The sequence below is a fragment of the Streptomyces lavendulae subsp. lavendulae genome (genome assembly GCF_002803845.1).
In the GTDB taxonomy this organism is placed as follows: Bacteria; Actinomycetota; Actinomycetes; order Streptomycetales; family Streptomycetaceae; genus Streptomyces; species Streptomyces lavendulae.
Genome location: NZ_CP024985.1, coordinates 5,670,224 through 5,780,296 on the forward strand (window position 1 = coordinate 5,670,224; position 110,073 = coordinate 5,780,296).

The 110,073-nt window shown below is 73.3% G+C and carries 108 protein-coding genes, 1 tRNA gene, 2 pseudogenes and 1 riboswitch (1 of these 112 running past the window's edge); of the genes and pseudogenes, 55 read left to right on the top strand and 56 right to left on the bottom strand.

The genetic code is table 11. The features are described from left to right. Window positions 1-250: the end of a hypothetical protein gene (locus SLAV_RS25170; RefSeq protein WP_051840479.1), read on the top strand. Its footprint begins 470 nt before the window's first position; 250 of the gene's 720 nt are visible here — the last part of the coding sequence; the start codon falls outside the window, past its left edge; it ends in the stop codon at window positions 248-250. An 18-nt stretch (window positions 251-268) separates the two neighbouring features. Here SLAV_RS25170 and SLAV_RS25175 read toward each other — a convergent pair whose 3' ends face one another. Continuing rightward, entirely contained in the window at window positions 269-691 is a 423-nt protein-coding gene (locus SLAV_RS25175; RefSeq protein WP_030227154.1) for a MarR family winged helix-turn-helix transcriptional regulator, read from the bottom strand. A gap of 108 nt (window positions 692-799) precedes the next feature. Between SLAV_RS25175 and SLAV_RS25180 the strand changes: the two genes are divergently transcribed. From SLAV_RS25180 to SLAV_RS25190, 3 genes and pseudogenes are all read left to right on the top strand, one after another. Beyond that, the gene (locus SLAV_RS25180; RefSeq protein WP_030227156.1) at window positions 800-1,822 is read left to right on the top strand and encodes an NADP-dependent oxidoreductase; all 1,023 of its coding nucleotides are present in this window, start codon (window positions 800-802) and stop codon (window positions 1,820-1,822) included. Window positions 1,823-1,886: 64 nt separating this feature from the next. Beyond that, a complete protein-coding gene (locus SLAV_RS25185; protein ID WP_030227158.1) occupies window positions 1,887-2,312 on the top strand; it encodes an organic hydroperoxide resistance protein in 426 nt (141 codons plus the stop codon). An 86-nt stretch (window positions 2,313-2,398) separates the two neighbouring features. Further along, window positions 2,399-3,184 (top strand): annotated as a pseudogene (locus SLAV_RS25190) (EI24 domain-containing protein); the annotation flags it as partial. Window positions 3,185-3,454: 270 nt separating this feature from the next. Here the strand turns inward: SLAV_RS25190 and SLAV_RS25195 are convergent. Beyond that, the gene (locus SLAV_RS25195; RefSeq protein WP_030227161.1) at window positions 3,455-4,354 is read right to left on the bottom strand and encodes an NAD(P)-dependent oxidoreductase; all 900 of its coding nucleotides are present in this window, start codon (window positions 4,352-4,354) and stop codon (window positions 3,455-3,457) included. A 94-nt stretch (window positions 4,355-4,448) separates the two neighbouring features. Here SLAV_RS25195 and SLAV_RS25200 point away from each other — a divergent pair, with 94 nt between their 5' ends. Beyond that, window positions 4,449-4,808 carry a winged helix-turn-helix transcriptional regulator gene (locus SLAV_RS25200; protein ID WP_030227163.1) on the top strand — a complete coding sequence of 120 codons (360 nt, stop codon included), beginning with the start codon at window positions 4,449-4,451 and terminating at the stop codon, window positions 4,806-4,808. Here SLAV_RS25200 and SLAV_RS25205 read toward each other — a convergent pair. From SLAV_RS25205 to SLAV_RS25215, 3 genes are all read right to left on the bottom strand, one after another. Then, a complete protein-coding gene (locus tag SLAV_RS25205) occupies window positions 4,795-5,511 on the bottom strand; it encodes a carbon-nitrogen hydrolase family protein (RefSeq protein ID WP_030227165.1) in 717 nt (238 codons plus the stop codon). The genes SLAV_RS25200 and SLAV_RS25205 overlap by 14 nt on opposite strands. A 31-nt stretch (window positions 5,512-5,542) precedes the next feature. Next, window positions 5,543-6,754 carry a low temperature requirement protein A gene (locus SLAV_RS25210; RefSeq protein WP_100660960.1) on the bottom strand — a complete coding sequence of 404 codons (1,212 nt, stop codon included), beginning with the start codon at window positions 6,752-6,754 and terminating at the stop codon, window positions 5,543-5,545. 63 nt (window positions 6,755-6,817) lie between these two features. Beyond that, window positions 6,818-7,393, bottom strand: a complete 576-nt coding sequence (locus tag SLAV_RS25215; RefSeq protein WP_030227170.1) for a TetR/AcrR family transcriptional regulator — start codon at window positions 7,391-7,393, stop codon at window positions 6,818-6,820. Window positions 7,394-7,496: 103 nt separating this feature from the next. On the opposite strand from SLAV_RS25215, the gene SLAV_RS25220 reads away from it, so the two are divergent. After that, window positions 7,497-9,989: a glycoside hydrolase family 3 protein gene (locus SLAV_RS25220; protein ID WP_030227172.1), complete on the top strand. Its 2,493-nt coding sequence runs from the start codon at window positions 7,497-7,499 to the stop codon at window positions 9,987-9,989. Window positions 9,990-10,115: 126 nt separating this feature from the next. Here the strand turns inward: SLAV_RS25220 and SLAV_RS25225 are convergent, their stop codons facing one another. Then, window positions 10,116-11,015: an SGNH/GDSL hydrolase family protein gene (locus SLAV_RS25225; RefSeq protein ID WP_030227174.1), complete on the bottom strand. Its 900-nt coding sequence runs from the start codon at window positions 11,013-11,015 to the stop codon at window positions 10,116-10,118. Between the two features lie 250 nt (window positions 11,016-11,265). Here SLAV_RS25225 and SLAV_RS25230 point away from each other — a divergent pair, with 250 nt between their 5' ends. After that, window positions 11,266-11,760 (top strand): DUF3145 domain-containing protein, encoded by a 495-nt coding sequence (locus SLAV_RS25230; RefSeq protein WP_030160508.1) that lies wholly within the window; start codon window positions 11,266-11,268, stop codon window positions 11,758-11,760. Window positions 11,761-11,846: 86 nt separating this feature from the next. On the opposite strand, the gene fabF is transcribed toward SLAV_RS25230, so the two are convergent. The 5 genes from fabF to SLAV_RS25255 all read right to left on the bottom strand — a co-directional run bounded on the left by fabF (window position 11,847) and on the right by SLAV_RS25255 (window position 16,742). Then, window positions 11,847-13,115, bottom strand: a complete 1,269-nt coding sequence (gene fabF, locus SLAV_RS25235) for a beta-ketoacyl-ACP synthase II (RefSeq protein WP_030227176.1) — start codon at window positions 13,113-13,115, stop codon at window positions 11,847-11,849. Between the two features lie 79 nt (window positions 13,116-13,194). After that, window positions 13,195-13,443, bottom strand: coding sequence for an acyl carrier protein (locus SLAV_RS25240; RefSeq protein WP_030227178.1), 249 nt, complete (start codon window positions 13,441-13,443; stop codon window positions 13,195-13,197). A gap of 57 nt (window positions 13,444-13,500) precedes the next feature. After that, window positions 13,501-14,505 (bottom strand): ketoacyl-ACP synthase III, encoded by a 1,005-nt coding sequence (locus tag SLAV_RS25245; protein ID WP_030227180.1) that lies wholly within the window; start codon window positions 14,503-14,505, stop codon window positions 13,501-13,503. An 18-nt stretch (window positions 14,506-14,523) separates the two neighbouring features. Then, complete coding sequence (locus SLAV_RS25250) at window positions 14,524-15,441, bottom strand: ACP S-malonyltransferase (protein WP_030227182.1); 918 nt, start codon at window positions 15,439-15,441, stop codon at window positions 14,524-14,526. Window positions 15,442-15,530: 89 nt separating this feature from the next. Beyond that, window positions 15,531-16,742, bottom strand: a complete 1,212-nt coding sequence (locus SLAV_RS25255) for a PucR family transcriptional regulator (protein ID WP_030227183.1) — start codon at window positions 16,740-16,742, stop codon at window positions 15,531-15,533. An 81-nt stretch (window positions 16,743-16,823) separates the two neighbouring features. On the opposite strand from SLAV_RS25255, the gene SLAV_RS25260 reads away from it, so the two are divergent. Further along, window positions 16,824-17,483, top strand: coding sequence for a pirin family protein (locus SLAV_RS25260; RefSeq protein WP_030227186.1), 660 nt, complete (start codon window positions 16,824-16,826; stop codon window positions 17,481-17,483). Here the strand turns inward: SLAV_RS25260 and SLAV_RS25265 are convergent. Continuing rightward, complete coding sequence (locus SLAV_RS25265) at window positions 17,480-18,301, bottom strand: serine hydrolase domain-containing protein (protein WP_030227189.1); 822 nt, start codon at window positions 18,299-18,301, stop codon at window positions 17,480-17,482. The two genes, SLAV_RS25260 and SLAV_RS25265, sit on opposite strands and share 4 nt — an antisense overlap. Window positions 18,302-18,380: 79 nt before the next feature. On the opposite strand from SLAV_RS25265, the gene SLAV_RS25270 reads away from it, so the two are divergent. Together SLAV_RS25270 and SLAV_RS25275 are read left to right on the top strand one after the other, a co-directional pair. After that, on the top strand, window positions 18,381-18,779 hold the full coding sequence (locus tag SLAV_RS25270) for a MerR family transcriptional regulator (protein ID WP_037686570.1): 399 nt from the start codon (window positions 18,381-18,383) through the stop codon (window positions 18,777-18,779). Then, window positions 18,776-19,798 (top strand): aldo/keto reductase, encoded by a 1,023-nt coding sequence (locus SLAV_RS25275; RefSeq protein WP_030227193.1) that lies wholly within the window; start codon window positions 18,776-18,778, stop codon window positions 19,796-19,798. The genes SLAV_RS25270 and SLAV_RS25275 overlap by 4 nt, the downstream gene beginning before the upstream one ends. A gap of 55 nt (window positions 19,799-19,853) precedes the next feature. Here SLAV_RS25275 and SLAV_RS25280 read toward each other — a convergent pair whose 3' ends face one another. From SLAV_RS25280 to SLAV_RS25290, 3 genes are all read right to left on the bottom strand, one after another. Beyond that, window positions 19,854-20,711 (bottom strand): DUF4429 domain-containing protein, encoded by an 858-nt coding sequence (locus tag SLAV_RS25280; RefSeq protein ID WP_030227195.1) that lies wholly within the window; start codon window positions 20,709-20,711, stop codon window positions 19,854-19,856. A gap of 95 nt (window positions 20,712-20,806) precedes the next feature. Then, window positions 20,807-21,976 (bottom strand): alpha/beta hydrolase, encoded by a 1,170-nt coding sequence (locus tag SLAV_RS25285; protein ID WP_051840501.1) that lies wholly within the window; start codon window positions 21,974-21,976, stop codon window positions 20,807-20,809. Between the two features lie 211 nt (window positions 21,977-22,187). After that, on the bottom strand, window positions 22,188-22,892 hold the full coding sequence (locus SLAV_RS25290) for a TetR/AcrR family transcriptional regulator (protein ID WP_037686572.1): 705 nt from the start codon (window positions 22,890-22,892) through the stop codon (window positions 22,188-22,190). 117 nt (window positions 22,893-23,009) lie between these two features. Here SLAV_RS25290 and SLAV_RS25295 point away from each other — a divergent pair, with 117 nt between their 5' ends. Both SLAV_RS25295 and SLAV_RS25300 read left to right on the top strand, forming a co-directional pair. Continuing rightward, the gene (locus tag SLAV_RS25295) at window positions 23,010-24,602 is read left to right on the top strand and encodes an MFS transporter (protein WP_030227202.1); all 1,593 of its coding nucleotides are present in this window, start codon (window positions 23,010-23,012) and stop codon (window positions 24,600-24,602) included. A 199-nt stretch (window positions 24,603-24,801) separates the two neighbouring features. Further along, window positions 24,802-25,182, top strand: a complete 381-nt coding sequence (locus SLAV_RS25300; protein WP_030227205.1) for a peptidase inhibitor family I36 protein — start codon at window positions 24,802-24,804, stop codon at window positions 25,180-25,182. On the opposite strand, the gene SLAV_RS25305 is transcribed toward SLAV_RS25300, so the two are convergent. Together SLAV_RS25305 and aceE are read right to left on the bottom strand one after the other, a co-directional pair. Next, window positions 25,163-26,032, bottom strand: coding sequence for a potassium channel family protein (locus SLAV_RS25305; RefSeq protein ID WP_078950181.1), 870 nt, complete (start codon window positions 26,030-26,032; stop codon window positions 25,163-25,165). The genes SLAV_RS25300 and SLAV_RS25305 overlap by 20 nt on opposite strands. Window positions 26,033-26,120: 88 nt before the next feature. After that, the gene (aceE, locus tag SLAV_RS25310; protein WP_030227209.1) at window positions 26,121-28,853 is read right to left on the bottom strand and encodes a pyruvate dehydrogenase (acetyl-transferring), homodimeric type; all 2,733 of its coding nucleotides are present in this window, start codon (window positions 28,851-28,853) and stop codon (window positions 26,121-26,123) included. Between the two features lie 437 nt (window positions 28,854-29,290). On the opposite strand from aceE, the gene SLAV_RS25320 reads away from it, so the two are divergent. The 6 genes from SLAV_RS25320 to SLAV_RS25345 all read left to right on the top strand — a co-directional run bounded on the left by SLAV_RS25320 (window position 29,291) and on the right by SLAV_RS25345 (window position 33,799). Continuing rightward, window positions 29,291-29,716, top strand: coding sequence for a DUF3052 domain-containing protein (locus SLAV_RS25320; RefSeq protein WP_030009300.1), 426 nt, complete (start codon window positions 29,291-29,293; stop codon window positions 29,714-29,716). A 152-nt stretch (window positions 29,717-29,868) separates the two neighbouring features. Further along, entirely contained in the window at window positions 29,869-30,327 is a 459-nt protein-coding gene (locus SLAV_RS25325; protein WP_030227212.1) for a peroxiredoxin, read from the top strand. A 138-nt stretch (window positions 30,328-30,465) separates the two neighbouring features. After that, the gene (locus SLAV_RS25330; protein ID WP_030160471.1) at window positions 30,466-31,041 is read left to right on the top strand and encodes a TerD family protein; all 576 of its coding nucleotides are present in this window, start codon (window positions 30,466-30,468) and stop codon (window positions 31,039-31,041) included. A 136-nt stretch (window positions 31,042-31,177) separates the two neighbouring features. Beyond that, window positions 31,178-31,753, top strand: a complete 576-nt coding sequence (locus tag SLAV_RS25335) for a TerD family protein (protein WP_030227215.1) — start codon at window positions 31,178-31,180, stop codon at window positions 31,751-31,753. Between the two features lie 25 nt (window positions 31,754-31,778). After that, window positions 31,779-32,915, top strand: coding sequence for a DUF475 domain-containing protein (locus SLAV_RS25340; protein ID WP_030227217.1), 1,137 nt, complete (start codon window positions 31,779-31,781; stop codon window positions 32,913-32,915). A 143-nt stretch (window positions 32,916-33,058) separates the two neighbouring features. Next, window positions 33,059-33,799 (top strand): TerD family protein, encoded by a 741-nt coding sequence (locus SLAV_RS25345; protein ID WP_030227219.1) that lies wholly within the window; start codon window positions 33,059-33,061, stop codon window positions 33,797-33,799. Window positions 33,800-33,888: 89 nt separating this feature from the next. Here SLAV_RS25345 and SLAV_RS25350 read toward each other — a convergent pair whose 3' ends face one another. After that, entirely contained in the window at window positions 33,889-34,704 is an 816-nt protein-coding gene (locus SLAV_RS25350; RefSeq protein WP_030227222.1) for a TerD family protein, read from the bottom strand. Window positions 34,705-34,898: 194 nt separating this feature from the next. Here SLAV_RS25350 and SLAV_RS25355 point away from each other — a divergent pair, with 194 nt between their 5' ends. The 4 genes from SLAV_RS25355 (at window position 34,899) to SLAV_RS25370 (ending at window position 40,211) form a co-directional block, all read left to right on the top strand. After that, a complete protein-coding gene (locus SLAV_RS25355; RefSeq protein WP_030227229.1) occupies window positions 34,899-36,074 on the top strand; it encodes an HpcH/HpaI aldolase/citrate lyase family protein in 1,176 nt (391 codons plus the stop codon). Window positions 36,075-36,232: 158 nt separating this feature from the next. Then, complete coding sequence (locus SLAV_RS25360) at window positions 36,233-38,737, top strand: phosphoribosyltransferase (RefSeq protein WP_030227230.1); 2,505 nt, start codon at window positions 36,233-36,235, stop codon at window positions 38,735-38,737. Beyond that, window positions 38,734-39,555: an HAD family hydrolase gene (locus SLAV_RS25365; RefSeq protein ID WP_030227233.1), complete on the top strand. Its 822-nt coding sequence runs from the start codon at window positions 38,734-38,736 to the stop codon at window positions 39,553-39,555. Before SLAV_RS25360 ends, SLAV_RS25365 begins: the two co-directional genes overlap by 4 nt. Next, window positions 39,552-40,211, top strand: a complete 660-nt coding sequence (locus tag SLAV_RS25370; protein ID WP_030227236.1) for an O-methyltransferase — start codon at window positions 39,552-39,554, stop codon at window positions 40,209-40,211. Before SLAV_RS25365 ends, SLAV_RS25370 begins: the two co-directional genes overlap by 4 nt. Window positions 40,212-40,247: 36 nt before the next feature. On the opposite strand, the gene SLAV_RS25375 is transcribed toward SLAV_RS25370, so the two are convergent. The 3 genes from SLAV_RS25375 to SLAV_RS25390 form a co-directional block, all read right to left on the bottom strand. Continuing rightward, window positions 40,248-40,475: an FmdB family zinc ribbon protein gene (locus SLAV_RS25375; RefSeq protein ID WP_030227239.1), complete on the bottom strand. Its 228-nt coding sequence runs from the start codon at window positions 40,473-40,475 to the stop codon at window positions 40,248-40,250. A 9-nt stretch (window positions 40,476-40,484) separates the two neighbouring features. Continuing rightward, complete coding sequence (locus SLAV_RS25380; RefSeq protein WP_051840483.1) at window positions 40,485-41,033, bottom strand: DUF4383 domain-containing protein; 549 nt, start codon at window positions 41,031-41,033, stop codon at window positions 40,485-40,487. Window positions 41,034-41,629: 596 nt separating this feature from the next. Continuing rightward, window positions 41,630-42,874 carry a coiled-coil domain-containing protein gene (locus tag SLAV_RS25390; RefSeq protein ID WP_234333476.1) on the bottom strand — a complete coding sequence of 415 codons (1,245 nt, stop codon included), beginning with the start codon at window positions 42,872-42,874 and terminating at the stop codon, window positions 41,630-41,632. 105 nt (window positions 42,875-42,979) lie between these two features. Here SLAV_RS25390 and SLAV_RS25395 point away from each other — a divergent pair. After that, window positions 42,980-43,054 (top strand) — tRNA-Val (locus tag SLAV_RS25395). Window positions 43,055-43,179: 125 nt separating this feature from the next. Here the strand turns inward: SLAV_RS25395 and SLAV_RS25400 are convergent. Continuing rightward, window positions 43,180-43,650, bottom strand: coding sequence for a hypothetical protein (locus SLAV_RS25400; RefSeq protein WP_341869030.1), 471 nt, complete (start codon window positions 43,648-43,650; stop codon window positions 43,180-43,182). 196 nt (window positions 43,651-43,846) lie between these two features. Next, a complete protein-coding gene (locus SLAV_RS43685) occupies window positions 43,847-43,921 on the bottom strand; it encodes a 50S ribosomal protein bL37 (RefSeq protein ID WP_100661309.1) in 75 nt (24 codons plus the stop codon). 102 nt (window positions 43,922-44,023) lie between these two features. On the opposite strand from SLAV_RS43685, the gene SLAV_RS25410 reads away from it, so the two are divergent. Next, window positions 44,024-44,671, top strand: a complete 648-nt coding sequence (locus SLAV_RS25410; protein ID WP_078950175.1) for a TRADD-N-associated membrane domain-containing protein — start codon at window positions 44,024-44,026, stop codon at window positions 44,669-44,671. Between the two features lie 7 nt (window positions 44,672-44,678). Continuing rightward, on the top strand, window positions 44,679-44,903 hold the full coding sequence (locus tag SLAV_RS25415) for a DUF2277 domain-containing protein (protein WP_030227249.1): 225 nt from the start codon (window positions 44,679-44,681) through the stop codon (window positions 44,901-44,903). A gap of 24 nt (window positions 44,904-44,927) precedes the next feature. On the opposite strand, the gene SLAV_RS25420 is transcribed toward SLAV_RS25415, so the two are convergent. The 5 genes from SLAV_RS25420 to SLAV_RS25440 all read right to left on the bottom strand — a co-directional run bounded on the left by SLAV_RS25420 (window position 44,928) and on the right by SLAV_RS25440 (window position 49,801). Continuing rightward, entirely contained in the window at window positions 44,928-45,422 is a 495-nt protein-coding gene (locus tag SLAV_RS25420) for a hypothetical protein (RefSeq protein ID WP_030227251.1), read from the bottom strand. A 150-nt stretch (window positions 45,423-45,572) separates the two neighbouring features. Further along, window positions 45,573-46,583 (bottom strand): sigma-70 family RNA polymerase sigma factor, encoded by a 1,011-nt coding sequence (locus tag SLAV_RS25425; protein ID WP_051840484.1) that lies wholly within the window; start codon window positions 46,581-46,583, stop codon window positions 45,573-45,575. A 9-nt stretch (window positions 46,584-46,592) separates the two neighbouring features. Then, window positions 46,593-47,204 (bottom strand): DedA family protein, encoded by a 612-nt coding sequence (locus SLAV_RS25430; RefSeq protein ID WP_030227255.1) that lies wholly within the window; start codon window positions 47,202-47,204, stop codon window positions 46,593-46,595. A gap of 142 nt (window positions 47,205-47,346) precedes the next feature. Then, window positions 47,347-49,050 (bottom strand): alkaline phosphatase D family protein, encoded by a 1,704-nt coding sequence (locus SLAV_RS25435; RefSeq protein ID WP_051840486.1) that lies wholly within the window; start codon window positions 49,048-49,050, stop codon window positions 47,347-47,349. 97 nt (window positions 49,051-49,147) lie between these two features. Beyond that, the gene (locus tag SLAV_RS25440) at window positions 49,148-49,801 is read right to left on the bottom strand and encodes an HNH endonuclease family protein (protein WP_030227260.1); all 654 of its coding nucleotides are present in this window, start codon (window positions 49,799-49,801) and stop codon (window positions 49,148-49,150) included. Between the two features lie 507 nt (window positions 49,802-50,308). Between SLAV_RS25440 and SLAV_RS25445 the strand changes: the two genes are divergently transcribed. Then, window positions 50,309-50,890, top strand: coding sequence for a TMEM165/GDT1 family protein (locus SLAV_RS25445; RefSeq protein WP_030227262.1), 582 nt, complete (start codon window positions 50,309-50,311; stop codon window positions 50,888-50,890). A gap of 163 nt (window positions 50,891-51,053) precedes the next feature. Then, a pseudogene (locus SLAV_RS25455) lies at window positions 51,054-51,573 on the top strand (DinB family protein). A 226-nt stretch (window positions 51,574-51,799) separates the two neighbouring features. Here the strand turns inward: SLAV_RS25455 and SLAV_RS25460 are convergent. Together SLAV_RS25460 and SLAV_RS25465 are read right to left on the bottom strand one after the other, a co-directional pair. Beyond that, entirely contained in the window at window positions 51,800-52,483 is a 684-nt protein-coding gene (locus SLAV_RS25460; protein ID WP_030227265.1) for an HAD-IA family hydrolase, read from the bottom strand. A gap of 132 nt (window positions 52,484-52,615) precedes the next feature. Next, complete coding sequence (locus SLAV_RS25465) at window positions 52,616-53,338, bottom strand: peptidoglycan-binding domain-containing protein (protein WP_158740547.1); 723 nt, start codon at window positions 53,336-53,338, stop codon at window positions 52,616-52,618. Between the two features lie 369 nt (window positions 53,339-53,707). Between SLAV_RS25465 and SLAV_RS25470 the strand changes: the two genes are divergently transcribed. Then, window positions 53,708-55,759 carry an MDR family MFS transporter gene (locus tag SLAV_RS25470; RefSeq protein WP_030227275.1) on the top strand — a complete coding sequence of 684 codons (2,052 nt, stop codon included), beginning with the start codon at window positions 53,708-53,710 and terminating at the stop codon, window positions 55,757-55,759. A gap of 38 nt (window positions 55,760-55,797) precedes the next feature. Here SLAV_RS25470 and SLAV_RS25475 read toward each other — a convergent pair whose 3' ends face one another. Further along, window positions 55,798-56,313: a GNAT family N-acetyltransferase gene (locus tag SLAV_RS25475; RefSeq protein WP_051840490.1), complete on the bottom strand. Its 516-nt coding sequence runs from the start codon at window positions 56,311-56,313 to the stop codon at window positions 55,798-55,800. 128 nt (window positions 56,314-56,441) lie between these two features. Between SLAV_RS25475 and SLAV_RS25480 the strand changes: the two genes are divergently transcribed. Further along, window positions 56,442-56,837, top strand: coding sequence for a nuclear transport factor 2 family protein (locus SLAV_RS25480; protein WP_030227280.1), 396 nt, complete (start codon window positions 56,442-56,444; stop codon window positions 56,835-56,837). An 88-nt stretch (window positions 56,838-56,925) separates the two neighbouring features. Here the strand turns inward: SLAV_RS25480 and SLAV_RS25485 are convergent, their stop codons facing one another. Beyond that, window positions 56,926-57,267 (bottom strand): antibiotic biosynthesis monooxygenase family protein, encoded by a 342-nt coding sequence (locus SLAV_RS25485; RefSeq protein WP_030227282.1) that lies wholly within the window; start codon window positions 57,265-57,267, stop codon window positions 56,926-56,928. 79 nt (window positions 57,268-57,346) lie between these two features. Further along, the gene (locus SLAV_RS25490; protein WP_030227283.1) at window positions 57,347-57,679 is read right to left on the bottom strand and encodes a hypothetical protein; all 333 of its coding nucleotides are present in this window, start codon (window positions 57,677-57,679) and stop codon (window positions 57,347-57,349) included. Between the two features lie 295 nt (window positions 57,680-57,974). On the opposite strand from SLAV_RS25490, the gene SLAV_RS25495 reads away from it, so the two are divergent. Continuing rightward, the gene (locus tag SLAV_RS25495; protein WP_051840491.1) at window positions 57,975-60,029 is read left to right on the top strand and encodes a bifunctional glycosyltransferase 87/phosphatase PAP2 family protein; all 2,055 of its coding nucleotides are present in this window, start codon (window positions 57,975-57,977) and stop codon (window positions 60,027-60,029) included. Here the strand turns inward: SLAV_RS25495 and SLAV_RS25500 are convergent. Next, window positions 59,997-60,986, bottom strand: coding sequence for a GlxA family transcriptional regulator (locus SLAV_RS25500; RefSeq protein ID WP_051840493.1), 990 nt, complete (start codon window positions 60,984-60,986; stop codon window positions 59,997-59,999). The genes SLAV_RS25495 and SLAV_RS25500 overlap by 33 nt on opposite strands. A 110-nt stretch (window positions 60,987-61,096) precedes the next feature. Between SLAV_RS25500 and SLAV_RS25505 the strand changes: the two genes are divergently transcribed. Next, the gene (locus tag SLAV_RS25505; protein WP_030227288.1) at window positions 61,097-61,618 is read left to right on the top strand and encodes a PaaI family thioesterase; all 522 of its coding nucleotides are present in this window, start codon (window positions 61,097-61,099) and stop codon (window positions 61,616-61,618) included. A 351-nt stretch (window positions 61,619-61,969) separates the two neighbouring features. On the opposite strand, the gene SLAV_RS25510 is transcribed toward SLAV_RS25505, so the two are convergent. Continuing rightward, window positions 61,970-63,214, bottom strand: a complete 1,245-nt coding sequence (locus SLAV_RS25510) for a cytochrome P450 (RefSeq protein WP_030227289.1) — start codon at window positions 63,212-63,214, stop codon at window positions 61,970-61,972. A gap of 262 nt (window positions 63,215-63,476) precedes the next feature. Here SLAV_RS25510 and SLAV_RS25515 point away from each other — a divergent pair, with 262 nt between their 5' ends. Continuing rightward, complete coding sequence (locus tag SLAV_RS25515) at window positions 63,477-64,646, top strand: steroid 3-ketoacyl-CoA thiolase (RefSeq protein WP_030227290.1); 1,170 nt, start codon at window positions 63,477-63,479, stop codon at window positions 64,644-64,646. 125 nt (window positions 64,647-64,771) lie between these two features. Here SLAV_RS25515 and SLAV_RS25520 read toward each other — a convergent pair whose 3' ends face one another. The 7 genes from SLAV_RS25520 to SLAV_RS25550 form a co-directional block, all read right to left on the bottom strand. Beyond that, window positions 64,772-65,176: an aggregation-promoting factor C-terminal-like domain-containing protein gene (locus tag SLAV_RS25520; RefSeq protein WP_100660961.1), complete on the bottom strand. Its 405-nt coding sequence runs from the start codon at window positions 65,174-65,176 to the stop codon at window positions 64,772-64,774. Window positions 65,177-65,477: 301 nt separating this feature from the next. Continuing rightward, window positions 65,478-66,350: an ECF transporter S component gene (locus SLAV_RS25525; RefSeq protein WP_030241463.1), complete on the bottom strand. Its 873-nt coding sequence runs from the start codon at window positions 66,348-66,350 to the stop codon at window positions 65,478-65,480. Continuing rightward, window positions 66,347-68,155 carry an ABC transporter ATP-binding protein gene (locus SLAV_RS25530; RefSeq protein ID WP_030241462.1) on the bottom strand — a complete coding sequence of 603 codons (1,809 nt, stop codon included), beginning with the start codon at window positions 68,153-68,155 and terminating at the stop codon, window positions 66,347-66,349. The genes SLAV_RS25525 and SLAV_RS25530 overlap by 4 nt, the downstream gene beginning before the upstream one ends. Continuing rightward, window positions 68,152-69,348: an energy-coupling factor transporter transmembrane component T family protein gene (locus SLAV_RS25535; RefSeq protein ID WP_030241459.1), complete on the bottom strand. Its 1,197-nt coding sequence runs from the start codon at window positions 69,346-69,348 to the stop codon at window positions 68,152-68,154. The genes SLAV_RS25530 and SLAV_RS25535 overlap by 4 nt, the downstream gene beginning before the upstream one ends. Beyond that, on the bottom strand, window positions 69,345-70,037 hold the full coding sequence (locus tag SLAV_RS25540; RefSeq protein ID WP_030241456.1) for an SCO2322 family protein: 693 nt from the start codon (window positions 70,035-70,037) through the stop codon (window positions 69,345-69,347). The genes SLAV_RS25535 and SLAV_RS25540 overlap by 4 nt, the downstream gene beginning before the upstream one ends. Further along, complete coding sequence (locus SLAV_RS25545) at window positions 70,037-71,284, bottom strand: SCO2321 family membrane protein (protein ID WP_030241454.1); 1,248 nt, start codon at window positions 71,282-71,284, stop codon at window positions 70,037-70,039. Before SLAV_RS25545 ends, SLAV_RS25540 begins: the two co-directional genes overlap by 1 nt. Window positions 71,285-71,416: 132 nt before the next feature. Then, window positions 71,417-71,494, bottom strand: a riboswitch (cobalamin riboswitch). A 104-nt stretch (window positions 71,495-71,598) separates the two neighbouring features. After that, entirely contained in the window at window positions 71,599-72,699 is a 1,101-nt protein-coding gene (locus tag SLAV_RS25550; RefSeq protein ID WP_234333963.1) for a Strvi_7410 family MBL fold metallo-hydrolase, read from the bottom strand. Between the two features lie 198 nt (window positions 72,700-72,897). Between SLAV_RS25550 and SLAV_RS25555 the strand changes: the two genes are divergently transcribed. From SLAV_RS25555 to SLAV_RS25565, 3 genes are read left to right on the top strand one after another with little or no spacing between them, the layout of a single operon-like run. Further along, window positions 72,898-74,349 (top strand): aldehyde dehydrogenase, encoded by a 1,452-nt coding sequence (locus SLAV_RS25555; RefSeq protein WP_030241450.1) that lies wholly within the window; start codon window positions 72,898-72,900, stop codon window positions 74,347-74,349. Next, entirely contained in the window at window positions 74,349-74,582 is a 234-nt protein-coding gene (locus SLAV_RS25560) for a ferredoxin (protein ID WP_030241447.1), read from the top strand. Before SLAV_RS25555 ends, SLAV_RS25560 begins: the two co-directional genes overlap by 1 nt. 59 nt (window positions 74,583-74,641) lie before the next feature. Continuing rightward, window positions 74,642-75,172 (top strand): hypothetical protein, encoded by a 531-nt coding sequence (locus tag SLAV_RS25565; protein ID WP_158741009.1) that lies wholly within the window; start codon window positions 74,642-74,644, stop codon window positions 75,170-75,172. A 147-nt stretch (window positions 75,173-75,319) separates the two neighbouring features. On the opposite strand, the gene SLAV_RS25570 is transcribed toward SLAV_RS25565, so the two are convergent. Next, on the bottom strand, window positions 75,320-75,967 hold the full coding sequence (locus SLAV_RS25570) for a TetR family transcriptional regulator (RefSeq protein WP_030241443.1): 648 nt from the start codon (window positions 75,965-75,967) through the stop codon (window positions 75,320-75,322). A 228-nt stretch (window positions 75,968-76,195) separates the two neighbouring features. On the opposite strand from SLAV_RS25570, the gene SLAV_RS25575 reads away from it, so the two are divergent. The 3 genes from SLAV_RS25575 (at window position 76,196) to SLAV_RS25585 (ending at window position 79,420) form a co-directional block, all read left to right on the top strand. After that, window positions 76,196-77,518, top strand: a complete 1,323-nt coding sequence (locus SLAV_RS25575) for a glycosyltransferase family 4 protein (protein WP_051841531.1) — start codon at window positions 76,196-76,198, stop codon at window positions 77,516-77,518. Between the two features lie 73 nt (window positions 77,519-77,591). After that, on the top strand, window positions 77,592-78,326 hold the full coding sequence (locus SLAV_RS25580; protein ID WP_030241438.1) for a class I SAM-dependent methyltransferase: 735 nt from the start codon (window positions 77,592-77,594) through the stop codon (window positions 78,324-78,326). Next, window positions 78,323-79,420: a prenyltransferase/squalene oxidase repeat-containing protein gene (locus SLAV_RS25585; RefSeq protein ID WP_051841530.1), complete on the top strand. Its 1,098-nt coding sequence runs from the start codon at window positions 78,323-78,325 to the stop codon at window positions 79,418-79,420. The genes SLAV_RS25580 and SLAV_RS25585 overlap by 4 nt, the downstream gene beginning before the upstream one ends. 52 nt (window positions 79,421-79,472) lie before the next feature. Here SLAV_RS25585 and SLAV_RS25590 read toward each other — a convergent pair whose 3' ends face one another. Beyond that, complete coding sequence (locus SLAV_RS25590) at window positions 79,473-79,787, bottom strand: hypothetical protein (protein ID WP_030241433.1); 315 nt, start codon at window positions 79,785-79,787, stop codon at window positions 79,473-79,475. A gap of 112 nt (window positions 79,788-79,899) precedes the next feature. On the opposite strand from SLAV_RS25590, the gene SLAV_RS25595 reads away from it, so the two are divergent. Continuing rightward, complete coding sequence (locus tag SLAV_RS25595; protein ID WP_030241431.1) at window positions 79,900-80,538, top strand: hypothetical protein; 639 nt, start codon at window positions 79,900-79,902, stop codon at window positions 80,536-80,538. A gap of 82 nt (window positions 80,539-80,620) precedes the next feature. Beyond that, window positions 80,621-81,001 (top strand): hypothetical protein, encoded by a 381-nt coding sequence (locus SLAV_RS25600; protein ID WP_158741008.1) that lies wholly within the window; start codon window positions 80,621-80,623, stop codon window positions 80,999-81,001. A 3-nt stretch (window positions 81,002-81,004) separates the two neighbouring features. On the opposite strand, the gene SLAV_RS25605 is transcribed toward SLAV_RS25600, so the two are convergent. The 4 genes from SLAV_RS25605 to SLAV_RS25620 form a co-directional block, all read right to left on the bottom strand. After that, complete coding sequence (locus tag SLAV_RS25605; RefSeq protein ID WP_030241426.1) at window positions 81,005-81,262, bottom strand: peptidoglycan-binding domain-containing protein; 258 nt, start codon at window positions 81,260-81,262, stop codon at window positions 81,005-81,007. Window positions 81,263-81,354: 92 nt separating this feature from the next. Beyond that, window positions 81,355-82,365 carry an LLM class F420-dependent oxidoreductase gene (locus SLAV_RS25610; protein ID WP_030241423.1) on the bottom strand — a complete coding sequence of 337 codons (1,011 nt, stop codon included), beginning with the start codon at window positions 82,363-82,365 and terminating at the stop codon, window positions 81,355-81,357. 128 nt (window positions 82,366-82,493) lie between these two features. Beyond that, window positions 82,494-83,333 (bottom strand): DUF5336 domain-containing protein, encoded by an 840-nt coding sequence (locus SLAV_RS25615; protein ID WP_030241420.1) that lies wholly within the window; start codon window positions 83,331-83,333, stop codon window positions 82,494-82,496. 159 nt (window positions 83,334-83,492) lie between these two features. Next, window positions 83,493-84,485 carry an N-acetylmuramoyl-L-alanine amidase gene (locus SLAV_RS25620; protein ID WP_030241417.1) on the bottom strand — a complete coding sequence of 331 codons (993 nt, stop codon included), beginning with the start codon at window positions 84,483-84,485 and terminating at the stop codon, window positions 83,493-83,495. A 226-nt stretch (window positions 84,486-84,711) separates the two neighbouring features. Here SLAV_RS25620 and SLAV_RS25625 point away from each other — a divergent pair, with 226 nt between their 5' ends. Both SLAV_RS25625 and SLAV_RS25630 read left to right on the top strand, forming a co-directional pair. Then, complete coding sequence (locus SLAV_RS25625) at window positions 84,712-85,584, top strand: class I SAM-dependent methyltransferase (RefSeq protein ID WP_234333962.1); 873 nt, start codon at window positions 84,712-84,714, stop codon at window positions 85,582-85,584. 106 nt (window positions 85,585-85,690) lie between these two features. After that, window positions 85,691-86,647, top strand: a complete 957-nt coding sequence (locus tag SLAV_RS25630) for an IS481 family transposase (RefSeq protein WP_100660760.1) — start codon at window positions 85,691-85,693, stop codon at window positions 86,645-86,647. On the opposite strand, the gene SLAV_RS25635 is transcribed toward SLAV_RS25630, so the two are convergent. The 3 genes from SLAV_RS25635 to SLAV_RS25645 all read right to left on the bottom strand — a co-directional run bounded on the left by SLAV_RS25635 (window position 86,644) and on the right by SLAV_RS25645 (window position 89,676). Further along, window positions 86,644-87,285, bottom strand: a complete 642-nt coding sequence (locus SLAV_RS25635) for a class I SAM-dependent methyltransferase (protein WP_030238481.1) — start codon at window positions 87,283-87,285, stop codon at window positions 86,644-86,646. The two genes, SLAV_RS25630 and SLAV_RS25635, sit on opposite strands and share 4 nt — an antisense overlap. Before the next feature lie 99 nt (window positions 87,286-87,384). Next, entirely contained in the window at window positions 87,385-89,199 is a 1,815-nt protein-coding gene (locus tag SLAV_RS25640; protein ID WP_051841351.1) for a serine/threonine-protein kinase, read from the bottom strand. 66 nt (window positions 89,200-89,265) lie between these two features. After that, window positions 89,266-89,676 carry an ATP-binding protein gene (locus SLAV_RS25645; protein WP_037688485.1) on the bottom strand — a complete coding sequence of 137 codons (411 nt, stop codon included), beginning with the start codon at window positions 89,674-89,676 and terminating at the stop codon, window positions 89,266-89,268. An 84-nt stretch (window positions 89,677-89,760) separates the two neighbouring features. Here SLAV_RS25645 and SLAV_RS25650 point away from each other — a divergent pair, with 84 nt between their 5' ends. Genes SLAV_RS25650 through SLAV_RS25660 form a run of 3 tightly spaced genes read left to right on the top strand, consistent with a single transcriptional unit; the run spans window position 89,761 to window position 92,433 of the window. After that, on the top strand, window positions 89,761-90,609 hold the full coding sequence (locus tag SLAV_RS25650) for a helix-turn-helix domain-containing protein (protein WP_030238489.1): 849 nt from the start codon (window positions 89,761-89,763) through the stop codon (window positions 90,607-90,609). After that, complete coding sequence (locus tag SLAV_RS25655) at window positions 90,569-90,829, top strand: DUF397 domain-containing protein (RefSeq protein WP_078950605.1); 261 nt, start codon at window positions 90,569-90,571, stop codon at window positions 90,827-90,829. The genes SLAV_RS25650 and SLAV_RS25655 overlap by 41 nt, the downstream gene beginning before the upstream one ends. Window positions 90,830-90,849: 20 nt before the next feature. Then, on the top strand, window positions 90,850-92,433 hold the full coding sequence (locus SLAV_RS25660; protein WP_051841352.1) for a serine/threonine-protein kinase: 1,584 nt from the start codon (window positions 90,850-90,852) through the stop codon (window positions 92,431-92,433). Between the two features lie 238 nt (window positions 92,434-92,671). Here the strand turns inward: SLAV_RS25660 and SLAV_RS25665 are convergent, their stop codons facing one another. Further along, window positions 92,672-92,872: a hypothetical protein gene (locus tag SLAV_RS25665; protein WP_030238504.1), complete on the bottom strand. Its 201-nt coding sequence runs from the start codon at window positions 92,870-92,872 to the stop codon at window positions 92,672-92,674. Window positions 92,873-93,041: 169 nt separating this feature from the next. Between SLAV_RS25665 and SLAV_RS25670 the strand changes: the two genes are divergently transcribed. From SLAV_RS25670 to SLAV_RS25680, 3 genes are all read left to right on the top strand, one after another. Continuing rightward, the gene (locus tag SLAV_RS25670; RefSeq protein WP_030238507.1) at window positions 93,042-94,985 is read left to right on the top strand and encodes a serine/threonine-protein kinase; all 1,944 of its coding nucleotides are present in this window, start codon (window positions 93,042-93,044) and stop codon (window positions 94,983-94,985) included. Window positions 94,986-95,072: 87 nt separating this feature from the next. Then, window positions 95,073-97,205 carry an acyl-CoA dehydrogenase family protein gene (locus SLAV_RS25675; RefSeq protein ID WP_030238509.1) on the top strand — a complete coding sequence of 711 codons (2,133 nt, stop codon included), beginning with the start codon at window positions 95,073-95,075 and terminating at the stop codon, window positions 97,203-97,205. A gap of 20 nt (window positions 97,206-97,225) precedes the next feature. Beyond that, window positions 97,226-98,410 (top strand): thiolase C-terminal domain-containing protein, encoded by a 1,185-nt coding sequence (locus SLAV_RS25680; RefSeq protein WP_030238511.1) that lies wholly within the window; start codon window positions 97,226-97,228, stop codon window positions 98,408-98,410. A 16-nt stretch (window positions 98,411-98,426) separates the two neighbouring features. Here the strand turns inward: SLAV_RS25680 and SLAV_RS25685 are convergent, their stop codons facing one another. Then, on the bottom strand, window positions 98,427-99,503 hold the full coding sequence (locus SLAV_RS25685; RefSeq protein ID WP_078950600.1) for an amidohydrolase family protein: 1,077 nt from the start codon (window positions 99,501-99,503) through the stop codon (window positions 98,427-98,429). Window positions 99,504-99,654: 151 nt separating this feature from the next. On the opposite strand from SLAV_RS25685, the gene SLAV_RS25690 reads away from it, so the two are divergent. Further along, window positions 99,655-100,959, top strand: a complete 1,305-nt coding sequence (locus SLAV_RS25690; RefSeq protein WP_234333842.1) for a cytochrome P450 family protein — start codon at window positions 99,655-99,657, stop codon at window positions 100,957-100,959. A 95-nt stretch (window positions 100,960-101,054) separates the two neighbouring features. Here SLAV_RS25690 and SLAV_RS25695 read toward each other — a convergent pair whose 3' ends face one another. Then, a complete protein-coding gene (locus tag SLAV_RS25695) occupies window positions 101,055-101,414 on the bottom strand; it encodes a response regulator (RefSeq protein WP_234333848.1) in 360 nt (119 codons plus the stop codon). A gap of 265 nt (window positions 101,415-101,679) precedes the next feature. Here SLAV_RS25695 and SLAV_RS25700 point away from each other — a divergent pair, with 265 nt between their 5' ends. From SLAV_RS25700 to SLAV_RS25710, 3 genes are read left to right on the top strand one after another with little or no spacing between them, the layout of a single operon-like run. Continuing rightward, window positions 101,680-102,534, top strand: coding sequence for an enoyl-CoA hydratase ChsH3 (locus SLAV_RS25700; RefSeq protein ID WP_030238532.1), 855 nt, complete (start codon window positions 101,680-101,682; stop codon window positions 102,532-102,534). A gap of 36 nt (window positions 102,535-102,570) precedes the next feature. Continuing rightward, window positions 102,571-103,647: a Zn-dependent alcohol dehydrogenase gene (locus SLAV_RS25705; RefSeq protein WP_030238535.1), complete on the top strand. Its 1,077-nt coding sequence runs from the start codon at window positions 102,571-102,573 to the stop codon at window positions 103,645-103,647. Window positions 103,648-103,671: 24 nt separating this feature from the next. Then, complete coding sequence (locus SLAV_RS25710) at window positions 103,672-104,613, top strand: 3-oxoacyl-ACP reductase (protein ID WP_030238537.1); 942 nt, start codon at window positions 103,672-103,674, stop codon at window positions 104,611-104,613. Window positions 104,614-104,683: 70 nt separating this feature from the next. Here the strand turns inward: SLAV_RS25710 and SLAV_RS25715 are convergent, their stop codons facing one another. Both SLAV_RS25715 and SLAV_RS25720 read right to left on the bottom strand, forming a co-directional pair. Then, complete coding sequence (locus SLAV_RS25715; RefSeq protein ID WP_030238540.1) at window positions 104,684-105,325, bottom strand: HAD family hydrolase; 642 nt, start codon at window positions 105,323-105,325, stop codon at window positions 104,684-104,686. Window positions 105,326-105,354: 29 nt separating this feature from the next. Then, entirely contained in the window at window positions 105,355-106,422 is a 1,068-nt protein-coding gene (locus SLAV_RS25720; protein ID WP_030238542.1) for a hypothetical protein, read from the bottom strand. A gap of 315 nt (window positions 106,423-106,737) precedes the next feature. On the opposite strand from SLAV_RS25720, the gene SLAV_RS25725 reads away from it, so the two are divergent. Genes SLAV_RS25725 through SLAV_RS25735 form a run of 3 tightly spaced genes read left to right on the top strand, consistent with a single transcriptional unit; the run spans window position 106,738 to window position 109,780 of the window. Then, window positions 106,738-107,595 carry a Nif3-like dinuclear metal center hexameric protein gene (locus tag SLAV_RS25725; protein WP_030238544.1) on the top strand — a complete coding sequence of 286 codons (858 nt, stop codon included), beginning with the start codon at window positions 106,738-106,740 and terminating at the stop codon, window positions 107,593-107,595. Continuing rightward, window positions 107,592-108,335 carry a zinc ribbon domain-containing protein gene (locus SLAV_RS25730; RefSeq protein ID WP_199922223.1) on the top strand — a complete coding sequence of 248 codons (744 nt, stop codon included), beginning with the start codon at window positions 107,592-107,594 and terminating at the stop codon, window positions 108,333-108,335. The genes SLAV_RS25725 and SLAV_RS25730 overlap by 4 nt, the downstream gene beginning before the upstream one ends. Next, complete coding sequence (locus SLAV_RS25735; protein ID WP_030238549.1) at window positions 108,335-109,780, top strand: bifunctional RNase H/acid phosphatase; 1,446 nt, start codon at window positions 108,335-108,337, stop codon at window positions 109,778-109,780. Before SLAV_RS25730 ends, SLAV_RS25735 begins: the two co-directional genes overlap by 1 nt. Window positions 109,781-110,073: the final 293 nt, after the last annotated feature.

The following is a 110,073-nucleotide window of genomic DNA, read 5'->3' on the forward strand; positions in this document are numbered from 1 at the left end:
GCCGAGCGGGTCCGCGCAGCCGTCCTCGGGGGCGAGCGCCTCCGCACCGGGGACGGCGGGGCCGTCGCAGAACGCTCCCGGCGGCGGGGCATCCGTACGGCCCTCGAATTCCGGACAGCCCGCGCCCGGTCCCACCGGGACGGCGAAGCAGCCCGGGAAGCCCCCGGAGCCGTCGGCGACGAAGCCCGCGCCGACGCCCACGCCGAAGCCGACCAAGAGCTGCGTGTTCTGGATCTTCGGCTGTTCCTGAGCGGTGCTCCGGGGCCGCTCAGGCCAGCATGCGCCTGAGCAGGTCCCGCAGGGCCGTGCGCTCCTCGTCGGAGAGCCCGGCCAGCGGTTCGCGCGCGAAGTCCAGCGACTCGCGCAGCCGCTCCGCGGTCTGGAGCCCCTCATCGGTGGGGGCGGCCAGCTTCACCCGGCGGTCGGCCGGGTCCGGGCGCCGTTCGACCAGGCCGCGGGTCTCCAGCCGGTCGACGATGCCGGTCACGTTCGAGGGCTCGCAGCGCAGCTTCTGTGCGATGCGGCGCATGGGGAGCGGCTCCAGCGACAGCAGCGTCAGCACCCTGGCCTGGGCGCCGGTGAGCTGGTGGCTGGCGGCCGCGTCCTCGTACTCCGTGTGGTAGCGGGCCACGACGTCGCCGATGAGCTCGACGACCTCGACGGTCACTGGGTCTGCGCGACGACTGGGCATGACTCCAGCGTACCCATTTACTTGACAACATGAAATATCCAGGAGCATGGTTGTTTCACGTTGTGAAGTATTCCTTCGCACCAGCACCGCTTCCCCCAGGAGTTCCGCATGTCTCAGATCCCCGCCGTCAGCCGTGAGTGGCACCTCGTCCGCCGTCCGCAGGGGTGGCCGGTCGCCGAGGACTTCGCCCTGCGCGAGGCGCCCGTCTCCGCCGAGCCCGCCCCCGGCCGGATCCTGGTCCGCAACCTCCACATGTCCGTGGACCCGTACATGCGCGGCCGGATGAACGACACGAAGTCCTACATCCCGCCCTTCCGGCTCGACGAGCCGATGGAGGGCGGCGCGGTCGGCGAGGTCGTCGCCTCCGCCGCCGAGGGCTTCGCGGTCGGCGACCACGTCCTGCACGGCCTGGGCTGGCGCGAGTACGCCGACCTCGACGCGAAGCAGGCCGTCAAGGTCGACGCCTCCCTCGCCCCGCTCTCCGCCTACCTCGGCGTCCTCGGCATGCCGGGCCTGACCGCCTACGCCGGTCTCTTCGAGGTGGCCTCCTTCAAGGAGGGCGACGCCGTCTTCGTCTCGGGCGCGGCCGGTGCCGTCGGCGGCCTCGTCGGCCAGTTCGCGAAGATCAAGGGCGCCTCCCGGGTGATCGGCTCCGCCGGCTCGGACGAGAAGGTGACGCTGCTCACGGAGAAGTACGGTTTCGACGCCGCCTTCAACTACAAGAACGGCCCCGTCGCCGAGCAGCTGCCGGCCGCCGCGCCCGACGGCATCGACGTCTACTTCGACAACGTCGGCGGGGAGCACCTGGAAGCCGCCATCTCCTCCCTGAACGTGCACGGCCGCGCCACCCTGTGCGGGGCCATCGCGGGCTACAACGACACCGAGCCCGCCCCGGGCCCGCGCAACCTGATGATGGTCATCGGCAAGCGCCTGCGCCTCCAGGGCATCCTCGTCGGCGACCACTACGGACTGCAGCAGCAGTTCGTCAAGGACGTGGCCGGATGGCTGGCCTCCGGTGAGCTGCGCTACGACGAGACGGTCGTCGAGGGCGTCGAGAACGCCGCCGGCGCCTTCCTCGGAATGCTGCGCGGAGAGAACACCGGAAAGATGATCGTTTCTTTCACCGGTTAGGCTCACTCCACACCGTCGCGATCGTGGGCGCGCATCGCGGCGATTCATCTGGAGGATCCGCTTCATGTCCATCACGCAGTCCGACGTCGCGTACACCGCTGTCGCCACCGCCGAGAACGGCCGTGACGGCCGCGTCGCCACCAACGACGGGCAGCTCGACGTCGTCGTGAACCCGCCGAAGGAGCTCGGCGGCAGCGGCGCCGGCACCAACCCGGAGCAGCTGTTCGCCGCCGGCTACAGCGCCTGCTTCCAGGGCGCCCTCAGCGTCGCGGCCCGCAACGAGAACGTCGACGTCACCGGCTCCACCGTCACCGCCGAGGTCGGCATCGGCAAGAACGACGAGGGCTTCGGCATCATCGTCAAGATCACGGCCTCGATCCCGACCGTGGACGCCGCCGTCGCCAAGGACCTGGTCGAGAAGGCCCACCAGATCTGCCCGTACTCCAAGGCGACCCGCGGCAACATCTCGGTCGAGCTGAACGTCGCCTGACCGCACGCCGCGTCCGCGTCCTGACGGAACGCGAGTGAAGGCCGCACCCCCTCGGGGGTGCGGCCTTCGCCGTCTAAACTGCCTCCATGCGTGATCTTGCGGGGGGCTTCCGGTACTTGCTGGCCGGACAGAGATGGGTGTTCGGCAACGGCCGGTGGCTGGGCTTCGGCCTGCTGCCGGGCCTGGTCTCGCTGCTGCTCTACGCCGCGGCCCTGACCGGGCTCTTCTACGGCGCCGACGACTTCACCACCTGGGCCACGCCCTTCGCCTCGGACTGGTCCTCGCCCTGGCTCGGGCTCTTCCGCGGGTTCCTGACCGCGCTGCTCATCGGCCTCGGGCTGTTCCTCACGGTGATCACCTTCACCGCCGTGACCCTGCTCGTCGGCCAGCCTTTCTACGAGTCCCTCTCGGAGCAGGTCGACCGCAGCGAGGGCGGGGAGGTCCCCGAGTCGGGGCGCTCGTTCTGGGAGGACCTGTGGATCTCCGCCCGGGACAGCCTGCGGCTGCTGGTGCGGGTGCTGCTCTACGGGATCCTGCTGTTCGCCCTCGGGTTCATCCCGGTCGTCGGCCAGACCGTCGTCCCGGTGATCGGCTTCCTCGTCTCCGGCTTCTTCCTCACCCAGGAACTCACCTCCGTCGCCCTCCAGCGGCGCCGCGTCGACCTCGACGAGCAGCTGGCCCTGCTGCGCGGACGGCGGGCGCTGGCGCTCGGCTTCGGGGTGCCGCTGGTGCTGGTGTTCCTGATCCCGCTGGTCGCGGTCTTCCTGATGCCGGGTGCCGTGGCGGGGGCGACCCTGATGGCGCGCGAGCTGACCGGCGAGGACGGGGATCCGTCCGGCGAGCAGGAGGGTGAGCGGCCCCACTCCGAGCAGCCCCCCGCCCCGGCCTGGACCCCGGCTCCGGGACACCCTCAGGCGCAGGGGTACCCGCAGGCGCAGGCGTACCCGTCGGCGCAGGGCTACCCGCAGCCGCAGGGCTATCCGCAGGCCCCGGGACACCCGCAGCCGCAGGCGTACTCGCAGCCCCAGGGCTACTCGCAAGCGCAGGCATACCCGCAGCCCCAGGCGTACCCGCAGGCCCCCGCACACCCCCAGGCACCGGCCCCCGGTTTCGGGCCGCCTCCGCCCTCGTACCCGTAGGACCTACGCGGCGCCGCGCCGCAGCAGGGTGATCGCCCCGACGGTGTCCTCCGCGCCGTGACGGGCCGGGTCGGCCTCCAGCCGCTCCCGCATCAGGTCCAGGTACGGGGAGATCAGCTCGGTGCTGACCCCCTGGTCCGCGGCGGTGCGCAGGAGGGTGCCGCTCGCCGCGACCTGCATGGCCAGGTTGGACACCACCCCGGTGGTGAAGTCCCGCGAGGTCAGCCGCTCGGCGGCGTTCCCGACGAAGAAGCCCATCGTGCCCAGCCACTCCGACAGCAGCGGGGACAGGTCCCCCGGCGCGATGTCCTCGCCCTCGATCAGCGCGTAGGCGTGCGAGATCCCCGCGAAGAGTCCCGTCATCGCGCTGAGCAGCGCCACGTCGTGCAGGGCCGCGTGGCCGGGGTCCGCGCCGACGAAGCGGGCCGCGGCAGGGACCTCCAGAACCTCCCGGTGGGCCTCGAAGAGGGCGCGGGAGCCGCTGTAGAAGACGTAGGCGCCGGATCCGGGGGTGTCGATCATCGTCGGGGTGCCCATGATCCCGGCGTCCACGAAGCGGGCGCCGCGCTCCTCGGCCCAGCGGGCCCGGGCCCGGCCCTCGGCGGGGGTGCCGGTGGTGAGGTTGACCAGGTCCTTGCCGGTCAGGTCGACCCCGTCCAGCACCGCCGCGATGCTCGCGTCGTCCAGCAGGCAGAGCACGACGAGACCGTTCGCCGCGACGGCCGCGGCGGGGTCCGCGGCGACCCGGGCGCCGTGCGGGGCCAAGGCCCCGGCCTTGGCGGCGGTGCGGTTCCAGACGGTCACGGGGTGCCCGGCGGCGAGCCAGGCGCGGGCCAGGGCGGTGCCCATGCCGCCGAGGCCGAGGAGGGTGAGCGGACGCTTCGTCACATGTGTGTCGGTCATGCCGTTTAGCCTGGTGGCGGGCGCCGCAGCGCTCAAGTACGCACTTCGGGGTGGGTGGTTACCCCGGGGTGAGCGAGCAGGTGGGAGGGGTGCGATGACGGTGGCGCGAAGGCCCGGGGCGGACCACTGCGGGATCGCGGCGGCGATGTCCGTGATCGACGGGAAGTGGAAGGTCTCCGTCCTGTGGGAGTTGGAGCGTTCCCCGCGCCGCCGCTTCGGCGAGCTGCGCCGGCTGGTTCCGGGGGTGTCGGAGAAGGTGCTCACCGCGCAGCTGCGCGAACTGGAGGAGGACGGCATCGTCCACCGCGAGGCCTACGACGAGGTCCCGCCGCGCGTGGAGTACTCCCTGACCCTCCTCGGCCAGGAGCTGAACACCGCCCTGGAGTCGCTGGGGCAGTGGGGCGCCAAGCACCTCCTCCCCGACTCCGCCCGAACCGGGGTCAGCCGGCGGTGACCTCGACCGTCACCACGCCCGGGGCGTCGGCGCCGGCCTCGGCGAGCAGTTCCCCGCCCGGGGCCCATGCCGCCGAGCGGCCGCAGCCCGTCCACGGGCCCGCCTGCCCGACGTGGTTGGCGAGGACCGTGTACAGGCCGGTCTCCCGCGCGATCCCGGGATAGACGGTGGCCCGCTCGGCGATCCCGTCGCCCGTGCCGTACAGGGAGCTCGCCAGGTGCACCCGGCAGCCGTCGGCGGCCGCGCGGCCGGTCAGGTCGGGGAAGTGGTTGTCGAAGCAGATCCCGAGGGAGAAGCGGATGCCACCGAGCTCGAACCGCCCGTCGGCCGTGCCCGCGACGAAGACGCCCTGCTCGTGGCGGTACAGGTGCTGTTTGGCGTACGTCGTCACGTGCGCGCCGTCCGCGTCGTAGACCAGTGTCGCGATGGCGGGCCGCGGCCCGTCGGTGCGCAGGGCGACGTTGACGGCGGTCGCGATCCGCGCCGAGCGCAGGGCGTCGAGGCGGGGGTCGTCGGGTCCGTCCACCCACAGCCCCGGGTCCCCGGCCAGCGCCTCCAGCTCGTACCCGGTGAGCGTGAACTCCGGGAAGACCACCAGCCCGGCGCCCTCGTCGCGGGCGGCCGCGGCCAGGGCGGCGGCCAGGGCGGCGTTGGCGGGGACATCGGCGGGGACGCAGCAGAACTGCGCGGCGGCGATCTTCACGCGCCCCAGGATGCCAGCCGCCCGGACCGGCTCAGGGAGAGGGGTCGGCCCCCGGATCCCCGGGCCGCCCTCCCGGGTCCGGGCCGCCCGGGAGGCTGCCGTCGGCGCGCAGGAGGGCCAGTTCCGTGAGGTTGAGGGCCGTCACCAGGACGGACAGCAGCGCCAGCGCCCCCAGGGAGGGCAGCAGGGCCGCCACCGGGAGCACGGCCAGGACGGCTGCGGCGGCCCCCAGCCGGGTCACCGACCAGGAGCGGAACAGGTGCCAGCGGGTGTACCCGAAGGTGGCCAGGAAGAGCGCGCAGCCCCCGTACAGCAGGGCGGCCACGCCCAGCGGGAGCCGTTCGCCGGGGCGGGCCACCGCCTCGGCCATGCCGACGGCCACCGCGATGACCGAGGCGATCAGCGAGAGGTGCCCGTACGAGAGGACCTGCCGGGCCACGTCCGCCCGTACGGCGGCGGTCTCCAGGCCGTGGCGGACGGCGTCCGCGGCCAGGTGGAAGTACACCCACCACAGTCCGCAGACCAGGGTGAACGCCACGGCGACGGCGGTCAGGGAGCCCGCGCCCAGTTCGGGGGAGGTGGCCACCGGCGCCCCGACGGCCACGATCGACTCGCCCAGGGCGATCATCACGAACAGCCCGAACCGTTCGGCGAGGTGCCCCGACTCGAAGACCAGCCGGACCATGGCCCGGCGGGTCAGCCGGGGCGCGGCCAGGTCCACGGCGGCGGCCAGCGCCCACAGGCAGGTCCGGGTCCCGCCGTCGAGGAAGGCCCCGGTCAGCAACAGGGGCCCGCTGATCAGCACCGAGAGGGTCACCGGGGTGGGGGTCAGCCGCCGGGAGCGGCCGTGTGCCAGGGCGGCGAGGACCACGCGGGCGCAGAAGTAGGCGCCGGCGAAGAGCACCCCGCGGTCCCCGAAGGCGCCGGGCAGGGCCAGGGCCATCATCAGGCCGCACAGTCCGGCGGCGAAGAGCCCGAGCCGGTTCAGCGGCAGGTCGGCGTCGTGGGTGTTGGCGTGGACGGTATTGCCGACCCACACCCAGTAGACGGGCACGAAGACGATCAGGGCCCGGCCGGTGCCGGCCCAGCCGTGGTCGTGGTGGAGCAGCGCGGAGACCTGGGTCACCGCGAACACCAGCACCAGGTCGAAGAACAGCTCCGACCAGGCCACCTTCTTCTCCGGCGGCCCGTCCTCGGCGCTCTGCGGCAGCTCCCGTTCCCGCCCCTGTTCCTCCAACGCCACGGCGTGTCCCCCCAGTTCCCCCGGTCGGTGTCGGGGGACAGGATGCCCGGCGGGCCGGGCGGCCTAGACGGCGGGGCCGCGCAGGAGGGTGAGGAAGGAGCGGAACGCGGCGGGCATGTCCACCGATTCCGGGGCGAGCAGCCACTGGTACTGGAGGCCGTCCATCACCGCCGTCAGCAGCGGAGCGGCCTGTTCCGGGGTGAGGCCCGAGGGGAGGCGCTCGCCGAACTCGGCGCGCAGCACGGCGGTCATCTCCCCGCGCACCTGGGCGTAGCGCTCGGTGAAGAACTCCCGGGCCGGGTGTCCGTCGGTGACGCTCTCGCCGAGCAGCGCCGAGAAGGTCTGCACGATGCCCGGCCGCATGGCGTTGTACTCCACCAGCGAGGCCAGCAGGTCCAGGCGCCAGGTGTCCGCGGCGGCGCGCGAGCCCCCGCCCGTGTCCCAGCGGTCGCGCTCCTCCAGGACGGCCACGAGCAGGGCCTCCTTGGTGGGGAAGTAGTGCAGCAGGCCCTGCTGGGTCAGGCCCACGCGTTCGGCGACGGAGCCCAGGGAGGCCCCCCGGTAGCCGCGCTCCGCGATCACCTCGACGGCCGCGCGGACGATCTCGCCGCGCCGCTCCTCGCTCTTCGCCCTGGCCATCGCCCGGCACCCCTTCCGTTCGTACCCGCAAGAAGGACCGTACGACATAGGGATATCACGAAAAGATTACAAGCCCTACCAGTCTACAGGTATCGGGTCCACGATGGGGGCACCACACGCACCGCACTCACGAGGAGGCACGGCCGTGACCGATGCCGATCAGGCCCGCGACCGCATCCGCGAAGACGCCGTGGAAACGGCGCTGGGCAAGCTGGATCTCGACACCAAGGCCCGCCTCCTGGCCGGCCAGGACATGTGGTCCCTGCCCGCCCTCCCCGAGATCGGGCTCCGCTCCCTGGTCATGTCCGACGGGCCCGTCGGCGTGCGGGGCGTGCGCTGGACCGCCGACGACCCGTCCGTCGCCCTGCCCTCCCCGACCGCGCTCGCCGCCGCCTGGGACCCCGCCCTCGCCCGCCGGGCCGGCCGGCTCCTCGCCCAGGAGGCCCGCCGCAAGGGCGTCCACGTCCTCCTGGCCCCCACCGTCAACCTGCACCGCTCCCCGCTCGGCGGACGCCACTTCGAGTGCTACTCCGAGGACCCCCGTCTGACCGGCGCCATCGGCAGCGGCTACGTCAGCGGCGTCCAGGACGGCGGCGTCGGAACCACCGTCAAGCACTTCGTCGGAAACGACGCCGAGACGGAACGCTTCACCGTCGACTGCGTCATCGCCCCGCGCGTGTTGCACGAGCTGTACCTGGCGCCCTTCGAGGCCATCGTCACCAACGCCCACCCCTGGGGCATCATGACCGCCTACAACCGGGTCAACGGCACCACCATGACCGAGCACCGGTACCTGGTGAACGAGGTCCTGCGCGCCCAGTGGGGCTTCGACGGCTGCAACGTCTCGGACTGGATGGCCGCCCGCTCCACCACCGGGGACGTCCTCGGCGGCATGGACGTGGCCATGCCCGGCCCGCAGACCGTCTACGGGCCCGCCCTCGCCGCCGCCGTCCGGGCCGGGGAGGTCCCCGAGTCCGCCGTCGACGCGGCCGTGCGCAACGTACTGCGCCTCGCCGCCCGCGTCGGCCTCCTGGAGGGCGCCCCCGCCGTGGTCGCCGAGCCCCCGGCCCCCCTCGACGGACAGGCCCTGGCCCGCGAGCTGGCCGTACGCGGGTTCGTCCTCGTCCGCAACGAGGCCGGAGCCCTGCCGCTGGACGCGGGCCCGGGCCGCACCGTCGCCCTCAGCGGCGCCGCCGCCCGCGACGCCCGGGTCCTCGGCGGCGGGTCCGCCACCGTCTTCCCCGAGCGGGTGCTCTCCCCGCTCGACGGGCTCACGGCCGCGCTCCCCGAAGGAGCCCTGACCTACTGCGTCGGCGCCGACCCGAGCGAGGAACTCGTCCCCGCCGACCAGGGGTTCACGCTGCGCGCCGTCTGCCGCGACGCCTCCGGGGCCGTGCTCGGCGAGGGCGCCCTGCCCAGCGGCCAGGTCCAGTGGATCGGCGACGACCTGCCCGGCGACGCCGCGTACGAGACCATGGCCGGCATCGAGGTCACCGGCACCTTCGTGCCGCGCGAGAGCGGCGAGCACGCCTTCGGCACCCGGGGACTGGGCGCCTTCGCCCTCGCCGTCGGCGGACGGACCCTGTGGGAGGGGGGCCAGGAGCCGGGCGACGAGGCCGACCCCTTCGAGGCGTTCTTCGGGGCGCCCAGCGAACGCGCCCGGCTGACCCTCGCCGCGGGGGAGCCCGTGGAGGTCTCGCTCACCTACCGGGTCCCCGACATGAGCGCGCTGCCGCTCAAGGCGGTCATGTTCTCCCTGCTCCACCTCGGCCCCCGGCGCGACCCCGACGAGCTGATCGCGGAGGCCGTCCGGGCCGCGCGGGCCGCCGACACCGCCGTCGTGGTCGTCGCCACCACCGAGCGCGTGGAGTCCGAGGGGTTCGACCGCCGGGACCTGGTCCTGCCGGGCCGTCAGGACGACCTCGTACGGGCCGTGGCCGCCGCCAACCCGAACACCGTGGTCGTCGTCAACGCCGGTTCCCCGGTGGAACTCCCGTGGCGCGAGGAGGTCGCCGCCGTCCTGCTGACCTGGTTCCCCGGGCAGGAGGGCGGGGCCGCGGTGGCCGACGTCCTGCTCGGACACGCCGAGCCCGGCGGGCGCCTGCCCACCACCTGGCCCGCCACCCTCGCCGAAGCCCCCGTCACCGACGTGTTCCCCGTCGACGGGCGCCTGGAGTACCGCGAGGGGCTCGACATCGGCTACCGGGCGTACGAGAAGCACGGCGTGCGGCCCGCCTACCCCTTCGGGCACGGACTCGGCTACACCGACTGGGCCTACGAGTCCCTGGAGGCCACCGCCGACCGGGTCCGGGTCCGCCTGACCAACACCGGCCCCCGGCCGGGCCGCGAGGTGGTCCAGGTCTACCTGGCCCCCGTCAACGACGCGGTGGAGCGCCCCGCCAGCTGGCTGGCCGCCTTCGCGGGGGCCGCGGCGGCCCCCGGCGAGAGCGTCGAGGTGGAGATCCCGCTGCCCGCCCGCGCCTTCGAGATCTGGGACGAGGCCGCGCACGGCTGGCGGCGGATCGGCGGGACGTACGAGGTGCGCGCGAGCCACTCGCACGCCGACACGCGGCTGACCGTCACCCTCGACCTGTGAGCCGCTGAACCCCGCCCCGAACGGCGCGACACGCCGTAGGGTCGAAATGGCCGGAAAACAACCATGAATCCGGCCGATGGACCGGACCGGGGGCGGGCCCTGACACCCGCCCCCGGTCCTTCCGCGTCAACGCGGGGGCTGCGCCGCCGTCACCTGGCGGTGGGCCAGTTCCGCGAGCCGCGCCTGCCCGTCCCGGCCCGGGTGGAACCAGTCCCAGCGGCTGAGCTGTTCCGCGGAGAAGGGGTACTGGAACACCGTGCCGCCGTCGTAGCGGCACAGCCGGTCCTTCGCGCAGACCTCGCGCAGCACCTCGTTGTACTCGACGACCCGCGCCCGCACCTTCTCCCGGCGGGCCGTCGCACCCTCCGCCCCCGACAGCGGTTCGGCGAGCATGGACTGACAGATCCCCAGCTTCCAGACCTGCCGCACCATCGGGCTGTCCTTGCCCTGCTCCCACAGCCGCTGGAGGTCCGGCACGGAGGAGACGTAGACCTGCGAGGTCGGCGAGGCGGCCCGCAGCCCGCTCAGGGCCTGCTCGAAACCGGCCCGGAAGTCCGCCACCGAGGTCATCGACGAAGCCGTGGGCCGGCAGGCGTCGTTCGAGCCCACCATCACCGTGACCAGGTCGGGCTTGTGTTCCGCGGCCGACGCGAGCTGCCCGGGCAGGTCCGCCATCCGCGCTCCGGTCACCGCCAGGTTCCAGCTGCGCGCGGGCACCGCGGCCGCACCGAGCAGCCGCGTGGCGAGCGACTGCACCGCGGGGTCGTCGCCCGTGGCCCAGGACACCTCCGGGCAGTCGGCCAGCACCGAACAGGCGTCGAACCCTCGGGTGATGGAGTCCCCGACGGCCGCGATCGACGTGGGCGCGGTGTTCCAGCGCGGCCCCGCCGCCCCCGCGCCCCGGTCGCCCGCCGGCTTCGCGCCGCCGGAGTCACAGCCGGTGACCGCCGAGGCCAGGACGGCCGCCGCCACGCCCGCCGCCGCCACGGTCCGGCGCACGCTGCGGCGCGGAGCGGTGGTGCGCATCGCCTGGTCCCTCCCTCGTCGCCCCATGTCCTTCCGGGGGCGTCCTGCTGAGTGAATGCTCTGTGTTTACGGGTCTCGGAGCGACCGTACGTCACACCATGACCCCCGGCGCACGGTAGCTTTTTCCCGTGGCGTTTCGGCCGCAGGTGCCGCAGCGCAATGTCAAATAATTTCCGTTACATTACATCACGTCACATACTGTCCGTTTTCTGGAGTTTATTCCCGACCTCGTCCCACACTGGAGGTCCCGGTGACGACACGTGGAGTTCTGTACGTGCATTCCGCGCCGCGCGCGCTCTGCCCGCACGTGGAATGGGCTGTTGCGGGCGTGCTCGGGGTGCGGGTGAACCTCGACTGGATCCGGCAGCCCGCCTCCCCCGGCACCTGGAGAGCCGAGTTCTCCTGGCAGGCAGAGGCGGGCACCGCCTCGAAACTCGCCTCCGCCCTGCGCGGCTGGCACCTGCTCCGCTTCGAAGTGACCGCCGAACCCTGTCCGACCGCCGAGGGCGAGCGCTACAGCTCCACCCCGGAACTCGGCATCTTCCACGCCGTCACCGGCATGCACGGCGACATCCTGATCCCCGAGGACCGGCTGCGGGCCGCGCTCGCCCGGTCGGCACGCGGCGAGACCGACCTGGAGGCGGAGATCGCCAAACTGCTCGGCAAACCCTGGGACGACGAGCTGGAGCCCTTCCGCTACGCGGGCGAGGGCGCCCCGGTCCGCTGGCTCCACCAGGTCGTCTGAGCCCGGCCGCGCACATCGTCCGAGCCCGGACACACGCGAAAGGCCCACCCGGTCGCCCGGGTGGGCCTTTCGCGTGTCGTCCGTGGCTACTGGACGCTGCGGAACGCCAGCGTCACGTTGTGGCCGCCGAAGCCGAAGGAGTTGTTGATCGCGGAGATCGGACCGTCGACCGGCAGCTTGCGGGGCTCGCCGCGCACGATGTCCGCGTCGATGTCGTCGTCCAGCTCGTCGACGTTGATCGTCGGCGGGGCGATCCGGTGGTACAGCGCCAGCACGGTCGCGACGGTCTCGATACCGCCGGCGCCGCCCAGGAGGTGACCGGTCATCGACTTGGTCGCGGAGATCGCGATGTGGTCGAGGTCGTCGCCCAGGACCTTGCGCAGGGCCTTCAGCTCGGCCGTGTCACCCTGCGGGGTGGACGTGGCGTGCGCGTTCAGGTGGACCAGCTCGGCCGGGTCCAGGCCCGTGTTGTCGAGCAGGTTCTGCACGGCGGCCGCGACACCGCGGCCCGTCGGCTCCGGCTGCGCGATGTGGTGGCTGTCCGCGGACAGGCCCTGGCCCAGCACCTCGCAGTAGACCCGGGCACCGCGCGCGGCGGCGTGCTCGGCGGACTCCAGCACCACGACGCCCGCGCCCTCGCCGAGGACGAAGCCGTCACGGCCCTTGTCGTAGGGGCGGGAGGCCTTCGTCGGGTTCTCGTTGTTCTTGGACATCGCCATCATGTTGGCGAACGCCGCGATCGGCAGCGGGTGGATGGCCGCCTCGGTACCGCCGGCGACGACCACGTCGGCGCGGCCGGTACGGATCATCTCGACGGCGTAGCCGATGGCCTCGGCGCCGGACGCGCAGGCGCTGACCGGGGTGTGCACGCCCGCCTGGGCGTTGACCTCCAGGCCCACGTTGGCGGACGGGCCGTTCGGCATGAGCATGGGGACGGTGTGCGGGGAGACCCGGCGCACACCCTTTTCCTTCAGTACGTCGTACTGGTCGAGCAGGGTCGTGACACCGCCGATGCCGGAGGCGATCACGGTGCCCAGGCGCTCGGGGGTGATGGACTCGTCCTCGCCGGCCGGGGCGGTGTACCCCGCGTCGGCCCAGGCCTCGCGGGCCGCGATGACGGCGAACTGCGCCGAGCGGTCGAGCTTGCGGGCCAGCGGGCGGGGGAGTACCTCGCTCGGGTCCACGGCGGCCCGGGCGGCGATCTGAACCGGCAGTTCGGCGAAGCGCTCGCCCTCCAGGGGCGAGACGCCGGACCGGCCGGCGAGCAGACCTTCCCAGGTCGAAGCGCTGTCGCCACCCAGCGGAGTGGTTGCGCCGATACCGGTGACGACCACGGTGCGATTGGTCGGGCTCACAGGAATTCTTTCTCCACGTCTAAGGGGGTGCTGAATTGTCACGGCGCCACCGCCAGGTGGCGACAAACGCTCGTCAGGCTCAGGCCTGGTGCTTCAGGATGTAGTCCGCGGCGTCGCCGACCGTCTTGAGGTTCTTGACGTCCTCGTCCGGGATCTTCACGTCGAAGCGCTCTTCGGCGGCGACGACGACCTCGACCATGGACAGCGAGTCGACGTCCAGGTCGTCGGTGAAGGACTTGCCGATCTCGACGTCCTCGACGGGGATGCCGGCGATCTCGTTGACGATCTCCGCGAGACCCTCGACGATCTCTTCCTGCGTGGCGGCCATGTGGCGCTCCTTCTGTAGCTGAGTGGGTTGATCAGGGCGGGAAGTGGATCCCGGGCCCTAGGGGAGGGTAACGACCGTCGCGGCGTAGACGAGCCCCGCCCCGAAGCCGATGACGAGCGCGGTGTCGCCGCTCTTCGCCGCTCCGGTCGCGAGGAGCCGCTCCATGGCGAGCGGGATCGAGGCGGCCGACGTGTTGCCGGTGGTTTCCACGTCACGGGCGACCGTGACGTGGTCCGGCAGCTTCAGAGTCTTCACCATCGAGTCGATGATCCGCATGTTCGCCTGGTGCGGGATGAAGACGTCCAGGTCCTCCGCGGTGATCCCGGCCGCGTCGAGCGCCTGCTGGGCCACCTTCGCCATCTCGAAGACGGCCCAGCGGAAGACCGCCTGACCCTCCTGCGTGATGGCCGGGAACTTCTCTCCGCCGTCCTTGCCGAGGTACTCGTCCCACGGCACGGTCTGCTTGATCGTCTCGGACTTGTCGCCCTCCGAACCCCACACCGTGGGGCCGATGGCCGGCTCGTCCGAAGGGCCGACGACCACGGCGCCGGCACCGTCGCCGAACAGGAAGGCCGTCGCGCGGTCCTCCAGGTCGGTCAGGTCCGAGAGCCGCTCGACACCGATGACGAGGACGTACTGCGCCGACCCCTCGACCACCAGGCCCTTGGCCAGCGTCAGGCCGTAGCCGAAACCGGCACAGCCCGCCGAGATGTCGAACGCCGCGGGCTTGCCCGCGCCGATCCGGTGCGCGATCTCCGTCGCGACGGCGGGGGTCTGCTTGAAGTGCGAGACCGTGGAGACGATCACCGCACCGATCTGCTCCGGGGAGATCCCGGCGTCGGCGAGCGCCTTGCCGGAGGCCTCCACGGACATCGCGGCGACCGTCTCCTGGTCCGAGGCCCAGTGCCGGGTCGCGATGCCGGAGCGGGAGCGGATCCACTCGTCGGACGAGTCGATCGTCTCCAGGATGACCTCGTTGGGCACCACCCGGACCGGGCGGTAGCCGCCGACACCGAGAATGCGGGCGTAAGGGGAGCCCTTGGCCGGCTTGATCTTGGACATGCTTGTGGGCTCCTTCTCTCAGGCCGCCTGCGCTGCGATGAGCGCGGCGGCCTTGTCGAGATCGTCCGGGGTCTTCAGAGCCACGCTCGGAACGCCCTTCAGGGCGCGCTTGGCGAGACCCGTCAGGGTGCCGCCGGGCGAGAGCTCGATGATCCCGGTGACGCCAAGCTCGGCGAACGTCTCCATGCACAGGTCCCAGCGGACCGGGTTCGCGACCTGGCCGACCAGGCGGGCGACGACGTCGGCGCCCTTGTCGACGACGAGGCCGTCGCGGTTCGAGACGTACTTCACCGTCGGGTCCGCGGGCGCGAGGGCCTCGGTGGCCTTCTGCAGCGCGGCCACCGCGGGCGTCATGTGGTGCGTGTGGAAGGCGCCCGCGACCTTGAGGGCGACGACCTTCATGGAGCCTTCGGGCTTCTCGGCCTCCAGAGCGGCGATCTGCTCCATGGTGCCGGCGGCCACGATCTGGCCCGCGCCGTTGATGTTGGCCGGGGTCAGCCCCAGCTTCTCCAGGTGCGCGACGACCACGTCCCGGTCGCCGCCCAGGACCGCGGCCATGCCGGTCTCGGTGACGGCGGCGGCCTCGGCCATGGCCAGACCGCGGGTGCGGACGAAGGAGAGCGCCTCGGACTCGGTCAGCACGCCGGCGTGGGCCGCGGCGGTGATCTCACCGACGCTGTGCCCGGCGACGGCGCCGAAGGCCGAGGGGGATCCGAGGGCGGAAGCGGACAGCAGGCCCGCCGCGACCAGCAGCGGCTGGGCCACGGCCGTGTCGCGGATCTCGTCCGCGTCGGCGTTCGTGCCGTAGTGGGCAAGGTCGAGCCCGATGGCGTCCGACCACCCGGCGACGCGTTCGGCGGCGCCGGGGAGTTCGAGCCAGGGAGTCAGGAAGCCGGGCGTCTGAGCGCCTTGGCCGGGAGCGACGAGTACGAGCACCCTCACACTCTCTCTTGTGGACGGTCCCCGCCGCCCGTGGGGACAGGGACGAAGAACCGTCGGGCTAATTGTTGATGTCCGACAAAAGTCTAGGACTGCGGATCTCCGTCGGCCAGACGTCCGAGGATCAGGGCGATCCGCAGCGTGAACGCCGAACGAACGTCGGAGGGTGACCATCCGGTGACGTCGGTCACACGTCGGAGCCGGTAGCGCACCGTGTTGGGATGCACGAACAGCATCCGCGCGGCCCCCTCCAGGCTGCTCGCCTGCTCCAGGTAGACACTCAGCGTCTCCAGCAGCGCCGAGCCCGCCTCCTCCAGCGGTCTGTAGATCTCCTCCACCAGCTGCTCCCTGGCCGAGGGATCGGAGGCGATCGCGCGCTCCGGCAGCAGATCGTCCGCCAGCACCGGGCGCGGCGCGTCCTGCCAGGCGGTGCAGGCCTTGAGGCCGGCCGCCGCCGCCTGCGCCGACTTCGTCGCGTTCAGCAGGTCGGGCACCACCGGCCCGGCCACCACGGGGCCGGCCGCGAACGGGCCGATCAGGGACTTCGCCACCTGCATCGGGTTGTCGCTGCCGCCCGCGATCACCACGAGCCGGTCGCCGAGCACGCCGGTGAGCACCTGGAGCTTGTGGTGGCGGGCCGCGCGCCGGATCGCCTCGACCGTCAGCTCGCTGTCGCCGTCGGGCGCGGTGCCCAGCACCACGCACACGTGCTCCGGCGAATTCCAGCCAAGGGCCGCCGCCCGCGACAGCGCGCCCTCGTCGGCCTCGCCCGACAGCACGGCGTTGACGACCAGGGACTCCAGCCGGGCGTCCCACGCCCCCCGGGCCTCGGCTGCCTGGGCGTACACCTGGGCGGTCGCGAAGGCGATCTCCCGGGCGTACACCAGCAGCGCCTCGCGCAGGATCGACTCGTCACCCGGGGCCGCGACCTCGTCGATCGCGGCCTCCATGACCTCGATCGTGGTACGGACCATCTCGACGGTCTGGCGCAGGGTGATCGCCCGGGTCAGCTCGCGCGGAGCCGTCCCGAAGACGTCGGTGGAAATGGCCTGCGGGGTCTCCGGGTGCCGGAACCACTCCGTGAACGCGGCGATGCCGGCCTGCGCCACCAGGCCGATCCACGACCGGTTCTCCGGCGGCATCGCCCGGTACCACGGCAGGGTCTCGTCCATCCGGGCGATGGCGTTGGCGGCGAGCCGGCCGGAGGACTTCTCCAGCCGGCGCAGCGTCGCGCTGTGGGGGTGGGCCGGATGCGCGGGACGGGTCTCGGGGGACTGCTCACGTTCGGGTTGGGGCACGGGACAAGACTGCCCTATCGGCGCCCCGGCGCCGACGCGGGTCCACGGCCGGTCCTCCGGCGGGGGGCTACGGTGGCCCCCATGATTGATGTACGCCGCGCTGCGGACCGGTACGAGGGAGGGGACGGGGGCGCCGGGATCAGCACCCGCCACGCCTTCTCCTTCGGGTCCTTCTACGACCCGGACAACATCCGCTTCGGCCCGGTGCTGGCCTGCAACGAGGAGCGCCTCGCGCCCGGATCGGGCTTCGACGAGCACCCGCACAGCCACACCGAGATCGTCACCTGGGTGGTGGAGGGCGAGCTCACCCACCGCGACAGCACCACCGGCGACACCGGCGTGGTCCGCCCCGGCGACGTCCAGCGGCTGGGTGCCGGCGCCGGGGCCCGGCACGTCGAGCGCAACGACGGCCCGGCTCCGCTGCGGTTCGTCCAGATGTGGCTCGCGCCGCTGACGGCGGGCGGGGAGCCCGCGTACGAGGTCGTGCGCGGTCTCGCGGACGGCACCCCGTACGAGGTCCCGGCGGCCGGGGCGGTGCTGCACGTGCGGCGGCCGGGCGCGGGCGAGCGGGTCCCCGTACCGGCGGCCGAGCGGGTCTACCTGCACGTGGTGCGCGGGGACCTGCGGCTCGACGGGGCCGAGCTGGGTCCCGGGGACTCGGCGCGGATCACCGGCGAGAAGGGCCTGGAGATCACCGCCGGGTCCCCGGGGGAGCTGCTGATCTGGGAACTCCCGCTCTAGCGGGCCGCCCGCAGCTCGGCGAGGACCGCATCGGTGAAGGGGGTCCACGCCTCCACCGCCCAGGGGCCGAAGGGCCGGTCGGTCAGGGCCACGCAGGCGGCGCGGGCGTCCGGGTCCACCCACAGGAAGGTGCCGGACTGGCCGAAGTGGCCGAAGGTGCGCGGGGAGGACGTGGTGCCCGTCCAGTGCGGGGACTTGCCGTCGCGGATCTCCAGGCCGAGGCCCCAGTCGTTGGGGGACTGGTGTCCGTAGCCCGGCAGGACGCCCTTGAGGCCCGGGTGCACCACGGAGGTGGCCTCGGCGACCGTGCGGACGTCCAGCAGGCGGGGCGCCTGCAGCTCGGCGGCGAAGCGCGCCAGGTCGGACACGGTGGAGACGCCGTCCTTGGCGGGCGAGCCCTCCAGGGTGGTCGAGGTCATGCCCAGCGGCTCGAAGACCGCCTGGTGCAGGTACTCCGCGAAGGGGATCCCGGTGGCCTTCGTCAGGTGGTCGCCGAGCACCTCGAAACCGGCGTTCGAGTACAGTCGCCGCTCCCCGGGCGGGGCCATCGCGCGGTGCTCGTCGAAGGCCAGGCCGCTGGTGTGCGCGAGCAGGTGACGGATCGTCGAACCCTCGGGGCCCGCCGGTTCGTCCAGCTCGACGGCCCCCTCCTCGTACGCGACGAGGGCGGCGTACGCGGCGAGCGGCTTGGTGACCGAGGCCAGCGGGAAACGGTGGTCCAGCGGCCCGTGGGAGCCGGCCAGGCTCCCGTCGGCGCGTACGACGGCGGCCGCGGCGGTCGGCACCGGCCAGGTCTCGACGGCCCGCAGGCTGTCCAGGGTGTTGACGGGATCCAGGCTCTCCATGCGGCCGAGCCTACTTGCTTGGAGTGCACTCCAGGGTTTTAGCGTGGGCGCCATGAGCCAGAGCCTGACGCAGACGCGGTACACGATCAGCGAGGTCGAGGCCCGGACCGGGCTGACCCAGCACACGCTGCGCTGGTACGAGCGCATCGGGCTGATGCCGCACGTGGACCGCTCCCATTCGGGACAGCGGCGGTTCACCGACAAGGACCTCGGCTGGCTCGCCTTCGTGGGCAAGCTGCGCGCGACCGGGATGTCGGTGGCGGACATGGTCCGCTACGCCGAACTCGTCCGGGAGGGCGAGCACACGGTCGACGAGCGCCGGGCCCTGCTGGAGCACACGCGCCGCGAGGTGCGGGCACGCCTCGCGGAACTGACCGACGCGCTCGGCGTGCTGGACCGCAAGATCGAGATGTACGCGATGAACACGAACACGGGGAAGGCACAGTCATGACGGAGCGCACCACCATCGAGCGGGCCGAACTGGGCAGGGGCGGACCGGTCGTCGGCGTCCAGGGCCTCGGCTGCATGGGCATGAGCGAGTTCTACGGGGACACCGACGAGGCGGCCGCCCGCGCGACCCTGGAGGCGGCACTGGCCGCCGGGGTCACCCTCTTCGACACGGCGGACGCCTACGGGAGCGGGGCGAACGAGGAGTTCCTGGCGCCCTTCGTGGCCGCGCACCGGGACGAGATCACCCTCGCCACCAAGTTCGCCCTGGAGCGCCGCGCCGACGACCCGGCGTACCGGGGCATCCGCAACGACCGCGCGTACATCCGCCGGGCCGTCGAGGACAGCCTGCGGCGGCTCGGGGTGGACGTGATCGACCTCTACTACATGCACCGCCGCGACCCGGCCGTGCCGTTCGCCGAGTCGGTGGGCGCCATGGCCGAGCTGGTGCGGGAGGGGAAGGTGCGCCACCTCGGGCTCAGCGAGGTCACGGGGGCCGAGCTGCGGGAGGCCTGCGCGGTGCACCCCATCGCGGCGCTGCAGTCGGAGTGGTCCCTGTTCAGCCGGGACGTGGAGCGCAGCGCGGTGGGCGCGGCGGCGGAACTGGGCGTGGCCTTCGTGCCGTACTCCCCGCTCGGACGGGGCTTCCTGACGGGCGCCTTCGCGGACGCCGCGGCGGACCTGTCGGCCGGGGACTACCGGCAGCACCAGCCCCGCTTCACCGGGGACAACGCGAAGACCAACGCGGCGCTGCTGGACCCGGTCCGGGAGATCGCCGCCGCGCACGGGGCCTCCCCGGCGCAGATCGCGCTGGCCTGGGTGCAGCAGCGGGCGGCGGTGCACGGCCTGACGGTGGTCCCGATCCCGGGCACCCGCAAGCCGGAGCGGGTCGCGGAGAACACCGCGGCGACCCGGATCACGCTGACGGGGCCGGAGCTCGCCCTGCTGGAGCCGATCGCCGGCCGGGTCGCGGGGGACCGCTACCCGGACATGACCTTCAGCTCGGCGGCGCGCGAGGAGTAGGACCGGGCCGCCGCCCGCCGCCCGCCGCCCGCCGCCGGGGCCCGCCGCCCGCGGGCTAGGCCTCCGCGGCGAGGCGGTCGCGCAGGGCGGCGTACTCGGAGTCGGTCAGCAGCCCCGCCCCGTAGAGCTCGCCCAGGTGCTGGAGGCGGCCGTCCTCGCCGGAGCGGGCGCGCGGCAGGGAGGCCACGGGGGTGCGGGCGCGCAGGGCCGCGAGGACGGCGGCGGCGAAGGGCAGGGACTCGTGCACGGCCCCGTACCCGACCCCGAACACGGCGGCGGCCAGGTCGTGGTCGGCGCGGGGGTCCCCGACCCCGGGGGCGCCCTCGCGGGGCAGCAGGCGCAGGTACCCGGCCCCGGGGCGTTCCGGGGAGACCCATTCGACCCCGGACAGGGAGGTCAGGGCGAAGCGCTGGTCGCCGGAGCGCCACTTGGTGCTGGAGGCGCCGGTGCGCGACCAGTGGAAGGTGACCGCCGAGCCGTCGAAGCCCACGCGGGCGTCGTACGCCTTCAGCTGGAGGGGTGGCTGCGGGACCTCGACCAGGAACCGGTCGGCGGGTTCGTCGGCCCCGGGCCCGATCCGGCCGCGCAGCGCGTCGGCGAAGGCCTCGGCCGCGTCCGCCCGGTCCGCAGGGAGCGTGAGCCGGTACGGGTCGCAGGCCTCCTTGAGCTGCCCGGCGGCAGCCTCCATCAGCGGATCGGCCCCCGGACGCGGTACGGCGCGCAGTACCACCGCGTCGCGCCTGCCGCCCGCGGACACCTCGACGCCCACCCCGGTCAACGCTTCCAGGGGGATCCTGCGCTCACCCAGCGCGTTCCAGAGCCGTGGAGTTCGCATCCCCCGTGCGAAGCGGATGAGCACCGAGTCCGAGTCGAACTCCCAGACGGCATGATTTCCGGCCAGTACGTCACCCATGCGGCACATCGTAAAGGGAGGCGCCCCCGTGCGTCCCCCCGGTCGGCAGGGACGATTTTCCCGTTCGCTACGCCCGCCGGGCGGAGAGGGGGTCCTCAGGACCCTTCCGGGGCGGAAATTCCTCGTCGGCAGTCGTCCGCGCCGCTCGCACATGCGACGGAACCGAAGGTGCCGGTTCCGATCTTGGCGAAATTGTCCAGAGAGGACGTCCCTGGCTCGAAATAGCCCGTGTGGCTCCTGGCCCCGGCCGAGGACAGCAGCCGGGCGCCGAAGGTCGGGGAAACCGGGTCGGCCCCGTGGCCCAGACCGCCTACCTCCAGGTGCGGTACGTCGGCGATCCAGTCGCCCTCGTCGCGCATCGCCCAGACCCGCGCGGAGGTGTGCAGGTCGGCGGCGTTCTCGGCCCGCATGCCGGGGCTGCCCGCCACCACCAGGTCGGTCACCCGGTCCGGCAGCCGGTGCGCGGCCACGCCGCACACCACCGATCCGTAGCTGTGGCAGAACAGGGCCACGCTGGCGTTCCCGGGCAGGGCCGCCGTGAGCGCCTCCAGCCGCGTGGCGCCCTGGACGGCGAGCCGGCCGGTCGCGGCGTCCACGCCGAGCCCGGTGGGCGCGGTGTAGCCGGCCCAGGCGATGACGGCGTTCTGCTCGCCGGGCCGGGCCGCGCGCTCGGCCTCGTAGAGGGACTGGGCCATTCCGACGGGGGCGGTGAGGCGGCGCGTGGAGCGCTCGAAGGTCACCGCGTCGGTGTCGACGCCGGGGACGATCACAGAGACCCGGCGGGCGGTCCGCAGGTCCCCGAAGACCTCGGCGGCGAGACCGGCGCCGGTGGGGTCGAAGACGAAGATCTGCCGGCCGGGCTCGGCCAGCGATTCGAAGCGGTGGGCCCGGCGGACGGCCGTCGAGCGGTCGGCCGGGGTCAGGGCCACGTCCCGGCCGCGGGCCTCCTCGACCCGCGCGGCCTGCACCAGGGAGTTGCGGTTGGCCCGGTAGCGGGTCTCGGCGGGTACCCCGTCGAGGTTCCCGACCACGAGCGGGAAGCCGTCGGCGAGGCGGGCGCGCTGGGCGGTGTCGAGGTCGGCGAAGAAGCGGGCCACCGTCCGTACGGGGGCGTCGGCGGCCGGTACGGCCCGGCCGTCGATCCGGGCCGCGGACCACGCCGCGAGCGCGGCCGCCCGGGGGGCGGTGCCCGCCTCGGGCGGGTGGACCGCGGTCCAGCCGGTGGTCGCCAGCATGAGGAAGACGACGGCGAGCGCGAGCATCATGCGCAGGGCGGCCGGACGCGCGAGGGCGTCGGCGTTGTCGTCGGCTTCGACGGCGGGAGGGGCGTGGCGGCCGGGCAGGTTCACTGGAGCCAGCGTAGGAGACCGCTGGAGCCGACGGTGCTCCGGGTGACAGGTCTCACGGCCGGCCGTGGGACGCACCGCCCGTCCGGTTACGGTGAGTTGCCGTCCGGACCCTCGCCGCGGCGGTGCCTCAGACCCCGGTGGCGGAGGCGGCCGGGGCGGGCCCGGGCGCCGCCGGAGGCCTGTGCCAGTGGGCCGCGAGGGCCGGACGGATCTGGTCCAGGTAGGCCTCCGTCATCCGCCGGATCGCCTCGACGCTGGTGTCCTCGCCCTGCCCCCACAGCCGCCCGGTGACGCGCATCACGCCGCAGAAGGCGGCCACCGCCACCCGGGGCCGCGGGTCGGCGTCGAGGTCCAGCCCCTCGCGGTCGGCGATCAGCCGGGCGATCTCCTCCTCCAGCTCGGTGGAGCGCCGCAGGTGCACGGCGAGCAGGGCCGGAGTGGACTCGATCAGCTGGTATCCCCGCATGTAGAGGTCCACGGGGACCACCTCGGAGATGGCCTCCTCGACCGTGTCCCAGGCGGCGAGCACGGCGCCCCGCATGGCCTCCACAGGGCCCTCGGAGGCCGGCCTGGCCCGCAGCGCGGCGACGAAGTGCGACTCGACCAGGTCCTGGACGGCGAAGGCGACCTCCTCCTTGTTCGCGAAGTAGCGGAAGAAGGTGCGCTGGGAGACCTCCACGGCGTCGGTGATCTCGTCCACCGTGGTCCGGTCGTAGCCCTGGGAGACGAACAGGAGCAGGGCGGCGCGCAGCAGTGCGTCCCGGGTGCGCCGCTTCTTGCGTTCGCGCAGACCGGTCGCCGGGGCGTCCGGTGCCGGCCGCAGGTCGGTCATCACCGAGGGGTCCTTTCTGACGCTGAGTGAGCGGTCAGGGTACCTGTGACCGACCTGACAGCGACTGTCTCGTTGAGCCGTTTGTGAAGTGTCAGTCGCTGTCACTAGCCTGTTTGCATGACGAGTCAGATCACCCTCGCCAAGGAATCGGACCCCGCGCCCGTCCGCACCGGATGGCGCGGCCACCCGTGGCTCACCCTGTTCGCCGTGGCGATCGGGGTCATGATGGTCGCGCTCGACGGCACGATCGTCGCCGTCGCCAACCCGGCCATCCAGAAGGACCTCGGCGCCACCCTCGCCGAGGTGCAGTGGATCACCAACGGCTACCTGCTGGCCCTCGCGGTCTCGCTGATCACCGCCGGCAAGCTCGGCGACCGCTTCGGACACCGCCAGACCTTCCTCATAGGCGTCGCCGGCTTCGCGCTCTCCTCGGCCGCGATCGGCCTCTCCACCGGCGTCGGTCTGGTCATCGCCTTCCGCGTCGCCCAGGGCGTCTTCGGGGCCCTGCTGATGCCCGCGGCCCTCGGCCTGCTGCGCGCCACCTTCCCCGCCGAGAAGCTCAACATGGCCATCGGTATCTGGGGCATGGTCATCGGCGCCTCGACGGCCGCCGGGCCCATCGTCGGGGGCCTGCTCGTCGAGCACGTCAGCTGGCAGTCCGTCTTCTTCATCAACGTGCCCGTAGGCGTCGTGGCCCTGATCTTCGGCCTGGTCATCCTGCTCGACCACCGGGCCGAGAACGCCCCGCGCTCCTTCGACGTCGTCGGCATCGTGCTGCTGTCGGCGGCGATGTTCTCCCTGATCTGGGCGCTGATCAAGGCCGCCGAGTGGGGCTGGGGCGACACCCGGACCCTACTGTTCCTCGCCGGGTCGGCCCTCTGCTTCGTGCTCTTCGCCGTCTGGGAGTCCAAGGTCGCCGAGCCGCTGATCCCGCTCGGGATGTTCCGTTCGCTGCCGCTGTCCGCGGGCACCGTGCTGATGGTCCTGATGGCCTTCGCCTTCATGGGCGGGCTCTTCTTCGTCACCTTCTACCTGCAGAACGTCCACGGCATGAGCCCCGTCGACAGCGGTCTGCACCTGCTGCCGCTCACCGGCATGATGATCATCGGCTCGCCGCTGGCCGGCGCCGCCATCACCAAGGTCGGCCCGCGCGTCCCGCTCGTCGCGGGCATGGTCGCCACCGCCGTCGCCTGTTTCGGGATGGCCCGGCTCACCCCGGACACCGCCACCCTCACCATGTCGCTCTGGTTCGCCCTCCTCGGCCTCGGCCTCGCGCCCGTCATGGTCGGCGCCACCGAGGTCATCGTCGGCAACGCCCCGCTGGAGCTCTCGGGCGTGGCCGGCGGCCTCCAGCAGGCCGCCATGCAGGTCGGCGGAAGCCTCGGCACCGCCGTCCTCGGAGCGGTCATGGCGGCCAAGGTCAGTGACACGTTCGGGGACAACTGGACGCGGGCGCAGCTGCCCCCGCTCACCCCGGAGCAGCTCGACCTCGCCGGGAAGGGGGTCCAGGTCGGCATCGCCCCGGTGCCGCCCGGCGCCCCCGAGCCGGTCGCCCGGGCCATCGCCTCGGTCGCCCACGACACCTTCGTGTCCGGCATGAGCACCGCCTTCACCGTGGCGGGCGTGGTCGCGGTCCTCGCCGCGGTCGTGGCCTGCTTCACCAAGCGCGGGGCGAACGCCGCCGCCGGAGCGGGAGCGGCCCACATCTGAGCCGCCCGCCCGGCCGTTACCGCCGGGTCAACCCCGCTCGCCCCACAGCCCCGCCGGACGGTTCCGGCGGGGCTGTCGCCTATCAGGGTGGACCGCTCCCCAGCCCCTTCCGCTCGACCGTCGCCGCAGGTCAGCGTGGTGCCACGGAGCCTTCGGAAACCGTCCGGGGTCCGGCCGTCAACAAGGAGACGATTCCGTCATGCGTACGTGGACCACCGCTCGCGCCACCACCCTCGCCGCCGCCCTCCTGGCCGCCACCGCCTTCGTCCCCGGCACCGCCACCGGCGCCCACGCGGCGGGCGCACCGCTCTGCGCCACGGGCGAGCTGTGCCTGTGGTCCAAGCCGGACTTCAAGGGCACCAAGCAGACCTACGACCTCAGCACCCTCTCCATCAACAGCTGCACCGCGCTGCCCGCCGGGAACTACCAGTCGCTCATCAACCGGACCGGGCGCCCGGTGACCACGTACCAGTCGGACGTGTGCGCGGAGACCGGCGAGTTCCAGACCTACCCGGGCGACGGGGTCCTGCTGCCCCAGTCCCCGTACCAGGTCAGGGCGTTCAAGGTGTGGGAGACGTAACCCCCGCCTGGTCGGCGCAGGACGGGGGAGCGCCGGCGGCGGCCTGGGCGGGCATCGGGCCCGGGCCACTGCCGCCGCCGACGCCGCTCCCGTCCCCGCCCCCGTCGCCCCTGTCCCCGCCCCCGTCGCCGCCGCCCAGCCGGGCGACCTCGCCCCGCAGCGCCCGTACCTCGTCCTGCAGCTCGCGCAGCACCGCCAGCTGCAGCCGCTCCACCTGGTCGTCCCGCTCGAAACGGGCGATGAACCAGGCGGCGATGTTCGCCGTCACCACACCGAGCAGGGCGATCCCGGACAGCATCAGCCCCACCGCGATCAGCCGGCCCAGACCCGTGGTGGGGGAGTGGTCCCCGTACCCGACCGTCGTCATGGTGGTGAAGGACCACCACACCGCGTCGCCCAGGTTCTTGATGTTCCCCCGCGGGGCGTCCCGCTCCACGCTCAGCACCGCCAGCGAGCCGAACATCAGCAGCCCCACCACGGCCCCGGCCACGTACGTCGTCAGCCGCACCTGCGGAGCCATCCGGGCCCGCCGGCCCACCAGCATCAGCGTCGCGACCAGCCGCAGCAGCCGCAGCGGCTGCACCAGCGGCAGCACCACCGCGGCCAGGTCCAGCCAGTGCGTCCGCACGAACACCCGCCGGTCCGCCGACAGTCCCAGCCGCACCAGGTAGTCCACCGCGAAGGCCGCCCACACCGCCCACTCCGCGTGCGTACAGGCCCGGTGCACCCCCGGGCCCGCGTCGGGGGCCACGATCGGCACGGCGTAGGCGACGGCGAAGGCCACGGCGAGCACCAGCAGCGGGACCTGCGTACGGCGCTCCCACCGCGCCTGGCGGGAGGGTTGCTTCATGCCCAGCATGGTAAAGAACGAGTAAGGGGCGCCGGGACAGGTGTCCCGACGCCCCCTCGGAAAGGGTGAGGCCCCGCCCCGGTGGCGGTTAGGCGTCGCCGCCCGCCGCGCCCGGGTCGGCCGCCGTGACGTCCAGCAGCTGGTACCGGTCGATCGCCTGCTTCAGCACCGAGCGGTCGATCCTGCCCTCACGGGCCAGCTCGGTGAGCGTCGCCAGGACCACCGACTGGGCGTCGATGTGGAAGAAGCGCCGCGCCGCGCCGCGCGTGTCGGCGAAACCGAAGCCGTCCGCGCCCAGCGAGGTGTACGTCCCCGGGATCCAGCGCGCGATCTGGTCCGGCACCGAGCGCATCCAGTCCGAGACCGCCACGAACGGCCCCTCCGCACCCGACAGCTTCCGCGTCACGTACGGGACGCGCTGCTCCTCCTCCGGGTGGAGCAGGTTGTGCTCGTCCACCTCGACGGCCTCGCGGCGCAGCTCGTTCCAGGAGGTCGCCGACCAGACGTCCGCCCGCACGTTCCAGTCGGCCGCCAGGATCCGCTGCGCCTCCAGCGCCCACGGCACCGCCACGCCCGAGGCCAGGATCTGCGCCCCGATCGTGCCGGCCGTGCCCGTCGAGACCCGGTGGATGCCCTTGAGGATGCCGTCGACGTCCACGTCGGCCGGCTCGGCCGGGTGCTGGATCGGCTCGTTGTAGACCGTCAGGTAATAGAAGACGTCCTCGGCGTCGGGGCCGTACATCCGCCGCAGACCGTCCTTGACGATGTGCGCGATCTCGTAGCCGTAGGCCGGGTCGTACGCCACGCAGCCCGGGTTGGTCGACGCCAGCAGCTGGGAGTGACCGTCGGCGTGCTGGAGGCCCTCACCCGTGAGGGTGGTCCGGCCGGCGGTCGCGCCGAGGACGAAACCGCGCGCCAGCTGGTCGGCCATCTGCCAGAACTGGTCACCCGTGCGCTGGAAACCGAACATCGAGTAGAAGACGTAGACCGGGATCAGCGGCTCGCCGTGCGTCGCGTACGCCGAACCGGCGGCGATCAGCGAGGCCGTGCAGCCCGCCTCCGAGATGCCGTCGTGCAGCATCTGGCCGGTCGGCGACTCCTTGTACGCGAGCAGCAGGTCGCGGTCGACCGCCTCGTACTGCTGGCCCAGCGGGTTGTAGATCTTGGCGCTCGGGAAGAACGCGTCCATGCCGAAGGTGCGGTACTCGTCGGGGGCGATCAGCACGAAGCGCTTGCCGATCTCCTTGTCGCGCATCAGGTCCTTCAGGATGCGCACGAACGCCATGGTGGTGGCGATCGACTGGTGCCCCGAGCCCTTCCTGGCCGCCGCGTACGTCGCCTCGCCCGGCAGCTGCAGCGGCTTGGCGCGCACCACGCGGGTGGGCACGTAGCCGCCCAGCGCGCTGCGGCGGTCGTGCATGTACTGGATCTCGGGCGAGTTGCGGCCCGGGTGGTAGTACGGCGGTGCGCCGTTCTCCAGCTGCGCGTCGGGGATGGGGATGTGCAGGCGGTCGCGGAAGCGCTTGAGGTCGTCGACCGTCAGCTTCTTCATCTGGTGCGTGGCGTTGCGGCCCTCGAAGTTCGGGCCCAGCGTCCAGCCCTTGACCGTCTGCGCCAGGATCACCGTCGGCTGGCCCTTGTGGGCCTTGGCCGCCGCGTAGGCCGCGTAGACCTTCTTGTGGTCGTGACCGCCGCGGCCCAGGTGCTGGATCTGCTGGTCCGTCATGTTCTCGACCATCGCGCGCAGCCGGTGGTCGCCGCCGAAGAAGTGCTCGCGGACGTAGGCGCCGGACTCGGTGGCGTACGTCTGGAACTGCCCGTCCGGGGTGGAGTTCATCTTGTTGACCAGGATGCCGTCGCGGTCCTGGGCCAGCAGCGGGTCCCAGGAGCGGTCCCAGATCAGCTTGATGACGTTCCAGCCGGCGCCGCGGAAGATCGACTCCAGCTCCTGGATGATCTTCCCGTTGCCGCGCACCGGGCCGTCGAGGCGCTGGAGGTTGCAGTTCACCACGAAGGTCAGGTTGTCCAGGCCCTCGCGCGCGGCGATGGACAGCTGGCCCAGCGACTCCGGCTCGTCCATCTCGCCGTCGCCGAGGTACGCCCAGACGTGTGACTTGGAGGTGTCGGCGATCCCGCGCGCCTCCATGTACCGGTTCATCCGGGCCTGGTAGATCGCGCCGAGGGGGCCGAGGCCCATCGAGACGGTCGGGAACTCCCAGAAGTCCGGCATCAGCCGCGGGTGCGGGTAGCTGGACAGCCCGTACGGGGCCTTCGACTTCTCCTGCCGGAACGCGTCGAGCTGCTGCTCGGTGAGCCGGTCCAGGAGGTAGGCGCGGGCGTAGATGCCGGGGGAGGCGTGGCCCTGGAAGAAGATCTGGTCGCCGCCGTCGCCCTCGTCCTTGCCCCGGAAGAAGTGGTTGAAGCCCACGTCGTAGAGGGAGGCGGAGGAGGCGAAGGTCGCGATGTGGCCGCCGACACCGATGCCGGGACGCTGGGCGCGCGAGACCATGACGGCGGCGTTCCAGCGGGTGGCGTTGAGGACCTTGCGCTCGATCTCCTCGTTGCCGGGGAAGAAGGGCTCGTCCTTGGTGGCGATCGTGTTGACGTAGTCCGAGCTGCGCATCTCGGGCACGGCCACGCGCTTCTCGCGGGCCCGCTCGATCAGCCTCAGCATCAGGTAACGGGCCCGTTCACGGCCCCGCTCGTCGATGGCGGCGTCCAGGGAGTCGAGCCACTCCTGCGTCTCCTCCGGATCGAAGTCCGGGACCTGGCTCGGCAGGCCGCCAATGATGATCGGATTGCGATCGGATGCGGAAGCCACGCTGTTCCTTCGCTGTCGGGGGAGTCGTGCCTTGGGTCGCCGCCTCCCATGGTCTTACGCCCGGCCGAAATCTTCACCTCTACCACTGGGTAACACCTGGAGCGGGGAAGGAGCGGCCGCCCGGCCCGGCCGGGGGTCCAGCCGAATCGCAACCTTACGCCCAGGACGATCACCGGGTTCGTAAGGCCGTTCGTCCCTCAAACAGGTAGGAAAGTCCTCATGCGATGCCGAATGAGCTGGAATGGTGTGGGATGAATCACGAGTGGTGCACCGGGGAACCCTGAAAGTTGCGGCGAGACGGCCGCAATCGTCACCGTTTCGACGGTCTCGGCGGCCGGGTACTTGCGCGATCCGCCGCTCCCGTGTGGACTACGCCCAATGCTGCGCGTACGCGCGCCGCCGAAAGACATTCACCGAACATGAGCAGGAGGCACCCCGTGAGCGCGACCGCGGACCACGCGGAGAGCCTGGCCGCCCGGCTGGGTTTCCAGTCCGAACAGGTGGTCCAGGAGATCGGCTACGACGACGACGTCGATCAGGAATTCCGTGACGCCGTCGAGAAGCTCGTCAGCGAGCTCGCCGACGAGGACTACGACGACGTCGCCGACGCGGTGCTGTTGTGGTTCCGCGACGAGGACGGCGATCTGACGGACGCCCTGGTCGATGCGACCGAGCTGGTCGAGGACGGCGCACTGATCCTGCTGCTGACCCCCAAGACGGGCCGCGACGGCTACGTCGAGGCCAGTGACATCAGCGAGGCCGCCGAGACGGCCGGCCTCTCGCTTGCCAAGGGCCTGCCCGTCGGCAAGGAGTGGACCTCCACCAAGCTGGTGACGCCGAAGGCCGCCAAGGCCAAGCGCTGAGCCGTACTCCGCACCCCAGCGGACGCACACCCCGCCGACCCGGATCACCCGGTGTCGGCGGGGTGTGCGCGTTCCGCGCACCGGTGCCCGCCTAGGCTGGGTCTCACCCGAACAGCCCCCTGCTGGAACGCAGGAACGAAGGGATGCGAAACATGGCGATCGAGGTCGGAAACAAGGCCCCGGACTTCGAGCTCAAGGACAACCACGGCGCCACCGTGCGGCTCTCCGACTTCCGGGGGGAGAAGGCCGTGGTGCTGCTCTTCTACCCGTTCGCCTTCACCGGCGTGTGCACCGGCGAGCTGTGCGAGCTGCGCGACCAGCTGCCCCGCTTCCAGAACGACGACGTGCAGCTCCTGGCCGTGTCCAACGACTCCGTGCCGACCCTGCGGGTCTTCGGCGAGCAGGAGGGCCTGGACTACCCGCTGCTGTCCGACTTCTGGCCGCACGGCGAGACCTCCCGCGCCTACGGCGTCTTCGACGAGGACAAGGGCTGCGCGGTCCGCGGCACCTTCGTCATCGACAAGGAGGGTGTCGTGCGCTGGAGCGTCGTCAACGGGCTGCCCGACGCGCGTGACCTGAACGAGTACATCAAGGCCCTCGACAGCCTCTGAGGCCCGCGACGTTCCCGCGGCGGGCCCGTCGCGGGAAAACAGCCTGCGGGCGGGAACCCGTCACTAGGATCGAAGCGTTGATCCAGGTAGCAACCGCACGACGGGGCTCCGCCCCACACACATACCAATGGAGGACCCGTGGGAGTCAGCCTCAGCAAGGGCGGCAACGTCTCGCTGACCAAGGCCGCGCCTAACCTGACGGCGGTCATCGTCGGTCTGGGCTGGGACGCTCGCACCACCACCGGTGTCGACTTCGACCTCGACGCCAGCGCGATCCTGACCAACGACCAGGGCAAGGTCGCCAACGACTCGAACTTCGTGTTCTTCAACAACCTGAAGAGCCCGGACGGCTCGGTGGAGCACACCGGTGACAACACCACCGGTGAGGGCGAGGGCGACGACGAGGCCATCAAGGTCAACCTCGCCGGCGTCCCGGCCGATGTCGCCAAGATCGTCTTCCCCGTCTCGATCTACGAGGCCGAGAGCCGCCAGCAGAGCTTCGGCCAGGTCCGCAACGCCTACATCCGCGTCGTGAACCAGGCCGACAACAGCGAGCTGGCCCGCTACGACCTCTCCGAGGACGCCTCGACCGAGACCGCCATGGTCTTCGGCGAGCTGTACCGCAACGGCGCGGAGTGGAAGTTCCGTGCCATCGGCCAGGGCTACGCCTCGGGCCTGCGCGGCATCGCGCAGGACTTCGGCGTCAACGTCTGAGCCGATTCCGGGCCCGAGCCCGGAGCAAGTCCGTCCGTCCGGCGCCGTGCACCCGTGTGTACGGCGCCGGTCCGGCTTTGCCACCATGTGCAGGTGGCCGTGCCACACCACCACGTCGTCCGGGGAGGACCACATCATGGGCGTCACACTCGCCAAGGGGGGCAACGTCTCCCTGTCCAAGGCCGCACCCAACCTCACCCGGGTCCTGGTCGGTCTCGGATGGGACGCGCGCTCGACCACGGGGGCGGACTTCGACCTCGACGCGAGCGCGCTGCTGTGCAACAGCGGCCGGGTGCTCGGGGACGAGTACTTCGTCTTCTACAACAACCTCAAGAGCCCCGAGGGCTCCGTCGAACACACCGGGGACAACCTCACCGGCGAGGGTGAAGGCGACGACGAGTCGATCATCATCGATCTCACCAAGGTCCCGGCCCAGGTCGACAAGATCGTCTTTCCGGTCTCGATCCACGAGGCGGACACCCGCCGGCAGAGCTTCGGCCAGGTGAGCAACGCCTTCATCCGTGTGGTGAACATGGCGGACGACCAGGAACTCGCCCGTTACGACCTGACCGAGGACGCCTCCAGCGAAACGGCGATGATCTTCGGCGAGGTCTACCGGTACGGCGGGGAATGGAAGTTCCGTGCGGTAGGCCAGGGGTACGCGTCGGGCCTGCGGGGCATCGCTCTAGACTTCGGGGTCAACGTTTCGTAAAGCCGTACAAGACGATGGGGTGCCAGTGGTTCTCAAAACCTTCGGCTGGTCGTTCGCAGTCACTGCGCTCGGTCTGGCCGCTGCGGTGTTCTACGGGGGATGGCCCGCTTTTGGGATCGTGGCGATCCTGTCGATCCTGGAGATCTCGCTCTCCTTCGACAATGCGGTGGTCAACGCCGGAATCCTGAAGAAGATGAATGCCTTCTGGCAGAAGATCTTCCTCACCGTCGGTGTCCTCATCGCCGTCTTCGGCATGCGCCTGGTCTTCCCCGTGGTCATCGTGGCCATCAGTGCGAAGATCGGGCCCATCGAGGCCGTCGATCTCGCGATGAACGACAAGGACATGTACCAGCAGCTGGTCACGGACGCTCACCCGTCCATCGCGGCCTTCGGCGGCATGTTCCTCCTGATGATCTTCCTCGACTTCATTTTCGAGGACCGTGACATCAAGTGGCTCGCCTGGCTGGAGCGTCCGCTCGCCAAGCTCGGCAAGATCGACATGCTGTCCGCGTGCATCGCGCTGATCATCCTGGTCATCACCTCGATGACCTTCGCCACCCACGCCCACCAGCACGGCGGCGCCCATGTGGACAAGGCCCAGACCGTCCTGGTCTCCGGTGTCCTCGGCCTGATCACCTACATGATCGTCGGCGGTCTCTCCGGCTACTTCGAGAACAAGCTGGAGGAAGAGGAGGAAGCCGAACACGAGGCCGAGGAAGAGGCCAAGAAGAGCGGCAAGCCCGTCTCGGCCGTGGTCATGGCCGGCAAGGCCGCGTTCTTCATGTTCCTCTACCTCGAAGTCCTCGACGCCTCCTTCTCCTTCGACGGGGTCATCGGCGCCTTCGCCATCACCAACGACATCGTGCTCATGGCCCTCGGCCTCGGCATCGGTGCCATGTACGTCCGCTCGCTGACGGTCTACCTGGTCCGCCAGGGCACCCTCGACGACTACGTCTACCTGGAGCACGGCGCGCACTACGCGATCGGCGCCCTCGCCGTGATCCTCCTCGTCACCATCCAGTACGAGATCAACGAGATCATCACCGGTCTCGTCGGCGTCGTGCTCATCGCCTGGTCCTTCTGGTCCTCGGTGCGCCGCAACAACCGCCTGGCCGCCGAGGGCGGCGACGGCGCGCAGGCGGAGGTCGGGGCCGGGGTGTGACCCGGCCCTGATTGCGGAACGCTTTCCACAGAACCGTTTCGGTTTCGACGGGGCGGCCGCGCGGATCCATCGGACCGCGTGGCCGCCCCGCCGCACATCCACGGCATCCGGCGCACGTACGGACCGACCTGGGGGGTTGGGACATGGGGTTCTTCGACGGGATCAGGGGCGCGCGCGCCATGGGGTTCGACTCGGGCCAGGCGTCGTCGAACGCCATCGAGCTGACCAGGCGGCATCCGACGGTCTCGCTCACCAAACAGCAGGCGGTCCACGGCAACCTCCGCGTGAACCTCTCCTGGCGGATGCGCACCTCCGACATCGGAGGCCGCTCCGGGCAGAGCGGGCAGCTGCTGCGGCACCCGTTCAAGCTGTTCAAGCCCGACATGGTGCAGGCGCACACCCAGGGCATGGTCAACGTCGACCTGGACATGGGCTGCCTCTACGAGCTGACCGACGGCACCCGGGGCGCGGTGCAGCCCCTGGGCAACCTGCTGGGCGACCTCAACGACCCGCCGTTCGTCAAGCTCAGCGGCGACGACCGCTTCGGCTCGGGCTCCGGGGAGACGCTGTACGTCAACCTCGACCACGCCGAGGAGATCAAACGGCTGCTCGTCTTCGTCTACATCTACGACCAGACGCCGGCCTTCGACCGGACCCACGCCCTGGTCACCCTCTACCCGACCGCCGGGCCGCGGATAGAGATCCCGCTGGACGAACGGCACCCGCAGGCCCGCTCCTGCGCGGTGGTCTCCCTGGCGAACGTCAAGGGAGAGCTGATCGTCCGCCGCGAGGTCAAGTTCGTCTACGGGTTCCAGGCGGAGCTGGACCGGCTGTACGGGTGGGGCCTGCAGTGGGGGCGGGGCTACAAGAGCACCAAGGCCTGACCGGCCGTACCGCGCCTACCGGCCCCGCCCCTACCGGCTCCGCTCCACCGGCCCCGCTCCACCGGCCCCGCCCGTCCGCGGCGGGCCGCTCAGCGTCGGATGAACTGCGGGCCCTGCACCGGCAGCCGGAAGGACGGGTCCCCGCCCGGGGCCGGCACCGGAGCGGGCACGGGCGCCGGGGACACCGGCTGCGGGTACCCGTAGGCGGGCTGGACGGCCGGCGGGGCCTGCGTGGGCGGGGCGGGCGGCACGGGGACCGGCGGCCGCATGGCGGCGGTCCGGTCATCGCCGGAGCCGCCTCCCGGCGCACCGGCGGCGCCCGCGGACTCCGCCGCCCGGTCGGCGCCGGGCTCGGCGGCGTTCTCGTCGACGGAGATCCCGTGGTCGGTGGCCAGCCCCACGAGCCCGTCGGAGTAGCCCTCGCCCAGGGCGCGGAACTTCCACCCCTCGCCCCTGCGGTACAGCTCCCCGCAGATCAGCGCCGTCTCGGCGCCGGTCTCGGGCCGGACGTCGAAGAAGGCCAGGGGCTCGGGGCCGCCGCCGGGGGTGGCGTCGTAGAGGAGGATCCGCAGGTCCCGGACCCGCCGGAAGGGGACGTCCTCGGCGGAGGCCACCACCAGGATCCGGTCCACCGCCGGGGTGACCGCGCGCAGGTCCGCCTGGACCGCGTCCGTCACCCCGTCGCCCAGCTGCTTCTTGCCCAGCCGCCAGACCGCGCCCGAGGGGTGCCGGGGCTGGTTGTAGAACACGAAGTCCTCGTCCGAGCGCACGCGCCCGTCCGCTCCCACGAGCAGCGCGGAGGCGTCCACGTCCGGCACCTCGGTCCCGGTGGTCCAGCGCAGCACCGCCCGGACCGCCACGGCGGTCACCGGAATGTTCGAGCCCTTCTGCATCGCGTGCGTCATGCCCGTCATCCTGCCCTCCCGGACGGGACCGGGACAATGCGGCCCCCCGTAGGGCCTTGTCCCGATCGCGAGAGCTGGGCATGGTGCAAGAGGGTTACCGGAACTTCATGTGCTTGAGGAACTCTTGACTCGTGTTCGTACGTACTATTACCGGCCACGCCAGTTGGGCCGCCGAGGCAGTACGGGGGAAGCGCATGCGTCACTTCGGGCACATATCGCCCACCGTCCGCAAGGACCTCTTCCACCAGGAGCCGGCCGAGTTCTCCGTCGCCTCTCCCGCCCACACCCTGGCGGCCGCCCTCGGGGCGACCCTCTACAGCCCCGCGACCAGGCCGCACCTGGCCGCCGACATCCGTAAGCAGGCGGGCCGCGGAGTCGTCTCCATGGTCCTCTGCCTGGAGGATTCCATCAGCGACTCCGACGTCCTGGGCGGCGAGGAGAACCTCGTCCGGCAGTTCGCGGACCTCGACGCCGACCCGGCGGGCACCGAGGGGCTCCCGCTCCTGTTCATCCGGGTCCGCACCCCCGAGCAGATACCCGACCTCGTGCGCCGCCTCGGCGGCCCGGTGCGCCACCTGGCCGGATTCGTACTGCCCAAATTCACCGAAAGCCGCGGAACGGCCTTCCTCGACGCCGTCGCCGTCGCCGAGTCCGCCTCCGGCCTGCCCCGGCTCTACGCCATGCCCGTCCTGGAGACCCCCGACCTCCTCCACCTGGAGACCCGGGTCGAGGCGCTCGCCGGCATCTCGCGCACGGTCAACCGCTACCGCGAGCGCGTCCTGGCCCTGCGGCTCGGCGTCACCGACTTCTGCTCCGTGTACGGACTGCGCCGCACCCCCGACATGACCGCCTACGACGTCCAGATCGTGGCCGGGGTGATCGCCGACGTGGTCAACGTCCTCAGCCGGGCCGACGGCACCGGCTTCACCGTCACCGGCCCGGTCTGGGAGTACTTCCGCAGCCAGCAGCGCCTCTTCAAGCCGCAGCTGCGCCGCAGTCCCTTCCTGGAGGAGGGGGTGGAGGAACTGCGCACCGCCCTGATCGAACACGACCTGGACGGGCTGCTGCGCGAGATCGAACTCGACCGGGCCAACGGGCTGCTCGGCAAGACCTGCATCCACCCCGCGCACGTCACGCCCGTCCACGCGCTGTCGGTGGTCTCCCACGAGGAGTTCAGCGACGCCCAGGACATCCTGCGCCCCGAGCGCGGCGGCGGCGGGGTCATGCGCTCCGTCTACACGAACAAGATGAACGAGGTGAAGCCCCACCGGGCCTGGGCGGAGCGGACCATGCTGCGCGCCGAGGTCTTCGGTGTGGCGAAGGAAGAGGTCGGCTTCGTCGACCTGCTCACGGCCGGGCTCCAGGTGTGAGCCGGCCGGTGGAGAGGGCGGCGGAGAGGCCTGTGGAGCAGCCTGTGGAGCAGCCCGTGGAGCAGCCCGTGGAGCAGCGCTCGGAGGAGTCCGCGGAGGAGTCTGCGGAGCAGTCCGCGGAACGGCTCGTGGAACGGTTCGTGGAGAAGGGGAAGACGATCGACGGGGTCTGGTCGGGAAGCTGGGTCGCGGACCGGCTGGGCGTGCGCCTGGAGGACGGCGGCGACCCGGCCGCGCCCCCGCTGGACTCCCTCCTCGGGCTCGCCCTGCGCCGCAACCCCAAGCGGGCCCACCTGCTGGTCTCCCAGGTGCTCGGCAAGCACGTCCCCCAGTCCCCGGCGGTCGTGCACGCCGCCGGCTTCGGCCTCGGGCTGCGGGTACGGGCCCTGCTCCGCGAGGAGGCGGCCGCCTCCGCGGTGGTCCTCGGGTACGCCGAGACCGCGACCGGACTCGGCCACTGCGTCGCCGACGGCCTGGGCACGGCCCCCTACCTGCACTCCACCCGCCGGCCCGTACCGGGCGTGGAGCCCGCGGGCGGCTTCGAGGAGGCGCACTCGCACGCCACCTCCCACCTCCTCCTGCCCGAGGACCCGCGGCTGCTGGCGGGCACCGGGCCGCTGGTCCTCGTCGACGACGAGTTCTCCACCGGCAACACCGTCCTCAACACCATCCACGACCTGCACGCCCGCCATCCGCGCGGCCACTACGTGGTCGTCGCCCTCGTCGACATGCGCTCGGCGGCCGACCGCGACCGGCTGACCGCCTTCGCCGACGGGCTGGGCGCCCGGGTGGACCTGATCGCCCTCGCCTCCGGCACGGTCGACCTCCCCGACGGGGTGCTGGCCAAGGGGCAGGCCCTCGTGGAGCAGCAGGAGGCGGCGTCCTTCCGGATGTGCGGAGGGGTCCGGCGCCGGACGGGCCCGGGACGCGCCGGCCGGGGCACGCGGGCCCCGGCGCTCCCCGCGCGGCCGGTCACCCGCCTCGCGCTCGACTGGCCGGCCGGCGTCCCCGACGGCGGCCGCCACGGCTTCACCCCCGCCCACCGCGGCGCGCTGGAGGCGGCGCTGCCGCACCTCGCCCGGCAGCTCGCGGACGCGCTGGGCGAGGCCCCCGGGCGGGTCCTCGTACTCGGCAACGAGGAGCTGATGTACGCGCCGCTGCGGCTCGCGCTGGCCCTGGAGGAGTCCGGTGCCGCCGCCGAGGTGCGGTTCTCGACCACGACCCGCTCACCCGTGCTCGCCGTCGACGACCCCGGCTACGCCATCCGCACCCGGCTCGTCTTCCCCGCCCACGACGCCCCGGCCGACGGACCGGGCGACCGGTACGCCTACAACGTCAAGGGAGCGGGCTTCGACGCCGTCGTCGCCGTCGTGGACTCCGCCGGGGACACCCCCGAGCTGGGCAGCGGCCTCCTCGCGGCCCTCGCCCCGCACACCGGGCGGGTCCTGCTGGCCGTCGTACCGGCGTACGCGCCCCCCGTCCCCGCCCCCGACCGGCAGGAGCCGATCATGTCCGAGCCCGCCCTGGCCGATCCGCTGCGCGGGCCGGCCTTCTCCTCGTACGCCCCCGAGGACGTCGGCTGGCTGCTCCAGGACCTCTCCGGGTGCGAGCTGGAGGCCCCGACCGAGGAGCGCGAGGAGGCCATCCAGGCCGGCGGCGCCCACTACGCCGAATCCCTGCCGGTGGAGTACCAGCCCTCCGAGGCCTACCAGGAGCTGTACCGCAGCGCCCTCGACGCCTCCGCCGCCCGGATCGCGCGCGCGGTCGGCACCGTCACCGAGACGGTGCTCGCCGAGCGCTCCCCGTCCCCCGTACTGGTCTCCCTGGCCCGCGCCGGGACGCCCGTCGGAGTGCTGATGCGCCGCTGGGCGCAGGCCCGGCACGGCCTCGACCTGCCGCACTACGCCGTCTCGATCGTGCGCGGCCGGGGCATCGACGCCAACGCGCTGCGCTGGCTGGCCGCCCACCACGACCCCTCCGACGTGGTCTTCGTCGACGGCTGGACGGGCAAGGGGGCCATCACGCGCGAGCTGCGCGAGGCCCTCGCCGCCTTCGAGGGCTTCAACCCGGAGATCGTCGTCCTCGCCGACCCCGGTTCCTGCGTGGAGACGTACGGAACCCGCGAGGACTTCCTGATCCCCTCCGCCTGCCTGAACTCCACCGTTTCCGGACTGGTCTCGCGTACGGTGCTCAGGGCCGACCTGGTCGGCCCCGACGACTTCCACGGCGCGAAGTTCTACCGGGAGCTCGCCGGAGCCGACGTCTCCACCGGCTTCGTCGACACCGTCGCCGCGCACTTCGACGCCGTGGCCGAGGCCGTGGACGACGAGGTCAAGGAGCTCCTCGCCGCCGACCGGACCCCCACCTGGGTGGGCTGGGCGGCGGTGGAGCGGATCAGCGAGGAGTACGGCATCCACGACGTGAACCTGGTCAAGCCCGGCGTCGGCGAGACGACGCGGGTGCTGCTGCGCCGGGTGCCGTGGAAGATCCTGGCCCGGCGCGGGGCGGGGGCCGACCTGGACCACGTACGCCTGCTCGCCGCGCAGCGTGGGGTGCCGGTCGAGGAGGTCGACGGGCTGCCCTACACGTGCGTGGGACTCATCCACCCCCGATACACGCGCGGCGCCACCGGCGCCGACGGAAAGGCAGTGGCCGCCCCGTGACCGTCCTCGTAGCCAGTGACCTCGACCGCACCCTCATCTACTCGGCGGCCGCCCTCGGCCTGACCATGCCCGACCACCAGGCCCCGCGGCTGCTGTGCGTCGAGGTGCACGAGAGCAAGCCGCTGTCGTACATGACGGAGACGGCGGCCGGGCTGCTGGCGCAGCTCACCGCCGACCCGGCGGTGGCCTTCGTGCCCACCACCACCCGGACCCGCAAGCAGTACCAGCGCATCAGCTTCCCCGGCCGCCCGGCCCCGTACGCGATCTGCGCCAACGGCGGCCAGCTGCTGGTGGACGGGGTGGCGGACCGGGACTGGCGGCGCGCGGTCGCGACGCGGCTCGCGCGGGAGTGCGCCCCCCTGGACGAGGTGCACGCCCACCTGCTGGCCGTGTCCGACCCGCAGTGGCTGCGCAAGGCGCGGGTGGCGGAGGACCTCTTCGCGTACCTGGTCGTCGAGCGCGCGCTGGTCCCCGACGAATGGCTCAAGGCGCTGGAGGAATGGGCGGGCGCGCGCGGCTGGACGGTCTCCCTCCAGGGCCGCAAGATCTACGCCGTCCCGCGGCCGCTGACCAAGAGCGCGGCCATGGCGGAGGTGGCCCGGCGCACCGGCGCCGACACCACGCTCGCCGCCGGCGACTCCCTGCTCGACGCCGACCTGCTGCTCGCCGCGGACCGGGCCTGGCGGCCCGGGCACGGGGAACTCGCCGACGCCGGGTGGACGGCGCCCTCGGTGGCGGCCCTGGGCACGGCGGGGGTACTCGCCGGTGAGGAGATCGTCCGCGAATTCGGCCGGGCGGTTGCGACACTGACCGCATGACCAAGGGCAACAGCACCAAGATCACCGACGAGCTCTACGCGTACGTCCTCGCGCACAACCCCCCGCTGGACGCGGTCCAGCGGGGGCTGGTCGCGACCACCTGGGAGAAGTTCCCGGACTCGGCCGGCATGCAGTCGGCGGAGGAACAGGGGCCGCTGCTGGCCTTCCTGGTCAGGCTCACCGGCGCCCGCCACGTCGTGGAGGTCGGCACCTTCACCGGCTTCTCCGCCCTGTCCATGGCCCAGGCCCTGCCGGCCGACGGCCGCCTGATCGCCTGCGACGTCTCGGAGGAGTGGACGGCGTACGGCCGGGAGGCCTGGGAGGCGGCCGGCGTCGCCGACCGCATCGACCTGCGCATCGCCCCGGCCCTGGACACCCTGCGCGCGATGCCCGCGGAACCGCACATCGACCTGGCGTACGTGGACGCGGACAAGCAGAACCAGATCCTCTACTGGGAGGAGCTCGTACCGCGGCTGCGCCCGGGCGGGCTGATCGTCACGGACAACACGCTCTTCCACGGGACGGTCCTGGACACCTCGCCGGACGGCAGGGGCGCGAGCGTCCGCGCGTTCAACGAACACGTCGCGGCGGACACCCGCATGGAGTCCGTCCTGCTGGCGATCTCGGACGGCCTGACCCTGTCGCGCAAGCGCTAGCGCTACCGCTACCGCGACCGCTACCGCCTGGCGGTATCAGCCGCAGCCCCCGCCACCGCAGCAACCGCCACCGCCACCCATGGCCCGCGCGGGGGCGGGGGCGGCAGCGGCGGAGCTGGTCCCGCCGACCGCGACGGCGGAGAGCAGCTTGACGGTGTCGGCGTGTCCGGCCGGGCAGTCGGCGGGAGCGGAGGACTCGGCCATCGGCCGGCTGACCTCAAAGGTGTCGTCGCAGGTCCGGCAGCGGAATTCGTAATGAGGCATGCGCACAGGCTACGCAGCGCGGCGCTCCCCGTGAAGCGGCACCGCCGCGCCCCTGCCCTCCCGGGCGGCGGCCTCCGGGTGACGGGCCCGCCAGTAGGGGTTGTCGTGTGGAAGGGCGCTGCCCACCCGTCCGTACATCCCGAACCACATCAGCATCACGCCGACGACGAAGCTGAACAACACGTTCGGGATCCGGAAGGCGAGGAAGTTCAGCTTCGTGTCGAGCAGGGCCAGGTTCACGAAGCCGCTCGCGATGAACGCCAGCCCGAGCCCGATGTTCAGGGTGGAGGCGAAGGTCCCGCCGATCACCATGCCGACGAACAGCAGCCCCCCGATGCAGATCGACAGGATGCTCAGCGCGCCGTTGGTGTTGAGGGCGAGCACCGTGTCGCCGCCGATGTCGAAGAACCCGATGTGGTGGGTGAGCCCGAGGATCCCGAAGGCGACCAGCAGCAGTCCCGTCAGACCGGCGCCGACCCGGTAGATCTGGCTGAGCTTGTGGTCGGCGGGCAGGTGGTCGTCGAGCTTGGCGTTGACCGGGTGCAGGAGGCGGTGCATCAGGTGGGAGTGCTGTGGCGGGTGGGATGTCTCGTACGGCTCATGGGGCACGTAGGGCGCGTAGTTCTCATGAGCCTCGTGACACCCGTAGACCGCGTGAGGCCGGTACGACTCATAGGACGCCGAGGACTCCTGCGCCACACGGGACCGCTGGGAAGCATGAGCAGCCATCTCACCCTCCTCTACTCCACCCCCCACCCCTCCAGCATCCGCCGCGAAGGGCCCCCGGACAAGCGGCGGGAAGGTCGGGGGGAGGGCGGGGCCGGCGGACCTGGTGGGGCGTACCGGTCTGCGGACGTGTCGGCGTGCGGGGCCTGTCGGGCCTGTCGGGCCTGCCGGGCGTGCGGGCCTGTAGGGCGGCGTGCGGGTCTGTTGGGCCTGCGGGACCTGCATGCGCCTGCGGGACCTGCATGCGCCTGCCGGAACTGCATGCGCCTGCTGGGCCCGCGGTCCCGTCGGGTCCGCAGGGCTGCGGCGCTTCCGGGCCGGCCCGACCTGCGGGCTCGCCGGGGCCTGCCGGTCCCGCGGACCTTTGGGTCGCCCCGGCCGATCCAGCCGCCCCAAAAGGTGTCCGGGGGCCTCAGCCCTGCGGTGCCTCAGACCTGTCCGCGCTCCGTCCGGATCCCGCTGACCACCCGTGCCACGGACCCCCGTACGTCCTCCATCTCCAGCAGGAACGCCCAGTAGTCCGGGTGCCGCCCCTCCAGCCCTGCCACGGCCCGCTCCACCCGGGCCACCGACTCGTCCAGCGGACGAGCGTGCCGCGGATCCGGCACGCTCCGGCCCGCCATCGCCAGCCGCTGCGCGTCCCGGATCGCGAACCGGGTCCGCTCCACCTCGGCCTTCGGATCCCGCGCCACCGCCTCCAGCCGCGTGAGCCGGTCCTGCGCGGCCGACACCGCCTCGTCGGTAGCGTCCAGCGAGGCCCGCACTGCCTCCAGATGCGTCCCTACGTCGGCCCAGCGCTGTTCCTCCCGCGCCCGGCCGGCCTCCCCGAGCCGGTCCTCCGCCCGCGCGACGTCCCGTACCGCCTGCTCGGGAACGTGCTGGAGGTCCTGCCAGCACGCCGCACTGAACCGGCGCCTCAGCTCGCTGAGCACCGGATCCACCCGGTCCGCCCTGTTGCGCAGCGCCTGCGCCCGGGTCCGCAGGCTCACCAGCCGCCGGTCGATCTCCGCGGCCCGCTCCGGCAGCCGCGCCACCTCGGCCCGTACCGCTTCCGCGTCCCGCAGGATCCGGTCGGCGCGCTGCACGGTCGCCTGGACCCCGTGGAGGGCCGCGCCCTGGTTCAGCTTGGTCAGCTCCGGCCCCAGCGCCGCCAGCCGAGCCGCCGGCTCGTCGGCCCGTATCCCCTGCGCCCGCGCCGAGTCCAGCGCGTCACTCGCCGCCAGCAGCGCGGCCTTCGCCCGCTCCCGGGCCGGCGCGACCCTCGCCAACTGCGTCTCCGCCTTGTCCAGCAGCGGCTGCAGCCCCTGGGCGAACCGCTCCAGCTCCCCCTGGACCCGCACCAGCTCCTCACGGGCCCGGGTCAGCTGCTCCCGCGCCTGCGAGGCGACCGAGCCCTCCAGATCGACCCGGTCCAGGTCGTGCGCGTCGACTGCCTCGATGTACACGTGGCTCACCTGGTCGATGCGCTGCCCCAGCGCCACGAACCCCTCGGCGGCCCGCCGGGCCTCGGGCGACCCGTCCGCAGCGGCGATGGTCTCCATGGAGATCCGCAGATCCCGCTGCGCGGTGTCCAACTCGTAGAACGCGGCCGCGGCGGCATCCTTCGCCGCCTGCGCATCCGCCCGCCGACTCTCGTCCCGCCCGCCGAACCACCGCCGGGATGCCGTCGTCACAATCCCTCTCCCGTACCGCGTCCGCCATGCCCCGGTCCATTCTCTCCCACGGGAACGGGTTTGCGTGGGGGGTGCGCCCTCCATGTAGGCTGTCCACTCGTCCACGGGTGCGTAGCTCAGGGGTAGAGCGCTGCTCTTACAAAGCAGATGTCGGCGGTTCGAAACCGTCCGCGCCCACCAGTGCGAAGGCCCCCAACCGATCATGGTTGGGGGCCTTCGGCGTCGGTGCGCGGGCGATGCGGGTACGCGGTTTTCCGGGGCGGGTCGGTGTGGCGTGGGCGCTGTGATCGGCCGGTGACGTCACATCAGGCGGATGCCTCGTAGATCCCCGCGCGAGCTGAGGGCCACTGCGCCCGGGAGGGCGTAGGCGGCGGCTCTGTAGTGGCCCTGGCGCTGGTGAGCGCGTTGGGCGGTGGGTCAGTCCCCTCTGGGGGTGGGGGCCTGCGTCTTGAGGTGGTGAGGGCGAGGGTGAGGGCGGTGGTGGTGGTCAGGGTGGTGAGGGTGAGGAGGGAGACTCCGATCATGTAGAGGCCGCTCGCGTCGTCCGACCAGTCGTAGGAGGCGGCGGCGGTCAGGCCGGTGGTGGTGCCGAGTACGGCCGCCGTCGAGTGTCCCCGGGAGGCTGCCCAGTACGTCAGGGCCAGCAGGGTCAGTCCGAGTCCGATCACCTGCCACGCCGCGTACGGGCCGGTTTCCGAGCCGTCGGGGTGTACGTCGCGGTGCTGGTCCCAGCCCAGCCAGGCGGCCCAGGCCGCGACCGCGGCTGCGGCCTGCAACGGGATCGACAGTAGGTGGGGAGCGGGTATCCGCGGGCCTTTGCGCATGTGCCTACTGTTCCGGACCGGGTGGGTTGGGGGGGGCAGGATGCCGGTACTCAGGGTGGGGCCGGGGGTGTGGAGAAGCCCCCCGCCGTGTGGGGTGGGGGGCTTTTTGGGTGGCCGCCCGTTGTGGGGTCCGGGCGGGGGAGTCGGGTCAGGCGTTGGGGCGCTTGCCGTGGTTGGCCTTCTTCTTCTTGCGGGCGCGGCGCTTGTTTCCTCGCTTGGCCATGGTCTCTCCCTCATCCCCCGGTACGGACATTTCGGGCGTTCGTCAGTCTAGGTCCCGGGTGGGTTTCCCGCACGACGGGGCGGGGATCTCATCGCGGGGGTGATGGGCGTGGCCGTGGACGGGGCGTGGGTCTGGGGGGCCGGGATCGTGATGGTGGGCATCGGGGCCGGGTGGGGCGAGTGGCGCAGGGCCCGTGGGTTCGAGGCGCGGCGGGACGCGGAGCGGGCGCGGCTGCTCGCGGGGCTCGGCGCCGCCGGACCCGGGGACGGTGAGGCGGATCCCCGGCTCGTGGACGCCGGGCGGGGCGGGACGGCCGAGCCGGGGGACCGGCGCGACGACTTCACCCCGATCCTCGTCGAGTACTACGCCTACGGGCTGGCGCAGGCCCGCAGCAGCTTCGTGACCAGCCAGCGGTTCGCGGGGATCGGTGCGGCGGTGCTGCTGTTCGGGGTCGGGCTCGCGGTGTGGAAGGCGGAGAGCGCCGGGGACGCGTACATCGGGGTGGTGACCAGCTCCGTCGGGCTGGTCGTCACCCTCGTCGGCCAGCTGTTCCACCGGCGGGCCGACCTCGCGCTGCGGCACATGACCGCGCAGAGCGCGGCCCTGCGCGAGGACCGCAGGGCCGCCGAGAGCACGCAGCAGGCGATCGGCCTGCTGGAGGAGGTCGCCGACCCGGGGCTGCGGGGCCGGCTCCAGGCCGGGCTGATCATGAAGCTTTCCGGGGCCGAGCTGCCGCCCTCCGCGCCATAGTGGAGGTATGTGCCGCTCCATTAAGACCCTGCGCCCGCCCGCCATCCCCGAGAAGGCCACCGAGGAGGAGATCCGCGCCGCCGCGCTCCAGTACGTACGGAAGGTGTCCGGGTTCCGGGCGCCCGCCGCGCACAACCGGGAGGTGTTCGAGGCGGCCGTGGACGCCGTCGCGGAGGCGACCAGGCTGCTGCTCGACGGGGTGCGGGTGCGCGGGCAGTCCGCCGCGGTGTAGGGGCCGGGGGGCGCGCCGCGCCGGTCAGCCGGTCCGTGCCGTGCGCCGGCGCAGGATCCAGATGCCGGCGCAGAGCGCGCTCGCCGCGAGGGTGCCGCCCAGGGCCACCTGCCCGGTGCTCATCGACTCGACGCTGCCGCCGAGCCCGCCGCGCGCGGCCCCGGGGGCGACCTGCAGGGTGACGGTGATGCGGCGGCCGCCCGTGCCACCGCACTCGAAGGTGACGGGGTGGGAACCGGTGGGGGCGTCGCGGTAGACGGTGGCGGCGCCGAAGAGGTTGGTCGCCTCCAGGTTGCCCGGGGTCAGCGTGACGTTGCCGAACGCCCGGGAGGTGGCCCGGCCGGTCTTGGTGCCGCAGCCCTCGACGTTGAGGCTGACGCGCCCGCCCGGGGCGACGGTCCCGGGGGAGACGGTGGCGGAGGGGGCGGCGGAGACGGGAACGACGGGTGTGACGGCAGCGACGGCGAGTGTCGCGACAGCGACGCCCGCCAGGCGGTACCGGATGCGTGTGGGGGACATGGAGAGAACTCCTCGGGCTCCTCGAAACGGCGCGGCCAGGGCACGGACGTGACGCGGAATCGGATGCGCGCCGTGCTCTGGACGCTAGAAGCCCCGCCGGGACGCGGCGATCGCTGCAGGGTGAACGGGTGACCGGCTGCCCCACCCGGCCTACGCGTCGAGGTGAGGGGGCAGACCGAAGAGGGGGAACAGCCGCTCGGTGTCACGGAAGACGCTGATGTCGGTGACCGCGTCCCCCGACACCTCGACGACCTGGAGCGCCCAGGGGTCGAAGCCCGTGCCGTCGGCCCGGCGGCGGTACTGGCCGAAGGCGGGCGAACCGTTCGCCGTGGTCGGGACCAGCCGGGAGCCCCGGCAGCCGACGGCGGGGCCGGCCAGCCACGCCCGGATCTCCTCGGAGCCCCGCATCCACAGGGTGTGGGGGGCCAGGGACAGGGTGGCGTCCACGTGCAGCAGCATGGAGAGGGCCTCCATGTCGAAGCCGGAGAACGCCGCGGCGTACCGGTCGGCGAGGGCCCGCCGGGTGGCTTCGGGAACGGGTGCGGACGGGGCGCCGTCCACGCCCTCGCAGTGCCGGGCGGCGAGCACGGCCCGGGCGCGTTGCAGCGCGCTGTTCACGGAGGCGACGGTCGAGCCCTGGACGTCGGCGACCTCGCGCGCCGAGAAGCCGAGGACCTCGCGCAGGAGCAGGACGGCGCGCTGCCGGGGCGCCAGGTGCTGCAACGCCGCTACGAAGGCCAACCGGACGGACTCGCCGGTCACGGCCGCCTCCGCCGGGTCGACGGCCGCGGCCGCGGGGCCCCCGGGGAAGGGCTCGATCCACACGGAGGCGTCCAGCGCGCCGCCCGGCGAGGTGGCGCCGACGGCCGGGGCACAGAGGTCCATCGGACGGGCCCGGCGTTCGCGGCCGGCCAGTGCGTCCAGGCAGACGTTCGTGGCGATGCGGTAGAGCCACGTCCGCAGCGAGGCACGGCCGTCGAACCGGCCGGCGCCGCGCCAGGCGCGGACCATGGTCTCCTGCACGGCGTCCTCCGCCTCGAACGCCGAACCCAGCATCCGGTAGCAGTAGCCCGTCAGTTCCCGCCGGTGCCCTTCGATCCGGGCCGTCACCGCCTCGCGGCCCGGCGGGGTGCCGGTTCCGGGAGCGTCCGGGTCCGTCATGTGCGTCTCCTACGTGGCGGGCGCCGTGGCCTCGGGTGGGCGGCGGACGAGGAAGGCGGCCAGGGAGCCCGCCGCGAACAGGGCGATCAGGGAGACCGCCGTACCGAGCCAGGCGGTGCCCAGCCACTGGGTGCCGAAGTAGCCCAGCGACACGCTGTAGCCCGCCCAGGTGATGCCCGCCAGCACCGACCAGGGCAGGAACTCCGTCACCTTGCGCTGGGTCCGGCCCGCGCCCAGCGAGACCACCGAGCGGCCGGCGGGTGCGAAACGGGCGATCACCACCAAGGCGCCGCCGCCCCGGGACAGGGCCGTACCCAGGCGTTCGTGAGCCCGGGTCAGCCTGCGGGAGCGGGCGATGGCCCGGTCCAGGCGGGCCCCGCCCAGCCGGGCCAGCCGGTACGCCGCCAGGTCGCCCAGGACCGAGGCCGTCGCCGCGATGACCAGCAGGGCCGTGATGTCGGGCACCCGCGGCGGAGGACCGGCGGCCGCCGCCGCTGCCGCGGCCGTGATCACCAGCATCCCGCTCGGCAGCACCGGCAGGAACACGTCGAGCACGATGGACACCGCGACCACGACGTAGATCCATGGGCTTGAGGTCAACGACCCCAGCGTTTCGAGCACAGCGGGACTCCCCAGTCCGAAGCGCCGCGTCGTCGCGGGGAGCGGCAGGGGCGGCTTGACAGCCATACAGCGTACGCCCGGCGGGGGGCCGGACGAGCCCGGGGGCCGCCGCGTCCGTCACGTCCGCCGCCGCACGGCAGGGTCAGCCGGAACCCTCCGTCGCCGGGTCCGCCCAGCCCGGTTCGGTGAGCTGCCGGTCCAGGACCGTCACCAGCCGGGCCGCCCCGGCCGCATTCCCTCGCCCCGGGCGGGCCTGCTCCAGGCGCAGCCGGGCGCTGCGGCCCGAGAGGGCCAGCGTCATCAGCTGGTTGCCGAACCACGGGCCGCCCGTACGCCGCCAGCTCAGCGGCGGCCGGCCCGTCCGCCCGTGCCGGGAGAAGCCGCGCCCCAGCCACCGGCCGGCTCGCGACCAGCCCAGCCGGAACCCCCACTTGATCAGCGTGTGGATGGAGTTGTGCACCGGCGAGCAGGTCAGCTGGAACACGCGGGCCGTACTGGGTATTCGGGGCTCGGCCACGTACGCGTGATGGACGTCCCCGGACAGGACGCACACCGTCGCCGGGGCCTTCGGTCCCGTCCCCACCTCCTCGACGAGGTCGCTCAGCGCCGCGAACGACGCGGGGAACGCCGCCCAGTGCTCCAGATCGGCGCGCCGCCGCAGGTCCTCGCCGATCCGTGCCCACCGCGCCCCGCGCTCTCCCCGGCACAGCGCGGCGTTCCACACTTCCGCGTCGTGTATCAGCGGGGGCATCAGCCACGGCAGCGAGGAGCCGATCAGCAGGTGGTCGTACTCCCCGTGCCCGGCGAGGGCGTTCTCCCGCAGCCAGGCCTGTTCGGCCGGGTCGAGCATGGCCCGCCCGTCCTCGGCGAGCACCCGGGCCGCCCGGGTGTCCACCATCAGCAGCCGGGTCCGGCCGAAGTCCCGCCGGTAACTCCAGCGCACCGAAGCCGGATCGGCGTCCGCCCCGGCCGCGAAGGAGCGCAGGGCGTCGGTGCCGTCCGGGCTGGCGCGCACCGCCGCGTACAGGGGGTCCGCCGCGAGTTCGGCGGGGGAGAGGTTGCCCAGGTGCTGGTGCACCCAGTACGACATGAGCCCGCTGAGCACCCGCTCCTGCCACCACGGGGTCGCCCGCATCTCCGCCAGCCAGGACTCGCTGGTGTTCCAGTCGTCTATGACGTCGTGGTCGTCGAACACGTGCAGGCTCGGGACCGTCGACAGCAGCCAGCGGATCTCGGGGTCGAGCCAGGACTCGTAGTAGAGCCGGGTGTACTCCTCGTAGTCCGCGACCTGTGCGCCCGGCGCCTCGCGCAGGTCCCGGCGGGCCGCGAGCCACCGCCGGGTCTCCCGCGACAGCTGGTCGGCGTAGACCTGGTCGCCCAGCAGCAGGAGGAGATCGGGTCTGGGCGCTCCGGGGTCGGCGGCGAGCCGGGCCGCGAGGGTGTCGAGGGCGTCGGCGCCGTGCGGTCCGCGCCGGCCGGCGGGCGGGGCGGCCTGCCGGCAGGAGCCGAAGGTGACCCGGAGCCCCGGTGAGGGCCGTCCGGTCCGGCCGCCCACCGCCGGGGTGGCGATCGTGCTCGCGGGGAAGCCGCTCCCGGTCGCCGGCCAGACGAGGGCTCCGTCGAGGAGCACCTCGTAGGCCGTGGTCGTGCCCGGGGTCAGGCCGGTGACCGGGACCAGCGCGTAGTGGTGGCCGCAGATCTGGAAGGTCCGGGCGCTGCCGCCGGACCCGTCGGCGCACCGCACCACGGCCGTGCACGGGCGGTCCGCCTCGACCCATATCGTGGCGGCGCCGCCCGTGTCCCAGTCGACGTGGCGCAGCAGTGGCCCAAGACGCAGTCCGGCCATGGAACTCCCCCTCCTCCATACCCCTTTCGATCACGGTACGGGGCGGAGGGTGCGCCTGGCCTCCCCCTGGCGGGGGAGAGCGGGGGTGAAACCCGGGTCAGCAGCCGTTCAGGAGGTTCACCAGGGCCGTCTTCTCCCCGCTGTCCATGCTCAGACCCCAGTACTGCTTCACCTGCACCCACATCCGGGCGTAGGTGCAGCGGTACGCGGTGCGCGGGGGCAGCCACTTGCCGGGGTCGAGGTCGCCCTTGGCCTGGTTGACGTTGTCCGTGACGGCGATGAGCTGCGGGCGGGTGAGGTCGTTGGCGAACTGCTGACGGCGTTCGGTGGTCCAGGAGTTGGCGCCCGAACGCCAGGCCTCGGCGAGCGGCACCATGTGGTCGATGTCCACGTCGGACGCGGCGGTCCAGGTGGCGCCGTCGTACTCCGAGTACCAGCTGCCGCTGACGGCGGCGCAGGCGGAGTCGGTGACGACGTTGACGCCGTCGCGCTTGAGGACCGTCTCGCGGGTGTTACAGGTTCCGGAGACCGTGCTCCAGTGCGGGAACTGGGCGCGGCTGTAGCCGCTGAGGGAGCCCTCCGGAGCGGGGGTCACCGTGGCCAGGTAGCTCCGGGCCGCGGCCGCGCTGATCGGGGTGGGCGGGGAGGCAAGGGCGGCCGGGGCGTTCACGAGCGAGGTGAGCGAGGCGAGGGCGACGGCGGACGCGAGGATCCCCGCGCGGCCTATGCGACGCGCGTAGAAAGAGGGCATGCGAAGAGAAGCGAGGGCCATGGGGGCTCCCTGGGTGCGGGGGGTGGTGGCCGTTCCGCCCCGGTGGGGCGCGGCCATGCTGGCGGCGCCAGGTGTCGCGGGGACGGGCGCCAGGTGACAGGTTGCCGACATGAGCACGTCACATCAAGGGCGGCAACGATCCCCGGCCAAAGGGGAGTTGGAAATCCGGCCAAGCGTGGGGTGTGGAGCGGGGTGGAGTGGGTCCAAGCTCACATTCCGGGCAGGGGTGGCCGGTGGTGGCCGTCGCGTACCCTGGACGGAGCAGAAGGGGAGTAGCTCTTCGCCGGACCGTCGACATACTGCTGGGTCGTCCCAGCCGGCGCCCGGAGGCGGGCCGCGTCAGCGGTCGGCCAGCGAGACCTTCGGCCGCAGTGTCCTGTCAGCGTTTACGCACCCCAGGGCGCCGCCGAGCCGAAGCGACCCCTGAAACACCCCAGGTCTCTCGGTCCCGATGGCGTCCTGCCCGTCCGATAGAGGTCTCACCCCGTGTTCAGCTTCACCGTCATGGCGATCGCCTTCGGCGTCGTCTTCCTCGCCGAGCTCCCGGACAAGACGGCCCTCGCCGGTCTGATGCTCGGCACCCGCTACCGCGCCTCCTACGTCTTCGCGGGCGTCGCCGCAGCCTTCGCCGTGCACGTGGCGCTCGCCATCGCCGCGGGCAGCGTGCTCACGCTGCTGCCGCACCGGCTGGTGCAGGCCGTGGTGGGTGTCCTCTTCCTCGCCGGCGCGGCCATGCTGCTCCTGAAGAAGGACGACGGGGACGAGGAGGTCAAGGCGCCCGCAGACCAGTCCTTCTGGAAGGTCTCGGGGGCCGGCTTCATGCTGATCCTGGTGGCCGAGTTCGGTGACCTGACCCAGATCATGACCGCCAACCTCGCGGCCCGGTACGACAACCCGGTCTCCGTCGGCCTCGGCGCGGTGCTGGCGCTGTGGGCGGTCGCGGGCATCGGCATCCTCGGGGGGCGCACCCTGATGAAGTACGTGCCGCTGCGGCTCATCACCAAGATCGCGGCTGCCGTCATGGCGGCGCTGGCGGTGTTCTCGCTGTACGAGGCGGTCGCGGGCTGAGCGGAGTCCCCTCGCGGCCCGGGAAACCCGCTTGTGGGGGCCCGGGGCCGCGGGCACGCTTGCGGGCGTGACCTCCACCGCGCCCGCGCCCGCGCCGGCTTCCCCGCCCGTGCCCGTGTCCGCGCCCCCGTCCTCGGCCGGCCCGGGTTTCGGGTGGTCCAACATGTTCGTGAGTCCCGACGAGGACACCCGGTCCGACGGCGGGTTCCGGGGCGAGCGGGCCCTCCTGGCCGGTTACCTGCGCGACCGGCGGATCACCCTGGAGCTGAAGTGCTCCGGGCTCGACGCCGGGGCGATGGCCCGCCGGGCGGTGGAGCCCTCGGACCTGTCGCTGCTGGGCCTCGTACGCCACCTCGCGGGCGTGGAACAGAGGTGGTTCAGGGGGTCATGGCCGGCGAGGGGATCCGCCGCCACTACCGCTCGGAGCAGGAGCCGGACGGGGAGTTCACGGGTGCCGTGGCGACCAGGCGGTGGTGGCGGAGGCCTGGGCCACCTGGCGGGCGGAGGTCGCCTTCGCGGAGCGGCTCGTAGCGGAGGCCCCCGACCTGGGCGTCACCGGTGACGACGGTGGCGAGCCGACCGAACTGCGTGAGGTGCTGGTGCACATGATCGAGGAGTACGCCCGCCACAACGGCCACGCGGACCTGCTGCGGGAGCGGATCGACGGGCGCGTCGGCCAGTAGCGCGGAGTCGTCGTGGCGCCGGTTTGCCGCCGGCTCGCGGTGGGCGCTCTGCGCCGCGTCCCCGTGTGTGGGGCGCCCCTGCGTCGGGCGCCTTGGTTTCTGCTCCGGCGCCGGGCGCCGGGCGCCATCGCGTCGGGGCGCCTCGGCTTCGGGTGCCCGGGCCGGGTCGCCCGACCCGGTCTCGGGTGAGGTGCCCCGGTCCCGGGTCAGGTGGTCGGGCCGCGGGTCAGGTGGTCGGGGTGAGGGTGAGGCGGATCGTGCCGTCCTCGTCCGCCTCGACGCGGACCGAGGTCAGGTCGGGGACGTGGGCCGTCGGGCCGTACGCCGCCGCGCGCGGGCCGACGCCGATCACGCGCATGCCGGCCGCCAGGCCCGCGGCGATGCCGGCGCCGGAGTCCTCGAAGACCACGCAGTCGGCCGGGTCCGCGCCCAGCTCGGCCGCGCCCTTGAGGAACCCCTCGGGGTCGGGCTTGCTGGCCCCGACGGATTCGGCGGTGACGCGGACGGCCGGCATCGGCAGCGCGGCCGCCGTCATCCGGGCCGCCGCCAGGGCGGCGTCGGCCGAGGTGACGAGGGCGTGCGGGAGCCCGGCGATCGACGCCATGAACTCCTCGGCGCCCCCGACGGGGACCACGCCGTCGGTGTCGGCCGTCTCGCGGGCGAGCATCACCTTGTTCTCGGCGTGGTTGAGCTCCATCGGGCGCTCGGGCAGCAGGACGGCCATCGTGGCGTAGCCCTGGCGGCCGTGGACCACCTTGAGGGCCTCCTGTGGATCCAGCCCGTGGGACACCGCCCACTCCCGCCAGCAGCGCTCGACCACCGCGTCCGAGTTGACGATGGTGCCGTCCATGTCCAGGAGCAGGGCCCGGGTGGTGAGGACGACGGGGGTGGTGGTCGTGCTGGCCGGCATCGGAGGACTCCAGACGGGGCGGGAAAAGAGAACAAGTGGTTCCGTCCACCGGTCAGGGATTGAGGACGGAACCACTTTGTTCCTACACGATACAAAACGGGGGAGGGTGCGCGCCACCGCGCGCGGAGTGACTTATCCCTCCAGGGCCCGCCGGGTCGCCGGACCGTAGACGCCCGGCGGGTCCTCGTTGATGTCGTTGTAGAACTGGAAGTCGTCCACGGCCCGCTCCACGGAGTGCCCGTAGCGGCCGTCGAAGCGGCCCCGGTACAGGCCCTGGGCCGCGAGGAGGCGCTGGAGTTTCTCCACCTCGGGGCCGGAGTCCCCGGAGCGCAGGGTCGCGGGCTTGGCCGGCGGCGGCGGGGGAGCGGGAGTGGCGGGGCGGCTGGTGGTCGCCGACGGGGCCGGCGCCGCGGCCGACGAGCGGGACGCGGTGGGACTCGGGCTGGCCGAGGCGGACGGGGACGCGGAGCGCGACGCGGTGGCGCTCGCGCTGGGCGACGCCGACGCGGAGGGGGACGGTGTCGCCCCGGTCGGCCCGTCCGACGGCCCCACCGGGGCGACGCTGACGGCGGGCGCCGACGGACCGGGGTCCAGCAGGACGGCGTCGCCCTTCCCGGAGCCCGTGAGCACTCCGAGTGACAGCGCCACCGCGCCGGCGGCCAGTACGCCACCGCCCGCGATCAGCGGTATCCGCAGCCGGTTGCGCCGGGTGGAGCCCGTGCGGCGCGGGTGCGGGACGACGGGGCTCAGCTGCACCGTCTGCTCGGCCGGCGGTGGTACGGGTATGCCGTAGGCGGGTGTGTTCGGCTCCGGAGCGGTGGGCGGGCCCGCCTGGGCCGCCGGTACCGCGGCCATGAGCTCGGTCGCCGCCTCCGGGGTCGACCCGCCCCCGAAACCGGCACCCGCGGCACCTTCCGGCGTCGACGCGTACGGGCCCACCGCTCCCGGTCCACCCCAATCCGAGGGGGCCGGGGCCGGGGCCGGAGTCGGCCGGGGGGCGTAGGGGCGGATGCGGAGCGGGTCGAAGGATCCGTTCGGCATGCATGTGCATTCGGCGCGTACGGCGCCGCAATTCGGACAGCGCTCAGCGCTCACTGCTACCCCTCCCGTGGCCACTGCCAGCGATTATGCAGACCCCGCCGGTCCGCCCCAACCCGCCCGACAGGCCATAACCGGACACACCGCTCAGGATGGATGGTGCCGATCCTGCCTGAGGAGGACCCGATGGCCCAGGATGTCACCGCTTCGACCGTGGAACCCGGTCCCGGTGCCGAGCACGCCTCCCGGGAGGTGCTCGTATCGATCGGAGCCCTCCTGCTGGGCCTGCTGATCGCCGCCCTCGACCAGACCATCGTCTCCACCGCGCTGCCCACCATCGTCAGCGAGCTGGGCGGCATGGAGCACCTGTCCTGGGTGGTCACCGCCTACATGCTGGCCTCCACCGCGGCCACCCCACTGTGGGGCAAGCTCGGCGACCAGTACGGGCGCAAGAAGCTCTTCCAGTACGCCATCGTGCTCTTCCTGATCGGCTCCGCGCTCTGCGGCCTCGCCCAGAACATGCCCCAGCTCATCGGGTTCCGCGCCCTCCAGGGACTCGGCGGAGGCGGGCTGATGGTGCTCTCGATGGCGATCGTCGGTGACATCGTCCCGCCGCGCGAACGCGGCAAGTACCAGGGTCTCTTCGGCGCCGTCTTCGGTGCGACCAGCGTCCTGGGGCCGCTGCTGGGCGGCCTGTTCGTGGACCACCTGACCTGGCGGTGGGTCTTCTACATCAACCTCCCCATCGGGCTTGTCGCCCTCGTCGTCATCGCCGCGGTCCTGCGGATCCCGGCCCGTTCCTCGAAGCACACCATCGACTACCTCGGCACCGCGCTCATCGCCTCCGTCGCGACCTGCCTCGTGCTGGTCGCCTCCCTCGGCGGCACCACCTGGGCCTGGGCGTCGAGCCAGATCATCGGACTCGCCGTCCTCGGCGCGGTGCTCCTCGTCGCCTTCGTCCTCGTCGAGCGGCGGGCCGCCGAACCCGTGCTGCCGCTGAAGCTGTTCCGCATCCGCACCTTCACCCTCTGCTCGGTGATCAGTTTCATCGTCGGTTTCGCGATGTTCGGCGCGATGGTCTACCTGCCGACCTTCCTCCAGATCGTGCGGGGCGTCTCGCCGACCATGTCGGGCGTCCACATGCTGCCGATGGTCTTCGGCCTCCTGATCGCCTCCACCGTCTCCGGTCAGATCGTCAGCCGCACCGGGCGGTGGAAGGTCTTCCCGATTGCCGGCACCGGTGTCACCGCGATCGGACTGCTGCTCCTGCACCAGCTGGAACGCACCAGCTCCGACTGGCAGATGGGCGCCTCCTTCTTCGTCTTCGGCGCGGGCCTCGGTCTGGTCATGCAGGTCCTCGTCCTCGTCGTGCAGAACTCGGTCGGCTACGAGGACCTCGGCGTCGCCACCTCCGGTGCCACCTTCTTCCGCTCCATCGGCGCTTCCTTCGGCGTCGCCATCTTCGGCACGATCTTCACCAACCGGCTCGGCGACCAGCTCACCGCCGCCCTCGCCGGGGTCCCCCTGCCCTCCGGGGCGAGCGTGCAGCAACTGGAGGCGGACCCGCGGGCCATCGGCGCGCTCCCGGCGAACCTGCGGCCCACCGTGCTCGACGCCTACTCCACGGCCATCACCGACGTCTTCCTCTACGCCGTACCCGTGGTGCTGGTCGCCTTCGTGATCTCCTGGTTCCTGAAGGAGGACAAGCTCCGCGGCTCCGTCACCGCGCCCGACGTGACGGAGACCCTCGCCTCCAACCCCGTCGAGCGCTCCTCACGCGACGAGGTCGCCCGCGCGCTGTGCGTGCTGGGCAGCCGTGAGGGCCGCCGCCACGTCTACGAGAAGATCACCGACAAGGCGGGCTACGACCTGCTCCCCGCCGCCAGCTGGCTGCTGCTGCGGATCAACAAGTACGGCTCCGCCGACCCGGCCGAACTCGCGGAACGCACCGGCATACCCCTCAAGGCCATCACCGACGCCGGCCGCCAGACCGAGGAACGCCGCCTCGCGGTCCGCGAGGGCGTCTCGCTGGTCCTGACCGACCGGGGACGGGAGGCCGCGGCCCGGCTCGCCGCCGCCCGGCAGGAGTCCCTCGCCGAGCTGCTGGGCGACTGGTGGGGCCCCGAGCGCCCCACCGACCTGACCGAACTCGTCGAGGAGATCAACCGGGAGCTGTGCGGCTCCGACGCCGAGGAGCCCTACGACACCCTTCCGCGCCGGGACCACGCCGCCCCCTGACGGGCCCGTACGCGTCCCCGGGCCGGTGCCGCGGCGGCTCAGCCCAGGGGCTTCTCGAACCAGTGCTGGGCGTACGGCCCGGAGTTGTACGCCGGTATCTCGCGGTACCCGTGACGCGCGTACAGGGCGCGGGCCTCCACCAGGTCACTGCGGGTGTCCAGGCGCACCCGCCCCGCGCCCAGCGCACGGGCCTCCTCCTCCAGCGCGCCGAGCAGGGCCGCCCCGCCGCCGGTGCCGCGGGCCCTCGGGTCGACGTAGACCCGCGTGAGCTCGGCGGTGGCCGGGTCGAGCAGGCGTATGCCGCCGCAGGCCAGGGGCCGCCCGTCGAGCCGGCCGACCACGAACTGCCCCGTGGGCGGGACGAGGGCGTCGGCCGGATCGTCCGCCAGCCCCTCGTCGACCTCGGCCTCGGTGGCAGGCCGGTCCCAGTACCGTCCGGCGACCTCCGCGTAGTAGGCGCGGCGCAGGGCGGTGGCATCCGGCGTGCCGAAGGGCTCCGCCGTGACCTCCCACCCGGTGGTGGCCGGCGCTTCGATGATCAGGTTCTTGTCCATGGCGTCAGTGTGGAGCGTCTCCCGCCCTCCCCGCGTGGAATATCCACAGCCACGGGCCGATGATGAGGAAAGGTGTAAATAGGACTGGCGGGTGGCGGGGGACCGCGTCGACGGAGGATGTGAACGGTATGTCGGAGCATCCGGACTGTGCCCTGATCCGCCGCGGCTACGAGGCCTTCGGCAAGGGCGACATGGACACCCTGGGCACCCTGATGACGGCCGACGTCATCCACCACATGCCCGGCAGCAGCCCCCTGGCAGGGCACCACAAGGGCCGCGAGGCCGTCCTCGACCTCTACCGGCGCCTCGGCGAGGAGACCAACGGCACCTTCCGGGTCCGCCTGGAGAGGGTCCTGGTCGACGGCCGGGGCCATGCGATGGCCTTCCACATGGCCCAGGGCGACCGCGGCGACCGGGGCATCGAGATCCACGAGGGCCTCTTCTTCACCATCGTCGGCGGCAAGATCACCGACATCGACCAGTGCACCCAGGACATCGACGAGAGCGACGCCTTCTGGAGCTGAGCCCCTTGTCCCGCAAGGGCGGATCCCCGTGGGGCCCGAGGAGGCACGCCGCCCCGGGTCCCACGCACGTCAGCGGCGGATCACAGCATCACGCCTGCTTCGGAGCCGCCTGCTGCACGACCTCGAACGACCACACCTGGGACCCGGAGGCCGCGGGCTTCGGCCGCTCGCCGCCGCCGGCCCCGGCACCCGCGCCACCCTGGTGCGCGGCCTTCATCGGCCCCTCCATCCACGCCTGGAAGTCCTCCTCGGAGCGCCAGCGCGTGTACACGAGGTACTGGTCGGTGCCCTCGATCGGCCGGAGCAGCTCGAACCACTCGAAGCCGTCCGAACCCTCCACGGCCCCCGCCCGCGAGGCGAAGCGCTGCTCCAGGACTTCCCGCTGGTCGGCGGGGACGGTCAGTGCGTTGATCTTTACCACGCTGGGCACAAGACACCTCTCAGGGAACACGGGCCGGGCACCGCGCCTGGCCTTGACCACGTGCGAGCAGTCTCCTACATCCGCCGGTTCAGCCGATGATCCGGACCGACTGGGGGCCACCGATATGCGACCGGCCCTCCCCGGGGCCGATCGTGGTGACGCGGGTCTGGCAGGCCGTGCCGAGGTAGATGGTCATCCTCTTGTCCGTCTCGTCGACGATCAGATCCGCCCGGACCTGGAGGGCGAGACAGACGTTGTCCGGTGGGTTGACGATCCGGAATTCGTTCTGGTTGACGTCGAAATACCGGATCGAGCCCGTGGCGGCCTGCGCGTTGGTGGCCAGGCCCGTGGCGAGCACGGCCGCCGCGCCGACGGTGAGACCGATCCTGGCGAGGCGTGAGAGCGCGTGGCGGATATGCATAAATTGAATCCGTTCCTGATGGGTGGTGTTCGGGCGGCTCCACGTTCACACGTCAGTTCTCGTCTCGATATCCCCTTCACTCGAACGCGGCAAGGAAAATCGTTCGGCCATTCGCCCAATGGGTGGGGAGCATCAATCCCGCTCCGGAAGCCGCTCTCCCTTCGCGATGCCCGGGCACGCCGCCCCGGAGAACCCGCGGGGGATATCGTCGTGCCCGGCAGGGATCCGGTGCATCGGGCGCGGCGGTCGGGTGAAGTCGAGGTTGCGGTCGACAGGGGCGGGAGGACGGCGAGGCGTGGCTGACGCGGCGGAGCACGGCGGGGCCGACGGACATGCCGGGGTCATAGGCGGTAGCGGCGCCGACAGCGGCAGACTCGGGGCCGCGCGCCTCCTGCTGTGGGCGCTGGCGGCCGTGCTCGGCGTCAGGCAGGCCGCCGCCGTACTGAGCGTGCCGCCCGGCGAGTGGCTCAGCGGCCTGCACCTCCCCGGCGCCCCCGGCGGCCTGCCCGGCACGCTCTACGACGCCGGCCGGTTCACCGGCACCCCCTTCGCCGGACTCGTCCTCAAACCGCTGGTCGGCCTGGCCACGCCCTCCCTGGAAGTGGCCTGGACCTGCGTGACCCTGCTGTCCGTCGCCGCGATCGGGCTCGTCGCCGCACGCGGCCTGCCCGACCCCGTCCCCCGGCGCACCGCCCTGCTCGCCGCGCCCGTGCTGGTCGCGCTGATGATGGTCTCGCTGCCCGTCCGCGAGGCCGCCTCGCCCGGTCAGGCCGCCGTGCTGCCCGTGCTGCTGGTGCTGCTCGCGTTCTTCCGGGTGCCCGGGGAGCGCCCCGCCGGGTTCCTCGTCGGGCTCGCCGCGGCCCTCCAGCCGGCCCTGCTGCTGTTCGCCCCGCTGCTGTGGCTGACCGGACGCCGCCCCACCGCCCAGGCAGCCGCCCTGACCTTCGCCGGAGCCACCGCGCTGTCCTGGGCGTCACTGCCGCGCGACTCGTGGACGTACTGGGTCGAGCACCTCGCCGGCTCCGGCCTCGGCGGCGCCCCCGACGGGCCCGCCAACCAGTCCCTCCACGGCGCCCTGCTGCGCCTCGGCCTCAGCGGCCCCACCGAGATCGTCCTCTACGCCGCCCTCGCCGCCGCGGTCGCCTGCGTCGGCCTGCGCCGCGCGGCCCGCTACGCCCGCGACGGCCAGCTGCTGCTCGCCGTCGCCGTCACCGGCTGCGTCGCCGTCGCCGTGTCCCCGGACGGGTGGCGCCACCAGATGCTGTGGGTGCTGCTCGCCGTGGCCGGCCGGGTGGGCGAGCGGGCCGCCGACCGGCGGGTGTGGCCGGTGGCCGTGGTGCTCGCGATGACCCTGCCGAGCGCCGTGCTGCTGCCCAACATGGCCGCGCTGGCCCCCGTACGGGACAACGTGCCGCTCCTCGCGGCCCTCGCGGCGGCCTGCGCCGTGCCGTTCCTGCCGCGCTCGTCCCCGTACTGGCGCGAGCCCGTGCCCACGCTCTACGGGCGGCCCGCCGCCACGCGGTTCCCGCGCGTCCCGCTGTTGCCGTTCTGGCGCAAGGCGCTCTCCCGCCCCAACCTGCTGCTGGAGCTGCTGCTGATACGGGTCGGCTACTCGCTCTACTCGCACATCCGGGCCGCCGCCCCCGCGAGCCGGTCCGTCGCCGAGGCCAACGGCGGCCGGATCCACGCGATCGAGCAGGCACTCGGCATCGACATCGAACGCGCCGTCAACCGGGCCGTGGTGGACACGCCCTGGCTGGAGGCGTTCTTCAACTTCTACTACACCTCCTTCCACTTCGTGGTGCCGCTGGCCGTCCTCGCCGTCCTGTACCGGCGCAGCCCGGGGGACTACCGCTGGGCGCGGGCCTCGCTGGGGCTCGCCACCGTGATCGCCCTGGCCGGCTTCTGGCTGTACCCGCTGGCCCCGCCGCGGCTCATGCCGGACCTCGGTTTCGTCGACACCGTGCACGGCGTCCAGGACCTCGCGAACCCCTCGTACGGGGCGATGACCGCGATCTCCAACCAGTACGCGGCGATGCCCTCGCTGCACTTCGGCTGGTCGCTGTGGTGCGGGACGGTGATCGTGGTGCTCGCGCCCAGGGGTTGGCAGAAGCTGCTCGGCGCGCTCCACCCGCTGATCACGGTCTGCGCGATCGTGGCCACCGCGAACCACTGGGTCCTGGACGCGGTCGGCGGCGCGCTGGTCGTCGGCGCCGGGTTCGGGCTGGTCCACCTGCTGTCCGGGCCGCGCGGGGTCCAGGTCAGCCTGCCCCTGCCGGGACAGCGCGCGGAGGCCGAGGCGGAGGCCGGGCGGCCGCTACGCGCACCCGCCCGCTCGGGGCGCGCCTGAGACCGGGCGCCGCCCCGGCCCGCCCCCCGAGCGGCGGCGCAGCAGCGCGCGCAGCGGGCCCGGGCTCTCGTACCCGACCCGCCGGGCCACCGCCGCGAGCGGCAGCGCGGTGGTGCGCAGCAGGTGTTCGGCCTGTTCCACGCGCAGGTCCTGGACCAGGCGGATCGGGGAGCAGCCGAGGGTGCGGGCCATCGTGCGCTGGAGGGTGCGCTCGCTGACGCCCAGGTCGCGGGCGGCTTCGGCGATGGACAGGGGTTCGGCGATCCGGGCCCGCGCCCACTGCTCGAAGGCGGCGACCAGCGGGTCGTGACGGGCCATCGCGCCGGGGATCGCGTACGCGGCCTGCGAGGCCCGGTCGTCCACCACCAGGTAGTGCCGCACGAGGTCGGCCAGGGCCGGGCTGCGCATCCCGACGACGGACAGCGCCAGGTCGAGGTGGCTGAACGCGGCGCCCGCCGTGGTGACCCCGTCCGAGGTCGTGACCATCCGGGCCTCCTCCAGCGTCACCCGGCGGTAGCGGTCGCGGAAGACGGGAGCGAGCCACCAGCTCGTCGTGGCCCGCAGCCCGTCCAGCACTCCGGACTCCGCGAGCAGGAACGTTCCCGTACAGGAGGAGGCGAGCGGGGTGCGGCGCTCGCGGGCCCCGGCGAGCAGCCGGCGCGCGGAGCGGTGCGCGGGCGAGGCCACCGTTTCCAGCAGGGCCGCGGGGCGGCGCTCCATGAGGGCGGGCAGCACGAGGAGACCGGCGTCGAGCGCGGTGGAGGCGGGTTCGGTGTCGATCCGGTGCCCGAGCCCCGTACGGACCCGCCGGCGCACGCCGACGGTGTGGATCTCGAACGCCGGGGGCGCGGCTCCGGCGAGTTGCCCGCGCAGGGCGTTCGCGCAGTGCAGTACGTCCAGGACGGCCGAGATCCCGGAGTCGAAGACCCCGTCGAGGGCCAGTACGGCGATTTTCACGGGGGTCAGCCTACGGTCGCCGGGCCCGGACGGGTGCTGTCGGAAGTGATGCGGATGCTGCCGGATCCGTCACTCGTGCGCGCGCCGCGGGGGTGCCTAGGGTCGGTGCCATGACCACGTACGAGAACGCCACCGCCGAGGGCGGGCGCACCCGGACCCACACCTGGCGGCCGCGGCCCGAACCCACCCCGGAGATCCTGGGCATGAGCGGTCTGGACGTCCTGACGGCGGCCCTGAAGGGCACGCTGCCCGCGGCCTCGATGATGAGCACGCTGGGTTTCCGCCTGACCGACGTGGGGGAGGGCTTCGCCGTCTTCGAGGGCGACCCGGGCGACCACCTGCTGAACCCGATGGGCACGGTCCACGGCGGGTTCCTCGCCACCCTGCTGGACTCGGCGCTCGGCTCCGCGGTGATGACGCGGCTCCCGGCCGGTACCGCCTACACCACGGTCCAGCTGGGCGTGCACATGATCCGCCCGGTGCTGGCGGACACCCCGCCGCTGCGCTGCGAGGGGACCGCCCTGCACGTCGGCCGGACGACGGCCACCGCGGAGGCGCGCGTCGTGGGCACCCTCGACGGCAAGCTCTACGCGCACGGTACGACGACCTGCGCGATCCTGCGCACGACCTGACCCCGGCCCCCGGAAAGGCCCCGGCGGGTACCGCACCCGACCCGGCCCCCGCCCCCGCCCTGCCGGCGAGCGGCGCCCGCAACGGCCCGAAGCGGCGCCCGCAACGGGCCGGAGCCGCGCCCGCAACGGCCCGGAGCCGTGCCCGCAACGGCCCGGAGCCGTGCCCGCAACGGGCCGAAGGGGCGCCGGGGCAGTGGTGCCCCGGCGCCCCTTCGGTGGATCGCCGCGTCCTTCAGGATCGGGCAGCCGCGGGGATCCCGCCACTCGGGCGCGGTGTCCCGCACGGCGACCGGCGGACGGCAGGGGCCGGGGCGTGGAAGGTGGACGGTCCCTGCCGCCCTGGATCACGGGTCAACGGGAGCTGACCCGGAGCTCCTTGATGCCGTTGAGCCAGGCCGCGCGCAGCCGCCGCGGGCCGTCGGCGGCCAGGCGCAGGTCGGGGAGGGCGTCGGCCAGGGCGTTGAAGATCAGGTCGATCTCCATGACGGCGAGGGACTTGCCGAGGCAGAAGTGCGGGCCGCCGCCGCCGAAGCCGAGGTGGGGGTTCGGGTCGCGGGTGATGTCGAAGACGTCGGGGTCCTCGAAGACCTCGGGGTCGTGGTTGGCGGAGGAGTAGAACATCCCCACCCGGTCGCCCGCCTTGATCTTCTGGCCGCCCAGCTCGGTGTCCCGGGTGGCGGTGCGCTGGAAGGAGACGACGGGGGTGGCCCAGCGCACGATCTCCTCCGCGGCCGTCGCCGGCCGGGTGGCCTTGTACAGCTCCCACTGTTCGGGGTGGGTGAGGAAGGCGTGCATGCCGTGGCTGATGGCGTTGCGGGTGGTCTCGTTCCCGGCGACCGCCAGCAGCAGCACGAAGAAGCCGAACTCGTCGGAGCGCAGGTTGCCCTCGCCCTCGGCCGCCACGAGCTGGCTGACGATGTCCTTGGCCGGGCACTCCTTGCGCGCGGCGGCCAGGTTCATCGCGTAGCCGATCAGCTCGACGGCGGCGTTGGCGCCGACCTCCTCGGTGATCGCGTACTCGGGGTCGTCGTAGGCGACCATCTTGTTCGACCAGTCGAAGATCCGGGCCCGGTCCTCCTGCGGGACGCCGATCAGTTCGGCGATCGCCTGGAGCGGGAGTTCGCAGGCCACTTGGGTGACGAAGTCGAAGCTGCCGTCGGCGGAGGCGGCCACGGCCTCCTCGGCGATCTTCCGGGCCCGGTCGCGCAGGGCCGTCTCCAGGCCGCGGATGGCCCGGGGGGTGAAGCCCCGCTGCACGATCTGGCGTACGCGGGTGTGTTCCGGCGGGTCCATGTTCAGCATGATCAGGCGCTGGGCATCTATCTGCTCGCGCTGGATGTGCTCGTTGAAGCGGATGATCGCCGTATTGGTGGTGGAGGAGAACAGCTCCGGGTGCGTGGAGACGTACTTGACGTCCGCGTGCCGGGTGACGGCCCAGTAGCCCTCGTCGTCGAAGCCGGTGACGCCCCGCCGTTGCGGGCACCACCACACCGGAGCGGTCCGCCGCAGCTGCGCGAACTCCGGCAGGGGGACGCGGTCGTGGAGGAGGTCGGGGTCGGTGGCGTCGAAGCCGTCGGGAAGCGCGGGGCAGGGCATCGGGCGACTCCAAGGTCTGACGAGGGTCTGACGGCCCATCAGAAGTTGGCTCGAAGGTAGTAACGAGTTCTAGAAGTAACAAGGCCTCTCGCGCCACCTGTTGCGTGTGGAATCCGTGTAAGCCGCGTGCACGACCCTTGCGTGCCGGGGGTTCGGGTCATAAGACTGCGGGGGAGAACTAGAACGCGTACTAGTTCAGGCGGGGCGCCGGGACGGCCCGCCGCGCTGGCGCTGTACAGGATGTGCAGGAGAGGACGAGCTCATGGCCGCGGAACCCGTCATCGTCGAAGCCGTACGCACCCCCATCGGGAAACGCGGGGGCGCCCTGGCCAACCTCCATCCCGCCTACCTCCTCGGCGAGACCTACCGCGAGCTCCTCGCCCGTACCGCGATCCAGCCCGACTGCGTCGAGCAGATCGTCGGCGGCACCGTCACCCACGCCGGCGAGCAGTCGATGAACCCGGCCCGCAACGCCTGGCTCGCCATGGGGCTGCCCTACGAGACCGCCGCGACGACGGTGGACTGCCAGTGCGGCAGCTCCCAGCAGGCCAACCACATGGTCGCCAACATGATCTCCGGCGGGGTCATGGACATCGGCATAGCCTGCGGGGTCGAGGCCATGAGCCGGGTCCCGCTGGGCTCCGGATCCAAGCACGGTCCGGGCAAGCCCTTCCCCGACGAGTGGAACGTCGACCTCCCGAACCAGTTCGAGGCCGCCGAGCGGATCGCCCGACGGCGCGGGCTGACCCGCGAGGACGTCGACCGCCTCGGCGTCCTCTCCCAGGAGCGGGCCGCCACCGCCTGGGCCGAGGAGCGCTTCAAGCGCGAGACCTTCGCCGTCCAGGTGCCGACCACCGAGGCCGAGCAGGCGGCCGGGCAGGGCATGTGGCGGCTGGTCGACCGGGACGAGGGGCTGCGCGACACCAGCATGGAGGGTCTGGCCCGGCTCAAGCCGGTCATGCCGACCGCCGTGCACACCGCCGGGAACTCCTCACAGATCTCCGACGGGGCCGCCGCCGTGATGTGGGCCTCCCGCAAGATGGCCCGCGCCCTCAAGCTCAAGCCGCGCGCCCGGATCGTCGCCCAGACCCTGGTCGGCGCCGATCCGCACTACCACCTGGACGGGCCGATCGACGCGACGCGGGCCGTGCTGGGCAAGGCCGGGATGTCCCTGCGCGACATCGACCTCGTCGAGATCAACGAGGCGTTCGCCTCCGTCGTCCTCAGCTGGGCCCAGGTCTTCGACCAGGACCTGGAGAAGGTCAACGTCAACGGCGGCGGCATCGCGCTCGGCCACCCCGTCGGCGCCACGGGCGCCCGGCTGATCACCACCGCGCTGCACGAGCTGGAGCGGCGCGACAAGGAGTTCGCCCTGATCACCATGTGCGCGGGAGGGGCGCTGGCGACCGGAACGATCATCCAGCGCCTGTGAGTCCCGCGGGCGCCCACCGACCCCGTGGGATGGGACGCGAAAGGCCCCGTCCGGCCGGACCTGGGGAGGCCGGCCACCGGGGCCTTCGTGTGTCTTCGGTGCGCTGTGCGCGGTCCACGGGTGGTTTAGTACCAGTGGTTGTTCTGCCAGAAGTTCCAGGCGCCGACGGGGCTGCCGTAGCGGGAGTTCATGTAGTCCAGGCCCCACTTGATCTGGGTGGCCGGGTTGGACTTCCAGTCCGAGCCCGCGGAGGCCATCTTCGAGGCCGGCAGGGCCTGGACCAGGCCGTAGGCGCCCGAGGAGGCGTTGGTGGCGGTGAAGTCCCAGCCGCTCTCGTGGGAGACGATCTTGTCGAAGGCCGCGAACTGCGCCGGGTCCTTGATCATCTGCTGGGCGATCGCCTTGGCGCTCATCGGGGCGGCCTGCGCGGGAACGGTGGCCAGCATCGAGCCGGCGACACCCAGGGCGAGGACGGTACCCGCGAGGGTCTTCTTCGAAGCGGCGATGCGGCGGATGACGGCGTTGGACACGGAGGGAACCTTCCGAAGGGGACAAGGACCGTCGCGGGCACGCCGAAGACGTGCGTGAACCACTCACGCAAAGGAGAGGGGATCCAGGGCGGCGGGTGAAGCACCCGTGCCGCCCGGCGACTCATCCAGTTCTACCGACGCCCCGACCGCCTGGCAAAGACCCCGCCTACTAGCCACCCTCGCAGCGGCGGCCCGCCGGCCCCCCTCCGAGCGGGTGCCCACGGGGCCTCCGGGGCCTACGACGCCGGTTCGTATGTGACCTGGGTCCTATGGGACGGCTCACCGCCGGACCCCCCGGATCTCACCGAACGTGACCGGCCGTGTCCCCCTCGGGGAGGCGATCCGGGGCGGAAGTGCCCTGCGGCCCGAAGGCGACGGGGGCGTCGAAGGCGGCCCTGCGGGTGGCCCGCCGCAGCGCCTTGAGCAGGGTGGCCCCGAGGGAGAGGGTCAGGACCACGGTCAGCGCCGCCCGCCCCAGGTCCCAGCCCAGCGAGGTCGCCAGGCAGTAGGCGAGGAAACGCGCCAGGTTCTGCGCCACCGGGTCGCCCGGGTGGAAGGAGATCCCCTGTCCCATGCCCTGCAGGAGCACCCAGCCCTGGAGGTTCATGACCGTGCCGTACGCGAACGAGCCCAGGAACCCGTACGCCGCCAGCATCGCCAGCTCGGCCCGCCCCCGGATCCTCTCCGGGCCGGGCAGCAGCCCGGCGCCGAGGGAGAACCAGCCCAGGGCCAGCATCTGGAACGGCATCCACGGCCCGACCCCGCCGGTCAGCAGGGCCGACGCGAACATCGTGACGGAGCCCAGGACGAAGCCGAAGCCCGGACCGAGGACCCGGCCGCTGAGCACCATCAGGAAAAACATGGGCTCCAGGCCGGCCGTGCCCGCGCCCAGTGGTCTCAGGGCCGCCCCCACGGCGGCGAGTACGCCCAGCATCGCCACCGCCTTGGCGTCCATCCCCTGGTCCGCGATGGTCGCCACGACCACCGCCACCAGCAGCGGCAGCAACGCCGCGAACAGCCACGGGGCGTCCTGGGAGTGGGCCAGGCCCGACTGGCGGTCGGCCAGCAGGGGCCAGCCGAAGGCGGCGATGCCGATCAGGGTGACGAGGACCAGGGCCGCGGCGGCACGGGGACCGACGCGCACGGGCCGGCCGGGCCGACCGGGGCGGCTCACGGGGTTCCTCCGAGGGCCGCGGCCACCTGGGACACCGTGAGCCAGTGCCCCGGGGCCAGGATCTTGGCCACCTGCGGGGCGAAGGCGGGGGAGGAGACGACGACCTCGGCCGTCGGGCCGTCCGCGACGACCTCGCCGCCCGCCAGGATCACCACCCGGTGGGCCAGCTCGGCCGCCAGCTCCACGTCGTGCGTGGCCAGCACGATGGCGTGCCCGTCGGCGGCGAGCCCGCGCAGCAGCCCGACCAGCCGTGCCTTGGCGGCGTAGTCCAGGCCGCGGGTGGGTTCGTCGAGGAGGAGCAGGGCCGGCCGGCCGGTCAGGACCAGGGCGAGGGCCAGGGTCAGCCGCTGGCCCTCGGACAGGTCCCGGGGGTGGGTGTCGTCCGGTACCCCGGGCAGCAGGGCGGAGACCAGGTCACGGCAGGTCCCGGGGGTGGCGCCGGCGTCGGCGTCGGCCGCGGCGCACTCCGCGGAGACGGTGTCGGCGTAGAGCAGGTCGCGGGGCTCCTGGGGGACCAGGCCCACCCGGCGCACCATCTCCCGGGGCGGGGTGCGGTGGGGGGCGCGGCCGCCGACGCTCACCTCGCCCGCCGTGGGAGCCAGGGTGCCGATCAGGGAGGCGAGGAGGGTGGACTTGCCGGCGCCGTTGCGGCCCATCAGGGCGACGACCTCGCCGGGGGCGACCGAGAGGCTGACGTCCCGGAGCACCTCGGCGCGGGGCCCGCGCCGCACGTACAGGTCGCGGACGACGGCCACCGGGGCGGCCGGGGCCGCCGCGCGGGTCACGGGGACGGGGCGGCGCCCGCGCAGCCGGGCGAACAGCCCGCGGCCGGACCGCGGGCCTCCGCCCGCCGGCGCCGCGACGGCCCGGCCGGCCCCACCACCCTGCACCGGGAGCCGGACCCCGGCCGCCTCCGGCTGCGCCGCCGTGCCCGGTGCGGGAGCCGGGGCGGAGTCGGCGCCCCCGGCGGTGAGGGGGGCGGGGGTGCGGCCGGTCAGGCGGGTGCGCAGGGGGGCGGCCGTGCGGCGGGCGTCGCGGACGGACAGCGGCAGGGGGGACCAGCCCGCCAGCCGCCCGAGGGCGACCACCGGGGGATGGACGGGGGAGACGGCCATGACCTCGGCCGGGGTGCCGAGCACGGGGGCCGCGCCGGGGGCGGGGAGCAGCAGGACCCGGTCGGCGTACTGCACGACCCGCTCCAGCCGGTGCTCCGCCATCAGCACCGTCGTGCCCAGGTCGTGCACGAGCCGCTGCAGCACCGCGAGGACCTCCTCCGCAGCCGCCGGGTCCAGGGCGGACGTCGGCTCGTCCAGCACCAGGACCTTCGGGTGCGGGGTCAGCACGGAGCCGATCGCGACCCGCTGCTGCTGGCCGCCGGACAGGGTGGCGATGGGGCGGTCGCGGAGTTCGTTCAGGCCCAGCAGGTCGAGGGTCTCCTCCACCCGGCGGCGCATCACCGCGGGCGGCAGGCCCAGCGACTCCATGCCGTAGGCCAGTTCGTCCTCCACCACGTCCGTCACGAAGTGCGCCGGCGGGTCCTGGCCCACCGTGCCCACCACGTCCGCCAGCTCCCGCGGCCGGTGGGTGCGCGTGTCGCGGCCCGCGACCGTCACCCGCCCCCGCAGGGTGCCGCCCGTGAAGTGCGGGACCAGCCCGGACACCGCCCCGAGCAGGGTGGACTTGCCCACCCCGGACGGGCCGACGAGGAGGGTGAGCTCCCCCTCGGGGAGGGTGAAGTCGGCGTCCCGGAGGGAGGGGTGCGCGGCGCCGTCGTAGGTCACCGACACCTGCTCGAAGCGGATCACTGCGCGGACTCCTCGGACGGTACGGGTGCCACGAAGGCGGGAAGCAGGCCGATCAGGATCGCCGCCGCGGGCCACAGCGGCAGCGTCGGCGCGACCAGCGGGACCACGCCCGGCCGCAGCCCCTCCGGGTCCACCGACGCGGCCCGGACCAGCAGGGCCGCGACCGCCGCCCCCGACCCGGAGACCAGCCATGCCCGCACCCCCCACCGGTCGGGCCGGTACCGGGTCCGGACGCTGCGCCGCCCGCCCAGGCGCAGCCCGGCCAGGGCCAGGACCAGGCCGATGCCGAGCACGGGCAACCCGTACGCGGCGCCCTCGGCCGCGAGCAGCCCGTACGTGCCGGCGCACATGCCGAGGAGGCCGCCCAGGGTGAGCGCGTTGGTGGTGTGCCGTACGGCGGGCGGGACCTGCGCCGTACGGCCGTAGCCGCGCGCGTCCATGGAGGCGGCGACGGCCACCGAACGCTCCAGGGCCCCCTCCAGCACCGGCAGCCCGATCTGGAGGACGGCCTTCACCCCGCCGGTGGGCCGGCCGCGCAGCCGGCGCGCGGTCCGCAGCCGGGCCACGTCCGCGACCATGTTCGGCGCGAACGTCATGGCCACGACCACCGCCACCCCCGCCTCGTACAGGGCGGCGGGCAGCGACTTCAGCAGCCGCGCCGGATTGGCCAGGGCGTTGGCGGCGCCGACGCAGATGAGCAGGGCGGCCAGCTTCGCGCCGTCGTAGAAGGCGAAGACCAGCTGTTCGGCGGTGACCCGGCCGCCGAGGCGGATGCCCTGCGCCCAGCCGGGCAGCGGGAGCTCGGGCAGCGTGAACAGGACGTGCGTGCCGGGGAGGGGGGAGCCGAGCAGCAGGGAGAACAGCAGCCGCAGCCCGACGACGAAGAGGCCGAGGCGGACGAACGCGCCGTAGGACCGGGCCCAGGGCGCGGAGGTGCGCCGGGCGGCGACCACGTACCCGGCGACGCCGACGATCAGGCCGAGGAGCAGCGGATTGGTGGTCCGGGAGGCGGCGGTGGCGAGCCCGAGGGCCCACAGCCACCAGGCCCCCGCGTGCAGGGCGTTGCCGCGCCGCGCCTCGGGAGCCCGCCAGGCCCCGCTCCTCTTGTACGTCGCCCCGCGCGTCCCCCGACCGGCACCGGCCGGGCCGGGCCCGGCCGGGGGTGCGTGCGTACCTGCCGCGCCGTGCGTCATCGCCCGCGGCGGCGGGACTGCCAGACACCGGCCGCGGCGACGGCGACCACGGCCGCAATGCCCGCGACCAGGCCCGCGGAGGGGCCGCCCGAGCCGGCGGGGGCGGAAGCGGAACCCGAAGCCGAACCCGGAGCCGAACCCGAAGCCGATGGGGCCGCGGCCCCGGGCTCCGGGTCGGCGATCGGCTCGCCGCAGCCCGTCCGCGGATAGCCGGAGATCCCGCACAGCAGGGCGGCGCCGTTGTAGCGCAGCGGCTTCGCCACCGACGCCAGCGCCTCGGCGGCGGTGGCCTCCGGGGCGACCTGGGCACAGGCGGTACGGGGGGCGTCCTGCGGCGGCCGCTCACCGCCGGGCGCGTCCTCGGGCACCCCGAAGTCGAGGACCAGGGCCACCCGCTTCTTGCCGTCGGCGGCCGCGGTGCCCGCGCAGACGGCCTCGAAGTCGGCGGCGGCGCGCGGCCGGGCCGCCTCGGCCGCCGCGTCCTTGCTGACCGAGAAGCGGAAGCCGAAGACCGTGCCGTCCGCGGGCCGGGCCGTCGACGGGCCCTGGGTGGCGTACGCCCAGGTGCCGCCCGCGCCGTCCCAGAACGACCAGTAGCGGTAGCCCGCCGCGAGGGCCGGGGAGGCGGCGATCAGGGTCAGCAGCAGGCCCAGGAGCACGGCGGCCGTAGTGCGCGGACGGCGGCGGATCACAGCTGGTTCTTCTTCCGGCGGCCGCTCAGCAGGATGCCGATGCCCATGCCGGCCGCGGCGCCCGCGCCGATGATCCACCAGACGTTCTGGCCGCCGGAACCGCCGTCGCCGTCGCTCTCGACCTTCTTCGGCTCGGTGTCGGCCGCCTGCGGGGCGGGGCCGGTGGCGTTCAGCGCGCCGACCAGGTCGGTGGAGCCGAAGGCCTTGGGGTCGGCGCCGGTGGCGTGCGCGACGAGGACCAGGGTGCCCAGCGCCGCCGGGTTGCCCTTGGACCAGTCGGCGGAGTTGTTCTTGAGCCACTCCAGCGCGCCCGCCGCCGCCTGCCGGTGGCCGGCCGCGGCCAGGGCGATCACGGCGTCGGCGGTGTTGCCGGTGTCGGCGGTGGGCTGGTCGGCGCCCGGGGTGACGGCCGTGAGGTGGCCGTCCTTCTTCAGGGCCTCGGCGAGGTAGCCGGCCGCGCCCTGGGCGGCGCCGGCCGGGTCGGCGGCGCCGGCCGGGCAGGGCAGCGCGGCGGCCGGGGTGTCCGTGGTGGCGGGGTCGACGACCGCGCCCTTGCCGAGACCGGCCAGCACGGCGGCGGCCGTGGCGTCGGCGTTGGCGGGGAGCTTGCCGTCGGCGGCCTGGTAGCCGAAGGCGCCGCGGTCGGCGGCCGGCTCGGCGGAGCAGCCCAGCTGGAAGGCGAGCAGGCCGTCGTAGGCGGACTTGCCCGCCTTCGACCTGACCTCGGCGGGCTTCTCGCCGGCCACCGCGAGGGCGCTGGTCACGATCGAGGTGGAGCTGCCCTCGCTGGGGGAGCCCGGGACGTACGCCCAGCCGCCGTCCTCGTTCTGGACGGACTTCAGCCAGTCCACGCCCTTCTTGACCGCCGCGTCCTGCCCGCCGAGCGCCTTCAGCGCCTGCACGGCGATGGCGGTGGCGTTGGTGTCGAACACCGTCGTCGTGTCGCAGGCCTTGGAGGCGTCCGCGCGGAAGGAGGCGAAGCCGCCGCTCGCACACTGCTGGCCGGTGAGCCAGGCCACGGCCTGCGCGGCGGGCTTCTCGCCGGCCGTCCGCTGGGCGAGCAGCGCGATCGACTGGCGCCACACGCCGTCGTACGTCGGGTCGGCCTTGCCGAACAGGCCCGAGGGGACGACCGGCGGCGCGGACGGGGAGGGCGGCGCGGTGTCGGCGAGGGCTGCGGGGGCGGCGCCCACGCAGAGCACGGCGGAGGCGGCGAGCGCGGCGGCGCTGCGGCGGACGTTCATGGCGGGGCGGGTGCCTCTCGTGCAGGGGGACCGGAGGCAGGCACACGCGGGCACCGGGCTCCGGCTCCGTTTACCTCGACGGTGCCGGCCGCCGGAGGCCCCGGCGGCACGAGCCGCGCACCTCCGGTACGGGGCATCCCGGCTCCCCGCCGCGCGGAGCGCGGGCCGGGTCACGGTTGCGGGTCAGCGCCGGATTCGCACCGGCTTCCCCCCGTACTGAGGTGTGGACGACGGGCCCACTCTACCGGCCCGTAGCCCACCGGTCCGGGGGCGGCGGGCCCCGGCGCCCCTTACCCGGAGGTGCCCCGCGCCCCTCACAGCGCCCGGTACGCCACGGGCTCGGTACCCGGTACCGCTTCCGCGCGGCCCTGCTTCACCAGGCGCCGCAGATGCGCCTCGGCTTCCGAGACGGCGATGTTCCGGGACCCGTACGGGATCCGCTCCCACGGGCGGTTCCACTCCATCCGCTCCGCGAGCTCCCACGGGGTCAGCGGCTCGGCCAGCAGCCGCCACAGCCCGGTCAGCCGCTCCTCGTGGTGCTCCAGGAGTTCCCGTACGCGGGCGGGTGCGTCGGTGAAGGCGTGCTGGTGGGCCGGGAGCACCTCGGCGGGCTCCAGGCGGCCGATGCGTTCGAGGGAGTCGAGGTAGTCGCCGAGGGGATCGGTGACGCGGGTGTCCTCCGGGGCCTCGTAGAGGCCGATGTGCGGGGAGATCCCGGGCAGCAGGTGGTCGCCGGAGAAGAGCCGGCCATTGCCGGGCAGGCGGGCGGGGTGCTCCTCCTCCAGGTGGAGGCAGACGTGGCCGGGGGTGTGGCCGGGGGTCCAGATCGCGCGGAGCCGGCGCCCGGCGAGCGGCAGCAGCTCGCCGGGGACGATCTCCCGGTCGGGGACGGCGGCCCGCAGCCCGGGCAGGGTCCGCAGACGGCCGCTCGCGCGGGCCGCGCGCAGCGGGGCGACGTGCTCCTCGGGGGCTCCGGCGGCGGTCAGCTTCCCGCTCATGTAGTCGAACCAGACGCCGGGCTCGGCGGAGCGGGTCCGTACGACCACCTCCGTGTCGGCGGCGTGCATGGCGATCCACGCCCCGGAGGCCTCCCGCACCTGCCCGGAGAGCCCGTGGTGGTCGGGGTGGTGGTGGGTGATGACCACCCCGTGCACGTCGGCGACGGCGAGTCCGATCACGCCGAGCCCGGCGGCGAGGGCGTCCCAGGAGGCTGGGTCGTCCCAGCCGGTGTCGATCAGGACGGGGCCTCGGTCGGTGTCGAGGACGTGGACGAGGGTGTGCCCGAGCGGGTTGTCGGGGATGGGGACCTTGACGCCCCAGACGCCCCCGCCGTGGTCGGTGACGTGCGGCGCGGCCTCCGGTGTGGGCTCCGGTGTGGCTTGCGCGGCCTCTGTGGCCTCTGTGGCCTCTGACATGGGGACTCCCTGGCTCACTGCGGATCGATCGGGCCGTCGAGCGAGAACGTGTTGCAGTAGTCGCCCAAGTCGACCATCTCCCCGCCCTCCTGACCAGTCCTCGGATCTTCGGGGCGGCCCCGTCCCGGCCGTGGACTCCTGGAACTAGAACTGGTATCAGTTCTGCGACACCGCGCGCAGCCTCAGGAGGCATCAGCGATGACCGAGCTCGTGGAACACGGACACCTGTTCATCGGCGGGGAATGGACCGAGCCGCTGGGCACCGACACCATCCGCGTCGTCTCCCCCCACACCGAGCAGGTCATCGGCAGCGTCCCGCACGCCTCCCGCGCCGATGTGGACCGGGCCGTCGCCGTCGCGCGCAAGGCCTTCGACGAGGGCCCCTGGCCCCGGCTCTCCCTGGACGAACGGATCGCCGTCGTCACCCGGATCAAGGACGCCATCGCCGTCCGGCACGAGGAACTCGCCCGTTCCATCAGCTCCCAGAACGGCTCCCCGTACTCCTGGAGCGTCCTCGCCCAGGCCCTCGGCGCGATGATGGTCTACGACTCCGCCATCAAGGTCGCCGCCGCATATCCCTACGAGGAACGCCGCCAGGGCGCGCTCGGGCCGATCCTGGTGCGCCGCGAGCCGGTCGGGGTCGTCGCCGCCGTCATCCCCTGGAACGTCCCGCAGTTCGTGGCCGCCGCCAAGCTCGCACCGGCGCTGCTCGCCGGCTGCGCGGTGATCCTCAAGCCGTCGCCGGAGGCCCCGCTCGACTCGTACATCCTGGCCGACATCGCCCGGGAGGCCGGGCTGCCGCAGGGCGTGCTCTCCGTCCTGCCCGCCGACCGCGAGGTCAGCGAGTACCTGGTCGGCCACCCCGGGGTCGACAAGGTCTCCTTCACCGGATCCGTCGCGGCCGGCCGGCGGGTCATGGAGGTCGCCTCCCGCAACCTGACCCGGGTCACCCTCGAACTCGGCGGCAAGTCCGCCGCCGTGATCCTGCCCGACGCCGACCCGGCCGCCACCGTCGCCGGGATCGTGCCCGCCGCCTGGATGAACAACGGGCAGGCCTGCGTGGCCCAGACCCGCATCCTCGCCCCGCGCAGCCGCTACGAGGAGTACGCCGACGCCTTCGCGGCGGCCGCCGGGGCCCTCGTCGTGGGCGACCCGCTGGACCCGGCGACCCAGCTCGGCCCGCTCGTCGCGCAGCGCCAGCAGCAGCGGTCCCTGGACTACATCCGGATCGGCCAGGAGGAGGGCGCGAAGGTCCTCACCGGCGGCGGCCGCCCGGCCGGCCTGGAGCGCGGTTGGTACGTCGAGCCCACCCTCTTCGGCGACGTCGACAACTCGATGCGGATCGCCCGCGAGGAGATCTTCGGCCCGGTCGTCTGCCTGATCCCGTACGGGGACGAGGAGGAGGCCGTACGGGTGGCCAACGACTCGGAGTTCGGCCTCAGCGGCAGCGTCTGGACCGCCGACGTCGAGCACGGCGTCGACTTCGCGCGCCGGGTGCGCACGGGCACCTTCAACGTGAACACCTTCAGCCTGGACATGCTGGGCCCGTTCGGCGGCTACAAGAACAGCGGCCTGGGGCGGGAGTTCGGGCCGGAGGGGCTGAGCGAGTACCTGGAGCACAAGATGATCCACCTCCCGGCCGGTGCGTGATGGGGGACCGCTGGCAGATCGAGGTGGACCGGGGGGTCTGCATCGGCTCGGGCATGTGCGTGAACCACGCCCCGGAGGCCTTCGCCCTCGACTCGGCCCGGCAGTCCCACCCCCGCTCCCCGGAGACCGACGCCAACGAACCCGCCCTGACGGCCGCCGAGGGCTGCCCGGTGGAAGCGATCCTGATCACCCTCTCGGCGACGGGCGAACCGGTGTTCCCGCCGGAGGACTGAGGACGTCGTAAGGGGGGCCGAGGGCCGGGCCGCCCGGGGCGCGGGGGATGATCGCCGCCATGGGCAGAACGAAGCGGGCGGCCGGGGTGGCCGCCGGGGCGGTCGGGTTGGCCGGAGCGGGCGTCGCCGTGGTGGGCGGACTCCTGTGGTCCACGGCCGGGGACGACACCGACCACGGCTGGTTCCGGGTCCGCGAGCTCGGCCCGGCCGCCGCGGGGGGAGGGCCCTCGCGCGCCGAAGCGCAGGCCGGGTTGACCGACGCCGCCGCCGCGGCGGGCCTGACCCCCGGCACCCCCTCCCCCGCGCAGGAGGGGGCCCTGGCCGACTGCGTCGCCGACTGGACCGGCTCGGGCCCCGCCGACCCGGGCCGGTGGCGGTCGCTCGAAGCGGCCCTGACGGAACGCGGCTGGCAGGTCACGTCCCGACGCGGCGGCCCGGCCCCCGCGACCTCCCTGAAGAACGGCCCCTGGGGCCTGGTGGTCACCAACGGCGGCCTCCTGGACACCCTCTCCCTCGTGGCCCTGAGCAGCACCCCACCCTGCGAAGCGGCCTTCCGGCGCGACGCGGAGACACGGGGGCCCCGGGGGTAGGGGGCGGTGCGGGGGCTGGGCGGGGTCGGGGGTGGGCGGTGCACCCTCGGCCGGGACCAGGGGACGCCCCCGAACCCTCCCTGACGCGGGCCGAGTCGAGTCCCGCCGTCCGCCGACCCCGCCCGGCCGCTCCCCCCTACGCCCCGATCAAGCCTTTTCCGGTGCCGTCAGGTCGATCAGGCGGCAGACCGTTTCGATGTCTATCTTGACCTGGGCGATCGAGGCGCGGCCCGAGAGCCAGGTGATCAGGGCCGAGTGCCAGGTGTGCTCGATGACGCGGACCGCCGAGAGCTGTTCCGCCGTCGGCGGGGCGTCCAGGCCCATCGCGTCCAGGATGATGGCCGTGGTCAGCCGGGAGACCGTGTCGACCTCGGGGCTCACGCTGCGGTCGGCGAAGGTCAGGGCGCGGACCATGGCGTCGGCGAGGTGGGGTTCGCGCTGGAGGGCGCGGAAGGCGCGCATGAGGGTCTCCGCCACCCGCGCGGCCGGTTCGTCGCCCGCCGGGGGGCGTTTGCGCAGTGTCGTGTGCATGTGCTGGAGCTGGTCCTGCATGGTGGCCACCAGGAGGTGCACCTTGGACGGGAAGTACCGGTACAGCGTGCCGAGGGCGACGCTGGAGGACTCCGCGACCTCGCGCATCTGCACGGCGTCGAAGCCGCCCCGGCTGGCCAGCTGCGCGCTGGCGTGCAGGATGCGGCGGCGGCGGGCCTCCTGGCGCTCCGTCAGGGGAGGGGACGCCGGCGTGGTCGCCGGTGTGGTCGCGGCTGCCGCGACCGCCTTCGCTTCCGCTGTCATGTGTCCCGTTCCTGGCGTTCCGTGTCGTTGCGGGGGAGCTGCTTCCGGGATGGTCCGGGCCCAGCATCTCAGGCGTCCGAGCCGTGGCGCGAATCACCTGCTCCGCCTCTTACGGTGTGGTTTCCGGCCGGTAGATTCAATGGTCTTCAACGGATCAAGTCTGAAACTTGTTCTACATTATCCGAGCGGTTACGCTCCGGCGAAAGTGCAGGGAGAAGGGGGCCGAGAGTGACCGCAGAGGCCATGGTGACAAGCCCTTTCGCGGGTTCCGCCACCGACGGCGACCGCCCGTTGCGCATCGCACTCCTCACCTATAAGGGGAACCCGTTCTGCGGCGGCCAGGGCGTCTACGTCCGCCACCTCTCGCGCGAGCTCGTGAAGCTGGGCCACTCCGTCGAGGTGATCGGCTCGCAGCCCTACCCGGTGCTCGACACCGGCGCCACGCTCACCGAGCTGCCGAGCCTGGACCTGTACCGCAGCCCCGATCCCTTCCGCACCCCGAAGCGCGACGAGTACCGGGACTGGATCGACGCGCTGGAGGTCGCCACCATGTGGACCGGCGGCTTCCCCGAGCCGCTGACCTTCTCACTCCGCGCCCGCCGCCACCTGCGCGCCCGCCGGGCCGAGTTCGACGTCATCCACGACAACCAGACCCTGGGCTACGGCCTGTTGGGGGACATCGGCGCGCCCCTGGTGACGACCGTCCACCACCCCATCACCGTCGACCGGGGGCTCGACCTCGCCGCCGCCAAGGGCCGCAAGAAGCGCGTCTCCGTGCGTCGTTGGTACGCCTTCACGCGCATGCAGGGCCGCGTCGCCCGCCGGCTGCCCTCCGTGCTGACCGTCTCCGGCTCCTCCCGGCAGGAGATCGCCGAGCACCTCGGTGTGCGCGACGACCGCATCCACGTCGTGCACATCGGCGCCGACACCGACCTCTGGTCGCCGGACGCCTCCGTCGCCGAGGTGCCCGGACGGATCGTCACCACCTCCAGCGCCGACGTCCCGCTCAAGGGCCTCGTCCACCTCGTCGAGGCGCTCGCCAAGCTCCGCACCGAGCGCCCCGACGCCCACCTCGTCGTCGTCGGCAAGCGCGCCGAGAGCGGCCCGGTCGCCCGCGCGATCGAGAAGTACGACCTCCAGGACGCGGTCCGGTTCGTCAAGGGCATCACCGACGCCGAGCTCGTCGACCTCGTGCGCAGCGCCCAGGTCGCCTGCGTGCCCTCCCTCTACGAAGGCTTCTCGCTCCCGGCGGCCGAGGCCATGGCCACCGGTACGCCCCTGGTCGCGACCACCGGCGGGGCCATCCCCGAGGTGGCGGGGCCGGACGGCGAGACCTGCCTGGCCGTGCCGCCCGGCGACGCGGGGGCGCTGTCCGCCGCGCTGGGCCGGCTCCTGGGCGACGCGGACCTGCGCGCCCGCCTCGGGGCGGCCGGGCGGGAGCGGGTCCTGGCCCGGTTCACCTGGGCCAAGGCCGCCGAGGGTACGGTCCGGTACTACAGAGCCGCGATCGAGCAGGCCGAGGCCGTCCGCGCGGGCCGCGCGGCGCGGTGACCTGCCGCCCCCACCGCTTCCCCCCTCCCATCCGCACCACCTCTCACCCCCGCGACCGCGAAGGCAGGACCCCGTGCTGACCGTCGATTTCTCCCGGTTCCCGCTCGCCGCAGGCGACCGCGTACTCGACCTGGGCTGCGGCGCAGGCCGGCACGCCTTCGAGTGCTACCGGCGCGGCGCCCAGGTGGTCGCCGTCGACCGCAACGGCGAGGAGATCCGCGAGGTCGCCAAGTGGTTCGCCGCCATGAAGGAGGCCGGTGAGGCCCCGGCCGGGGCCACCGCCACCGCCATGGAGGGCGACGCCCTCGCGCTGCCCTTCCCCGACGACTCCTTCGACGTCGTCATCATCTCCGAGGTGATGGAGCACATCCCCGACGACAAGGGCGTCCTCGCCGAGATGGTGCGCGTGCTCAAGCCCGGCGGCCGCATCGCCATCACCGTGCCGCGCTACGGCCCGGAGAAGATCTGCTGGGCGCTGTCCGACGCCTACCACGAGGTCGAGGGCGGCCACATCCGCATCTACAAGGCGGACGAGCTGCTCGGCAAGATGGAGGCCGCCGGCCTCAAGCCGTACGGCACCCACCACGCGCACGGCCTGCACTCCCCGTACTGGTGGCTCAAGTGCGCCTTCGGCGTGGACAACGACAAGGCGCTGCCGGTCAAGGCGTACCACAAGCTGCTGGTCTGGGACATCATGAAGAAGCCCCTGGCGACCCGCCTCGCGGAGCAGGCGCTCAACCCGGTCATAGGCAAGAGCTTCGTGGCGTACGCGACGAAGCCGCACCTCCCCGTGGACGCGGCCCAGTGACCTCACCCGGCCGTACCGTGCCCGAGGTGCCCCACCACCTGGTCCTCGACGGGGTCCTGACGGCCGAGGAGGCCGCGGCCACCGTCGCCGGGATCCTGGAGGCGCAGCGCGCCGACGGGGCGATCCCCTGGTTCCGGGGCCACCACCTCGACCCGTGGGACCACACCGAGGCCGCGATGGCCCTGGACGCGGCGGGCGAGCACGAAGCCGCGGAGCGCGCCTACGACTGGCTGGCGCGCCACCAGAACGAGGACGGCTCCTGGTACGCCGCCTACGCGGACCGCCCCGACGGGGTGGACACCGCCGCGCCGCAGGACGCGAGCCGCGAGTCCAACTTCGTGGCGTACATAGCCGTCGGCGTGTGGCACCACTACCTCGCCACCGGCGACGACCCCTTCCTGGACCGGATGTGGCCGGCGGTCTACGCGGCCGTCGAGTTCGTCCTGGGCCTCCAGCAGCCGGGCGGCGAGATCGGCTGGAAGCGGGAGTCCGACGGCAGCGCCGTCACCGACGCCTTGCTCACCGGCTCCTCCTCCATCCACCAGGCCCTGCGCTGCGCCCTGGCCATCGCCGACCACCGCGGTGATCCGCAGCCCGACTGGGAGCTGGCGACGGGCGCGCTCGCGCACGCGGTGCGCCACCATCCGGAGCGGTTCCTGGACAAGTCGCACTACTCGATGGACTGGTACTACCCGGTGCTCGGCGGCGCGCTGTCGGGGGCGGGGGCGAAGGCGCGGATCGAGGAGCGCTGGGAGGAGTTCGTCGTCCCGGACCTGGGGGTGCGGTGCGTGCTGCCGAACCCGTGGGTGACGGGCGGGGAGTCCTGCGAGCTGGCGCTCACGCTCTGGGTGATGGGCGAGTCGGACCGGGCGCTGGAGATCCTGCGCTCGATCGGGCACCTGCGCGACGGGAACGGCATGTACTGGACGGGCTACGTCTTCGACGACCGTGCGGTGTGGCCGGTGGAGCAGACGACCTGGACGGCGGGCTCGCTGCTGCTCGCGGTGGCGGCGCTGGGCGGGGACGAGGCCACGGGAGAGGTGTTCGGGGGTCTGGCGCTGCCGCGCGGCCTGGAACCGGACTGCTGCCGCTGACCGCCGCCCGCCCCGGGCCGCGCGAGACGGCGGTCCGGGGCGGGCGTGCGGGTCAGCGCCGGGCGAGGCGGCCGGCCACGGCGTGGCCGACGCATCCGTAGACGAGTGCGGCCAGCCCGTAGCCGACGACCACCTGCACCCAGGCGCGGTCGAAGGTGAACAGGTCGTAGGACCAGCCCGCGAGCCAGTCGGCGGCGTCGTGGACGAAGGAGACCAGGGTGTTGCCCTGGTTGGCGTCCAGCAGCCACAGCGCGATCCACAGCAGGATCAGCAGGGCGGCGGCGTCCGCCACCAGGACGATCGCCCTGGCCACCGGATGGCCGCCTCGGGCGGTCGAGCGGGCGTGTGCTCGGGTGTATGGGGACATGCCCCGCGTGTTGCCGCGCGGGCGCCGGCCAAACCCGAACGGGCCGCCCGAGTGGTGCGGCGGCCGGGGCGGGGTGAGGCTGCGGGGGACACCTCAGTCCCCGGAGGCAACCGTGCGCGTACCCACGCCCGTCCGATTCCGCCGAGCCGTCACCGCGGTGGTCCTGTCCACCGCGCTGCTGGCCGGTGCCACCGCCTGCGGCGGCGGCAGCGACCAGGCCCGGGGGGAGGAGATCTCCGCGGCCGCCGCCACGGAGCTGGCCGTCCTCGTGGCCGCCGAACCGGCGGCCGCCGAGCAGGACGAACTGGCCGCGGCCACCCCCTCGCCCAGTACCTCCGCCGAGCGGCAGAAGTTCGCGAAGACCCGCTTCGTGGCCAATGCCGGTCTGGCGGCCGGTGCGACGTACCAATGGATCATCAAGCCGTACCAGGCGGGCAAGTTCAAGAAGGGCGCCAAGGGCCGTACCTTCGCGCTGATCAAGGCGGGTCTCGCCGGTGCCTTCGCCTACAACCGGCTCAAGGCGGCGTCCGACAACGCCAAGGGCGACCCGCTGCTGTCGAAGGCCATGGTGCCGCTGACGGCGGGCATCGAGTCCCTCAAGGGGCTTGCCGGAAAGCTCCGCAAGGGCCAGGCCGGCGATGCGGACATCAGCTCCTTCCAGGACGTCATCAACGGGGTGAAGTCGGCGGGCCAGAGCGCGGGCGCCACGGTGACCGACCAGGTCCCGAGCCTCTCCCAGCTGGGCGGATAGCCGCTCCGCAGGCGACCGGGCACCCGCCCACCGGACTCCGGTGGGCGGGTTCCGGCCGTGGTGGCCTGTTTCAATGGGCGGTGTGATCGAGTTCCTGATGTTCGGCCTCGTGGCCGCCGCCGCGGGCCTGCTGCTGCGCCGCAAGCACCGCCAGAGGCAGGCGGCCGGCCCGCCCGCCGGGATCCCCTGCATGGCCCGCCGCCCCGCGGGCGAGGGCCGCTGGCGGCCCGGCCGGGTGCACGCGGACGGGGCGGGCCCCCGCTGGGAGCCCGCCCGGGGCCCGGCCGTCCCGCTGGCCGGCGCCCGCGCCGCCGCCGTCCGGGCGCCTTCCGTACGGGAGGGGCTCTCCATCAACCCCGGCTCGCGGATCGTGGCCTGCGCCGCCGCGGACGGCGGCCCGGACGTGGAGATCGCGGTGATGGCGCTGGACCTGCGCGAACTGCTGGACGCGCTGCCGCGGTAGGGGTCAGTCGAGGACGACGGTGTGCGAGGGCACGGAGTGGCCGCAGCGGGTGGCCTTCGTGAAGTCGCCGGTGGTCCAGGGGTTGCGCTTGACGTGTTCGAGCACGACCTGGCCGGTGTCCTGGCCGAAGACGCCGTCGATCTGCAGCTCACGGGTGGCCCAGGTGCGGTGGGAGAGCTCCTGGAGCTTCCTGACGCCGAGCTCGGTCTGGGGGCCGAACTTGCCGTCCTTCAGGAGGTGCAGGTTGGTGTAGGCGTTCACGAAGAACTGGACGCACTGGACCGACCGACCGACCGGCCGGGGTTGGGGTAGCCGTAGCCGACGTCGGGGATGCCGGGGTCGGCGACGCCGCCCTAGGAGTTCAGCTCCGCCAGCACCCGCAGGGTGTGCGGGTCGGGGGCGGTCACCAGGAGGTCGGTGACGGGTCCCTTGCGCCACAGTTCCAGCCGTTCCGCGATCCGTTCGCGCGGGCCGACCAGCGAGATCTCGTCGGCGAAGGCGTCCGGGACGGCGAGCACCGCCTCCTCGCGCCGCCCCGCGAGGAACAGCTCCTGGATGCGGCGGGCCTCCTCCTCGTAGCCCATGCGGGCCATGAGGTCGGCGTGGAAGTTGCGGGCGGCGTGGCCCATGCCCCCGATGTAGAAGCCGAGCATCGCTTTGACGGGGAGCAGCCCGGCGGCGACGTCCTCGCAGACCGCGGCGCGGGCCATCGGGGCGATCATGAACCCCTCGGGCAGGTCGGTCAGCGAGGCCCGGTAGGCGTCGGTGCGGATGGGTGACCAGTACAGGGGCAGCCAGCCGTCCGCGATCCGGGTGGTCTGGGCGATGTTCTTCGGCCCCTCCGCCCCCAGCAGCAGCGGCAGGTCCGCGCGCAGCGGGTGGGTGATGGGCTTGAGGGGTTTGCCGAGGCCGGTGCCGTCCTCGCCGCGGTACGGGTGGCGGTGGAAGCGGCCGTCGAGGGCGACGGGGGCCTCGCGGCGCAGCACCTGCCGGACGACGTCGACGTACTCCCGGGTCGCGGTGAGCGGGCTCGCGGGGAAGGGGCGCCCGTACCAGCCCTCCACCACCTGCGGTCCGGACAGGCCCAGGCCCAGCATCATCCGGCCGCCGGAGAGGTGGTCGAGGGTGAGGGCGTGCATGGCGGTGGCGGTGGGGGTGCGGGCGGCCATCTGGACGATGGCGGTGCCGAGGCGGATCCGCGAGGTGTGCGCGGCGATCCAGGTGAGGGGGGTGAAGGCGTCGGAGCCCCAGGCCTCGGCGGTCCACACCGAGTCGTAGCCGAGGCGTTCCGCCTCGGTGGCGAGGTCGAGGTGGGCCGGGCTGGGCCCGCGGCCCCAGTAGCCGAGTGCGAGTCCGAGGCGCATGGGGGGTCCCCTCCGAGAAGCCGTCGCCCGTATCTGACGCTACGTCAGGTGACTGTAGGGCACGCGGCCCCCGCCGGGAAGCCCGAAGGCCCCCGCCCGTGGGGGCGGGGGCCTTCGGCCGGGCGGGGTCAGCCCCGCTGGATGTTCGAGGTGTCGTTCAGGACGCCGCGGCGGCCGTCCTGGGTCTGGGCGATCAGGGACGACGGGCCCCGCTGGTCGACGGCCAGGTACCAGGTGCCCGGCGCGAGCTCCGCGATCGGGGCGGGGGAGCCGTCCTCGCCGAAGAGCGGACGGGCCTCCGGCACCGCGAACCAGAACGGCGCGAACGACGCCGCGGCCGGCTGCGGCTGCTGCTGCGCCGGCGGCTGCTGCCCCGCGTCCTGCGGGCCGGGCGCGGGCGCCGCGGGGCCGCCGCCGTAGGGCGGGACGGGCTGCGGGGTGGACCCGTACGGGCTCTGCTGCTGCGGGCCGCCCGGGTAGCCGTACCCGCTGCCCGGCTGCTGCGGGTGGCCGCCGTAGGGCGCGGGGGCGACGGGCCTGGCCTCCGGGACGAGCGGCCCCGCGAGCGCGGGGACCTTCGAACCGGCGACGGACACGCCCGCCAGGGCCAGCGTGGCCAGGAAGGCGATGATGCAGCCGGCCCCCAGGTCGACCCGGCTCGGGGTGGTGATCAGCGACCACAGGGAGTTCCAGGCGGCGGCCACGGCCAGCACCGTGCCCCAGGCGGTCAGCGGCAGACCGCCCAGCTTGCGGCCCTCGGGCTGGAAGCGCGCACCGAGCAGCAGGCCCGCGGCGACGAACCCGGTCAGGAAGATCGTCGGGAGGGCCAGCCCGTAGAAGTCCGTGTCCCACGCGCTCGGCATGTCCACGTTGGTGGCGGAGTAGAAGTCGAGGAGCGAGGCGATGAACAGCAGCACCGCTGCTCCGATCACCACGCCGTCGCCTCGTGTGAGGGAGCGGATGTTCACGTCTCTGATGTCCTTCTCGGTCTCGGTCGTCTCGCGGCGCCGCGGTCGCGTGGGTGGACCGGGGCTGGAGCGGGGGCGGCGGCACCATCGTACGGAGTCTCCCGCGGCCGAGAGGATCGGGGCGGAGGGACGCCCCGTCAGGGACTTCCCTCCGTGGGTCTACCCCCCGAGGAATCCGACGATGCCGTCCGCGATGCCCTGTGCCGCCTTCTGCCGCCACTCCGGACTCGTCAGCTGCGCCGCGTCCTTGCTGTCACGCATGTTGCCGCATTCGATGAACACCTTGGGCCGGGTCGACAGATTGAGACCGCCGAGATCGTCGCGGACGACCAATCCGGTTCCGGAACCGAGGTAGTTGGCGGGGGCCGAGCCGGTGGTCCGGGAGAAGTTGCTGCCGATGCGTTCGCCCAGCTGCCGGGAGGGGCCGACGATCGCCGCGGTGTCGGCGCCGCCCGCCTTGACCTTCGCCGGGAGGATGACGTGGTAGCCGCGGTTGCCCTGGGAGACCCCGTCCGCGTGGACGGACACGACGGCGTCGGCGCGGGCCTCGTTGCCGATCCGCGCGCGCTCGTCGATGCAGGGGCCCCAGGGGCGGGCGGTGCCCGCCTCGTGCGTGAGCACCACCTTCAGCCCGCGGCCCTCCAGGATGGTGCGCAGCCGCCGGGACACGTCCATGCTGAACTCGGCTTCCATGTAACCCGAGTTGGTGGTGGTGCCGGTGGTGTCGCATTCCTTGCGGTTGGTGCCGATGTCCACCTGGCGGTCGATCTCGTCGGTGTGCTGGAAGTTCCCGGTGTTGTGCCCGGGGTCGATCACGACCGTCTTGCCGGTGAGGGGCCCCTTGGCCGGAGCGGGCGCCGCCGCCGGGCCGGAGGCCGACGCGGACGCCGACGCGGAGGCCCCCGCCTGCGCGCCCGGGGACGCGCTGGACTTCGCGTCGGCCGCCGCCGCGTGCGAGGCCGGGTGCGGGGCGGGGCCGGGCCGCTGCCCTTCGGTCCCGGTCAGGGTCTGGGTCAGGACCCAGCCCGCGAGGACGGTCGGGGCGAGTACCGCGACCGCCACCGCGAGGGTGGAGCGGCGCGTGTACCAGCGCTGGTCGGGGCTGATGGAGTCGTGGGACTCGGGGGCCGGGGAGCTGTCGTCGTAGCGCACCTCGCGATGCTAGAACGCCCGACCGGCACCCGTACGGACCGTGCTCCATCCGGGGGCGTGGTGCGATCAGCCTTTTGTATGCCGAGGCCGCCGGGACCGCCGGGGCGCTCCCGGACCGGCCCGTGAGCCGCCGGACCGGTTCGTTACCGAACCACAACCCCGGGGCGCTTCCGTTATTGACATATATGTGATATTATCTCGAAAATTGCCGGTAGTGTCTCTGTGCATGACAAACAGTGGACAGCCGAGCCGGACGGCACTCATGGCGGCCGCGGCGCGCGCGGCGCACCTCCTCGTCGACGACGGCCCCTCGATCTTCGCCGACACTCTGGCGCACACCTTCCTGGGTCAGGACGCCGAGGAACTCCTCGGGTACCACCGGTCCTACGGCGGTCATCCCGTTCTGGCCGGCGCACGGACGACCGCCGTCACCCGCGACCGCTACACGGAGGACCGGCTGGCCGAGCTCGCCGACCGGGGCGTGGACCAGTACGTGATCCTCGGCGCCGGGCTGGACTCCTTCGCCTACCGGTCGGAACTCGCCGCCCGTGTCGCGGTGTTCGAGGTCGACCTGCCCGCCACCCAGGAGTGGAAGCGGGAACTGCTGGCCGCGACGGGGACCGAGGTGCCCCCGTCCGCGGCCTTGGTCCCCTTCGACTTCGAGCAGGAGCCCGCGCACGCGCTGGCCGGTCACCTCGTGAGGGCCGGCTTCGACCCGGGCCGGCCCGCCCTGGTCAGCTGGCTCGGGGTGACGATGTACCTCACCCGGGAGGCGGTCGGGCAGACGCTGGCCGCCATCGGCTGCTTCCCGCCCGGAACCGAACTCATCGTGGAGCACCTCCTGCCGGCCGGGCTGCGCGACGAGGCGGGGCAGTCGTACGCGGAGGCGGTCATGGCGGCGGCGGCCGAACAGGGCGAGCCCTGGCGGACGTTCCTGGGCGTCGAGGAGATGGACGCCCTCCTGCGCGAGCACCGGCTGAACCCGGTCGAGTACGTCCGGCAGCACGAGATCATGGACCCGGCGGGGCGGGAGCGCACCGACGCGCTCCGCCCGTTCGGCCTGTCCGTCCTCGCCCGGGCGGGCGTCCCCGCCCGCTAGATGTATTGATCACGAGCGTTGTTGACACTCGGTGGGTCTTGAACATGACGAAGACCTCCGGTGTGGTGGGAGCTGTCTAGGAACCCATTGCACAACGGAGGTCTTCGTGTCCCACCGTAATGCCCGGCTGACCGTCTTCGGTAGGCGCCTGCTGGTCGAGCGGGTCGCTTCGGGCCGCCCGGTCGCGCACGTGGCCGCCGAGATGGGCATATCTCGGGCCACCGCACACAAGTGGGTGCGCCGGTGGCGGGACGACGGCCCGGCCGGGTTGCACGACCGCTCCAGCCGACCTCGCACGACCCCGCACCGGACCTCGGCCGAGGTCGAAGCGAGGGTCTGCGACCTGCGGCGGGCCCGCAAGCTGGGCCCCGCCCGGATCGGCCCGGTCCTTGGCCTGCCCGCCTCGACCGTCCACCGAATCCTGACCCGGCACGGTCTGAACCGGCTCTCGTTCATGGACCGTCCCACCGGCACCCTGATCCGCCGCTACGAACGCGAGAAGCCCGGCGAGCTGATCCATGTCGATGTGAAGAAGCTCGGCCGGATCCCCGACGGCGGCGGCCACAAGGCCCTGGGCCGGCAGGCCGGCCGTGCCACCCGCAACGGGATGGGCTTCGACTACGTCCATTCCGCGGTCGACGACCACTCCCGCCTGGCCTACAGCGAGATCCACCCCGACGAGAAGGTCGCGACCTGCGCGGGGTTCCTCACCCGCGCGGCCGCGTTCTTCCACCACCACGGCATCACCCGCATCGAACGGGTCCTGACCGACAACGCCTGGGCCTACCGCAAGGGCCTGGCCTGGAAGACCGTCCTGGCCCACCTCGGCGCAAGCGGCAAACTCACCCGCGCCTACCGGCCCCAGACCAACGGCAAAGTCGAACGCTTCAACCGCACCCTGCTCGACGAATGGGCCTACCTGCGGCCCTACACCTCAAACGACGAGCGGACAGCAGCCCTGGCAGACTTCCTCCACACCTACAACCACCACCGCTGCCACACCGCCCTGGGCGGACACCCGCCCATCAGCCGCGTAAACAACCCTGCGGGTCAATACAGCTAGATGCCGTCGCCGGTGCGGCGCAGGACACGCAGGGAGTCCGTGACGGACACCTCCTCGAAGGCCCCCGAGGCCAGCGCCCGCAGGTAGATCCGGTACGGGGCCTGCCCGCCGTCGGCCGGGTCGGGGAACACGTCGTGGATCACCAGCGTCCCGCCCACCGCCAGGTGCGGGACCCAGCCCTCGTAGTCGCCCGTCGCGTGCTCGTCGGTGTGGCCGCCGTCGATGAACACGAACCCGAGCGGACCGCCCCAGGCCGCCGCGACCTGCGGCGAGCGGCCCACCAGGGCGATGACGTGCTCCTCCAGCCCCGCCCGGTGCAGGGTGCGGCGGAAGGCCGGGAGGGTGTCCATCAGACCGACCTCCGGGTCCACCACCGTCGGGTCGTGGTACTCCCAGCCCGGCTGCTGCTCCTCGCTGCCCCGGTGGTGGTCCACGGTGAGCGCGGGCACGCCCGCCTCGCGCGCGGCGTCGGCCAGCAGGATCGTCGAGCGCCCGCAGTACGTGCCGACCTCCAGCAGCGGCAGCCCGAGCCCGGCCGCGTCGGTGGCCGCCGCGTACAGCGCGAGGCCCTCGCCCACGGGCATGAACCCCTTGGCGGCCTCGAAGGCGGCCAGGGTCTGCGGCTTGGGGGTGGCCATGTCGTTCCTCCTGCTGAGCTGCGAGTGAATGCCGGGCCATGCTGCCTTACCGGCGGGTAGGGCGCTACGGGCGGGGCCGTCTCGGTCGCGTCAGCCGCCTCAGCGGCCGAAGAGCCGGGACAGGCCGCCGCCCAGGTCCGAGAACCGGTCCTCGCGCAGCGCCCGCCGGAAGTCGTCGCGGACCTCCGTCACCTCGCGCGTCAGCCAGTGGGTGTTGCCGGCCGTCAGGTGGAGCCGGTGCAGCAGCGCCTTCAGATGGGGGAGCGCACGCCCCGGCTCCCCCGCCTCACCGACGCTGCGCAGCACCCGGTACGCGGTCTCCGCGTCGCCCCGCTCCGCCATCGCCGCGAGGTCGGGGTACAGCCGCAGGTACAGGGGTACGGCGGTGACGAAGTCGCCGAGCAGCCAGGCGTCGTGCGCCAGCCGCCGCCGTACGTCGAGCAGCACCGGGCTGTCGGCGGGCAGCCGCCGCTCCAGGTCGGGCAGGAGCGGCGCCAGCCAGCCGCGCTCGGCGTGCGCCTGCGCGGCGGTCTCGGAGCCCCACCGTCCGTCGCGGGCCGCGTCACCGCGCTGGAGCGCCCCGGCCAGGTGGTAGCGGGCGGACAGCGTGACGGGGTCGTCGGCGCCCAGTACCCGGCCCGCCTGCTCGATGATCTCGCGCAGCTCGGCCTCGTGGCGGCGGCCGTCGCCCGGCCCGTAGGCCGCGGCCTCGCCGACGTGCGCGGCCCGCGCCGCGATGGTGTCGGGGTGCTCCAGGCCGAGGACCCGCACCATCCGCGGCAGGATGCGCTCCAGATCGGTGGGGGAGTGCCCGCGTACGGTCATCGCCCGGTGGTAGGAGGCCCGCACCGTCAGCGCGTCCTGCGCGCCCAGCTCCTCCGTCAGGTCGGCGACCAGCATGTCCAGCCGGACGACCCGGTCGGCCGGGGCGTCGTCGAGCACCTGCGTCAGCCGCCGCTCGAACATCGACCGGACGGGGTCTCCGGCGGCCGTGTGCACCGTCGGGGAGTACGAGGGCGGGGGCGGGAAGGACGCGACGGGGACGGCCGGGGCGGGAGGCGCGGCAGGGGCGGCCGGGGCGGCGCCCCGGGCGATCTCCGCGAGCCTGCCGCTCACCTCCCGGGCGTCGGCCGGCCGCTCGTGCGGGTCCTTCGCGAGCAGGGCCAGCACCAGGGCGTCCAGCGCGGCCGGGATCCCCTCGCGCAGCGAACCGGGCGCGGGCGGCGCGGTCGTCAGGTGCTGCGCGAGCAGCTCGTGCATCTCGCGGGCGGGGAACGGCCGCCGGCCGGTCAGCAGCTCCGTCAGCACGCAGCCGAGGGCGTACAGATCGGCCCGCCCGTCGACGGGCACCCCGTTCGCGCCGCCCGTCCAGCGTTCCGGCGCCATGTACGGGAAGGAACCGATGATCATCCCGGTGGCCGTCAGCTCCGTCCCGGGGGCGCTGGAGGACTTGGCGATCCCGAAGTCGAGGACCTTGACGACCCCGCTCTCGGTGACCATGACGTTGGCCGGCTTGACGTCCCGGTGGACGATCCCGGCGCCATGGGCGGCCCCGAGCGCGTCCGCGATCCGCGCGGCCCACTCCAGGGCGTCCGCCAGGTCCGGCACCCCGCTCTCCAGGACCTCGGCGAGGCTGCGGCCCTGGAGCAGCTCCATCACGAGGAACACGGCGTCGCGCCCGGCCCGTTCGGTGCGGCCGAAGTCGTGGATGGTGGCGATGTTGGGGTGCGCCAGGTTTCCGGCGAGGCTCGCCTCACGCTCGAACCGGCGCGTCTCCTCCGGGGTCTGCGGATATCCGATCTTCACCGCGACCCAGCGGCCCACCCGGGAGTCCTTGGCCCGCCAGACCTCGCCGAAGCCGCCCCGGCCGAGCAGTTCGTCGAGCTCGTAACGCCCTTCGATGATCTCCCGCACGCCCCTCGGCCCCCGTCGCCCCTTGATCGTCCACTCGCAGGGGCATTATCTCCGGGCGGGGCGAGGTCACCCGTCGCACTCGAACCACACCGTCTTCCCGGCCGACCGGGGCAGCACGCCCCAGCGGTCGGTGACCGCCTGCACCAGCCGCAGCCCCCGCCCGCCCTCGTCGAGCGGATCGCCGCCCGGCGTGAGGCGCGGGGCCGCGGGGCAGTTGTCGGTGACCTCCACCCGCAGCCCGCCCGGCCTGCGCTGGATCAGCACCGAGCAGCCCCGGTCGGGCACGTGCCGCACGACGTTGGCGACCAGCTCCGTCAGCGCGAGCTCGGCGCCGTCGGCCACCTTGTCGAGGCCCCAGCGGACGAGGAACCACCGGAGGATCCGCCGCATGTGCCCGGCGGAATGCTCACTGACGGTGAAGCCCATGCGGTAGGTACCGCCAATTTCCGTGCTGGGGTACCCAGTTGCGTGATTCATGCCATCAGGTTGGAGTCGTGTGGTTACGCTCGGCTACAGACCGAACTGAACGCCGCACGGCGTGAACTTGGGGGTGACCGCCTCATGGTCAACATCCGCAATCTCGACCCCAGCGCCTCGCCGCTGGACTACTACGGCTCCGAACTGCGCCGCCTGCGCGAGGAGGTCGATCTGACGCAGGAGGACCTGGGCGGCATCATCTTCTGCACGGGATCCCTGATCGGGCAGATCGAGACGGCCCGGAAGGTTCCGACGCGGGACTTCTCGGAGCGGATCGACGCGGCGCTGGGGACGGACGGGCTGTTCTCGCGGCTGGTGGGGCTGGTGTTGAGGAGCCAGCTGCCGACGTGGTTCCAGGCGTACGCGGAGATGGAGGCGAAGGCCTCCTACATCTCGTCCTTCCAGGCGCAACTGGTGGACGGGCTGCTGCAGACGGAAGGGTACGCGCGGGCGGTGCTGGGAGTGCGGACCGAGGAGGGCTTGGACGCCAAGGTGGCCGCCCGAATCGAGCGGCAGCGGATCCTGGACCGAGAGAACCCGCCACTGATGTGGGTGGTGATGAGCGAGACCGTGCTGCATCAAGAGGTCGGCGGGGAAGAGGTCATGCGGAATCAACTCGCCCACTTGTTGGCCCTACGGAGGCGGGAGTGGGTCAAGGTGCAGATCCTGCCGTTCGAGGCGGGATCCCACGCCGGGCAGTTGGGGTCGTTCAACATCCTGCGGTTCGACGACGACCCGGACATTGCCTATACGGAGGACTTCATTCAGGGCCACATGACGGCCAATCCGCAAGCTCTCAGGGAGGGTTGTCTCCGTTACGATCACCTTCAGGCCGCCGCCCTCTCTGTGGAGGACTCGGCGGCACGGATCGCCCGCGTAATGGAGGAACGCTATGGACACCAGCCAGAACCTGACGGGCGCACAGTGGCGTAAGTCCTCGTACAGCGGTGACACCGGCGGCCAGTGTGTTGAGTGCGCCCCGCTCGGCACGGCTGCTTGGCGTAAGTCCTCGTACAGCGGCGACACCGGCGGCGAGTGCGTCGAGATTGCCGCCCAGCCCCGTCTCGTCGCTGTCCGGGATTCCAAGAACCCCGAAGGCCCCGCCTTCACCGTCAGCCCCTCCGCGTTCGCGGTGTTCGTGCGCGGGCTCTGAAAGGACCGGGTCCGGCGCGCATGCAGGCATGGGATGGGGCCGGGCCCACGCACGTGGGGCCGTTCCGGGTCGTCGGGGTGCTCGGGCGGGGCGGGATGGGCCGGGTGCTGCTGGCCGTGGGGCCCGACGGGCAGTTCGCGGCGGTCAAGCAGGTGCACGCCGAGCTCGCCCGGGACGAAGGGTTCCGGGCCCGTTTCCGGCGTGAGGTCGAGGCCTCCGGCAAGGTCTCCGGGACCCACACCGCCCCGGTGATCGACGCGGACCCGGAAGCGGAGACGCCCTGGCTGGCCTCCCGCTTCGTTGCCGGGCCCGCCCTGAGCCGGGCCCTGGACGTCGGCGGGCCACTGCCGGAGCCCGCGGTGCGGCGGCTGGCGGTCGGGCTGGCGCACGCGCTGGCCGACGTCCACGGGGCCGGCCTGATCCACCGCGACCTCAAACCGTCGAACGTGCTGCTCGCCGAGGACGGCGTCCGGGTCATCGACTTCGGCATCGTGCGGGCCGTCGGGGACCAGACCCGCATCACGCACACCGGCATGCTGATCGGCTCGCCCTCGTTCATGTCGCCGGAGCAGGCCCTGGGGCAGGAACTCACCCCGGCCAGCGACGTGTTCTCGCTCGGCGCCACCCTCGTCGCGGCCTGCACCGGGAGGGTGCCGTTCGGCGGCGGGGGCGCGGTGCCCAAGGTGCTGCTCGACGTGGTGCATGCGGAGCCCGACCTGGACGGGGTGCCGGCGGCCCTGCGCGGGATCGTGGAGCGGTGCCTCGCGAAGGACCCCGCCGCGCGGCCCGCGCCGTGGGAACTGCTCGATCTGCTCGGGCGGGTCCCGTCGGCGGGGGCGGCCTGGCCCGAGCCGGTGTTGCGGCTGATCGCCGAGCAGCGGGCGGAGATCGCCGGGCTGGTGACCGTACCGGTCCCGCCTCCCGTTCCCGCGCCGGATCCCGATCCGCCGGTCGATCCGCCGCCCGTGGCTCGGCGCCGGTGGAACCCGTACCTGGTCGCGGCGGTCGTCGCGGTCGTCGTGGCCGCCGCCACCGGACTGACCGCCGCCGGGCGGCACTTCGTCTGGCTCGCGTACAGCTCCGCCGTGCCGGAGAGCGTGCCGACGCCCGGCGGGACCCCGCTCGGGCAGGTGGCCGACAAGTACCGGCCGCAGCGGATGACCTGCGAGCAGCTCTGGTCCGGGATGACCGTACCGGCCGTGCTCGGGAAGCCGACGGGCCAGGGCCTGGCGGAGCACAACGGCGGTTGGGCGGGCCCGGGCAACGTCTGCGTCTGGCGGACCGGTGGCGGTGACGAGGTCCTCGTCTCCTGGCGGGTCTTCGTCTCCCGGTCCGGCGGGAAGACCGGCGCCGAGCAGGCGAAGAGCGCGTACGAGGACGGCTACCGGCGCGGCGAGACCCGACGCGACGGCTCCCTCGGCTTCGCCGAGGAGGGGCTGTGGCGGCAGAAGGGGAGGGGCGCCGGCGAGAACTGCGTCCTGACCGCGCGGGACGTCAACCAGGTGGTGTCCGTGTCGGTGAGCGGCGCCGACTATCCCCCGGGCCGGTGCGAGGCCCTCACCAGGAAGTTCGGCAAGAACGCCATGGAGGCGATCCCCCGGTGACGAGGCCGCCGCCGGGGATCCGGATGGGGCGGCCGGGCCGGTCGCGGCGGACAGCGCCGGGGCCCGGGGGCCGTCTCCCGCCCCGGACGCTCAGGGGCGACCTGCCCTGCTCGCGGTGATCCACGGCGAACCGCCACCGCTCCGGCGTGCGGTACAGGACGAGCGTCTTCGGGGTCCCGATCCTGCGCCAGTGCGGCGGCCTCGTGTTCTCCATGGGGGAAGTCTCCGGGCGGCCGGGCTAGCCGTCGTCGCCGCCGTTGTTCCCGCCCCCGCCGAGCCGGCGGCGGCGCTTCGCGGAGCGGCGCAGCAGCTCGCCCGCGCCCAGGGTCACGGCCGCCACGGCGCGGGCCCAGCGCGGGCCGCCTCGCTGGGCCCACACCACGCAGGCGCAGCCGCCGAGAGCGAGTGCCAGTACGACGAGCAGTACCGGTACGGTCATGTTCCCCACCTCCGTGTTCCTGGCCTTCCCCGGATTCTGTCAGGCCCGGCCCCCACCCTCGACCGCCCTTGCCTTCATCCTGCAATCAACCGCCTCTATCCTGTGGCGTGTTCGACCGGCCGGACGGCCGGGTCGGGCGATCACAGGGGATCACCGGGGGGCGGTCGCGATGAGCAGTGCGTTAAGTGACGACGACAACGTCGACGGGGGCATCAAGCCGCTCGCGGCCGGGGACCCGAGCCGGATCGGGCCGTACCTGCTGCTCGGGCGCCTCGGCGCCGGGGGCATGGGGCGGGTGTACCTGGCCCGGTCCGAGGGCGGGCGTACGGTCGCGGTGAAGGTGGTGCACGAGGAGCACGTCTCGAACGCGCAGTTCCGGGCCCGCTTCCGGCGGGAGATCGACGCGGCCCGGCGGGTCGGCGAGCGGTACACCGCGCCCGTCCTGGAGGCGGACCCGGACGCGGAGCGGCCCTGGGTGGCCACGGGGTACGTGCCGGGGCTCTCGCTGGAGCAGATCGTGCGGCGTTACGGGCCGCTGCCCGTGGACTCCGTGCACGCCCTCGCCGACGGGCTGCTGCGGGCGCTGGAGGACATCCACTCGGCGGGGATCGTGCACCGCGACCTCAAGCCGTCGAACGTGATGCTGACCGTCGAGGGCACCCGCGTCATCGACTTCGGCATCTCGCGCGCCCTGGAAACCTCCGTCGAGTCGCTGCTGACCAGTACCGGCATGGCCATCGGTTCGCCCGGATTCATGTCGCCCGAGCAGGTCCGGGGGCAGCGGGCCGGGGCCAAGAGCGACGTCTTCACCCTCGGCTGCGTGCTGCTGTACGCGGCCACGGGCAGGCTGCCCTTCGGGCACGGGGCCAGCAACCAGCACGCCGTGATGTTCCAGATCGTGGAGGGCGAGCCCGCGCTGGAGGCGGTCGAGGACGAGGCGCTGCGCGCCTTCATCGGGCGCTGCCTGGTCAAGGGCGTGGACGAGCGGCCCGGGGTGGACGAGCTGCTGGCGGATCCGGAGCGGGTCCGTCCGGCGAAGCGGGGCGGGGCGTGCCTGCCGCCCAAGGTGGTGGCGCGGCTCGCGCAGCAGGCGGCGCAACTGCTGGACGCGGAGGCGGCGCCGCCGGCGAGGGAGGAGGCCGTGCCCATCGACCGGGCGACGGTCGACCTGCGGAAGAAGGACGCGGCCGACGGGCCTCCGGTGGGGCCGGTGGTGGGGCCGGTGGCCGGGGGCACGGCTCCCGAGGGGGAGCGGCGGCGGGAGCGGCGGCGGTGGACGGTCGCGGTGCCGGTCGTCCTCGTGTTCGCGGTGGGCGGCGGCACGGTGGCACTGATCCAGCCCTTCGGCAGTGACGGTGGGGACGCCGCGAAGGCGTCGCCGCCGGCCGCGAGCGCTCCCGCGGATCCCGGCGGGGTGGCCGGGTCCCCGGCCGGGGCGAGCGGGTCGCCGACGCCGGGTGCGTCCGGGTCCGCGGGGCCCTCCGTCCCGGGACAGCCGCCGGGGCAGACACCGGGGCAGGTCGGCGGGGCCGTCCCGGGCGGCGCGCAGGGTGGCGCGGCCGCGCAGGGCGGTGCGGCGCAGGGTGGCGCGGCGCAGGGTGGTGCCGCGCCGGGTGGCGGCGCGGGGAACCCGGGCGGGGCCGGGGGTACGGGCGCCGATCCGACCAAGGGTTCCGGTGCGGCGGCCGGCGGCGGCGCCGCGGGTGGTGCCCAGGGCGGCGCCTCGGGCTCGCAGCCGGGCGGCTCCGGGTCGCCGAGCGGCGGGGGCTCCTCCGACGACGGGCCGGTGCCCGCGTACTTCGTGGGGTCCTGGCGCTACGGGGCCGGCTTCAACATCGGGCAGCCGGACACGGTGACCGTGGCGAAGTCCGGGGCGGTGCGGATGATCGCCGACACCCAGATGGGGCACTGCGAGTACACGGCCAGGGTGTCCTCGGCGGGCAACGGCGGCGCCCGGATCAACGTCAGCACGGCGACGGTGGACCAGGGCCGGTCCGACAACCAGTTCTGCGGGAACCTGGACCCGTCCTTCTTCACCCGCAGCGACCCGAGCGGCATCCAGCACAACGTGGGCCCCGCGCACGGGGACGGGTACTACTACGGGCGCTCCTGATCCCGGTCCCGCGCGACGCCCGGGATGTGAGAACACGTTTCATTTCTGACCTTCCGTCAGAATGGAACGTGTTCTACTCTGCCGCGCATGGGCATCGGAATCACACAGGAACAGCGGGAGTTGGCCGACGCGATGCGCGGCTGGGTGGCGCGCGCGGTGCCGCCCGAGGAAGTGCGCAAGCTGCTCGACACCGCCCCGCGGGCCGGTGAGCGGCCCGGCTACTGGGACGCGCTCGTCGCATCCGGGCTGCACGCACCGCACCTGGACGGCGGCACCCTCCTCGACCTCGCCGTCGTGATCGAGGAGGCCGCGCGCGGGGCGCTGCCCGGGCCGTTCCTGCCGAGCGCGCTGGCGTCCGTACTCCTGCGGCGGGCCGGGGCCGAGCCGCTGGAGGGGCGGGTCGGGGCCGTGGCGCTGGGGCCCGGCACGCTGACCGCCGCGGCCGTCGAGGGCGGCGGTCACCTGCTCGACGGGACCGCGCCGCCGGTGCTCGGGGCGGGCGAGGCCGACCTGGTGGTGCTGGCCGCCGAAGCGGCGCACGGCACGCTGTGGTTCGCGGTGGACGCCGCCGCGCTGGACGTCCGCACCCACGAGAGCGCCGACCCGACCCGGCCCACCGCCGAGGTGCGGGCGCGCGGGGTCGCCGTACCGCCCGGGCGGCTGCTGGCGCTGGACGCGGCCCTGGTGCGGGACGCGGCCTGCGCGCTCTTCGCCGCCGATGCCTGCGGCACCGCCGCCTGGGCGCTGCACACCGCAGCCGAGTACGCCAAGGTGCGCGAGCAGTTCGGCCGGCCCATCGGACGGTTCCAGGGGATCAAGCACCTGTGCGCCGACATGCTGGTGCGCCTGGAGCAGGCCCGCGCGCTGGCCTGGGACGCGGCCCAGGCGCTGGACGAGGACCCCGACGTACGCTCGCTCGCCGCGGCGCTGGCCGCCGGGACGGCCCTGGACGCGGCCTACTCCTGCGCCAAGGACTGCATCCAGGTCCTCGGCGGGATCGGCTTCACCTGGGAGCACGACGCCCACGTCTACCTGCGCCGCGCGCTGGTCGCCCGCCAGCTCCTCGGCTCGGGCGACGGCCACCGGGTGCGGGCCGTGCGGCTCGCGGCCGACGGCGCGCGGCGCGAACTGCGCCTGGAACTCCCGGCGGAGGCCGAGACCCACCGGGAGCGGGCCCGCACCGCCATCGCGGAGGCGCGCGGCCTCGACCCGGCCGCCGCCCGCCGGGTACTGGCCCCCACCGGCTACGCGGCCCCCTACCTGCCCCCGCCCTACGGGCTCGGGGCGGGCCCGGTCGAGCAGCTCGTCGTCCAGCAGGAGCTGAAGGAGGCCGGGGTCAAGGTCGCCGACCTCGGGATCGCCACCTGGGTGGTGCCCTCGCTGCTGGCCTACGGGACGCCCGAGCAGCGCGAGCGGTACCTGCTGCCGACCCTGCGCGGGGACGTCACCTGGTGCCAGCTCTTCTCCGAGCCGGGCGCCGGCTCCGACCTCGCCTCGCTGCGGACGAAGGCGGAGCGAGGCGAGGACGGCACCTGGAAGGTCAACGGACAGAAGGTGTGGACGAGTTCCGCGCACACCGCCGACTTCGGGATCCTGCTCGCCCGGACCGACCCGCGGGCGCCCAAGCACAAGGGGCTCGGGTACTTCGTCGTCGACATGAAGCGGGCGCGCGGGATCGACGTGCGCCCGCTCAAGGAGATCACCGGCGAGGCCCTCTTCAACGAGGTGTATTTCGACGACGTCGAGCTGCCCGCCGACGCGCTGGTCGGCGCGGCCGACGGCGGCTGGAAGGTCGCCCGCAACACCCTCGGCAACGAACGCGTCCACATGGCCGACCAGATGACCTTCGACACCGGCCTGGAGGCGCTCCTCGCCCGCGCCGCCGGCCTCGACGGCTCCTACCGGGCCCGGATCGGAGCCCTGGCCGCCGAGGCGCACGCCCTCGCCTGCATCGGCCTGCGCACCACCCTCCAGCAGGTGTCCGGGCTGGAGCCCGGCGCGGGCGCCTCCGTACGCAAACTCGTCCAGACCCCCCACCAGCAGCGGACCGCCGAGCTCGCGCTCGAACTGCTGGGCCCGGCGGGCGCGGTGCGGGAGGGGGCGGGGGAGCGGGCCGTGCACGGCGTGCTCATGTCCCGCTGCCTGACCATCGCCGGGGGCACCACACAGGTCCAGCTCAACGTCGTCGCCGAGCGCATCCTCGGCCTCCCGCGGGACTGAAGGGGAAGGGAAGGCACCACATGAAGGCTTACATCGTCGGCGTCGGCATGACGAAGTTCGAGAAGCCGGAATCGCGCGACTGGCAGTACTGGGACATGGTGCGGGAGGCGGGCGCGGCGGCGCTGGCCGACGCGGGCGTGGACTACGGGCTCGTCGAGCAGGTGCCCGTCGGCTACTGCTTCCAGGCCTCCGCCGCGGGCCAGCGGGCCGCGTACGAACTGGGCCTGACCGGAGTGCCCGTCTACAACGTCAACAACAACTGCGCCACCGGCTCCACGGCCCTGATGATGGCCCGCCAGTTCGTGCAGGGCGGGATCAGCGACTGCGTCCTCGCACTCGGCTTCGAGAAGATGAAGCGCGGAGCGCTGGGCGGCGGCGCCGACGGCGGCGACTTCAAGACGAGCCCGGTCGCCCGGCACTACGGGATCATGGCCGCCGGCCACGGCTTCGAGATGTCCCCGCCCACCGCGCAGATCTTCGGGAACGCCGCCCGCGAGCACATGGAGCGCTACGGGACCACGGCAGCCCAGCTCGCGATGGTGGGCGCCAAGAACCACCGGCACTCCGCGGACAACCCGAACGCCCAGTTCCAGGACGTGTACACGGTGGAGGAGATCCTCGCCGCGAAGACCATCCACGACCCGCTGACCAAACTCCAGTGCTCGCCCACCTCGGACGGCGCGGCGGCCGCCCTGGTCGTCTCGGAGCGGTTCGTCGTCCGGCACGGGCTGCACGACAAGGCGGTGGAGATCGTCGCCCAGGCCATGACCACCGACACCGCGGACAGCTTCGGCGGCTCCTGCATCGACGTCGTCGGCAAGCCCATGACGGCCGCCGCGGCCCGGCAGGTCTACGAGGCCTCCGGCCTGGGCATCGAGGACGTCGACGTCATCGAGCTGCACGACTGCTTCTCCGTCAACGAACTCCTCACCTACGAGGCGCTCGGCATGTGCGCCGACGGGGCCTCGGGCGCGCTCGTCGAGAGCGGCGCCACCACCTACGGCGGCCGCTGGGTCGTCAACCCGTCGGGCGGCCTGATCTCCAAGGGACACCCGCTGGGCGCCACGGGCCTGGCGCAGGCCGCCGAACTGGTCTGGCAGCTGCGCGGCGAGGCCGGAGCCCGGCAGGTCCCCGGAGCCGGGGTCGGGCTGGCGCACAACATCGGGCTGGGCGGCGCGGCGGTGGTCACCCTGCTGCGCCGCTGACGGGACCGGCCCGGCGTCAGGCGGGCACCAGGGCCGGCATCAGGCGCAGCGCGTTCTCCCGGTTCACGGCCCGGCGCAGTGCCGGGGTGAACGCCGGGTCGGCGGCCAGCGCGGGCACCGCGACGCCCGTGACCACGGCGGCCGGGCAGGCGGGCCAGTCGCTGCCGAAGAGGAGCCGGTCCGGGGACACCGTGGCCAGCAGGGTGCCCGCCGGGGACAGCGGGCCGGCCGTGTCGTAGTAGAAGCGGTGCAGGTGGTCCCGTACGGCGGCGGGTTCCACCGGCGGGTCGAAGGAGTGCGCGAAGGCCTCCAGCCGGGCCGCGATGTGCGGGAGGAACCCGCCGCCGTGCGGCAGGATCACCGACAGGTTCGGGAAGCGGTCCAGCGTCCGGTTGCGGATCATGTTCGCGGCGGCGCGGGTGGTGTCGAGGAGGAAGTCGCACAGGAAGTTCGGCAGCCCCGGCACGGTCGCCGCGCCGGGCGGTCCGCCGGGCGGGCCGCCGGGCGGGCCGCCGGCCGGGCCGCCGGGCAGGTTGTGCGGGTGGGTGTCGACGACCGCCGACCGCTCGTCGAGCTCGGCGAAGATCCCGTCGTAGGAGGGGTCGCCGAGGTAGACGCCGCCGTGGTTGGCGGTCACGTTCACCCCGACCGCGCCCAGCTCGTCCAGGCCGTGCCGCAGCGCCCACGAGGACACCTGCGGGTCCTCCAGGAACAGCGGGGTGTGGAAGACGAACCGCCCCGGATGCGCCTCGACGACCTCCACCGCCGCCCGCAGCGTCACCGTCGTCGCCTCGCGCAGCTGCGCGGAGCTCTCGTAGCGGGCGGGCAGCATCGGCTTGAGCACGGCGGTGGCGATTCCCGCCCGGTCCATCAGCTCCAGTGCGGTCTGCGCGTCCCAGCGCGCCCACGGCGGCAGCGCCTTCGGGTTCACCAGCCCCTGCCGCTCGGCCCACTCGCGCCAGGCGGGGGCGCAGAAATGGTGGTGGACGTCGATCACGGCCCGGCTGCCGTCGTCCTCCCCGCCCGCCGGATCCGCCACGTCAGGCCGTGCCGTTCCGCCGGCGGTGATGCCGATCGCTCCGTATTCCGGCATGCGCGCATTCCCTTTCATCGGGTTCACCGGATTCATCGGGCTTCCCCGGAAGGAGCTTTAGGCTCCGAACGGGTCAATGCTGTTTCGTCCCCGACGCGCCCGGGGAAAGGAGCCGTCTGTCCGTTCCGGGAAATGCGAAAGGTCTGTGCGCGTGACGACTGAACCGACCGCGGCGGTGAACGACGGCCTCGGGCTGGACGAAGCGGTGAAGGCGGCGACCCTGAGCACGCCGGAATACCGGCAGTGCCCCCATCCGTACTACAAGGTCCTGCGCGAACAGGCCCCCGTCGTCCGGCTCACCCCCCGCCACGGCGTGGACACCTACCTCATCACCCGCTACGAGGAGGCCCACGCGGCCCTCGCCGATCCGCGCATCGGCAAGGACATGCACGAGGGCATCGACCTCTACCACGCGCTCTTCGGGGACGCCTGCGAGACCCTCGACGACAACCTCCTCTTCGCGGACCCGCCCCGGCACACCCGGCTGCGCCACATCGCGAAGACCGCGTTCACCCCGCGCCACGTCAAGGACCTGCGCCCGCACATCGAGGAGCTCGCGAACGAGCTGCTGGACCGGTGCCCGACGGACGAGCCCGTCGACCTGATGAAGGCCTTCGCGCTGCCGCTGCCCGTCATGGTCATCTGCGAGCTGCTCGGCATCGTCGGGGTCGAGCGCACCGAGGTCCTGAAGTGGTTCTCGGTCGTGACGCGCTCCCGGTTCAGCAAGGACATGAAGGACGACCTCGTCGAGGCCGAGCACTGGCTGCGGGACTACTTCACCGAACACATCCGGTGCACCCGCGCGAATCCCACGGACGACTTCCTGACGGTCCTGGTGCAGACGCGGCACGAGGAAGAAGCGCTGACCGACGACGAACTCGTCTCGATGATCTGGGTGCTGCTCTTCGCCGGGCACAAGACCACCACCCTGCAGATCGGCAATTCCGTCTTCAACCTGCTCACGCACCCGGAACAGCTGAGGGCGTTGCAGGAGGACCGCGAACTCATGCCGCAGGCCATCGAGGAACTCCTGCGGTACGAAGGGTCCGTGGAGACCTCCACTTTCCGGTACGCGCTGGAGGACGTGGAAATCGGCGGAACGGTCATTCCGCAGGGTGCGATCGTGCAGATCGCCCTGACCGGAGCCAACCGCGACCCGGAGAAGTTCCCCGCGCCGGACACCCTGGACATCACGCGCGAACACCTGCAGCGCGAACACCTCGGCTTCGGCTTCGGCCCCCACTTCTGCCTGGGCGCCCCGCTGGCCCGGCTGGAGCTGGAGATCTGCCTCACCGCGCTGCTCGACCGCTTCCCCGACATGGTCCTGGCGCTGCCGGACTCCGACGCCGGGGACTGGCTCAAGGGGCCGTTCCCGGCCTTCCGGGGGCTGGAGAAGCTGCCCGTGGCGCTGGACCCCTCGCGGACGGTCGACGACTGGACCGCCCCGGCGCGCTAGCGACGCCCCTCGCGCGGTGACCCCCGTACGAAGCCCTCCGCGCCGCCGGCGGAGGGCTTCCGCGTGCCCGGCTACGTGCCCGGCTACGCGCCCGGCTACGGGCCCGCGAGGGCCGGGTCCACCACCGTCTCGCCCGTGGCCGCGCGGCGCATGCACTCCGCCAGCTCCCCGACCGGCCCGTCCCGCAGCACCAGCCCCGCGGCGCCCGCCGCCAGGGCCGCCTCCCGCAGCCCGGGGTGCGCCGAGCCGGTGGCGACCAGGACCCGGCACTCCGGATGGTCCTCCAGCAGGGCCGTCACCGAGGCGAGGTCCTCCACCAGCGCCACCTCCGGCCGGGCCGTCGCGGAGGTGACCACCTCGATGTCCGGCTGGAGGCCCAGATGGACCGCGAGGGCCGGGTTCGGCGGGTCGAGCAGGACGCGCAGGGAGCGGGCGGGCCGGTGCGTCACGGGCATTTCGTCCACCGGCGCAGCGTAGCGCCCCCCACCTGGGGCAGGGGGCAACACGCCACCCCACCACCTGATCTGACGTCAAGTCAGGAGTCTTCCCAAGTGATCGGGCGTGCGTTATACATTCCTTCAACCGGCGCTAGAACGCGTTCTAGAACGGTTCCGCGTACGACCTCGGTGCGGCTGACGGTGCGGACGGCCGCACCGAGGTCTTCCAAGGCAGCGGTGCTCGCGCAGGCCGCGGCGCCCCGACCCAGGGAGCAGCATCCCCATGCCGATCGATGCCGCCAAGGCCCTCGCCGCCGAACCCCGCCAGGGGGAAATCGGCTGGGACCACAAGGACATCCAGCTCTACCACCTCGGCCTCGGCGCCGGGATCCCGGCCACCGACCCCGACGAGCTGCGCTACACCCTGGAGTCCAGGCTCCACGTGCTGCCCAGCTTCGCGACCGTCGCGGGCGCCGGCATGGCCATGCTCGGCGGCCTCGCGGCCCCCGGCATCGACGTGAACCTCGCCGCCGTCCTGCACGGCGGGCACTCCATCGAGCTGCACCGCCCGATCCCCGTCAAGGGGCGGGCCACCTCCACCTCCAAGGTCGCCGCCATCCACGACAAGGGCAAGGCGGCCGTGATCGTGCTGCGCTCCGAGGTCGCGGACGCCGACGGGCCGCTGTGGACCAGCGACGCGCAGCTCTTCGTCCGGGGAGAAGGCGGCTTCGGCGGCGAGCGCGGGCCCTCCGTCAGGGCCGAGCAGCCCGAGCGGGCCCCCGACCGCACCGAGGAGCGCACCATCCGCGAGGAGCAGGCCCTGCTCTACCGGCTCTCCGGGGACTGGAACCCGCTGCACGCCGACCCGGAGTTCGCCAAGCTGGCCGGCTTCGACCGGCCGATCCTGCACGGCCTGTGCTCGTACGGGATGACCCTCAAGGCCGTCGTCGACACCGTCCTCGGCGGCGACGTCTCCCGGGTCCGCGCCTACCGCACGCGCTTCGCCGGGATCGTCTTCCCCGGCGAGACGCTGCGCATCCGGATGTGGCAGGAGACGGGCCGCGTCCTGGTCTCGGTGACCGCCGTCGACCGGGACGACGCCCCGGTCCTCGCCGACACCGTCGTCGAACACGCGTAAGACAGTCCGACCTGCGACCACAGAAGGAGCCGCACCGTGCGCGCAGCACTGCAGAGCGAGATAGGCCAGGACAAGCTGGAGGTCGTCGACGACATGGAGGCCGTGGGCCTGGGCCCCGGCAAGGTGAAGATCCGCATCAGGGCCACCGGCCTGTGCCACTCCGACCTCTCCGCGATGAACGGCGTACTGCCGCAGCCGGCCCCCTTCATCCCCGGCCACGAGGGCTCCGGGGTGATCGCCGACGTCGGCGACGGGGTCGCCCACCTCAAGCAGGGCGACCGGGTCCTGGTCTGCTGGCTGCCGCCCTGCGGGCACTGCGCGGCCTGCAAGCGCGGCCAGGGCCACCTCTGCCTGGAGAGCCTCGTCAACGCGGGCACCCCCAACTTCCGGCGCGCGGGCGGGGACGTCTTCGGCTTCGCCGCCACCGGCACCTTCGCCGAGGAGCTCGTCGTCGACGCCAAGTGCGCCGTGCCGATCCCCGACGACGTGCCCTTCGACATCGCCGCCCTCATCGGCTGCGGGGTCACCACCGGGCTGGGCGCGGCCATCAACACCGCCAAGGTGGAGGCCGGTTCCTCGGTCGCCGTCATCGGCTGCGGCGGCGTCGGCATCTCCGTCATCCAGGGCGCCAGGCTCCAGGGCGCCGCCCAGATCATCGCCGTCGACCCCGTCGCCTCCCGGCGCGAGGCCGCCCTGCGGTTCGGCGCGACGGAGGCCGTGGCCCCCGACGCCCTCGACGACGCCAAGAACCGGATCACCTCCGGCGAGGGCTTCGACTACGTCTTCGAGGTCGTCGGCAAGTCCGCCACCGCGCAGACCGCCTACAAGGCGACCCGGCGCGGCGGCAGCGTCGTCATCGTCGGCGCGGGCGCCCTCGACGACACCTTCCAGGTCGACATGTTCTCGCTGTTCTTCGACGAGAAGAAGATCCTGCCGTCGATGTACGGGGGCGGGGACGTACTGCGCTCCTACGAGCGCACCATCGCCCTGTGGCGGGCCGGCCGGGTCGACCTGGAGGGCCTGATCACCCACCGGGTCCACCTCACCGAGATCAACGACGCCCTCGACCAGATGCGCACCGGCGTCGCGCTGCGCACCTGCATCGAACTCTGACCCGCTCTGAGAGGAAACCGGTAGATGTCACTGCCACTTGAGGGGCTCAGCGCCGTCGTCACCGGCGCCGGCCGCGGGCTCGGCCGGGCCGAGGCGATCGAACTGGCCCGCCTCGGCGCGAGCGTGGTCGTCAACGACTTCGGCCAGAGCGGCCGGGACGGCTCGGGGGAGGCGTCCGCCGCCCCGGCCGAGGAGGTGGCCGCCGAGATCCGCGCGGCGGGCGGATCGGCGGTGGCGCACCTCGGTGACGTGGCCGACTTCGAGCAGGCCCGGGACCTGGTGGAACTGGCCGTCTCCCGGTTCGGGAAGCTGGACGTCCTCGTCAACAACGCGGGCATCCTGCGGGACCGGATGATCTTCTCCATGTCGGAGGAGGAGTGGGACTCGGTGATCCGGGTCCACCTCAAGGGCCACTTCAACACCACCCACTTCGCCTCGGCGCACTGGCGGGAACGCTCCAAGGCGGCGGGCGGCCCGGTCTACGGCCGGATCGTCAACACCTCCTCCGAGGCCTTCCTCGGCGGCTCGGCGGGCCAGCCCAACTACGCGGCCGCCAAGGGCGGCATCGTGGGCCTGACCACCTCGACCGCCCTGGCCCTGGCCAAGTACGGGGTGACGGCCAACGCCATCTGCCCGCGCGCCCGCACCCGGATGACCGAGGACGTCTTCGCGGGCTTCCAGGAGCCCGAGGAGGGCAGGCTCGACGCCCTCGCCCCCGAGCACGTCGCCCCGCTGGTCGGCTACCTGGCCTCACCGGCCTCGGCGAAGGCCAACGGGCAGCTGTTCGTGGTCCACGGCGGGATCGTGGTCGTGATGGAACGCCCCAGGGTGGCGGCCAAGTTCGACACCACCAAGGAGTCCTTCTCCTACGAGGAACTCGACGGGGTCCTCACCCCGCACTACGACTCCCGCCCCCCGAACGAAACCTTCGCGGCGCCGGAGGTCCTGGGCCTCAAGCACGGCTGACGCGCGGCGCCGGTGGACGGGACGGGGGCGCCGGCCCGGGGAGGGGACCCCCGGGCCGGCGCCCCCCGTTTCAGGCCGGCAGGCCGAGGGCCTCGCGCAGGTCGGCGGGCCCGCGGTAGTGCAACCCGGTCATCCCGAGGGCCCGAGCGGCCTCGACGTTCTCCCGCAGGTCGTCCACGAACAGGCAGCGCTCCGGCGCGGCCCCCGCCCGGTCGAGGGCGATCTCGTAGATCTCCCGGTCCGGCTTCGCGACACCCACCCGGGCGCTGCTGACCACGTGGTCCGCCAGCTCCGCCAGCCCCATCCGTGCCAGGTCCGACTCCAGGTCCACGGTGGCATTGGTGACCAGGACCAGCGTCAGACCGGCCGCGCGGGCCCGCCGCAGCAGGGAGACCACCTCCGCGTCCGCCGAGAAGGGGGACCCGGCCAGCGCGTCGGCCAGCTCCCGCGCCTGCCCGGCGGTCACGCCGGCCTCGGCGCCCAGCGCATCGGCTACCAGCCCCGCCCACTGCCGCAGGGTGACGCGCCCCAGCAGCAAGGGGCCGTCGAGGGCCGGGGTGAAGCCCACCCCGGCCGTGGTCCCCTCCGGGAGCCCGGCGGCGCGTTCGAGGGCGCCGAGCCGGGTGGAGTCGTAGAAGCGGATGACGTTGTCCACGTCACACAGGACCGCGTCGAAGGGGCGGGTCGGGCCGGGGGCGAGGGAGGTGGTCACCGGACCTGCCTATCACCCGCGGCCCGGGCTCAGCCCAGAGGGGCCTGTTGAAGGGGGACCGGGCGTAGGGGCGGGGCCGGCGGGGGGTCCAGGCGGACCGGCGGTGGCGGGGGCGCGGGCTGGCCGATGCCGACGATCCCGCAGGGGACCTCACGGGTGGCGTACGGGAGGTGCAGCCGGCCCTGCGGGGTCCACAGGCCGGTCCCGAGCCAGCCCACCGGCGCCGCGAGGCGGAAGACGCACCGGTCGGCCGGCCGCCACAGCGCGAGCTCCGCCTCGCCGACCCGCAGCGCGACCCCGCAGGTCTCCGGCATCAGGGCCTGGCCCGGCTGCACGGCGAAGGGGTGCGCGTCCGCGATGCGCAGGCACTCCGGGAAGCGGACCGGGCGGGCACTGCCCAGCACCCCCCAGCCGAGCCGGGGTTCGCCCGGGGCGTCGGAGCGGATCAGCAGCAGCCCGCTGTCGGGGGCGGCGAGCAGCAGCCGGTCGTCGCTGTCCTCGGCGATCTGGAGCAGCGGGCTGACCTCGCCGCCCCGCTCCAGGTCCACGGCGACGGCCTTGGTGCGGCCGTCCAGTTCCCGGTCCAGGGACAGCAGGCGGCCGACCCGGTCCAGCCACACCCCGCCGGAGCAGCGCCCCGGCAGGACGGCGACCCGGCGCGGCCCGCCGGCGGCGCCGGCGACCTGCCAGACGGTGCTCTCCGCGGGCCCCACCGCCAGCGCGTAGGCCCCGTGTCCGTCGGGGGAGGGCGGCAGCAGGCGGACCCGTACGCCCTCCTCGGCGGAGACCGCGCCGAGCTGGAGCTCCCCGGTGCGCGGCCCGGCCGCGGCGCCCGACGGGTAGAGCAGCGCGAACGCGTGCCGGTCGGCGACCCGGCGGTGGATCAGCACGCGCCCGTCGGCCAGCGCCAGCACCTCGCTGTCGGCCTCCTCCGGCTGCGCGAGCGGCAACGGCACCGCGTACGGCTCGGGTCCCCCCAGCGTCCACCGCTCCGGGTAGCGCGCCTGCCCCTCCCCGGCCAGCCGGGCGGCATACGCCCCGTCGGCGGCGATCGTGAACGGGGCGGTCGTCGTGATCTCGATGGCACAGACAGTCATCCGGGCCGTCACCTCCGGATGAGGAAGCTAGTTTTCGAGGCCCCCGGGGTCGCGCACGACTCGGCGGGCTTCACACGTACGGGTGGCCGCGGACCGATTCGCCGGTGGCGGAGGGTACGGCTGTGCTGTTCCATACCGGGGCGTTTGGGACCAGAGGGGCCCACCCCTCCCGAACGCCCCGGGGGAACAGCGCCGAGCGCCCGCAGGAAACCGCGAGGAACGAGTGGTTTTCGAGGACGCACGGCGCTGTGAGCCCGGCATCCAGCGCCCCGGAGGCGCGGGAGCCCGTAAAGATGGAGACGGTAACCTTGGCCTGTGCCTCGTCTCTCTGAAGTCATCGCCGCGCTGGACGCTCTCTGGCCCCCCTCGCGGGCCGAGCAGTGGGACGCCGTCGGCACCGTCTGCGGCGAACCCGATGCCGAGGTCACCCGGGTGCTGTTCGCCGTCGACCCCGTACAGGAGATCGTCGACGAGGCGGTGGAGCTGGGCGCCGACCTGCTCGTCACCCACCACCCCCTCTACCTGCGCGGCACCACCACCGTCGAGGCCGGCACCTTCAAGGGCCGCGTCGTGCACACGCTGATCAAGAACGACATCGCGCTGCACGTCGCCCACACCAACGCCGACACCGCCGACCCCGGTGTCTCCGACGCCCTCGCCGGCGCCCTCGACCTGCGCGTCACCGGCCCGCTCGTGCCCGACCCCACCGACCCGGCCGGGCGCCGGGGCCTCGGCCGGATCTGCGAGCTGGACCACCCCGAGACCCTCCGCGAGTTCGCGGCCCGCGCCGCGTCCCGGCTGCCGTCGACCGCGCAGGGCATCCGCGCCGCGGGCGACCCGGACGCGCTGATCCGTACCGTCGCCGTCAGCGGAGGCTCCGGCGACAGCCTCTTCGAGCAGGTCCGCGCCGCCGGCGTGGACGCCTTCCTCACCGCCGACCTGCGCCACCACCCGGCGTCCGAGGCCCGCGAGCGCAGCCCGCTCGCCCTCGTCGACGCCGCCCACTGGGCCACCGAGTGGCCCTGGTGCGAGCAGGCCGCCGCGCAGCTCGACGCGATCTCCGAGCGCCGGGGCTGGGGTCTGCGGACCCACGTCTCGCGCACGGTCACCGACCCGTGGACGGCGCACGCGCCGTCCGTCACCTCCCCCTCTACCTCTGGAGCCCCCAACTGAACGCCGAGCCCGCCGACCAGATCCGACTTCTCGACGTCCAGGCCCTGGACGTCCGGCTGTCTCAGCTCGCGCACAAGCGCAAGTCGCTCCCGGAGCACACCGAGGTCGACTCCCTGACCAAGGACCTCAGCCAGCAGCGCGACCTCCTCGTCGCCGCGCAGACCCAGGCCAGTGACGCCGCCCGCGAGCAGACCAAGGCGGAGCAGGACGTCGACCAGGTCCGTCAGCGCGCGGTCCGCGACCAGCAGCGGCTCGACTCCGGCGTCGGCATCTCGGCCCGGGACCTGGCGAACCTCCAGAGCGAGGTCGTCTCCCTCGCCAAGCGCCAGGGCGACCTGGAGGACGTGGTCCTGGAGGTCATGGAGCGTCTGGAGGCCGCGCAGGAGCGCGTCACCGGGCTGAAGGAGCGGGTCTCCGCCCTGGAGGCCAAGCTCGTCGACGCCACCGCGCGCCGTGACGCCGCCACCGGCGAGATCGACACCGAGGTCGCGAAGATCGACAAGGACCGCGAGGTCATCGTCGGCTCCATGCCGGCCGACCTGATGGCCCTGTACGAGAAGATCCGCGTCAAGCAGGGCGGCGTCGGCGCGGCCCGCCTGTACCAGCGCCGCTGCGAGGGCTGCCGCCTGGAGCTGGACATGGCCGAGGTCAACGAGATCAAGGCCGCGGCCCGCAACCAGGTCGTCCGGCACGAGAACTGCGGCCGCATCCTGGTCCGTGCGGCGGACTCGGGCATCTGATGCCGCGTTTCGTCGTGGAGGCGGACGGCGGTTCCCGGGGCAACCCGGGCCCCGCCGGCTACGGCGCGGTCGTCCTCGACCCGGCGACGGGGGAGACCCTGGCCGAACGCGCCGAGTTCATCGGCGTCGCGACGAACAACGTCGCCGAGTACAAGGGCCTGATCGCGGGCCTGACGGCGGCCCGTGAGCTGGCACCGGACGCGACGGTCCTGGTCCGGATGGACTCCAAGCTCGTCGTCGAGCAGATGTCGGGCCGCTGGAAGATCAAGCACCCCGACATGAAGCCGCTCGCGGCCCAGGCCGCGAAGATCCTCCCGCGCGCGCAGGTCACCTACGAGTGGATCCCGCGCGAGCGCAACAAGCACGCCGACCGGCTCGCCAACGAGGCGATGGACGCGGGCAAGCGCGGCGAGCAGTGGGAGCCGTCCCGCTCCACGGCCTTCGCCGCCGCCCCGCCCGCGGGTCCGCCCGGTGACGCGGCGAAGGGCGCGGCGGCCGTCCGCGCCGCGATGGCCTCCGGCGGCGGTACGGGAACCCGCGCGGCCGCAGCCGCGGGGACCGGCGCCGACACCCTGTTCGGCGCCACCGACGCCACCGACGCCCCCTCCGGGGACGCGCAGGCCCGCGCGGCGGAGGCCGCGGCCGTCCGCGCCGCCTCCGCGGTGGCGCGCGACACCGACACGCTCTTCGGCGCCGCCGAAGCCCCCGCCGAAGCCCCCGCGGGAGCCGACGGCGCCGGCCCGCGCCCCGCGGCCGGTTCCGACGGCGGCCACGCCACCCGGACCGCCGCGGGCACCGGCACCGGATGGGGGCCCGACCTGGGCGCGCCCGCCACCTTCGTGCTGCTGCGGCACGGCGAGACCGCCCTCACCCCGCAGAAGCGCTTCTCCGGCAGCGGCGGCACCGACCCGGAGCTGTCCCCGGCCGGCCGCCGCCAGGCCGCCGCCGTCGCCGAGGCGCTGGCCGCGCGGGGCACCGTACAGGCCGTCGTCAGCTCCCCGCTGCGCCGCTGCCGGGAGACCGCCCAGGCCGTCGCCGACCGCCTCGGGCTGCCGGTCGCGGTCGAGGAGGGCCTGCGCGAGACGGACTTCGGCGCCTGGGAGGGCCTGACCTTCGCCGAGGTGCGCGAGCGCTTCCCCGACGACCTCCAGGCCTGGCTGGACTCCCCGAAGGCGGCCCCGACGGGCGGCGGCGAGAGCTTCACGGCCGTCACCCGCCGGGTCTCGGCGGCCCGCGACCGGCTGCTGTCCGCCCACGCGGGCCGCACCGTGCTGCTGGTGACCCACGTGACCCCGGTCAAGACCCTGGTCCGGCTCGCGCTGGGCGCGCCGCCGGAGTCCCTGTTCAAGATGGAGCTGTCCGCGGCCTCCTTGTCGGCGGTGGCCTACTACGCCGACGGCAACGCCTCGGTCCGCCTCCTGAACGACACCTCGCACCTGCGGTAGCGGCCGGCCGCGCCGCGCCGGTCAGGTCCCGCAGGAGCCGGAGGACCCCCACCGCAGGAACTCGTTGCCGCCGGTGGGGTCCTCGACGAGGACCGCGTAGTCGGCGTAGGGCCAGTTCGCCGTTTCCGCCGCCGCGGCGGACAGGGCAGGGCCCCTGGACGCGCGAGGACAGGGCGACCTCGCGGCGGAACCGGGCCAGGAACTCCGGGTCCTGGGCCTGCGCCCGATGCACGGCCTTGACCGCGACCCGTACGCCCCGGGGGTCGAGACCGGCGTGGACGGTGCCCATGCCG

Excerpts from the sequence above, each read along its gene's own strand:
- SLAV_RS25175 (WP_030227154.1), bottom strand. The coding sequence starts at position 691 with ATGCCCAGTCGTCGCGCAGACCCAGTGACCGTCGAGGTCGTCGAGCTC.
- SLAV_RS25180 (WP_030227156.1), top strand. The coding sequence starts at position 800 with ATGTCTCAGATCCCCGCCGTCAGCCGTGAGTGGCACCTCGTCCGCCGT.
- SLAV_RS25185 (WP_030227158.1), top strand. The coding sequence starts at position 1,887 with ATGTCCATCACGCAGTCCGACGTCGCGTACACCGCTGTCGCCACCGCC.
- SLAV_RS25195 (WP_030227161.1), bottom strand. The coding sequence starts at position 4,354 with ATGACCGACACACATGTGACGAAGCGTCCGCTCACCCTCCTCGGCCTC.
- SLAV_RS25200 (WP_030227163.1), top strand. The coding sequence starts at position 4,449 with ATGACGGTGGCGCGAAGGCCCGGGGCGGACCACTGCGGGATCGCGGCG.
- SLAV_RS25215 (WP_030227170.1), bottom strand. The coding sequence starts at position 7,393 with ATGGCCAGGGCGAAGAGCGAGGAGCGGCGCGGCGAGATCGTCCGCGCG.
- SLAV_RS25220 (WP_030227172.1), top strand. The coding sequence starts at position 7,497 with ATGGGGGCACCACACGCACCGCACTCACGAGGAGGCACGGCCGTGACC.
- SLAV_RS25225 (WP_030227174.1), bottom strand. The coding sequence starts at position 11,015 with ATGCGCACCACCGCTCCGCGCCGCAGCGTGCGCCGGACCGTGGCGGCG.
- SLAV_RS25240 (WP_030227178.1), bottom strand. The coding sequence starts at position 13,443 with ATGGCCGCCACGCAGGAAGAGATCGTCGAGGGTCTCGCGGAGATCGTC.
- SLAV_RS25245 (WP_030227180.1), bottom strand. The coding sequence starts at position 14,505 with ATGTCCAAGATCAAGCCGGCCAAGGGCTCCCCTTACGCCCGCATTCTC.
- SLAV_RS25260 (WP_030227186.1), top strand. The coding sequence starts at position 16,824 with ATGATTGATGTACGCCGCGCTGCGGACCGGTACGAGGGAGGGGACGGG.
- SLAV_RS25270 (WP_037686570.1), top strand. The coding sequence starts at position 18,381 with ATGAGCCAGAGCCTGACGCAGACGCGGTACACGATCAGCGAGGTCGAG.
- SLAV_RS25275 (WP_030227193.1), top strand. The coding sequence starts at position 18,776 with ATGACGGAGCGCACCACCATCGAGCGGGCCGAACTGGGCAGGGGCGGA.
- SLAV_RS25280 (WP_030227195.1), bottom strand. The coding sequence starts at position 20,711 with ATGGGTGACGTACTGGCCGGAAATCATGCCGTCTGGGAGTTCGACTCG.
- SLAV_RS25285 (WP_051840501.1), bottom strand. The coding sequence starts at position 21,976 with ATGATGCTCGCGCTCGCCGTCGTCTTCCTCATGCTGGCGACCACCGGC.
- SLAV_RS25290 (WP_037686572.1), bottom strand. The coding sequence starts at position 22,892 with ATGACCGACCTGCGGCCGGCACCGGACGCCCCGGCGACCGGTCTGCGC.
- SLAV_RS25295 (WP_030227202.1), top strand. The coding sequence starts at position 23,010 with ATGACGAGTCAGATCACCCTCGCCAAGGAATCGGACCCCGCGCCCGTC.
- SLAV_RS25300 (WP_030227205.1), top strand. The coding sequence starts at position 24,802 with ATGCGTACGTGGACCACCGCTCGCGCCACCACCCTCGCCGCCGCCCTC.
- SLAV_RS25305 (WP_078950181.1), bottom strand. The coding sequence starts at position 26,032 with ATGAAGCAACCCTCCCGCCAGGCGCGGTGGGAGCGCCGTACGCAGGTC.
- SLAV_RS25325 (WP_030227212.1), top strand. The coding sequence starts at position 29,869 with ATGGCGATCGAGGTCGGAAACAAGGCCCCGGACTTCGAGCTCAAGGAC.
- SLAV_RS25335 (WP_030227215.1), top strand. The coding sequence starts at position 31,178 with ATGGGCGTCACACTCGCCAAGGGGGGCAACGTCTCCCTGTCCAAGGCC.
- SLAV_RS25345 (WP_030227219.1), top strand. The coding sequence starts at position 33,059 with ATGGGGTTCTTCGACGGGATCAGGGGCGCGCGCGCCATGGGGTTCGAC.
- SLAV_RS25350 (WP_030227222.1), bottom strand. The coding sequence starts at position 34,704 with ATGACGCACGCGATGCAGAAGGGCTCGAACATTCCGGTGACCGCCGTG.
- SLAV_RS25355 (WP_030227229.1), top strand. The coding sequence starts at position 34,899 with ATGCGTCACTTCGGGCACATATCGCCCACCGTCCGCAAGGACCTCTTC.
- SLAV_RS25370 (WP_030227236.1), top strand. The coding sequence starts at position 39,552 with ATGACCAAGGGCAACAGCACCAAGATCACCGACGAGCTCTACGCGTAC.
- SLAV_RS25375 (WP_030227239.1), bottom strand. The coding sequence starts at position 40,475 with ATGCCTCATTACGAATTCCGCTGCCGGACCTGCGACGACACCTTTGAG.
- SLAV_RS25380 (WP_051840483.1), bottom strand. The coding sequence starts at position 41,033 with ATGCACCGCCTCCTGCACCCGGTCAACGCCAAGCTCGACGACCACCTG.
- SLAV_RS25410 (WP_078950175.1), top strand. The coding sequence starts at position 44,024 with ATGGGCGTGGCCGTGGACGGGGCGTGGGTCTGGGGGGCCGGGATCGTG.
- SLAV_RS25415 (WP_030227249.1), top strand. The coding sequence starts at position 44,679 with ATGTGCCGCTCCATTAAGACCCTGCGCCCGCCCGCCATCCCCGAGAAG.
- SLAV_RS25420 (WP_030227251.1), bottom strand. The coding sequence starts at position 45,422 with ATGTCCCCCACACGCATCCGGTACCGCCTGGCGGGCGTCGCTGTCGCG.
- SLAV_RS25425 (WP_051840484.1), bottom strand. The coding sequence starts at position 46,583 with ATGACGGACCCGGACGCTCCCGGAACCGGCACCCCGCCGGGCCGCGAG.
- SLAV_RS25435 (WP_051840486.1), bottom strand. The coding sequence starts at position 49,050 with ATGGCCGGACTGCGTCTTGGGCCACTGCTGCGCCACGTCGACTGGGAC.
- SLAV_RS25440 (WP_030227260.1), bottom strand. The coding sequence starts at position 49,801 with ATGCCCTCTTTCTACGCGCGTCGCATAGGCCGCGCGGGGATCCTCGCG.
- SLAV_RS25460 (WP_030227265.1), bottom strand. The coding sequence starts at position 52,483 with ATGCCGGCCAGCACGACCACCACCCCCGTCGTCCTCACCACCCGGGCC.
- SLAV_RS25465 (WP_158740547.1), bottom strand. The coding sequence starts at position 53,338 with ATGGCCGCGGTACCGGCGGCCCAGGCGGGCCCGCCCACCGCTCCGGAG.
- SLAV_RS25470 (WP_030227275.1), top strand. The coding sequence starts at position 53,708 with ATGGCCCAGGATGTCACCGCTTCGACCGTGGAACCCGGTCCCGGTGCC.
- SLAV_RS25475 (WP_051840490.1), bottom strand. The coding sequence starts at position 56,313 with ATGGACAAGAACCTGATCATCGAAGCGCCGGCCACCACCGGGTGGGAG.
- SLAV_RS25480 (WP_030227280.1), top strand. The coding sequence starts at position 56,442 with ATGTCGGAGCATCCGGACTGTGCCCTGATCCGCCGCGGCTACGAGGCC.
- SLAV_RS25490 (WP_030227283.1), bottom strand. The coding sequence starts at position 57,679 with ATGCATATCCGCCACGCGCTCTCACGCCTCGCCAGGATCGGTCTCACC.
- SLAV_RS25505 (WP_030227288.1), top strand. The coding sequence starts at position 61,097 with ATGACCACGTACGAGAACGCCACCGCCGAGGGCGGGCGCACCCGGACC.
- SLAV_RS25510 (WP_030227289.1), bottom strand. The coding sequence starts at position 63,214 with ATGCCCTGCCCCGCGCTTCCCGACGGCTTCGACGCCACCGACCCCGAC.
- SLAV_RS25515 (WP_030227290.1), top strand. The coding sequence starts at position 63,477 with ATGGCCGCGGAACCCGTCATCGTCGAAGCCGTACGCACCCCCATCGGG.
- SLAV_RS25535 (WP_030241459.1), bottom strand. The coding sequence starts at position 69,348 with ATGACGCACGGCGCGGCAGGTACGCACGCACCCCCGGCCGGGCCCGGC.
- SLAV_RS25545 (WP_030241454.1), bottom strand. The coding sequence starts at position 71,284 with ATGAACGTCCGCCGCAGCGCCGCCGCGCTCGCCGCCTCCGCCGTGCTC.
- SLAV_RS25550 (WP_234333963.1), bottom strand. The coding sequence starts at position 72,699 with ATGTCAGAGGCCACAGAGGCCACAGAGGCCGCGCAAGCCACACCGGAG.
- SLAV_RS25555 (WP_030241450.1), top strand. The coding sequence starts at position 72,898 with ATGACCGAGCTCGTGGAACACGGACACCTGTTCATCGGCGGGGAATGG.
- SLAV_RS25560 (WP_030241447.1), top strand. The coding sequence starts at position 74,349 with ATGGGGGACCGCTGGCAGATCGAGGTGGACCGGGGGGTCTGCATCGGC.
- SLAV_RS25565 (WP_158741009.1), top strand. The coding sequence starts at position 74,642 with ATGGGCAGAACGAAGCGGGCGGCCGGGGTGGCCGCCGGGGCGGTCGGG.
- SLAV_RS25570 (WP_030241443.1), bottom strand. The coding sequence starts at position 75,967 with ATGACAGCGGAAGCGAAGGCGGTCGCGGCAGCCGCGACCACACCGGCG.
- SLAV_RS25590 (WP_030241433.1), bottom strand. The coding sequence starts at position 79,787 with ATGTCCCCATACACCCGAGCACACGCCCGCTCGACCGCCCGAGGCGGC.
- SLAV_RS25610 (WP_030241423.1), bottom strand. The coding sequence starts at position 82,365 with ATGCGCCTCGGACTCGCACTCGGCTACTGGGGCCGCGGGCCCAGCCCG.
- SLAV_RS25625 (WP_234333962.1), top strand. The coding sequence starts at position 84,712 with ATGACAAACAGTGGACAGCCGAGCCGGACGGCACTCATGGCGGCCGCG.
- SLAV_RS25635 (WP_030238481.1), bottom strand. The coding sequence starts at position 87,285 with ATGGCCACCCCCAAGCCGCAGACCCTGGCCGCCTTCGAGGCCGCCAAG.
- SLAV_RS25645 (WP_037688485.1), bottom strand. The coding sequence starts at position 89,676 with ATGAATCACGCAACTGGGTACCCCAGCACGGAAATTGGCGGTACCTAC.
- SLAV_RS25650 (WP_030238489.1), top strand. The coding sequence starts at position 89,761 with ATGGTCAACATCCGCAATCTCGACCCCAGCGCCTCGCCGCTGGACTAC.
- SLAV_RS25655 (WP_078950605.1), top strand. The coding sequence starts at position 90,569 with ATGGACACCAGCCAGAACCTGACGGGCGCACAGTGGCGTAAGTCCTCG.
- SLAV_RS25660 (WP_051841352.1), top strand. The coding sequence starts at position 90,850 with ATGCAGGCATGGGATGGGGCCGGGCCCACGCACGTGGGGCCGTTCCGG.
- SLAV_RS25665 (WP_030238504.1), bottom strand. The coding sequence starts at position 92,872 with ATGACCGTACCGGTACTGCTCGTCGTACTGGCACTCGCTCTCGGCGGC.
- SLAV_RS25670 (WP_030238507.1), top strand. The coding sequence starts at position 93,042 with ATGAGCAGTGCGTTAAGTGACGACGACAACGTCGACGGGGGCATCAAG.
- SLAV_RS25675 (WP_030238509.1), top strand. The coding sequence starts at position 95,073 with ATGGGCATCGGAATCACACAGGAACAGCGGGAGTTGGCCGACGCGATG.
- SLAV_RS25680 (WP_030238511.1), top strand. The coding sequence starts at position 97,226 with ATGAAGGCTTACATCGTCGGCGTCGGCATGACGAAGTTCGAGAAGCCG.
- SLAV_RS25685 (WP_078950600.1), bottom strand. The coding sequence starts at position 99,503 with ATGCCGGAATACGGAGCGATCGGCATCACCGCCGGCGGAACGGCACGG.
- SLAV_RS25695 (WP_234333848.1), bottom strand. The coding sequence starts at position 101,414 with ATGCCCGTGACGCACCGGCCCGCCCGCTCCCTGCGCGTCCTGCTCGAC.
- SLAV_RS25700 (WP_030238532.1), top strand. The coding sequence starts at position 101,680 with ATGCCGATCGATGCCGCCAAGGCCCTCGCCGCCGAACCCCGCCAGGGG.
- SLAV_RS25710 (WP_030238537.1), top strand. The coding sequence starts at position 103,672 with ATGTCACTGCCACTTGAGGGGCTCAGCGCCGTCGTCACCGGCGCCGGC.
- SLAV_RS25720 (WP_030238542.1), bottom strand. The coding sequence starts at position 106,422 with ATGACTGTCTGTGCCATCGAGATCACGACGACCGCCCCGTTCACGATC.
- SLAV_RS25735 (WP_030238549.1), top strand. The coding sequence starts at position 108,335 with ATGCCGCGTTTCGTCGTGGAGGCGGACGGCGGTTCCCGGGGCAACCCG.